Origin of the sequence: Streptomyces tirandamycinicus (assembly GCF_003097515.1) — a bacterium.
In the GTDB taxonomy this organism is placed as follows: Bacteria; Actinomycetota; Actinomycetes; order Streptomycetales; family Streptomycetaceae; genus Streptomyces; species Streptomyces tirandamycinicus.
Genome location: NZ_CP029188.1, coordinates 4368123 through 4483465, shown reverse-complemented (window position 1 = coordinate 4483465; position 115343 = coordinate 4368123). Strand labels below are relative to the sequence as shown.

General features: G+C 71.5%; 96 protein-coding genes and 2 pseudogenes (2 of these 98 cut by a window edge). 32 read left to right on the top strand and 66 right to left on the bottom strand.

What is annotated here, in order from left to right; all coding sequences use genetic code 11:
• Positions 1–569 carry the 3' end of a S9 family peptidase gene (locus tag DDW44_RS19910; RefSeq protein WP_108907254.1) on the top strand. 1561 nt of this gene lie to the left of the window's left edge, so the window shows 569 of its 2130 coding nt (coding positions 1562–2130); its start codon lies beyond the left edge, outside the window; its stop codon occupies positions 567–569.
• A gap of 57 nt (positions 570–626) precedes the next feature.
• Here DDW44_RS19910 and DDW44_RS19905 read toward each other — a convergent pair whose 3' ends face one another.
• Positions 627–1805, bottom strand: coding sequence for a VanZ family protein (locus DDW44_RS19905; RefSeq protein ID WP_108907253.1), 1179 nt, complete (start codon positions 1803–1805; stop codon positions 627–629).
• A 588-nt stretch (positions 1806–2393) separates the two neighbouring features.
• Positions 2394–3137, bottom strand: coding sequence for a siderophore-interacting protein (locus DDW44_RS19900; RefSeq protein ID WP_108907252.1), 744 nt, complete (start codon positions 3135–3137; stop codon positions 2394–2396).
• 79 nt (positions 3138–3216) lie between these two features.
• Between DDW44_RS19900 and DDW44_RS19895 the strand changes: the two genes are divergently transcribed.
• Positions 3217–5955 carry a GNAT family N-acetyltransferase gene (locus tag DDW44_RS19895; protein WP_108907251.1) on the top strand — a complete coding sequence of 913 codons (2739 nt, stop codon included), beginning with the start codon at positions 3217–3219 and terminating at the stop codon, positions 5953–5955.
• A gap of 42 nt (positions 5956–5997) precedes the next feature.
• Here the strand turns inward: DDW44_RS19895 and DDW44_RS19890 are convergent, their stop codons facing one another.
• The 12 genes from DDW44_RS19890 to DDW44_RS19835 form a co-directional block, all read right to left on the bottom strand.
• A complete protein-coding gene (locus DDW44_RS19890; RefSeq protein WP_108907250.1) occupies positions 5998–7239 on the bottom strand; it encodes an ABC transporter ATP-binding protein in 1242 nt (413 codons plus the stop codon).
• Entirely contained in the window at positions 7232–8407 is a 1176-nt protein-coding gene (locus DDW44_RS19885) for an ABC transporter ATP-binding protein (RefSeq protein ID WP_244224068.1), read from the bottom strand. Before DDW44_RS19885 ends, DDW44_RS19890 begins: the two co-directional genes overlap by 8 nt.
• A gap of 11 nt (positions 8408–8418) precedes the next feature.
• Complete coding sequence (locus DDW44_RS19880; protein WP_017947220.1) at positions 8419–9399, bottom strand: ABC transporter permease; 981 nt, start codon at positions 9397–9399, stop codon at positions 8419–8421.
• Positions 9392–10315: an ABC transporter permease gene (locus DDW44_RS19875; protein WP_108907249.1), complete on the bottom strand. Its 924-nt coding sequence runs from the start codon at positions 10313–10315 to the stop codon at positions 9392–9394. Before DDW44_RS19875 ends, DDW44_RS19880 begins: the two co-directional genes overlap by 8 nt.
• 30 nt (positions 10316–10345) lie before the next feature.
• On the bottom strand, positions 10346–11968 hold the full coding sequence (locus tag DDW44_RS19870; RefSeq protein ID WP_108907248.1) for a peptide ABC transporter substrate-binding protein: 1623 nt from the start codon (positions 11966–11968) through the stop codon (positions 10346–10348).
• Between the two features lie 385 nt (positions 11969–12353).
• Positions 12354–13526, bottom strand: coding sequence for an ABC transporter ATP-binding protein (locus tag DDW44_RS19865; RefSeq protein ID WP_018889076.1), 1173 nt, complete (start codon positions 13524–13526; stop codon positions 12354–12356).
• Positions 13519–14577: an ABC transporter ATP-binding protein gene (locus DDW44_RS19860; RefSeq protein WP_017947224.1), complete on the bottom strand. Its 1059-nt coding sequence runs from the start codon at positions 14575–14577 to the stop codon at positions 13519–13521. The genes DDW44_RS19865 and DDW44_RS19860 overlap by 8 nt, the downstream gene beginning before the upstream one ends.
• 11 nt (positions 14578–14588) lie before the next feature.
• Entirely contained in the window at positions 14589–15551 is a 963-nt protein-coding gene (locus DDW44_RS19855) for an ABC transporter permease (protein ID WP_027733446.1), read from the bottom strand.
• Positions 15544–16473 (bottom strand): ABC transporter permease, encoded by a 930-nt coding sequence (locus tag DDW44_RS19850; protein ID WP_026281546.1) that lies wholly within the window; start codon positions 16471–16473, stop codon positions 15544–15546. Before DDW44_RS19850 ends, DDW44_RS19855 begins: the two co-directional genes overlap by 8 nt.
• Positions 16474–16603: 130 nt before the next feature.
• Positions 16604–18223, bottom strand: coding sequence for a peptide ABC transporter substrate-binding protein (locus DDW44_RS19845; RefSeq protein ID WP_018889080.1), 1620 nt, complete (start codon positions 18221–18223; stop codon positions 16604–16606).
• A gap of 415 nt (positions 18224–18638) precedes the next feature.
• Complete coding sequence (gene typA / locus DDW44_RS19840) at positions 18639–20546, bottom strand: translational GTPase TypA (RefSeq protein ID WP_108907247.1); 1908 nt, start codon at positions 20544–20546, stop codon at positions 18639–18641.
• Positions 20547–21050: 504 nt separating this feature from the next.
• Entirely contained in the window at positions 21051–23621 is a 2571-nt protein-coding gene (locus DDW44_RS19835; RefSeq protein ID WP_108907246.1) for an ABC transporter family substrate-binding protein, read from the bottom strand.
• A 301-nt stretch (positions 23622–23922) separates the two neighbouring features.
• Between DDW44_RS19835 and DDW44_RS19830 the strand changes: the two genes are divergently transcribed.
• The 4 genes from DDW44_RS19830 to DDW44_RS19815 are packed head-to-tail and all read left to right on the top strand — an operon-like array spanning position 23923 to position 27726.
• Complete coding sequence (locus DDW44_RS19830) at positions 23923–24153, top strand: hypothetical protein (protein WP_017949254.1); 231 nt, start codon at positions 23923–23925, stop codon at positions 24151–24153.
• Between the two features lie 8 nt (positions 24154–24161).
• Positions 24162–24980, top strand: coding sequence for a hypothetical protein (locus DDW44_RS19825; protein ID WP_108907245.1), 819 nt, complete (start codon positions 24162–24164; stop codon positions 24978–24980).
• 17 nt (positions 24981–24997) lie between these two features.
• Positions 24998–26950, top strand: a complete 1953-nt coding sequence (locus tag DDW44_RS19820) for a fumarate reductase/succinate dehydrogenase flavoprotein subunit (protein ID WP_108907244.1) — start codon at positions 24998–25000, stop codon at positions 26948–26950.
• Positions 26947–27726, top strand: a complete 780-nt coding sequence (locus DDW44_RS19815) for a succinate dehydrogenase/fumarate reductase iron-sulfur subunit (RefSeq protein WP_017949251.1) — start codon at positions 26947–26949, stop codon at positions 27724–27726. Before DDW44_RS19820 ends, DDW44_RS19815 begins: the two co-directional genes overlap by 4 nt.
• Before the next feature lie 194 nt (positions 27727–27920).
• Here DDW44_RS19815 and DDW44_RS19810 read toward each other — a convergent pair whose 3' ends face one another.
• The 7 genes from DDW44_RS19810 to DDW44_RS19780 all read right to left on the bottom strand — a co-directional run bounded on the left by DDW44_RS19810 (position 27921) and on the right by DDW44_RS19780 (position 36921).
• Entirely contained in the window at positions 27921–30560 is a 2640-nt protein-coding gene (locus DDW44_RS19810; RefSeq protein WP_108907243.1) for a SpoIIE family protein phosphatase, read from the bottom strand.
• Between the two features lie 147 nt (positions 30561–30707).
• Complete coding sequence (locus DDW44_RS19805; protein WP_108907242.1) at positions 30708–31136, bottom strand: ATP-binding protein; 429 nt, start codon at positions 31134–31136, stop codon at positions 30708–30710.
• Positions 31137–31251: 115 nt separating this feature from the next.
• On the bottom strand, positions 31252–31680 hold the full coding sequence (locus DDW44_RS19800; RefSeq protein WP_170812792.1) for a (deoxy)nucleoside triphosphate pyrophosphohydrolase: 429 nt from the start codon (positions 31678–31680) through the stop codon (positions 31252–31254).
• A gap of 373 nt (positions 31681–32053) precedes the next feature.
• On the bottom strand, positions 32054–32236 hold the full coding sequence (locus tag DDW44_RS19795) for an SPOR domain-containing protein (RefSeq protein ID WP_017949247.1): 183 nt from the start codon (positions 32234–32236) through the stop codon (positions 32054–32056).
• 582 nt (positions 32237–32818) lie between these two features.
• On the bottom strand, positions 32819–33571 hold the full coding sequence (locus DDW44_RS19790) for a GntR family transcriptional regulator (protein WP_017949246.1): 753 nt from the start codon (positions 33569–33571) through the stop codon (positions 32819–32821).
• A gap of 239 nt (positions 33572–33810) precedes the next feature.
• Positions 33811–34890, bottom strand: coding sequence for a DUF4190 domain-containing protein (locus tag DDW44_RS19785; RefSeq protein WP_244224067.1), 1080 nt, complete (start codon positions 34888–34890; stop codon positions 33811–33813).
• Positions 34891–35346: 456 nt separating this feature from the next.
• The gene (locus DDW44_RS19780) at positions 35347–36921 is read right to left on the bottom strand and encodes a S8 family peptidase (protein ID WP_108907240.1); all 1575 of its coding nucleotides are present in this window, start codon (positions 36919–36921) and stop codon (positions 35347–35349) included.
• A gap of 193 nt (positions 36922–37114) precedes the next feature.
• Between DDW44_RS19780 and DDW44_RS19775 the strand changes: the two genes are divergently transcribed.
• A complete protein-coding gene (locus tag DDW44_RS19775) occupies positions 37115–38236 on the top strand; it encodes a pyridoxal-phosphate dependent enzyme (protein ID WP_208647985.1) in 1122 nt (373 codons plus the stop codon).
• 318 nt (positions 38237–38554) lie between these two features.
• Here DDW44_RS19775 and DDW44_RS19770 read toward each other — a convergent pair whose 3' ends face one another.
• Both DDW44_RS19770 and DDW44_RS19765 read right to left on the bottom strand, forming a co-directional pair.
• Positions 38555–38878 carry an anti-sigma factor family protein gene (locus tag DDW44_RS19770; RefSeq protein WP_240800452.1) on the bottom strand — a complete coding sequence of 108 codons (324 nt, stop codon included), beginning with the start codon at positions 38876–38878 and terminating at the stop codon, positions 38555–38557.
• Positions 38875–39432, bottom strand: coding sequence for an RNA polymerase sigma factor (locus DDW44_RS19765; RefSeq protein ID WP_108907238.1), 558 nt, complete (start codon positions 39430–39432; stop codon positions 38875–38877). Before DDW44_RS19765 ends, DDW44_RS19770 begins: the two co-directional genes overlap by 4 nt.
• Positions 39433–39713: 281 nt before the next feature.
• Between DDW44_RS19765 and DDW44_RS19760 the strand changes: the two genes are divergently transcribed.
• Positions 39714–40031 carry a zf-HC2 domain-containing protein gene (locus DDW44_RS19760; protein ID WP_108907237.1) on the top strand — a complete coding sequence of 106 codons (318 nt, stop codon included), beginning with the start codon at positions 39714–39716 and terminating at the stop codon, positions 40029–40031.
• Between the two features lie 104 nt (positions 40032–40135).
• Here the strand turns inward: DDW44_RS19760 and DDW44_RS19755 are convergent, their stop codons facing one another.
• The 4 genes from DDW44_RS19755 to DDW44_RS19740 are packed head-to-tail and all read right to left on the bottom strand — an operon-like array spanning position 40136 to position 44185.
• On the bottom strand, positions 40136–41194 hold the full coding sequence (locus tag DDW44_RS19755) for an ABC transporter ATP-binding protein (protein WP_167455516.1): 1059 nt from the start codon (positions 41192–41194) through the stop codon (positions 40136–40138).
• Between the two features lie 5 nt (positions 41195–41199).
• Positions 41200–42054 carry an ABC transporter permease gene (locus tag DDW44_RS19750; RefSeq protein ID WP_108907236.1) on the bottom strand — a complete coding sequence of 285 codons (855 nt, stop codon included), beginning with the start codon at positions 42052–42054 and terminating at the stop codon, positions 41200–41202.
• Entirely contained in the window at positions 42051–42920 is an 870-nt protein-coding gene (locus tag DDW44_RS19745) for an ABC transporter permease subunit (protein WP_018889094.1), read from the bottom strand. Before DDW44_RS19745 ends, DDW44_RS19750 begins: the two co-directional genes overlap by 4 nt.
• Positions 42917–44185, bottom strand: a complete 1269-nt coding sequence (locus tag DDW44_RS19740) for an ABC transporter substrate-binding protein (RefSeq protein WP_108907235.1) — start codon at positions 44183–44185, stop codon at positions 42917–42919. Before DDW44_RS19740 ends, DDW44_RS19745 begins: the two co-directional genes overlap by 4 nt.
• A 185-nt stretch (positions 44186–44370) precedes the next feature.
• On the opposite strand from DDW44_RS19740, the gene DDW44_RS19735 reads away from it, so the two are divergent.
• Complete coding sequence (locus DDW44_RS19735) at positions 44371–44991, top strand: CDP-alcohol phosphatidyltransferase family protein (RefSeq protein ID WP_108907234.1); 621 nt, start codon at positions 44371–44373, stop codon at positions 44989–44991.
• Here DDW44_RS19735 and DDW44_RS19730 read toward each other — a convergent pair.
• Both DDW44_RS19730 and DDW44_RS19725 read right to left on the bottom strand, forming a co-directional pair.
• Positions 44966–45778, bottom strand: a complete 813-nt coding sequence (locus tag DDW44_RS19730; RefSeq protein ID WP_108907233.1) for a TVP38/TMEM64 family protein — start codon at positions 45776–45778, stop codon at positions 44966–44968. The two genes, DDW44_RS19735 and DDW44_RS19730, sit on opposite strands and share 26 nt — an antisense overlap.
• Positions 45775–46554, bottom strand: coding sequence for a class I SAM-dependent methyltransferase (locus DDW44_RS19725; RefSeq protein WP_108907232.1), 780 nt, complete (start codon positions 46552–46554; stop codon positions 45775–45777). Before DDW44_RS19725 ends, DDW44_RS19730 begins: the two co-directional genes overlap by 4 nt.
• A 518-nt stretch (positions 46555–47072) precedes the next feature.
• Here DDW44_RS19725 and DDW44_RS19720 point away from each other — a divergent pair.
• The 3 genes from DDW44_RS19720 to DDW44_RS19710 all read left to right on the top strand — a co-directional run bounded on the left by DDW44_RS19720 (position 47073) and on the right by DDW44_RS19710 (position 49469).
• Positions 47073–48482 (top strand): dihydrolipoyl dehydrogenase family protein, encoded by a 1410-nt coding sequence (locus DDW44_RS19720; RefSeq protein WP_108907231.1) that lies wholly within the window; start codon positions 47073–47075, stop codon positions 48480–48482.
• A 39-nt stretch (positions 48483–48521) separates the two neighbouring features.
• Positions 48522–48791, top strand: coding sequence for a hypothetical protein (locus tag DDW44_RS19715; protein ID WP_108907230.1), 270 nt, complete (start codon positions 48522–48524; stop codon positions 48789–48791).
• A 96-nt stretch (positions 48792–48887) separates the two neighbouring features.
• On the top strand, positions 48888–49469 hold the full coding sequence (locus tag DDW44_RS19710; protein WP_108907229.1) for a Uma2 family endonuclease: 582 nt from the start codon (positions 48888–48890) through the stop codon (positions 49467–49469).
• Between the two features lie 321 nt (positions 49470–49790).
• On the opposite strand, the gene DDW44_RS33235 is transcribed toward DDW44_RS19710, so the two are convergent.
• The 5 genes and pseudogenes from DDW44_RS33235 to DDW44_RS19685 all read right to left on the bottom strand — a co-directional run.
• Complete coding sequence (locus DDW44_RS33235) at positions 49791–54569, bottom strand: caspase family protein (RefSeq protein WP_108907228.1); 4779 nt, start codon at positions 54567–54569, stop codon at positions 49791–49793.
• Between the two features lie 27 nt (positions 54570–54596).
• Positions 54597–54968, bottom strand: coding sequence for an effector-associated constant component EACC1 (locus DDW44_RS19700; protein ID WP_146207036.1), 372 nt, complete (start codon positions 54966–54968; stop codon positions 54597–54599).
• A gap of 309 nt (positions 54969–55277) precedes the next feature.
• A protein-coding gene (locus DDW44_RS19695) for an IS5 family transposase (RefSeq protein ID WP_108906482.1) occupies positions 55278–56086 on the bottom strand; the annotation gives its coding sequence in 2 pieces (ribosomal slippage) (positions 55278–55736 and positions 55739–56086; 807 coding nt in all).
• A gap of 40 nt (positions 56087–56126) precedes the next feature.
• A complete protein-coding gene (locus DDW44_RS19690; protein ID WP_244224219.1) occupies positions 56127–56681 on the bottom strand; it encodes a hypothetical protein in 555 nt (184 codons plus the stop codon).
• Between the two features lie 315 nt (positions 56682–56996).
• Positions 56997–57545 (bottom strand): annotated as a pseudogene (locus DDW44_RS19685) (DUF3631 domain-containing protein); the annotation flags it as partial.
• Here DDW44_RS19685 and DDW44_RS19680 point away from each other — a divergent pair.
• A complete protein-coding gene (locus DDW44_RS19680; protein WP_425275649.1) occupies positions 57528–57803 on the top strand; it encodes a tyrosine-type recombinase/integrase in 276 nt (91 codons plus the stop codon). The pseudogene DDW44_RS19685 and the gene DDW44_RS19680 overlap by 18 nt on opposite strands.
• A 108-nt stretch (positions 57804–57911) precedes the next feature.
• Here DDW44_RS19680 and ychF read toward each other — a convergent pair whose 3' ends face one another.
• The gene (gene ychF / locus DDW44_RS19675; protein WP_108907226.1) at positions 57912–59000 is read right to left on the bottom strand and encodes a redox-regulated ATPase YchF; all 1089 of its coding nucleotides are present in this window, start codon (positions 58998–59000) and stop codon (positions 57912–57914) included.
• A 182-nt stretch (positions 59001–59182) separates the two neighbouring features.
• Here ychF and DDW44_RS19670 point away from each other — a divergent pair, with 182 nt between their 5' ends.
• Complete coding sequence (locus tag DDW44_RS19670) at positions 59183–59824, top strand: DUF6542 domain-containing protein (RefSeq protein WP_108907225.1); 642 nt, start codon at positions 59183–59185, stop codon at positions 59822–59824.
• Positions 59825–59887: 63 nt separating this feature from the next.
• Here DDW44_RS19670 and ppgK read toward each other — a convergent pair whose 3' ends face one another.
• Both ppgK and DDW44_RS19660 read right to left on the bottom strand, forming a co-directional pair.
• Complete coding sequence (ppgK, locus tag DDW44_RS19665) at positions 59888–60631, bottom strand: polyphosphate--glucose phosphotransferase (RefSeq protein WP_108907224.1); 744 nt, start codon at positions 60629–60631, stop codon at positions 59888–59890.
• Positions 60632–60800: 169 nt separating this feature from the next.
• Complete coding sequence (locus DDW44_RS19660; protein WP_017949217.1) at positions 60801–61781, bottom strand: 4-hydroxy-3-methylbut-2-enyl diphosphate reductase; 981 nt, start codon at positions 61779–61781, stop codon at positions 60801–60803.
• A 262-nt stretch (positions 61782–62043) separates the two neighbouring features.
• Here DDW44_RS19660 and xseA point away from each other — a divergent pair, with 262 nt between their 5' ends.
• From xseA to DDW44_RS19645, 3 genes are all read left to right on the top strand, one after another.
• Positions 62044–63255 (top strand): exodeoxyribonuclease VII large subunit, encoded by a 1212-nt coding sequence (gene xseA, locus DDW44_RS19655; RefSeq protein WP_208647984.1) that lies wholly within the window; start codon positions 62044–62046, stop codon positions 63253–63255.
• A gap of 370 nt (positions 63256–63625) precedes the next feature.
• Entirely contained in the window at positions 63626–63913 is a 288-nt protein-coding gene (locus DDW44_RS19650) for an exodeoxyribonuclease VII small subunit (RefSeq protein ID WP_108907222.1), read from the top strand.
• 283 nt (positions 63914–64196) lie between these two features.
• Positions 64197–64787: a malonic semialdehyde reductase gene (locus tag DDW44_RS19645; protein WP_017949214.1), complete on the top strand. Its 591-nt coding sequence runs from the start codon at positions 64197–64199 to the stop codon at positions 64785–64787.
• A gap of 365 nt (positions 64788–65152) precedes the next feature.
• Here the strand turns inward: DDW44_RS19645 and DDW44_RS19640 are convergent, their stop codons facing one another.
• Positions 65153–65707 (bottom strand): DUF4245 domain-containing protein, encoded by a 555-nt coding sequence (locus DDW44_RS19640; RefSeq protein WP_108907221.1) that lies wholly within the window; start codon positions 65705–65707, stop codon positions 65153–65155.
• A gap of 124 nt (positions 65708–65831) precedes the next feature.
• On the opposite strand from DDW44_RS19640, the gene glpX reads away from it, so the two are divergent.
• Positions 65832–66863: a class II fructose-bisphosphatase gene (glpX, locus tag DDW44_RS19635; RefSeq protein WP_017949212.1), complete on the top strand. Its 1032-nt coding sequence runs from the start codon at positions 65832–65834 to the stop codon at positions 66861–66863.
• Positions 66864–66961: 98 nt separating this feature from the next.
• Here glpX and DDW44_RS19630 read toward each other — a convergent pair whose 3' ends face one another.
• Together DDW44_RS19630 and DDW44_RS19625 are read right to left on the bottom strand one after the other, a co-directional pair.
• The gene (locus DDW44_RS19630) at positions 66962–67312 is read right to left on the bottom strand and encodes a WhiB family transcriptional regulator (RefSeq protein WP_078503542.1); all 351 of its coding nucleotides are present in this window, start codon (positions 67310–67312) and stop codon (positions 66962–66964) included.
• A 136-nt stretch (positions 67313–67448) separates the two neighbouring features.
• Entirely contained in the window at positions 67449–68147 is a 699-nt protein-coding gene (locus tag DDW44_RS19625; protein ID WP_018889115.1) for a DUF1707 SHOCT-like domain-containing protein, read from the bottom strand.
• Between the two features lie 165 nt (positions 68148–68312).
• Between DDW44_RS19625 and DDW44_RS19620 the strand changes: the two genes are divergently transcribed.
• The 5 genes from DDW44_RS19620 (at position 68313) to DDW44_RS19600 (ending at position 76668) form a co-directional block, all read left to right on the top strand.
• Positions 68313–70058, top strand: coding sequence for a fumarate hydratase (locus DDW44_RS19620; protein ID WP_244224065.1), 1746 nt, complete (start codon positions 68313–68315; stop codon positions 70056–70058).
• Positions 70059–70396: 338 nt separating this feature from the next.
• The gene (locus DDW44_RS19615; RefSeq protein WP_108907220.1) at positions 70397–71806 is read left to right on the top strand and encodes a class II fumarate hydratase; all 1410 of its coding nucleotides are present in this window, start codon (positions 70397–70399) and stop codon (positions 71804–71806) included.
• 213 nt (positions 71807–72019) lie between these two features.
• Positions 72020–72685 (top strand): cytidylyl-2-hydroxypropylphosphonate hydrolase, encoded by a 666-nt coding sequence (gene fomD, locus DDW44_RS19610; protein ID WP_017949207.1) that lies wholly within the window; start codon positions 72020–72022, stop codon positions 72683–72685.
• 410 nt (positions 72686–73095) lie between these two features.
• Positions 73096–74985: an ATP-binding SpoIIE family protein phosphatase gene (locus DDW44_RS19605; RefSeq protein ID WP_108907219.1), complete on the top strand. Its 1890-nt coding sequence runs from the start codon at positions 73096–73098 to the stop codon at positions 74983–74985.
• A gap of 219 nt (positions 74986–75204) precedes the next feature.
• Complete coding sequence (locus DDW44_RS19600; RefSeq protein WP_017949205.1) at positions 75205–76668, top strand: catalase; 1464 nt, start codon at positions 75205–75207, stop codon at positions 76666–76668.
• 204 nt (positions 76669–76872) lie between these two features.
• On the opposite strand, the gene DDW44_RS19595 is transcribed toward DDW44_RS19600, so the two are convergent.
• Positions 76873–79176, bottom strand: a complete 2304-nt coding sequence (locus tag DDW44_RS19595) for a transglycosylase domain-containing protein (RefSeq protein WP_240800455.1) — start codon at positions 79174–79176, stop codon at positions 76873–76875.
• A gap of 284 nt (positions 79177–79460) precedes the next feature.
• Here DDW44_RS19595 and DDW44_RS19590 point away from each other — a divergent pair, with 284 nt between their 5' ends.
• Both DDW44_RS19590 and DDW44_RS19585 read left to right on the top strand, forming a co-directional pair.
• Complete coding sequence (locus tag DDW44_RS19590) at positions 79461–80399, top strand: SPFH domain-containing protein (protein ID WP_206307238.1); 939 nt, start codon at positions 79461–79463, stop codon at positions 80397–80399.
• Entirely contained in the window at positions 80345–80614 is a 270-nt protein-coding gene (locus tag DDW44_RS19585; protein ID WP_212766110.1) for a type II toxin-antitoxin system antitoxin, read from the top strand. Before DDW44_RS19590 ends, DDW44_RS19585 begins: the two co-directional genes overlap by 55 nt.
• Positions 80615–80744: 130 nt before the next feature.
• Here DDW44_RS19585 and DDW44_RS19580 read toward each other — a convergent pair.
• Positions 80745–81701: pseudogene (locus DDW44_RS19580) on the bottom strand (LysR substrate-binding domain-containing protein); the annotation flags it as partial.
• A 128-nt stretch (positions 81702–81829) separates the two neighbouring features.
• Between DDW44_RS19580 and DDW44_RS19575 the strand changes: the two are divergent.
• Together DDW44_RS19575 and DDW44_RS19570 are read left to right on the top strand one after the other, a co-directional pair.
• Complete coding sequence (locus DDW44_RS19575; protein WP_018889122.1) at positions 81830–82384, top strand: peroxiredoxin; 555 nt, start codon at positions 81830–81832, stop codon at positions 82382–82384.
• Between the two features lie 2 nt (positions 82385–82386).
• A complete protein-coding gene (locus tag DDW44_RS19570; protein ID WP_026165483.1) occupies positions 82387–82920 on the top strand; it encodes an alkyl hydroperoxide reductase in 534 nt (177 codons plus the stop codon).
• A 93-nt stretch (positions 82921–83013) separates the two neighbouring features.
• Here the strand turns inward: DDW44_RS19570 and DDW44_RS19565 are convergent, their stop codons facing one another.
• The 4 genes from DDW44_RS19565 to DDW44_RS19550 all read right to left on the bottom strand — a co-directional run bounded on the left by DDW44_RS19565 (position 83014) and on the right by DDW44_RS19550 (position 88511).
• Positions 83014–84399, bottom strand: coding sequence for an AI-2E family transporter (locus DDW44_RS19565; RefSeq protein ID WP_108907215.1), 1386 nt, complete (start codon positions 84397–84399; stop codon positions 83014–83016).
• Between the two features lie 202 nt (positions 84400–84601).
• Positions 84602–85312 (bottom strand): aggregation-promoting factor C-terminal-like domain-containing protein, encoded by a 711-nt coding sequence (locus tag DDW44_RS19560; protein ID WP_108907214.1) that lies wholly within the window; start codon positions 85310–85312, stop codon positions 84602–84604.
• A 392-nt stretch (positions 85313–85704) separates the two neighbouring features.
• Positions 85705–87027, bottom strand: a complete 1323-nt coding sequence (gene phoH2, locus DDW44_RS19555; protein WP_026165482.1) for an RNA 5'-3' helicase PhoH2 — start codon at positions 87025–87027, stop codon at positions 85705–85707.
• 722 nt (positions 87028–87749) lie between these two features.
• Positions 87750–88511: an isoprenyl transferase gene (locus DDW44_RS19550; RefSeq protein WP_017949195.1), complete on the bottom strand. Its 762-nt coding sequence runs from the start codon at positions 88509–88511 to the stop codon at positions 87750–87752.
• Between the two features lie 111 nt (positions 88512–88622).
• On the opposite strand from DDW44_RS19550, the gene mgrA reads away from it, so the two are divergent.
• A complete protein-coding gene (gene mgrA / locus DDW44_RS19545; RefSeq protein WP_026165481.1) occupies positions 88623–89660 on the top strand; it encodes an L-glyceraldehyde 3-phosphate reductase in 1038 nt (345 codons plus the stop codon).
• Positions 89661–90209: 549 nt separating this feature from the next.
• Here the strand turns inward: mgrA and DDW44_RS19540 are convergent.
• The 3 genes from DDW44_RS19540 to DDW44_RS19530 all read right to left on the bottom strand — a co-directional run bounded on the left by DDW44_RS19540 (position 90210) and on the right by DDW44_RS19530 (position 93204).
• Positions 90210–91736: a DUF2079 domain-containing protein gene (locus tag DDW44_RS19540; protein ID WP_244224064.1), complete on the bottom strand. Its 1527-nt coding sequence runs from the start codon at positions 91734–91736 to the stop codon at positions 90210–90212.
• Positions 91737–91747: 11 nt separating this feature from the next.
• Complete coding sequence (locus DDW44_RS19535) at positions 91748–92140, bottom strand: cupin domain-containing protein (RefSeq protein ID WP_108908886.1); 393 nt, start codon at positions 92138–92140, stop codon at positions 91748–91750.
• Positions 92141–92310: 170 nt separating this feature from the next.
• A complete protein-coding gene (locus tag DDW44_RS19530) occupies positions 92311–93204 on the bottom strand; it encodes a prepilin peptidase (protein ID WP_108907213.1) in 894 nt (297 codons plus the stop codon).
• Between the two features lie 103 nt (positions 93205–93307).
• On the opposite strand from DDW44_RS19530, the gene DDW44_RS19525 reads away from it, so the two are divergent.
• Positions 93308–93679, top strand: coding sequence for a DUF192 domain-containing protein (locus tag DDW44_RS19525; RefSeq protein WP_017949190.1), 372 nt, complete (start codon positions 93308–93310; stop codon positions 93677–93679).
• A 149-nt stretch (positions 93680–93828) separates the two neighbouring features.
• On the opposite strand, the gene DDW44_RS19520 is transcribed toward DDW44_RS19525, so the two are convergent.
• The 16 genes from DDW44_RS19520 to DDW44_RS19440 all read right to left on the bottom strand — a co-directional run bounded on the left by DDW44_RS19520 (position 93829) and on the right by DDW44_RS19440 (position 109596).
• Positions 93829–94989: a mannosyltransferase family protein gene (locus DDW44_RS19520; RefSeq protein WP_108907212.1), complete on the bottom strand. Its 1161-nt coding sequence runs from the start codon at positions 94987–94989 to the stop codon at positions 93829–93831.
• A gap of 127 nt (positions 94990–95116) precedes the next feature.
• A complete protein-coding gene (locus DDW44_RS19515; protein WP_017949188.1) occupies positions 95117–96175 on the bottom strand; it encodes a PucR family transcriptional regulator in 1059 nt (352 codons plus the stop codon).
• A 468-nt stretch (positions 96176–96643) separates the two neighbouring features.
• Entirely contained in the window at positions 96644–97306 is a 663-nt protein-coding gene (locus DDW44_RS19510; RefSeq protein WP_017949187.1) for an OmpA family protein, read from the bottom strand.
• A complete protein-coding gene (locus DDW44_RS19505; RefSeq protein ID WP_108907211.1) occupies positions 97306–97902 on the bottom strand; it encodes a hypothetical protein in 597 nt (198 codons plus the stop codon). Before DDW44_RS19505 ends, DDW44_RS19510 begins: the two co-directional genes overlap by 1 nt.
• Before the next feature lie 30 nt (positions 97903–97932).
• Complete coding sequence (locus tag DDW44_RS19500) at positions 97933–98520, bottom strand: pilus assembly protein TadG-related protein (RefSeq protein WP_167455515.1); 588 nt, start codon at positions 98518–98520, stop codon at positions 97933–97935.
• Positions 98517–98750, bottom strand: a complete 234-nt coding sequence (locus DDW44_RS19495) for a hypothetical protein (protein ID WP_108907210.1) — start codon at positions 98748–98750, stop codon at positions 98517–98519. Before DDW44_RS19495 ends, DDW44_RS19500 begins: the two co-directional genes overlap by 4 nt.
• Positions 98751–98959: 209 nt before the next feature.
• Complete coding sequence (locus tag DDW44_RS19490; protein ID WP_108907209.1) at positions 98960–100072, bottom strand: response regulator transcription factor; 1113 nt, start codon at positions 100070–100072, stop codon at positions 98960–98962.
• Positions 100073–100211: 139 nt separating this feature from the next.
• Positions 100212–101738, bottom strand: coding sequence for a sensor histidine kinase (locus DDW44_RS19485; RefSeq protein WP_208647983.1), 1527 nt, complete (start codon positions 101736–101738; stop codon positions 100212–100214).
• 165 nt (positions 101739–101903) lie between these two features.
• The gene (locus DDW44_RS19480) at positions 101904–102794 is read right to left on the bottom strand and encodes a DUF5936 domain-containing protein (protein ID WP_017949181.1); all 891 of its coding nucleotides are present in this window, start codon (positions 102792–102794) and stop codon (positions 101904–101906) included.
• 102 nt (positions 102795–102896) lie between these two features.
• Entirely contained in the window at positions 102897–103838 is a 942-nt protein-coding gene (locus tag DDW44_RS19475; RefSeq protein WP_018889135.1) for a type II secretion system F family protein, read from the bottom strand.
• Between the two features lie 247 nt (positions 103839–104085).
• A complete protein-coding gene (locus DDW44_RS19470; RefSeq protein WP_018889136.1) occupies positions 104086–105426 on the bottom strand; it encodes a TadA family conjugal transfer-associated ATPase in 1341 nt (446 codons plus the stop codon).
• A gap of 152 nt (positions 105427–105578) precedes the next feature.
• A complete protein-coding gene (locus tag DDW44_RS19465) occupies positions 105579–105995 on the bottom strand; it encodes a TadE/TadG family type IV pilus assembly protein (RefSeq protein WP_108907208.1) in 417 nt (138 codons plus the stop codon).
• 3 nt (positions 105996–105998) lie between these two features.
• Positions 105999–106358: a TadE/TadG family type IV pilus assembly protein gene (locus DDW44_RS19460; RefSeq protein WP_017949177.1), complete on the bottom strand. Its 360-nt coding sequence runs from the start codon at positions 106356–106358 to the stop codon at positions 105999–106001.
• Between the two features lie 305 nt (positions 106359–106663).
• Positions 106664–107905, bottom strand: a complete 1242-nt coding sequence (locus DDW44_RS19450; RefSeq protein ID WP_018889140.1) for a CpaE/TadZ family protein — start codon at positions 107903–107905, stop codon at positions 106664–106666.
• Positions 107906–107912: 7 nt separating this feature from the next.
• On the bottom strand, positions 107913–108623 hold the full coding sequence (cpaB, locus tag DDW44_RS19445) for a Flp pilus assembly protein CpaB (RefSeq protein ID WP_108907207.1): 711 nt from the start codon (positions 108621–108623) through the stop codon (positions 107913–107915).
• A gap of 112 nt (positions 108624–108735) precedes the next feature.
• Complete coding sequence (locus DDW44_RS19440; protein WP_108907206.1) at positions 108736–109596, bottom strand: hypothetical protein; 861 nt, start codon at positions 109594–109596, stop codon at positions 108736–108738.
• A 430-nt stretch (positions 109597–110026) separates the two neighbouring features.
• Here DDW44_RS19440 and DDW44_RS19435 point away from each other — a divergent pair, with 430 nt between their 5' ends.
• Complete coding sequence (locus tag DDW44_RS19435) at positions 110027–111736, top strand: chitinase (RefSeq protein ID WP_027734209.1); 1710 nt, start codon at positions 110027–110029, stop codon at positions 111734–111736.
• A 305-nt stretch (positions 111737–112041) separates the two neighbouring features.
• Here DDW44_RS19435 and DDW44_RS19430 read toward each other — a convergent pair whose 3' ends face one another.
• On the bottom strand, positions 112042–113319 hold the full coding sequence (locus DDW44_RS19430; RefSeq protein ID WP_108907205.1) for an Nramp family divalent metal transporter: 1278 nt from the start codon (positions 113317–113319) through the stop codon (positions 112042–112044).
• Positions 113320–113500: 181 nt separating this feature from the next.
• Here DDW44_RS19430 and DDW44_RS19425 point away from each other — a divergent pair, with 181 nt between their 5' ends.
• Entirely contained in the window at positions 113501–114886 is a 1386-nt protein-coding gene (locus tag DDW44_RS19425; RefSeq protein ID WP_108907204.1) for a M14 family metallopeptidase, read from the top strand.
• Between the two features lie 272 nt (positions 114887–115158).
• A protein-coding gene (locus tag DDW44_RS19420) for an alanine racemase (RefSeq protein ID WP_108907203.1) crosses the window boundary here: on the top strand, positions 115159–115343 show its 5' portion. 1099 nt of this gene lie beyond the right edge of the window; only the first 185 of its 1284 coding nucleotides appear in the window; it begins with the start codon at positions 115159–115161; its stop codon lies off the right edge, out of view.

The window sequence follows — 115343 nt, the reverse complement described above, 5'->3', positions numbered from 1 at the left end:
ACGGACGCGGCTCACCGGGCCGCTCCCCCGCCTGGGAGAAGGCGATCAAGGGTGATCTGCTGGTCACCCTGGAGGACCAGATCGAGGCGCTGCACGCCCTGGCCGGGCGGTTCCCGCTGGATCTCGGCCGCGTGGCGGTCCGCGGCTGGTCCTACGGCGGCTATCTCGCGGCGCTCGCCGTGCTGCGCCGGCCGGACGTCTTCCACGCGGCGGTCGCGGGCGCGCCGGTCACCGACTGGCGGCTGTACGACACCCACTACACGGAGCGCTACCTCGGCCACCCAAAGGAGCGCCCCGAGCTGTATGCGGCCAACTCCCTGGTAACGGACGGCGGACTGACCGATCCGGCCGAGCCCGCCAGGCCATTGATGATCATCCACGGCATGGTGGACGACAATGTGGTGGTGGCACACAGCCTCCGACTGTCATCGGCCCTGCTCGCCGAAGGCCGCCCCCATGAACTGCTGCCGCTCACCGGTGTCACACATATGACACCCCAGGAGCAGGTGGCGGACAACCTGCTGCTGCTCCAGGTGGACTTCCTGAAGCGCGCTCTGGGGATGGACTGACGGGACCGCCGGGGGTGCCGCCCGGGGCGGTGCGGAGGCCGCGTACGCCGTCCCGTCTCACCGCCGCCCATCCCCGGCCGTCTCCGGAACCGGCAGGAAGGGACCGCCGCCCTCCGCCGGCATGACGGCGCGGTTCACGGTGCCGGACCAGCGTTCGTGCGGAGCGAGGCCGTCGCGTCGCAGGAGGGCCGCGAGCGGCGGCGCTCCCCACAGCACCACGGCCCCCAGCGCGGTCGCGTAGGGCAGCACCGTCGCGAGCGGACCGGGCATGGCCAGGGTCCCGGTCTCGTGGACCAGGGTCAGCCAGAGCAGCGCGAGCGGGAGGTACAGCACGCCGGTGCGCACCATCATGCGCAGGGCCCCCGGCGGGCTTCCGTCGGGGCGGGTGACGCGGAGCAGCAGGGCCCGCTTGCCGACGGTGGCGGCCATGGCGGCGGGCAGCAGCCAGAACCACAGCAGACCGAGGACGGCCCCGGCGGGCAGCGCGTGGCGCCGGCCCGTGGGCCAGTCCGCGGCGACACCGAGCAGTCCGGCGAACAGCGTCCAGACGACGAGCCAGCCGGCCGTGTCGGTCAGAAAGGCCAGAGCCCTCCGGGTGAGGGTGACGCGGGTGCCGTAGCGGCTGCGTTCGGAGTCGGGGTTGTTGACCGGGAGCAGGCGGGTGAGCGGCCCGGCGACGATCCACCCGGCCATGGCTCCCGCGGTGTTGAGGATGAGGTCGTCCACGTTGAACTGGCGGTAGGGGCAGGCGTAGACGAACCACAGACCCGTGTACTGGGTGCTCTCGAAGAACAGCGAGATGGCGAACGCCAGCACCGTGCTGGAGAGGAACCCCCGGCGCAGGTAGTAGCGCAGGTAGACACCCAGGGGCAGCAGGAGCACGGCGTTGAGCAGAGTGGTCCAGGCCGGGGCCAGCGTGATCAGGTGGGCGGGTGCCCAGTTGCCGGCCGCGGCCGTGGAGACCGTCCCGCGGAAGGCGAGCGGCTCCAGTTGGGGCCGTTCCGCGTAGCGGGTGACCGCGCAGTGGCCGTCGATGTCGGCGGGCAGCGGCACGACGGTCTGCAGCAGGGTGGCCAGAAGGTAGAAGACGAAGCTGTAGAAGACCAGTACGGGCCAGCCGCCGGCCCGCCCGCGCCGGCGGTAGCCGCGGATCGCGACCGGGACCACGATCAGCGCGGCGATCAGCGGGAACACGGTGACCGCGACCTCGACGGGCAGCAGGTAGGCACGGAGCACGGTGAGCGCTTTCTGCGGCCGACGGCGCCGCGGGGCCGTTGAGGGGGAACGAGAGAGAAGCAGAGAGAAGCAGAGAGCAGGAGAGGGATGGCGGGGTGAAGGAGAAGGAGGGGAAAGGGGGACGGACCTCCCGGGGCGTGGGCACCGCACCGGGACCGCGTCCGCGTCCCGGTCGTGGCCCCTCCGGCCATGGCTCAGGTTAGCGGACGGTGATGCACGGCGGCAGCCCGCGACGGCGGCCCGGCGGACACCGTCCGCGCGGTGGCGCCGGAGATGCGGTGTGCGGCAGCGCTCGGCGCCGGGACCACGGAGGACCCGGGCCCAGGCGCAAGCCCCGGCCCGTACGCAAGCCTCGGACCCACACACAGGAACCAGACTCATGAGCAAGAACCGGACACCGACGGGAGAACGGAACATACCCCGAAGAACCGGGCCCCCGCGGGAGCGCGCGCACGACCGGCCGGAGCGGCGTGTGCGCCCCGGCCGGTCTACGGCACCCGCACGGCCGTACGGGATTCAGGATGACGTGTCCGTATATCGGTGCCGCTTCGGCCAAGTTGCCTGGCTGTTAACAAAACTGACGGCCGCTCATCGCGTTCCGGACTTCTCCGGGCGCCAGTACCCGAGCGCGTTCACCCGGTCCTTGGGCAGGCCGAGTTCCTTGCGGACGTACGCGGTGAGGGTCCGGGTCGTCGCCGTGTCGCAGGCGATCCAGACGAACGCGTCCGACCGGTCGTCGCCGAGCAGTCCGGGCAGCGCGGCCCGCACCTCCGCCACGAGGGCCGCGCCGCCGTGCTGCCGGGGGACCCGCCGCACGTCGTGGTGGGCGGCGCCGGCCCGCAGGGGCAGTTCGGCGTCCGACGCGTGCTGGGTCTCGAACCACAGGGTGGCGGGCACCTCCGGCATGGCGTCGAGCAGGGAGTTGACGGCGGGCAGCGAGGCCGGGTCGCCGACGGCGAACAGCCGCGAGGGCAGCGGGTCGGGCACGGTGAACCCGGTTCCCTGGAGGGTGGCGTCGATCCTGTCGCCCGGCTTGGCGGCGCGCGCCCAGTCGCCGGCACGGCCGTCGTGCAGCGCGAACTCCATGCTGAACGTGCCCTTGGCCGGGTCGGGGTCTACCAGGGTGAAGGCCCGCTGGTGCGGCTTGCCCGCGTCGTCGAACCAGAGGCGCACCCACATGGTGGGATGCACTCCCGTGGCGGCGAGCATGCCCCCGTCGGTCAGGTGGATCCGGCGGTAGTGGTCTGTCACCTGCTCCGCGCCCGTCACCGTGAACTCGAAGTCCCTGCCCCGGAACAGCCTGAGGACCACGCCCTCCCAGCCATGCCCCACTGCCGTCTCCTCCCCGCACGCCGACTAAGGTTAGGTCAGCCTAACCTAGGGGTTCGTCCAGCAGGAGAGTGGGGACAGTGTGACGACCGAGGTCTACCGGGATGCCTGGGGCATCCCGCATCTGCGCGCCTCCAGCGCCCTGGAACTGGCCCGGGCCCAGGGGCGGAACGCCGCCACCGACCGGGCCTGGCAGATCGAGGTCGAACGGCACCGGGTACGGGGCACGACGGCCGCCTTCCTGGGCGCGGAGGCCGTGGTGTGGGACAGGTTCGCCCGGCAGGCCCGGCTCGAGGACACCGCCCGGCGCTGCTTCGCCGCCCTGGACGCGGACACGGCGGCCTGGGTGGGCGCCTATGCGGAGGGAGTCGGCGACGGGCTCGCCGAAGGCGCCCGGAGCGCCCCCGAGTTCGCCGCCACCGGTCTCGAACCCGGCCACTGGGAGCCGTGGGTGCCGCTCGGCATCTGGATCGCCACCCACATCCTGTTCGCCGGGTTCCCGACCAAGCTGTGGCGGGAGGAGGTCGCACGGCGGCTCGGCGGCGACCTGGCCACCCTGTTCGCCACCGACGGCCCCGGCACCGCGGGCAGCAACGGCTGGCTGGTCACCGGCGCGCGGACGGAGACGGGAGCGCCGCTGATCGCCGGGGACCCGCACCGCTTCATCGAGGACCCGGGCGTCTACCAGCAGATCCATCTGGTGTGCCCGGACGTCGACATCGTCGGCCTGGCCGTGCCGGGCGTCCCCGGACTCGCCCACTTCGGCCACACCGGCTCCGTCGCCTGGGCCATCACCAACGCCATGGCCGACTACCAGGACCTGTACCGCGAGCGCCTGCGGCGCACCGGGGACGGGATCGAGGCGGAGGGCCCGGACGGCTGGCACCCGGTCGCCCACCACCACGAGACGATCGAGGTCGCGGGCGGTGACCCGGTCACCGTCGAGGTGATCGAGACCGGACGCGGCCCGGTGATCGCCGGGGACGCCCCGGCACCGGGCGGGAGCGGCGCGATGTCGGGCGGGGGCGGCGCGGTGACGGAGGCCGTCAGTCTCCGCTACCCGCCGCGGGTCACCGCGGCCCTCGGCTTCGAGGCGATCCCCGCGCTCCTGCGGGCCCGGACCGTCGGCGACGTCGACCGGGCCTTCGACGACTGGGCCGAGCCGGTCAACGTCGTGCAGGCGGCGGACACCGAGGGCGGTCTGCTGCACCGGGTCGCCGGGCGCGTACCGGTGCGGTCCGAGGCCAACCGGCTGCGGGTGGTGCCCGCATGGGAGCCCGGGCACGAATGGCGCGGCTGGCACGAGACACCCCGTGCCGAGGTCGGGGACTTCGCCGTGATGGCGAACGCCCGCGGTATCGCCACCCCCCTGGGAGTGGAGTTCGCGCCGCCCCACCGGGCCGACCGCATCGCCGCGCTGCTGCGGGAGTCCACGAGCTGGACGGCGCCCGGGATGGCGGCCGTCCACACCGACACCCGGCTGGCGTCGGCCGCACCCCTGCTGGAGCTGGTGGCCGCGCTGGACCAGAGCCGGCTCAACCCCGGCGCCGCGGCGCTGCGGAACCGGCTGCTGGGGTGGGACCGCCGGATGGCGGCCGACAGCACCGACGCCGCGCTGTTCGCCGCCGTCCGCTCGGCCGTCGTACGGCGGTTCGCGGCCCATCCCGCGCTGGAGCCGCTGAGCGGTTCGTTCGGGTACCCGGAGGTGTTCCTGCCCTGGCTGTACCTCCCGGCGAAGATCGGGTACGCGCTGGAGACCCTGCTCACGACCGACCGGCTGCCCGGGATCGACCGGGCCGCGCTCGTCCGCGACGCCGTCGACGAGGTCGCCGCTGCCGAGGCCGCCCCGGCCGGCGGGGCGGAGACCACCTGGGGCGAGCGCCACCGCCTCGCGCCCTGGCAGGCGCTGCCCGCCCCCGGCGGCGAGGACTGGCCGGGACTGCCCGGCGACCACGACTGCGTGCTGGCCACCTCCAGCGTCCCCGGCGTCACCGACCTGAGTGCCCGCGGCCCCGCCGCCCGCTATGTGTGGGACCTCGCCCGGCGCGAGGACAGCCTCTGGGTGGTCCCGTTGGGCGCCCGGGGCGTCCCCGGCGACACACACCACCGCGACCAGCTGCCGCTGTGGCTGCGCGGAGACTTCGTCCCCGTCGTCACCGACTTCGACCTGCTCACCCCCGAGCACCGCACCGAGGAGACCATGACCACTGAGGCCCCCGCCGGATCGGGCAGAGCCGAATCGCCGAACCGGGCGACCGTCGACGGGCTGGGCGCGGTGCATGTGCGGCGCCTGGACCCGGCACGGGACACGGACGTCGTCCACTCCTGGGTCGGCGAGGAGCGGGCCCGCTTCTGGGGCATGCGCGGGACGAGCCGGGACGAGGTGCGGGAGATCTACGAGCATCTGGACTCGCTCACCACGCACCACGCGTTCCTGGTCCTCCTCGGCGACGAGCCCGTGATGCTGTTCCAGACGTACGAACCGGAGGCCGACCGGGTCAGCGAGTGCTACGAGGCCGAACCCGGTGACATCGGCATCCATCTGATGGTCGGCCCGGTCCAGGGAAGTCCTCGGCCGGGCTTCACGGCCGCCCTGCTCGGAGTGCTCGTCGGCCATGTCCTGGCCGACGGGGACGTCCGGCGGATCATCGCCGAGCCGGACGTCCGCAACACCAGGGCGATCGAGCGGCTGCGGCGCAGCGGCTTCGAGATCGGCCCGGAGATCGTCCTTCCGGAGGTCGACCTGCCCGAGGTGTTCCTCCCGGAGAAGCGGGCCCGGCTGGCGATCCTGAGCCGGGAGACGGCCGAGACCCTGCGGTAGGCCCGCGGCGCCCCCGCCCCGGACCTCCGGGGGCAGGGGGCGTCAGTCCCGGTCCGGCCGGTCGCCGCCCGGCACCACCCGCCGCTCCTCGGCGAAGTGGCACGCCGAGTCGTGCCGGGCGGGGCCCCGCACGTCCCGGAACCGCTCCGGCACCGCCAGTTCCGGCTCCTCCCGCGCGCACCGCTCCCGGGCCTTCCAGCAGCGGGTGCGGAACCGGCAGCCGGAGGGGACGTTCGCGGGCGAGGGCACATCACCGGAGAGGATGATCCGCCCGCCGCCCGCGCCGTTCCCGCCGTTCCCGCCGTTCCCACCTTCCCCGCCGGCCCCGCCCTCCGCGCCGATCCCGGCGTTCCCACCGGCCCCGCCCTCCGCGCCGTTCCCGGCGACCCCACCCGTCGCACCGGCCCCGCCGTTCCCGCCGCCGGCGGTCGGCGCGATGGCCCGTTCACCGCCGCGCCCGCGTGCCGAGGGATCCGGCACCGGCACCGCGGACAGCAGGGCCTGCGTGTACGGATGGGTGGGATGGTCGTAGATCTCGGCGTCCCTGCCGGTCTCGACGATGCGCCCCAGGTACATCACCGCGACCCGGTCCGAGATGTGGCGGACGATCGACAGGTCGTGGGCGATGAACACATAGCTGAGGCCGAAGTCCCTCTGCAGCCGCTCCAGCAGATTGACCACCTGCGCCTGGACGGACACGTCGAGGGCGGAGACGGGTTCGTCCGCCACGATGACCTCGGGCCGCAGCGCCAGGCCCCGCGCGATGCCGATGCGCTGCCGCTGCCCCCCGGAGAACTGGTGCGGATAGCGGTTGACGTACGCGGGGTCGAGCCCGACCACGTCCAGCAGTTCCCGGACCCGCCGCCGCCGGTCGCCCTTCGGCGCCGCCTCGGGATGGATCTCGTACGGCTCTCCGACGATGTCGCCGACGGTCATCCGGGGGTTCAGCGAGGTGTACGGGTCCTGGAACACGATCTGGATGTTGCGGCGGACGGCCTTCAGCGCCCGCGCCGACAGCCGGGTGACGTCCTCCCCCTTGTACCGGATGACCCCGCTCGTCGGCCGCTCCAGGTTGACCAGCAGCTTCGCGAGGGTGGACTTCCCGCAGCCGGACTCGCCCACCACGCCGAGCGTCTCGCCGGCGAACAGGTCGAGGTCGACACCGTCGACCGCCCTGACCGCCCCCACCTGCTTCCGGAACACGATGCCCCGGGTGAGCGGATAGTGCTTGTGCAGGCCCCGCACCTCGATGATCGGCTCGGCCGGACCGGTGGACTCAGTCACGGAGGCACTCCCTCCAGAAGAAGCAGGCGCTCCCGCGGTCGCGGCTCACCTCGGACAGCTCCGGTTCGTCGGTCCGGCACACGTCGCGGGCCATCGGGCACCGCGGGTGGAAGGCGCAGCCCGGCGGGACGGCCGTCGGGTTCGGCGGCAGGCCCCGGATCGCGTACAGCTCCTCGCCCTTGCGGTCCAGGCGGGGGATCGAGTCGAGCAGTCCGCGGGTGTAGGGATGGGCCGGGGCCTTGTAGAGGTCGTGGACCGGGGCGGTCTCGACGATCCGGCCCGCGTACATCACGGCGATCCGGTCGGCGACGTCCGCGACGACGCCGAGGTCGTGGGTGATGAGCACCAGCCCCATGCCGAGTTCGCGGCGCAGTTCGGCGAGGAGGTCCATCACCTGCGCCTGGACCGTCACGTCCAGGGCGGTGGTGGGTTCGTCGGCGATGATCAGGTCCGGCTCCAGCGCCAGCGCCATGGCGATCATGATGCGCTGGCGCATACCGCCGCTGAACTGGTGCGGGTACTGGCCCACCCGCTCCCGCGCGGCCGGGATGCGGACCCGGTCCATCAGCTCGACGGCCTTCGCCCGGGCGTCCTTCCGCGACATGCCGCGGTGCACGGTGAACATCTCGCCGAGCTGGTCGCCGACGGTCAGCACCGGGTTCAGCGACGACAGCGCGTCCTGGAAGATCATGGCCATTCCGGCACCGCGGATCCTCCGGCGCTCCTCCTCCTTCAGCTTCAGCAGGTCCCGCCCCCGGAAGAGGATCTCCCCGGCGGTGATCCGGCCGGGCGGGGTGTCGAGGATGCCCATGACGGCCTGGGCGGTGACGGACTTCCCCGATCCGGACTCGCCGAGCACGGCGAGGGTCTCGCCCGCGGCGACGGACCAGGAGACGCCGTCGACGGCTCTGGCGACCCCGTCCCGGGTGCGGAACTCCACGTGCAGGTCCCGCACTTCCAGCAGCGGGCCCGGACCCGCGGGCGGCACCCGCGGCCCTGGCGTTCGCGTCCCGGAACCGCCGGACGGAGTCCCGGAACCGCCGGACGGACCGCCGGGCGGACCGCCGGAACGGCCGGGCGGACCGCCGGTTCCGCCGGTACCGCCGGACGGAATCCCGGACCCGCCGGACCGACTGCCGGACCCACCGGACGGAGTGTCGGGGCTCATGGCGGTGCTCCTCAGCGCAGCTTGGGGTCGAGGGCGTCGCGCACCGCGTCGCCGAGCATGATGAACGCGAGCACGGTCACCGCGAGCGCGCCGGCCGGCCAGAGCAGCATGTGCGGGGCGTTGCGGATGTACGGCGACGCGGCGGAGATGTCGATTCCCCAGGACACCGTCGGCGGCCGCAGCCCGACACCGAGGTACGACAGGGTCGCCTCCAGGGAGATGTACGTGCCGAGCGCGATGGTGGCCACGACGATCACCGGTGCGACGGCGTTCGGCATGACGTGCTTCAGCAGCAGCCGCGCCGGTGAGGCACCGAGGGCCCGGGCGGCCTGCACGTAGTCGTTCTGCTTGACGGTGATCACCGACCCGCGGGCGATGCGGGAGACCTGCGGCCAGCCCAGCAGCAGCATGAACCCGATCACCGGCCAGACGGTGTCGCTGGTGACGACGGACAGCAGCACCAGCCCGCCGAGGACGACGGGGATGGCGAAGAAGACGTCGGTGAGCCGGGACAGCAGGGCGTCCGGGGCCCCGCCGAAGAAGCCGGCGAACCCGCCGAGGACGGAGCCGAGGAGCGCCACGCCGAGCGTGGCGCAGACGCCGACGGTCACCGAGGTCCGGGCGCCGTGCACGGTCCGGGTGTAGACGTCGCAGCCCTGGCCGTCGAAGCCGAAGGGATGCCCGGGCTGGGAGCCCTGCTGCGCCTTGGCGAGGTCGCAGTCGAGGGGGTTGCCGGGGGCGATCAGCTGCGGCCAGATCGAGATGACGACCAGGAAGAGGATGACCAGGGCCGCGACGACGAAGACGGGGTTGCGGCGCAGGTCGTGCCAGGCGTCGGACCACAGGCTGCGCGGCCTCCCGGCGGGGCCGGACCCGGGCGGGCCGGCGGGGGCCCGCTCCAGGGTCTCGCCCTCGGCGGTGGCGAGGTCCATGGCACCGCCGCCGCCGGTCGGCGCGATGGCCCGTCCGTCGTCGTACTGGGCCTCAGGCATAGCGGATCCTCGGGTCGAGTACGGCGTACAGCAGGTCGACGAGCAGGTTCACCAGCAGGAACACCAGCACCAGCACGGTCACGAAGCCGACGACGGTCTGGGTGTTCTGGCGGAGGATGCCCTGGTACAGCTGGTAGCCGACGCCGTGGATGTTGAAGATGCGCTCGGTGACGATGGCCCCTCCCATCAGTGCGCCGATGTCGGCGCCGATGAAGGTGACCACCGGGATCAGCGAGTTGCGCAGCAGGTGGTGGGTCATGACCCGGCGGCGGGGCAGTCCCTTGGCGATGGCCGTGCGCACATAGTCGGCGCGCCGGTTCTCGGCGATGGAGGTCCTGGTCAGCCGGGTGACGTAGGCGAGCGAGACGGCGGCGAGGACCAGTCCGGGCACGATCAGTTCGTCGAGCGGGGCCTCGGCGGACACCGAGGGCCGGATCCAGCCCCACTTCACGCCGAGCAGCAGTTGCAGCAGCAGTCCGGTGACGAAGGTCGGGACTGCGATCACGACCAGGGTGACGAGCAGGACGCCGGTGTCGACGGGACGGCCGCGGCGGAGCCCGGTGAGCATGCCGAGGCCGATGCCGATGACGATCTCGAAGACGATCGCCACCAGGGTGAGCCGGATGGTGACCGGGAAGGCGTCGGCCATCAACTCGGTGACCGGCTGCCCGTTGAAGGCGGTGCCGAAGTCACCGGTGAAGACGTTGCCCATGTAGGTCAGGTATTGCTGCCAGACGGGCTTGTCGAGACCGAACTCCGCGCGCAGCCGGGCGGCGGTGGCCGGGTCGCACTCCCGCTCGCCGCACAGCCCGGCGATGGGGTCGCCCATCACGTTCACCATGAGGAAGATCAGCAGCGTGGCTCCGACGAACACCGGGATCATCTGGAGCAGACGCCGGATCACATAACGTCCCATGAGGCGCTCCTCGGGTCCGGGCGGGCGGGGTCAGCCGACGGTGATCTCTTCGTAGACGGGGACGCTGAACTGGTTCAGGGAGACGTTGGAGATCCGCTCGGAGTAGCCGGCGCTGCCGTTCTGGTACCAGAGCGGGATGGCGGCCATCTGGTCCCGTACGACCCTCTCCGCCTGCTGGAAGGTCTTGATCGCCTTGGCGGGGTCGGTCTCCGCGTTGGCCTGGTCGACCAGCCGGTCGAACGTCTCGTTGCTCCACTTGCCGTCGTTGGAGGAGGCGTTGGTGTAGTAGAGCGGCTGGAGGAAGTTCTGGATGAGCGGGTAGTCCATCTGCCAGCCGGCCCGGAACGGGCCGCTCATCTTCGACTGCGTGATCTGGTTGCGGTAGTCGGCGAAGGTGCCGACGGGGTTGCCGACGCAGGCCCGGTCGTTGCCGAGCGCGTTGTTGACGGAGTTGCACACGGCGTCGACCCACTGCCGGTGGGAGCCGGTGTCGGCGTTGTACGTGATCCTCACCTGGCCGCCGGGGATGCCGCCGCCCTCGGCGATCAGCTTCCTCGCCCGGGCGGGGTCGTAGGTGCAGTGGACGCCGCACAGCGTCGCGTCGTAGCCGCCGTCGGGGCCGAGGACGGGTGAGGTCCAGTCCTTGGCGGGGGTACGGGTCCGCTGGAAGATGGTGTCGGTGATCTGCTGCCGGTTGATCGCCATGGACAGGCCCTGGCGCACCTTCTCCTGGCCCGGCTTGTTCCAGTCCGGGTCGTAGTAGGGGAAGGCGAGGGTCTGGATGATGCCGGCCGGGGTGTTGATGTACCGGTCGCCGAGATCGGCCCTGACGTTGCGGAGCTGGGCGGCCGGCACGTCGTCGACCAGGTCGAGGTGGCCCGCCGTCAGATCGGTGTAGGCGGTGTTGCTGTCGGTGTAGACCTTCAGGTCGACGCCGCCGTTGCGCGCCTTGTCCTGACCCGGATAGCCGTCCCAGCGGCGCAGGGACATCTGGGCGCCCCGGGTGTAGCTGTCGACGGCGTACGGTCCGTTGCCGACGGGGCGGGCCAGCCAGGCGTCGTGGTCGCTGAAGAAGCTGCTGGGCAGGGGCGCGAACGCGGCGTAGCCGAGTGTTTCGGGCCAGGTGGAGAACTTCTGGGTGAGCCTGACGGTGAAGGTCCGCTCGCCGGTGACCTTCAGGCCGGACATGGTCTGCGCGGTGGGCTGCCCGGAGGCGGGATGGACCTGGTCGTACCCCTCGATGTAGCCGAAGAAGTAGGCGTTGCGCTGGTTGTTCTTCAGGTGCGCGCCGTAGTTCCAGGCGTCGACGAAGGACTTCGCGGTCACGGGCTCACCGTCGGAGAAGGTCCAGCCGTTCTTGACCGTGACCGTGAACTCGACCGAGTCGTCCGTCTCGATCCGCTCGGCGAGCATGTCCTCGGCCTCACCGGTCCGCGGGTCGTAGCGCTTCAGGCCCCGGAAGATCATGTCGAGGACCTTGCCGCCCTGGACCTCGTTGGTGTTCGCCGGTTCCAGGGGGTTCTGGGGGTCCCCCCAGGACGACGTCACGATCCCGTCGGGCCCGCCGGCGGGGGCTCCGCCACCGCACGCGCAGGCCACGAGGACGACGGCGACCGCGCAGGCGGCCCGGGTGACGTGAGTGGCTCCGCGCATGGAGTGCCTCCAGATGATCGCCGCTCCGGCCTGGGCACTCCATGTGTTGACGGCGGAGGGAAAAGCACACATCGGGTTGGGCTCAACGGGTGTGTGACCGCTGGGCCGTACGGGCGCCTGCCCGGTACGCCCGAGCATCCCCTCGGCCCGGCCGGTGTGCGGGCCGTCCCGCGCCGGGTGAGGGGGCACGTCCCGGGTGGCGGGAGACGTAGCGGGTGACGGGAGGCGGGAGACGTAGCGGGTGACGGGAGATGTAGGGGTGGCGGGAGAGGTTCCGGGTCCCGGGAGCCTTCGCGCAGGCGGCCGCCGACACCGGGCACGACACGCAGCAGGGCTCCCCCGAAGGGGAGCCCTGCTCGTACGGCGTCCGGACGTCCGGCCCCGGCTAGGCCGCGTGCACGACGTCCTTCTCCTCGGCGAAGTGGCAGGCCGACTCGTGCGCCGCGGGAGTGTCCTGGCCCGCGAAGCGCTCCGGAACGGCCAGCAGCGGCACCTCGGTGGCGCACTTCTCCTGGGCCTTCCAGCACCGGGTACGGAAGCGGCAACCGGACGGCGGGTTCGCCGGCGACGGGACGTCACCCGTGAGGATGATCCGCTCCCGGCCTTCGCGGGACTCGGGGTCGGGCACCGGCACCGCCGACAGCAGAGCCTGGGTGTACGGGTGCGTCGGGTGGTCGTAGATCTGCGTGTCCGTGCCGATCTCCGCCATCTGGCCCAGGTACATCACGCCGACCCGGTCGGAGATGTGCCGGACGATGGACAGGTCGTGGGCGATGAAGACGTAGGAGAGGTTGAACTCGTCCTGGAGCTTCTCCATCAGGTTGATGACCTGCGCCTGCACGGACACGTCCAGTGCCGACACCGGCTCGTCGCAGATGATGATCTCCGGGTTCAGCGCGAGGCCCCGGGCGATGCCGATGCGCTGCCGCTGGCCACCGGAGAACTGGTGCGGGTACCGGTTGATGTACTCGGGGTTCAGGCCGACGACGTCCAGCAGCTCCTGGACCTTGCGGCGCCGGTCGCCCTTGGGGGCCACCTCCGGGTGGATGTCGAAGGGCTCCCCGATGATGTCGCCCACCGTCATCCGCGGGTTCAGCGAGGTGTACGGGTCCTGGAAGACCATCTGGATGTTCCGGCGGACGGCCTTCAGCGCCCGCCCGGACAGCCGGGTGATGTCCTGCCCCTTGTAGAAGACCTCGCCGGACGTGGCGGTCTCGAGCGACATCAGCAGCTTGGCGACGGTCGACTTGCCGCAACCGGACTCGCCGACGATGCCGAGGGTCTCGCCCTGGTGGAGGTCGAACGAGACGCCGTCCACCGCCTTGACCGCACCGATCTTCTTCTTGAAGAGGATGCCCTGGGTCATCGGGAAGTGCTTGACCAGATTGCGCACCTGGAGGATCGGCTCGCCGCGGTCCACCGGGGCGTCGAGCGCGGCGACCGCCTCCGCCTCGGTGGCGGAGTCGACCCTCTCGACCTCGGTGGCGTTCGGCGTCACGTCCACGGAGTCCGCGGTCGAGCCCTCGGCCGATGAAGCGGCCTTGCCGAGCTCAGCCATGGATCGTCTCCTTCCAGAAGTGGCACGCGCTTCCGCGGCCGGGCAACTCGGTGCCGTCCTGCTCGGTCACCTGGTGCAGGGCCGGGACGTCCGTGCGGCAGACGTCGTCGGCCTTCGGGCAGCGCGGGTTGAACGCACAACCGGTCGGGATGCGCGTCAGGTTGGGCGGCAGACCCTTGATCGCGTACAGCTCCTGGCCCTTCTGGTCCAGGCGGGGGATCGAGTCGAGCAGACCCCGGGTGTACGGATGAGCCGGGCGCTTGTACAGCTCGTGGACGGGCGCGGTCTCGACGATCCGGCCCGCGTACATCACGGCGATCTTGTCCGCGACGTCCGCGACCACGCCGAGGTCGTGGGTGATCAGGATCAGGCCCATGTTGTACTCGGCCTGGAGTTCCGCCAGCAGATCCATGACCTGCGCCTGGACGGTCACGTCGAGCGCGGTGGTCGGCTCGTCGGCGATGATCAGGTCCGGCTCCAGCGCGAGCGCCATGGCGATCATGATGCGCTGGCGCATACCGCCGGAGAACTGGTGCGGGTAGTCGCCGACCCGGGCCGCGGCTGCCGGGATCTTCACCCGGTCCATCAGCTCGATGGCCTTGACCTTGGCGTCCTTCTTGGACAGGCCCTCGTGCACCCGGAACATCTCACCGAGCTGGTAGCCCACCGACAGCACCGGGTTCAGGGACGACAGCGCGTCCTGGAAGATCATCGCGATCTTGCGGCCGCGGAGCGCACGGCGCTCCTCGGCGGACATGGTGAGCATGTCCTGGCCGCGGAAGAGGATCTCGCCCTTGGGGATGCGCCCCGGGGGCATGTCCAGGATGCCCATGATCGCCTGGGCGGTCACGGACTTGCCGGAGCCGGACTCACCGAGCACGGCGAGCGTCTCACCGGCGCTGACGGAGTAGTTGACGCCGTTGACGGCCTTGGTGACGCCGTCGCGGGTGTGGAACTCCACATGGAGGTCGCGGACTTCGAGCAGCGGACCCTCGTTCTCCCGGCCGCTGCGGGGGGCGGGGACATCCGCCGTCTTGTCGATGATGGTCACGTACGCCTCCCTCAGCGCAGCTTGGGGTCGAGGGCGTTGCGCACCGCATCGCCGAACATGAGGAACGCGAGCACCGTGATCGAGACCATCACCGAGGGGATGATCAGGACGTAGGGCGCGTTTCGGAGCTGCTCGCGTCCGCTGGAGACGTCGACGCCCCAGGACACGGTGGGCTCGGCCAGGCCGACACCGAGGAACGACAGCGTCGCCTCGGCGGCGATGTAGCCGCCCAGGGCGATCGTGGCGACGACGATGATCGGGGCGAGCGCGTTGGGCAGGACGTGCCGCAGCAGGATGCGGGTGGTGGAGGCGCCGAGCGCCTTGGCCGCCACCACGTAGTCCGCCTGCTTGATGTTGATGACCGCGCCGCGGGCGACACGGGCGATCGTGGTCCAGCCGAGGAACACCAGGGCGAGGATGACCACCCAGATGGCACGGTTCTCGAAGCTGGTCAGCACGACGAGCGCACCGAGCAGGAACGGGATGCCCATGAAGATGTCGGTGATGCGCGACAGCAGCGAGTCGGTGAGGCCGCCGAAGTAGCCGGCCAGCATGCCCACGATGGTGCCGAGGATCGTGACCAGCGCGGTGACGCCGACACCCACGATGATCGAGGCGCGGGCGCCGTAGATGACGCGGGCGTAGATGGAACGTCCCTGGCCGTCGTAGCCGAACCAGTCCGGGGCGAAGAAGTGGCCCCAGTTCGGGTGCTGCAGGTAGTGGTTGGCCAGGTCCGCGTCGCGCGGCGAGGCGGAGGTGAACAGGCCCGGGAAGGCCGAGATCGTCAGCAGCAGCACGATCAGCGCGGCGGAGATCAGGAACAGCGGGTTGCGGCGCAGGTCGCCCCAGGCGTCGGACCAGAGGCTGCGCGCCTTCTCCGGCTTGGCGGCCACGGCCGCGGCGACGGCGTCCGGCGCGGCGGCGGTGACCTTGGCCTCGGCGGACACCCCGGTGGCTGCGGTCTTCTCAGGCATACCGGATCCTCGGGTCCAGGACCGCGTAGAGCAGGTCGACGAGCAGGCTGGCGAGCAGATAGACGAGGACGATCAGTGAGGCGATGCCGACGACCGTGGCGCCCTCGCGGCGGAACAGCGCCTCGTAGATGGCGTCACCGACACCCTGCACGTTGAAGATGCCCTCGGTGACGATCGCGCCGGTCATCAGGTTGCCGATGTCGGTGCCGAGGAAGGTGACCACGGGGACGAGCGAGTTGCGCATCAGGTGGACGCCGACGATGCGGCGGCGCGGCAGGCCCTTGGCCACCGCGGTGCGCATGTAGTCGGCTCGCAGGTTCTCCGCCATCGACGTACGGGTCAGACGGGCCACGTAGGCCAGGGAGAGCGAGCCGAGGACGATCGCCGGCAGGAACAGGTCGCCGAAGCTCTCGGAGTCCTGCACGGTCGGGGTGATCAGCCCCAACTGGAAGGCGAACAGGTACTGCATCAGGTAGCCCAGTACGAAGGAGGGCATCGAGATCAGTACCAGGGTGAGGCCGAGGAGGCCGCGGTCGCGGACCGACTCGGGCTTGAGGCCCGCGACGATGCCGAGTCCGATACCGACGATCACCGTGAAGGCGAAGGCGAACAGCGTCAGCCGTACGGTGACGGGGAACGCCTGACCGATGATCTCGGAGATGGGGCGACCACTGCCGATCTCCGTACCGAAGTCGCCCTGCAGCAGACCGGTCAGGTAGTTCACGTACTGCTGCCACAGGGGGAGGTCGAGACCGAGCTCATGCCGCTTCGCCTCGAGAATGGCGGGGTCGAAAGCCTGGTCTCCCATGAGCGCTCTGACGGGGTCGCCGGGAAGCGCGTACATCATGGCGAAGATCAAAAATGTTGACCCGATGAACACCGGGATCATCTGGAGCAGTCGTCGTGCGACGTAGCGCCCCATAGGTGCCTCCGTGAGGGGTTTACCGGCCCAGGGGCGCTGATGCGCAGCACACATGCCCCCGGACCACCGCCGCCGCCGGATGACCGACGGCGGCGGGTGATGGCCGAGTGGGGTTGGGACCCGTCAAGGGTTACTTGACGGTGACTCCGGTCAGCTCGAGGTCACCGTGGAAGTCGACCTCCACGTTGTCGACGCCCTTGCCGTGGCCACCGTTGATCCGGTAGTACCACAGCGGGATCGCCGGCATCTTCTCGAGCAGCTTCTTCTCGACCTCCTGGTAGCCCTTCACGGACTCCTCGAGGGAGTTGGCCTTGTCGGCCTCCGCCATCATCTTGTCGATGGCGGCGTCCTTGAAGCGACCGTTGTTCGCCTCGGCGCCGGAGTGGTAGAGCTCCTTGATGAAGTTCACGTTGACCGGGTAGTCGGCCACCCAGCCGCCGCGGTACATCGACTTCACCTGGTCGTTGTCACGGGCCTCGAGGTCCGTGGCGAAGTCCGGCTTGGCGTCGCCGATGCAGTCGACACCGGTCGCCTTGCGGATGGACTCGCAGACGGCGGTCACCCACTCCTTGTGGCCACCGTCGGAGTTGTACTGGATGAAGATCTTGTTGCCCGGGACGCCGCCGCCCTCGGTCACCAGCTGCTTCGCCTTGGCCGGGTTGTACGTGAACACGTCCGTGCCCAGGTCCTGGTTGCCCTTGACCTGCGGCGGCGTGAAGCTCGTCGCGGGGGTGCGGGTGCTGTTGAGGACGGTCTTGGTGATCGTCTCACGGTCGATCGCCATGGACAGGCCCTGGCGCACCTTCGGGTCCATGTCCTTGAACGTCGCGGTGTAGAACGCCGGGACGAGGGTCTGGATCGCCGCGTACGGCTGCTCGATGGCGCCCTCGCCGAGGTCCTGCTTGTACTTCGGCAGGTCGGTCGGGCCCACCTGGCGGATGATGTCCAGGTTGCCGGAGACGACGTCCTGGTACGCGGCCTCGACGGTCGCGTAGTTCTTGAACTGGATGCCCTTGTTCTGCGCCTTGTTGGGGCCCTGGTAGTCAGGGTTGGCCGCAACCTGGATCAGCTTCTTGTGGGTCCACTTCTCGAACTTGTACGGACCGTTGCCGATCGGCTTCTTGCCGAACGCCTTCGGGTCGTCGTAGAAGACCTTCGGGAGCGGGGCGAAGGTGGCATAGCCCAGCTTGTAGTTGAAGTACGGGACCTTCTCGGTCAGCGTAATGGTGAAGGTGGTGTCGTCCACGACCTTCAGACCCGACATCTTGTCGGCCTTCGGCTCACCCTTCTCGGGGTGGACGTCGGCGTAGCCGGCGATGTCCGAGAACCAGAAGCTGTTCTGCTGCTGGTTCTTGATGTTGGCGTACCAGTTCCACGCGTCGACGTAGGACTGCGCGGTGACGGCCTCGCCGTTGTGGAACTTCCAGCCGGACTTCAGCTTGACGGTCCAGGTCTTCGAGTCGGTGGTGGTGACGGACTCGGCGTTCGTGTAGACGATCTCGCCCTTGGCGTCGAAGTCCAGCAGCTGGGTGAAGAGCGACTGGATGACGTAGGAGCCGAGGCTCTCGTTGGTGTCGGCCGGGATCAGCGGCTTCTGCGGCTCGCCGACGTCGATCGAGACGTAGCCCTCGGGCTTGCCCGACGGGCTCTTCTTGCCCTCGTCGTCACCACTGCCACCGCCGCAGGCGGTGGCCGCCATCGCGACGACGATCGCACCGGCCACCCACTTGGCGCTCTTGGCACCGCGCATGGGTTCCTCCTCATGAGTCCACTAGTCACTACAAGAAGGGCACTCTGTCTACGCGCGCTGACACCCCTGACAGCGCGCCCGTCAAGTACCGCGAGTGTGCTCGTGAGCCGGCGCTCCCCACCGCGCTTGACCCATTGACCCGAGCTCAACGGAGCCAACTATTAAGGAGGCGAGGGCCGTAAACCACACTTAAAGGGTCTCGTTTTGACAACATCGGCGGAGCCCGTCGGCCCGAAATCCGGACAAAGCGATCAGAGACAGACACCCGCGAAACGGACCCTTGACACAAGTTCCGGAGAACAGTGTCCGATATGCGAACAGGGGGTCGGGGCCGGTGGCCGAAATGAGGTTGACGAGAGGCCCGGCACCCACCGTGTCCGGGGGAGCCGGGCCTCTGCCGAGGAGGTGACGCGGATCAGCCGTGCTTGGCCCGCGAGGCGGCGCGGGCGCGCTCACGGGCGTCCAGGTTCACCTTGCGGATGCGCACCGCCTCCGGGGTCACCTCGACGCACTCGTCGTCGCGGCAGAACTCCAGCGACTGCTCCAGCGACAGCTTGCGCGGCGGGACGATGGACTCCGCGACATCGGCCGTGGAGGAGCGCATGTTCGTGAGCTTCTTCTCCTTGGTGATGTTCACGTCCATGTCGTCGGAGCGGGAGTTCTCGCCGACGATCATGCCCTCGTAGACCTCGGTGCCCGGCTCGACGAAGAGCACGCCGCGCTCCTGGAGGTTCGTCATGGCGAAGGCGGTGACGGCACCGGACCGGTCCGCGACCAGCGAGCCGTTGTTGCGGGTCTGCAGGTTGCCGAACCACGGCTCGTGACCCTCGTGGATCGAGTGGGCGATGCCCGTGCCGCGGGTGTTCGTCAGGAACTCGGTGCGGAAGCCGATCAGGCCGCGGGACGGCACCACGAACTCCATGCGGACCCAGCCGGAGCCGTGGTTCGACATGTTGTCCATCCGGCCCTTGCGGACACCCATGAGCTGGGTGACGGCGCCCATGTGCTCCTCGGGCACGTCGATGGTCATGCGCTCGACCGGCTCGTGCAGCTTGCCGTCGACCTCCTTGGTGACCACCTGGGGCTTGCCGATCGTCAGCTCGAAGCCCTCCCGGCGCATGGTCTCGACGAGGATCGCCAGGGCCAGCTCGCCACGGCCCTGGACCTCCCAGGCGTCGGGGCGCTCGGTGTCGATGACGCGGAGCGAGACGTTGCCGATGAGCTCGCGGTCGAGGCGGTCCTTCACCTGGCGGGCGGTGACCTTGCGGTCCTTGACGCCGCCCTTGTTGTCCGCGCCCTTGCCGGTGGCGCCGCGGCCCACGAGCGGGGAGGTGTTGGTGCCGATGGTCATGGAGATCGCGGGCTCGTCGACCGTGATCAGCGGCAGCGCGACCGGGTTCTCCGGGTCGGCCAGGGTCTCGCCGATCATGATGTCGGGGATGCCGGCGACGGCGCAGATGTCACCGGGGCCCGCGACCTCGGCGGGCTTGCGGGTGAGCGCCTCGGTCATCATCAGCTCGGAGATGCGGACGTTGGAGATCGAGCCGTCGCGCTTGATCCACGCCACGGTCTGGCCCTTGCGGAGCTCGCCCTGCTCGACGCGCAGCAGCGCGATGCGGCCGAGGAAGTTGTCGGCGTCGAGGTTGGTGACGTGGGCCTGGAGCGGGGCGTCCTCGTCGTACGTAGGCGCGGGGATGTGCGCCAGGATGGTGGAGAAGAAGGGCTCCAGGCTCTCGCTGTCGGCCGGGACGGTGCCGTCCTCCGGCTTGGTCAGCGACGCGATGCCGTCGCGGCCGCAGGCGTAGACGATCGGGAACTCGATCTGGTCCTCGTCGGCGTCCAGGTCGAGGAAGAGGTCGTAGGTCTCGTTGACGACCTCGTCGATCCGGGAGTCCGGGCGGTCGGTCTTGTTGATGCACAGGATGACGGGCATCCGGCGCTGGAGCGCCTTGCGGAGCACGAAGCGCGTCTGCGGGAGCGGGCCCTCGGAGGCGTCCACCAGCAGCACCACGCCGTCGACCATCGACAGGCCGCGCTCGACCTCGCCGCCGAAGTCGGCGTGGCCGGGGGTGTCGATGATGTTGATGGTGATGGGGGCCCCACCGTCCTTGGGGTGGTACTTCACCGCCGTGTTCTTGGCGAGGATCGTGATGCCCTTCTCACGCTCCAGGTCGTTCGAGTCCATGACCCGGTCGTCGACGGAGTCGAGCTGGTGCGCGGCGAAGGCTCCGGCCTGCTTCAGCATGGCGTCGACTATGGTCGTCTTGCCGTGGTCGACGTGGGCGACGATGGCGACGTTGCGGATGTCGTGGCGCGTGGGCATGGGTGGCTTGCGCTTCTCTCGGGTCGTGGGATGCGGCGTCTGTTTCCTCTTACGCCCGCCGGGCGGACGCGCCACGGCTGTGTCCATGGTACGGGGCCGCCGCGCACGGGGCTTCCCGGGCCGATCCGACCCGTGACGACCTTGCCCGCCGGGAGCTCCGGCAGGCAAGGGACTTGAGCGGCTTCTGAGGTCCGGATCACCGGAGCGAAGGGTTCCGCGGCGGGGCCGGTGCGGCTCCGGCCCCGCACCGCAGCCGATGGGGCGCCGGGCGCGCGCGGGCCCTTCCGGTCCCGGCCGCTACCGGACGTGACGGGTCGCGCACGGGCCCCGGCCCGCGCCCCCGCCTGCGGCCACCGGCCCGGCGGTCCCGGGTCGCGGGAGCTCCGGCGGGCCCCGGCGCGGGACCTCCGGCGGCGCGGCGAGGGACACCCACCCCGAGGAGCACGCGGCCGGGTAGCCGCCCGCACGCCACCGGCCGGTATGGCGCGATGCGGAGCCGCCGCCTCAGTTCCGTTCCGCGCCGTGCGCCGGTCCCGCCTTCACGAAGCCGATGTCCTGGTAGCGCGGTGCCGAGAAGCCGAAGGCGCCCGCGTTGGCGAGGTCGTGCTTCGCGGCCACCAGCTCCGGGCGCTGGTAGAGAGGAATGGAGGCCGCCGCGGCCCAGATCCGGGAGTCGACCTGCTTCATCAGGTCGCGGGCCTTCCTCTCGTCCAGCTCGGAGACGGCCTCGTCGAAGAGCTGGTCGATACGGTCCGTACCGACCCGGGTGTAGTTCTGCTCCACCAGCAGCGACCCGTCCGTCGCGGGCTGGGGCTTGGCGTAGATCGGGCGGGCGTCGGTCGCCGGGTAGGCCGTGGCCGGCCAGGACCAGAGCGCGAGGTCGTAGTGCCCCGAGGCGATGTGGTCCTTGAAGAAGGATTCGTCGGCGACCTTCTTCACCTCCGTGCTGATCCCGATTCGGTCCAGCATCGTGCGGATGCGGTCGGCGACCGTGCGCAGCGGTTCGGATCCCGGGCCCGAGGGGAGGACGAAGCGCAGGTTGAGCGGCTGGCCGTCCTTGCCGAGCGGTCCCGCGACCGGGTTCCGGCCCGGGGCCCTGGTACCGACCGGTGCGTAGGCGCCCGCGACCCCACCTTCCCTGCCGTACGCCTCGGGCATCGCCTTGTCCCCGTCGCTGCCGCCGGGAAGCGCCACGGGACCGCGGGCACCGGGCTTGTCGTCACCGCCGCCGCCGGGGGCCGCCGCGCCGTCGGCGGACCCGGCGCCGGCAGCACCCGCGGCCGGCGGGCTCTGCGGCGCGCCCGGGGCCGGGGCGCCGGCCGCCGACGGACCCTGCACACCGGGACTCGGCGCGGACGGACCCCGCACACCGGCGCTCGGCGCGGACGGACCCTGTGCGGCCGGACCCTGCGCCGCCGGGCCGCCCTCCTGCGCCGGGCTCCCTGCGGCCGGACTCTGCGCCGCCGGACTCTGCGCCGCCGGACCATGCACGGCCGGACTCTGCGCCGCCGGACTCTGCACGGCCGGACTCTGCGCCGCCGGGCTCCCGGCGGCGGGGCTCTGCTCGGGACCCGCCTTGGTACCTGAATCCGCCGCCCGGGCGCCCTCCGGGGTCCAGCCCGCGTCGGCGAGCAGTGCCTGGGCCTCCTCGGTGTCCTGGCCGCCGAGCGCACCGCTGCTGTCCGCGTAGGCGGGCTGCCCGGCGAGCGCGAGATGGCTGCCGACGGGCTTCGCGGGCAGCCCCAGGGGCTTCAGTACGGTCTCGGCGAGTGCCCGGCGGTCCAGCGCCCGGGCCACCGCACGCCGTACCCGCTCGTCCGCGAGCGGTCCGGACTCCCCGTTGAGGGCGAGCTGGGTGTAGGCGGGCTCCAGGGACTTGCGGACCACGAATCCGCGCAGCCCGGTCTGCTCGCTGCTGAACCTGGTCGGCCCGGCGTCGCCGCGCCCCCGCGCCAGCGGCCCGCCGCCGTCCGCGGTCTCCCCGGCGGCTCCGGCGGCTCCGGCGGCTCCGGCGGCTCCGGCGGCTCCGGCGGAACGTTCCTGCTCCGAGCCTCCGCCGGATTCCCCGGCCGTCGCGGACGCGGCGCCCGGACCGCTGCCGCCGCTCCCGCCCTCCGGGTCCTTGTGCGCCACCGCGATACGGTCCGCGACGCCCCGGTCGATCTCGGCGATATCGACGTCGCCGGTGGCGAGGGCCGCGGCGCGCCGGTCGCGCGGCACGGCCCGCAGCACGATCGAGTCGAGCTTGGCCGGATCCCCCCACCAGCGCGGGTTGCGGACGAGGGTGACGGTGCCCTCCTCGCCGTCGAGCTTCTGCAGGGCGAAGGGCCCCGCGGTCACCGGGAGTTCCGAGCGGGCCCCGTCGTTGAAGGACGCCGGGGTGCCCATCGTCTCCTTCGGGTAGAGCGGGGAGAACAGCGACCGCCAGTCGGCGTACGGCCGGGCGAAGGTGACCCGGACCTCCAGGTCGCTCTTGCCCCGCTCGATCTTCTCGATCCGCTCGTAACCCGCGTTGCGCGCGGTCCAGTACGCCGTGTCCTTGCCGCTGAGCGCCCGCCACTGGGCGACGAAGTCCGGCGCGCCGATCTCCCTCCCGTCGGTCCAGACCGCCTCCTGGTTGAGCTTGTAGAGGACGACCTGCTTGGGTTCGCGGTCGACGAGTTCGGCCGATTCCAGGTAGTCGGGGTTGAGCTGCGGGCGGCCGCGCTGGTCCAGCGTGAAGAGCGAGGGGAGGACGGCTCCGGTGACCCGGCCGGTGGCGCTGTTCGCGTCGGCCTGGAAGGCGTTGAGCGTCGTGGGTGCGGAGTCGACGGCCCAGCGCAGGGTGCCGCCCTTCTCGATGCGGTCGCGCCCGGTGTGGCCGATGTCCGAGGGGACCGCCACGGCGCCGGAGCCGTCTTCCCCGGACGTGCAGCCGGCCAGCACCGGCAGGACCAGCACACCGCTGGTGAGCAGTGCCACCGAGCGCAGGGTGCGGGTGCGGCCGGGCAGGGTGCGGCCGGACCGGTCACCGGGGGTGCGGAGGCGCGGCGTACGGGAGCATGCCCTCCCGCGCGGGGCGTCGACCTCGGACATGACATGTACCCCTTCGTCCGATTGATTGGGCATCCGGTGGATTCTGGCGATGATCACACCTATTGCGCCTACACTGAAAAGGACGGAGGGCGGGCTGCGACGCCGACACGGCGGAGCGGTCCGAAACCCCACCCGTGCGGCCCAACGGAAAGCCCCTAACGGGTGGCGCGTACCGCCGAATCGGTGCACACGCCTTCACAAGCGGGGACGTGACGCGCGACACTCGCAGGCGCACACAGCCCTCTGGGGGAAAGCCCCAGACACCCGCATGCCACCGCGACCGCGGAAGTGAGGGCAGTTCATGTCCCTGCAGGACGAGTTGACGGACGTCAAACGCCGTCTCGACGACCTGACCCGCACGGTCGAACGGCTGGAGCGGAGCCTCGCGCCCAAGCGCGGGGACGCATCCCGGACCCAGCCGGCCGACCGCCCGAAAGACCTGGTCACCATTCCCGACACCCCGTACGACAGTTCGCTGTGGACGGACTCGGACGACGAAGGCCTGGGTGCGCGCGACCGGCACGCGCCCTAGGAGCTTCGTTGGCCACAGGCACCGAACCTCATACCGACACCGGCGTACGCGGCGCCACGCGCGCCGCCATCGCCACCCGCCACCTCAGGACCGACCGCTGGTGGCTCGCGCCCGCCGCGACCGCCGCCGGTCTGCTCGCCTTCATCGTCTACTCGACATGGCGGGCCTTCGCGAACAGCGACTACTACGCGGCACCCTATGTCTCGCCGTTCTACTCGCCCTGTCTGGCCGAGAACTGCGTCCCGATGAAGGGCGGCCCCAACTGGGAGATCTTCGGCAGCTGGTGGGGCCTGTCCCCCGCCCTGCTGATCCTGATCTTCCCACTGGGCTTCCGGCTGACCTGCTACTACTACCGCAAGGCCTACTACCGGGGCTTCTGGGCCTCGCCACCGGCCTGCGCGGTCGCCGAGCCGCACGCGAAGTACACGGGTGAGACCCGCTTCCCGCTGATCCTGCAGAACATGCACCGCTACTTCTTCTACGCGGCGCTGCCGGTGGCGGTCATCCTCACCTACGACACGGTCCTCGCCTTCCGCGACGAGACCTATGCCTGGGGCCATATGGGCCTCGGCACCCTGGTGTTCCTGGTGAACATCGTGCTGATCTGGGCGTACACCCTGTCCTGCCACTCCTGCCGGCACATCATCGGCGGCCGGCTGCGGCACTTCTCCAAACACCCGGTGCGCTACCGGCTGTGGGGCTTCGTCGGCAGGCTGAACGAACGTCACATGCTGCTCGCCTGGGCGTCGCTGATCAGCGTCGCGCTCGCCGACTTCTACGTCTATCTGCTCGCCTCCGGCGCCTTCGCCGATCCGCGCTTCTTCTAGGGGAAAGGTGCTCACCGATGACTGAGCTCGAACGGCAGCAGTGGGATGTTGTCGTCGTGGGCGCGGGTGGGGCGGGGCTTCGGGCCGCCATCGAGGCGCGTGAGGCGGGCGCTCGCACCGCCGTCATCTGCAAGTCCCTGTTCGGCAAGGCCCACACCGTGATGGCGGAGGGCGGGATCGCCGCCTCCATGGGCAATGTGAACCCCCGCGACAACTGGCAGGTCCACTTCCGCGACACCATGCGCGGCGGCAAGTTCCTCAACCAGTGGCGGATGGCGGAGCTGCACGCCCAGGAGGCCCCCGACCGGGTCTGGGAACTGGAGACCTGGGGTGCGCTCTTCGACCGCACCGGGGACGGGAAGATCTCCCAGCGCAACTTCGGCGGCCACGAGTACCCGCGGCTGGCGCACGTCGGCGACCGGACCGGGCTGGAGCTGATCCGTACCCTCCAGCAGAAGATCGTCTCGCTCCAGCAGGAGGACGAGCGGGAGTTCGGCGACTACGAGGCCCGGCTGAAGATCTTCCAGGAGTGCACGGTGACCCGGGTGCTCAAGGACGGCGACCGGGTCTCGGGCGCGTTCTGCTACGAGCGCGAGTCCGGCCGCTTCTTCGTGCTGGAGGCGCCCGCGGTCGTCCTGGCCACCGGAGGCATCGGCAAGTCCTTCAAGGTGACCTCCAACTCCTGGGAGTACACCGGCGACGGGCACGCGCTGGCGCTGCTGGCCGGGGCGCCGCTGCTGAACATGGAGTTCGTGCAGTTCCACCCGACCGGGATGGTCTGGCCGCCCTCGGTGAAGGGCATCCTCGTCACCGAGTCGGTGCGCGGCGACGGCGGGGTGCTGCGCAACTCCGAGGGCAAGCGGTTCATGTTCGACTACGTCCCCGACGTCTTCAAGGAGAAGTACGCGGAGTCGGAGGAGGAGGGCGACCGCTGGTACGAGGACCCGGACAACAACCGGCGTCCCCCCGAACTGCTCCCCCGCGACGAGGTCGCCCGGGCCATCAACGCCGAGGTGAAGGCGGGCCGCGGCTCACCGCACGGCGGGGTGTTCCTGGACGTCTCCACCCGGATGCCCGCCGAGGTGATCAGGCGCCGGCTGCCGTCCATGTACCACCAGTTCAAGGAGCTGGCGGACGTGGACATCACCGCGGAGGCCATGGAGGTCGGGCCGACCTGCCACTACGTGATGGGCGGTATCGCGGTCGACTCGGACACGGCGGCCGCGGTCGGGGTGCCCGGCCTGTACGCGGCGGGCGAGGTCGCGGGCGGTATGCACGGCTCCAACCGCCTGGGCGGCAACTCGCTCTCGGACCTGCTGGTCTTCGGCCGGCGCGCCGGACTGCACGCCGCGGAGTACGCCGCGGGCCTCGCCGGGCGACTGCCCGCCGTCGACGGGGAGCAGATCGACGCGGCGGCGGCCGAGGCGCTGCGCCCGTTCAGCGCCGAGGGGCCCGAGCCGGACACCCCGCCGGAGAACCCGTACACCCTCCACCAGGAGCTCCAGCAGACGATGAACGACCTCGTCGGCATCATCCGGCGGGAGTCCGAGATGGCGCAGGCGCTGAAGAAGCTCGCCGAACTCCGGGTACGGGCCCGGCGGGCGGGCGTGGAGGGGCACCGCCAGTTCAACCCCGGCTGGCACCTCGCCCTGGACCTGCGCAACATGCTGCTGGTCAGCGAGTGCATCGCCCGATCCGCACTGGAGCGCACCGAGAGCCGCGGGGGCCACACCCGCGAGGACAACCCCGCGATGGAGCGGGAGTGGCGCCGGATCAATCTGCTGTGCCGGCTCGCCGACCGCTCGCCGTCCTTCGGGCCGGTGGAGCCCGGCGCACCGCCTGCCGATCCGGTACGCGGCCAGATCGACCTCGCGCGGAAGACCGCCGAGCCCATCCGCCCCGACCTGCTCGCCCTCTTCGAGAAGGAGGAGCTGGTCAAGTACCTCGCCGAAGAGGAGCTGTACGAATGAGCACGTACGACGCTCGGTTCAGGGTCTGGCGGGGCGACGGGGACGGCGGGGGCCTGGAGGACTTCACGGTCGAGGTCCACGACGGCGAGGTCGTCCTCGACATCATCCACCGGCTGCAGGCGACCCAGGCGCCGGACCTCGCGGTGCGCTGGAACTGCAAGGCCGGCAAGTGCGGCTCGTGCAGTGCGGAGATCAACGGCCGGCCCCGGCTGCTGTGCATGACCCGCATGTCGGTCTTCGACCGTGCCGAGACCGTCACGGTCACCCCGATGCGGGCCTTCCCGGTGGTGCGGGACCTGGTCACGGACGTGTCGTTCAACTACACCAAGGCCCGTGAGGTCCCGTCCTTCGTACCGCCGCAGGGGGTCGCGGCGGGCGAGTACCGGATGCAGCAGATCGATGTGGACCGCTCACAGGAGTTCCGCAAGTGCATCGAGTGCTTCCTGTGCCAGGACACCTGCCATGTGGTGCGTGACCACGAGGAGAACAAGGCGGCCTTCGCCGGGCCGCGCTTCCTGATGCGCGTGGCCGAACTCGACATGCACCCGCTGGACGCGGCGGCCGAGTCGGGCCTCGACCGCAAGCGCACGGCCCAGGACGAGCACGGTCTGGGCTACTGCAACATCACCAAGTGCTGCACGGAGGTGTGCCCGGAGGGCATCCACATCACGGACAACGCGCTGATCCCGCTCAAGGAGCGCGCGGTCGACCGGAAGTACGACCCGCTGGTGTGGCTGGGCAGCAGGATCCGCCGCCGGGGCGAGCCCGCCACATAGCCGGCCCCTCATCCGTGCCCGGGCGTCCGCGCCCGGGCACGGGCGTGCCGGCCGCAGGACGAGCGTGCCGGCCGCAGGACGAGCGTCTGGTCCCCGGGACGGACGTCTGGGCCTCGGGACGGACGTCTGGGCCTCGGGACGGGAGTGCCGGCCGCGGGACGCGGCCGCCACGGAGGGGCCCACCCCGCGCCGGCTCAGAACATGCTCAGCAGCTGCTCCACGCTGGGCTCCGCGGTGGAGTCCCCGTCGGGCAGCGCGAGTTCGAACCACACCGTCTTGCCCCGGGGGGTGCGGCGCGAGCCCCAGGCGGCACTCAGCAGACCGACCAGCTGCAGCCCCCGCCCGCCCTCGTCGGTGTCCCGGGCCCGCCGGCGCCGCGGCTGCACCAGTCCGGCGTCCCACACCTCGCAGACGAGGGTGCGGTCGCGCAGCAGCCGAAGCCGTATCTCGCCCTCGCCGTACCGCAGGGCGTTGGTGACGAGCTCGCTGACGAGCAGTTCGACCGTGTCGACGAGCGGGTCGAGCTCCCAGGCGCCGAGCTGCGCCCGGGCCAGCTCGCGGGCGCGGCCGACCGACCGGGGTTCGCGCGGCAACCGCCAGTCCCCCACGGCCTCGCTCGCCAGGCCCTGGATACGGGCCATCAGCAGCGCGATGTCGTCCTCGCCGTGCCGGGTGTCGAGGGTGGCGAGCACATGGTCGCAGACGTCCTCGAGCGAACGGGAGCGTGATCCGCCGTCGGAGTCGGAGGGCGTCCCGCCGTTCGGCGCGTCGGCGGGACCGTCGGGGGCACGGGGTTCCGGTACCGGGCGGCCCGGCTCGGTCAGGGCGCGGCGGAAGGCACCGAGCCCCTCGTCCAGGGGGTGGTCGCGCGACTCGACCAGCCCGTCGGTGTACAGCGCGAGCAGCGCGCCCTCCGGAAGCTCGACCTGGACCTCCTCGAAGGGTTCGCCGCCGACCCCGAGCGGCATCCCGGGCGGCACGTCGAGCATCAGCGCCTCCTCGCCCGGCTCGACGAGTACGGGAGGCAGATGGCCCGCGTTGGCGAAGGTGCAGCGCCGGGTCACGGGGTCGTACACGGCGTAGACGCAGGTCGCCAGGTAGACCTCGGAGAGTTCGGGCCCGCGGGACTTGTGGGCGACCCTGGAGGCCTGCTGCGCGCCGCTCGGCGTACCGAGGCCGCGGGCGATCTCGTCGAGCGCCGAGAGCACCTCAGCGGGTTCCAGGTCCAGCAGGGCCAGCGTCCGCACGGCGGTGCGGAGTTCGCCCATGGCGACGGCGGCGCGCAGCCCCCGCCCCATGACGTCGCCGACGACGAGCGCGGTGCGGTGGCCCGGGAGTTCGATGACGTCGAACCAGTCGCCGCCGACCTCGGTCGCGGTGTTGCCCGGGAGGTAGCGGCAGGCGATGTCGAGCCCGGCGGCCTCCGGGTCGCCGGGCGGCAGCAGGCTGCGCTGGAGGATGAGTGCGCGCTCGTGCTCGCGGCGGTAGAGGCGGGCGTTGTCGATGCAGACCGCGGCACGGGCGGCCAGTTCGACGGCGAGCGCCCGGTCCCGTTCCCCGAAGGGCTCGCTGCCCTTGGCCCGGGAGAACTGGGCGAGGCCCACGACCGTGTCGTGGGCGACCATCGGCACGGCCAGCGTGGACTGGACGAGACTGCCGTCCTCGCCGGGGATGAGACGGACCCTGGCGGTGCGCAGGGCGTTGGCGCAGGCGGAGCTGAAGGGGTAGTGGTGCACCGCGCCGACCTGGGGGCCGGCCGGGGTGCCCGCGGCAGCGGCGCCCAGCAGGGTCTCGGAGACGGTGCTGGCGAAGGCGACCCGGCGCAGTTCCGCGCTGCCGCCGTAGCTCTCCGGCCGGGCCGGGCCCCAGCGTCCCGGCGGGGCCTCGTCGCCCGTGAGCAGCCCCAGGTAGAGGTCCACGGAGGCGAGGTCGCAGAAGCCGGGGACGGCGACGTCGAGGAGTTCGCGTGCGGTGGTCTCGAGGTCGAGGGAGTTGCCGATCCGGGCGCTGGCCTCGTTGAGCAGGGCGAGGTTGCGGCGGGCGCTGGCGGCCTCACGTGCTGCGATATGACGACGTGTCACGTCGATGCCGAGGCCCGCGACCCCGACGGGGCGGCCGGAACCGCTGTGCACGCGGTAGAGGTTGACGGACCAGTGCCGCCGGTCGGAGGTGCCCGGGGCACTGCCGACGATCTGGAGTTCGGTGACGGACTCCCCCGTTTCCAGCACCCGTTGGAGGGCCGCGTTCATCCGTTCCGCCTCGGGGCGGGAGAGGTAGTCGTACACGGTCCGGCCCCGGTGGTCCTCCGCGGATCCGCCGAACACGGTCGCGAAGCGCTCGTTGGCCCGCAGCACGGTGAGGTCGGGACCGAACAGAAGAAAGCCAAAAGGAGATTGACCGAAAATCGCCTGCGAAGCGGCGAGGTCCGTCTCGATCCGCCGTAGGGCGCGTACGTCGACGACGATACAGAGCGCGGCACGCTCGCCGTTCTCCGTCTCACTCGGCATGACGTAGACCTCGGCCAGTCCGTGCGCGCCGCGCTCGCCGGGCAGGCGGAAGGGGACGAGACCGGTCCACTCCTTGCCGTCCAGAATCTCGGCGATCTTGCGGTGACCTCGTGTGCGGAGCTCCGAGGGGATGAAGACGGCGACGGGATCCTTGCCCCTGACCTCCTCGGCGGCGATGCCGAACTGCTCGACGGCACGGCGGCTCCACTGGTCGACCAGCCCGTCCGGACCGATCGAGAACGACGCGACCTTGATGTAGTCGTAGATGGAGCCGGGCGGACTGCTCTGCCACACCACGCCGCTTGCCGTCTCAGGTATCTCGCTCACGCGACCGTCCCCTCCAGCTCACCGCACCGGACCGGCCATGCCCGAAGTATTCAGCACTACGGCGCCTGGCGGCACGGCGTTCACGATCACAGCACGGTCTCGTTCGTTTCGAGCCGGGCCCGCGGTGATCGTCGTCCCCCCACACTCCTAACCAGGCACGGGCAGCTCGAACCACACGGTCTTACCCGTTCTGCCTCGCCGCGTCCCCCAGCGGCGGGCCGTGCACGCCACCAGTTGCAGTCCGCGTCCCCCCTCGTCATCGGGCCCGGCGGGACGCTCCCGGGGTGGATCCGGAAGCGGATCGGAGACCTCCACGAGCAGTGCGGGGGCCCGCGGCGGGGCGGACCCGTCGACGGCGGGCCGGACCAGGCGGACCCCGATGGGCCCGGAGGTGTACCGAAGGGAATTGGTCACCAGCTCACTGACCAGGAGGACCGTCACATCGACCAGGGCGGGATCGAGCCCCCACTGCCGCAGGGCGTCGCGGACGGCATGGCGGGCGGAGCGCGCGGCGTCCGGCTCGGCAGGGAAGGTCCACTCGGCGCATGCGCCGCCGGTGTCGATCACGCCGACCACTTCCCGGACCTGCCACGGAATCCCGTCCTCTATGGGACGGCAATCAGGACATACCCGATATTTTGCGTGACGTACCCCCGAGAGGGGCGCGCGATGGTACGAAGAGCGCAGGAATTCAGCCGCGTGCGCCCCCCGGGCGGTCCCGCAGCAGCCGGCGCGCGACCTCCTCGACCGCTGGGCGGTCCTGGGGCAGCCAGTCCACGGTGTCCAGTTCGCCGGCGGCGAGCCAGCGCAGCTCGTCATGGTCCTCCAGCGGGCTCGGCTGACCCGAGATCAGCCGAGCCGTCCAGACCTGCAGCACATAGCCGGGGCCCAGCGGCCACTCGCCGGGGACGCGCTCGACCGGCTCGGCCTCCACACCCAGCTCCTCGCGCAGCTCGCGTACGAGGGCCTCCTCGGGGGACTCACCGGGTTCGAGCTTGCCGCCGGGCAGCTCCCAGCGTCCGGCGAACTCGGGCGGCGCGCTGCGACGGGCGGCGAGCAACCGCCCCCGGTCGTACAGCGCCCCGGCCACGACGACGCGCGCGTTCACACGATCTGTCATGGGCGGGAGCGTAGCCCGCGATACGGGGTGCCCCGGTCTGCGGGCGGGCCGGTGGCCCGGGCCGGCGGGAGGGCCCGGTGGCAGGGCCCGTGACACGGGCGCGGTCGCACGCGCGGGGTGCGGGCGGGCCGTTGGCGCGGGCCGGTGGCGCGGTGGCGCGGGCCGATCGCGCGCGGGGGTCGCACGCGCGGGGGTGCTCCCGGGCACGGGTGGCGTGCGGGCGGCGGACGGCTGCGCGGTGGGTCGCACGCGCGGGGGTGCTCGCGCGGCGGCGCGGGCACGCGGCACCGCACGGAGTGCGCCGCGGCGGCGGTGGACCGCAGCGCCACCGGCCAGTGCGCGCCGACCAGGCCACCGCCGCCGCGGGAGCGCCTCAGGAGGGCGCGGCCTGCCCCATGTGCTCCACCCAGTAGAGCTGCTCGGAGCCACGGTCGCCGAGGCTGTCAGCGATCTTCTGCGCCTCGTCCTGTGTGGCGTACCTGCCCACGCGATAGCGATTGCCGTTGTCGTCCTGGCGGATCACCAGCCAGGGCAGCATCGCGCCGCCATCGGTCATCGCGCCTCTCCCGCCGCCGGCCTGCACTTCTCTAACCATCCCCAGGAAACCGCAGTCTGCATATGCCCGAGCCTACGCCTGACCTTCACTCAGCGGATACGTGTTTTCACGAAGAGAGACGGATCCGGCCAGCGTCCCCTCATCCACACGGGGCGCACATGGCCGAGTGCGCCCCTGCATCGCGTCGCAGCCGAGGAGCCCTTCGGCGGAGGCCCCCGCCCGTCGGCGGCGTCCGCCGGGCACGGTGTGCACGAGCGGCGCGGTGGGCGGCGACACCGTACCGGGGCCGTCCGGACCGCATCGGGGGCGTCCGGGCAGCCCGGGCAGCTCCGCCTTCGGCACCCGGGAGCGCCAACCGGCGGGACCTCGGGGCGAGTCCGGCCGCGATGGACGGCGCGGCCGGACTCGCGGTTCGTCCGGCGCACCGGCGGCGGCCCGGCGGCAGGTGCGCGGCGCGTGACAGCGGCTCGCGGCGACGAGGCAACGAGGCAACGAGACGCCGGGGCGGCGGGGCGGCGGGGTTTCACCGCGCCGTGGGGGTGCCGCACCGACGGCCGGCGCGCGCCGGTACCCGCGGCGAGGTCAGCGCACCGGCAGGTGGTACGCGAGTCGGAACCGGTCCGCCGGTACGACCACGTCCGCCGTCTCGACCGCGCGCCCCGACGCGTAGTAGGTGCGCTGAATGACCATCACCACATGACCGGGCACCCCCCCGAGGGTGAGCAGCTCCTCCGCCAGGCCCGGCCGGGCGCCGACCTCCTCGACCACGTTGTCCACGACGACGTCGATGGCCCCCATCCGCTCGACGACGCCGCAGCCGCCGAGCGGCCCCTCCTCGGGCAGCATCACCGGTGTGCGGCCCGTGATCGAGAGCGGTTCCCAGGAGGTCGACAGCATCGCCGGCTCGCCGGAGTCCCGGAAGACGTATCTCGTACGCATCACACGGTCGCCGGGGGCGACCCCCAGCCTGCCCGCCACGGAGGCGCTCGCCGGCTCCTGCTCGCTGCTCGACTCCCAGGTCCCGCGGGCGCCCTCCGCGGCCTGCTCCTGGCGGAAGGGATTGGCACCGGCGGGCGGGCGGTAACCCGAGCGGGCGATGCGCCGCGGCACCGGGCGCTCCCGTACGTACGTCCCCGAGCCGGAGCGCCCCTCCACCAGTCCCTCGGCCATCAGCACCTTCCGCGCCTCCAGCGCGACGGTGTCCGAGACGCCGTACTCCTCGCGAATCCGGGCCTGTGAGGGAAGGCGGGTGTGCGGCGGCAGCGAGCCATTGACGATCTTCCGGCGGAGATCGCTCGCAACGCGCAGATAGGCGGGCTGCTCACCGAATGTCACTGGCCACTCCCAACAGGTTGACAGACAGCAACAGCGTGGCAACCGACGGTTGATCCCCGCAAGCATGGGCCAACGAATCACACAAGGTGACAATCACCTCGGGGCAGGCGCCTACCCGGTGGAGGTGTCCGACGGGCAGGAGGGCTTCGCCGGGCGTGCGCCGCGCGCCCGGGGAGCCGCGGGCCCGGGCCCGCGGCCGGGGCTCCCCGGGCCGGCGCCTGCACGCCGGGAAGCGGGCCTCAGACCGTCGTACCGTCGCCCGGCGGCTCCTGCCGGCCGTCCAGTTCCTCCGGAGGGTCCGTGGCGAGGCCGAGAGCGGACCGGACGGCGATCTCGGTCTCCTCGCGGAAGGCGTCGGCCGCATCCGTCGTGGCGTTCCAGAACTCGTCTTCGTCCTGGGCCCCGGCCGCCCGGCCGAAGTGGCGGCGTGCCGTGTCGTACTCCTGCGCACGGGTCAGGGCGTGCTCGCGGGCAGCCGCGGTCCAGGGTCCGGCGCGCAGTTCACGCGCCTCGGTGCCGAGTGTCCGCACCATCCGCTCGGCCCAGGCGCGGTTGGCCTCCGGATCGTCCTCGAAGAGGTCGTCGGGCTCTTCCCACCATGCCGTATCGACGGCCAATTCACCTTCCAGGTAGGCGAGTTGTGCCGGGTCGAGGGTCGTCCGGTCGCTGCGGACGGAGGACTCGAGCTTCGGGCCGTCGCTCGCCAGGGCGCAGGTGACATCGCGGTCACCGAAGCGCCAGCCGTCCCTGGTCGGTACGTAGTAGTACAGCTCCGCCGTCGGGGGCACGGCCCACCAGTCCAGCGCATAGCCGTTGTTGACGTCCTCGCACCGCCGCTCCGCCTCGGTCTCGACGGCCTCCTGCCCGGGCCACCGGTCGGACGTACCGAGCGTGAAGGTCCCGGTCACCTCCCCCTCGTGGGGACGGTCGCAGTCCACGATCCGGACGGACGCCGCCTCCTCCTCGTCCTCCACGCCCCGGCCGGGGGTGTCGAAGCACTGCCCGGTCCGCAGGTCGAACGTGGAGTCCACGGCGGCGCTCTCGCGCGCCGCCTCGCGGAAGCCGTCCCACGCCTCGCGGGCGGTGCCGTTCGCGACGCCCACGGTCACGAGGAGGGTGCTGATGACGGAGAGCACGGTGCCCGCGACGGCCAGGCCCCGGCCACCGTCCCCCCGCTTCCGGATCTGCGCCAGCGCGATCAGTCCGAGGACGAGGCCGAGCGGGGGCAGACAGCACACGACGCCGGTGACGAGCGAGCCGATGGCGAAACCGTTCGTGCCGGGCCCCTGCGGCACCGCCCCGTAGGGCGGATACGGCATGCCCGGCTGCACGCCCGCCGGCATCGCATACGGGTGCACCGCCGGCCGAGCCGGATGCGGGTCGGGCGGCTGCGCCGGGCCGGACCCGGCCGGAGGCGTCCATCCCTGCGACGACGGTTCCACGGGTGCGGTGCTCCTTGGGAAGATCGTGCCAACGCGAAGACCGCGCCGATGTGGGGATCGCGCCGGCCCGAAGGCCGTGCCGGCACGAGGACCACGCCGATGTCGAAGGCCATGGACCATGCCGGCAAGGAGGCCACGCCGACGCGATGACCGTGCCGGCGCGAAGACCGTGCCGACGCGAAGGCCGTACGAACATCTGCGCGGATCAGCGGATCATACGGCGGGGGCCACGGCGACGGACAGCCGGTATGCGCGGAAGGGGCGGCCGCACGGCGCGGCCGCCCCTCGACGCTGGTCAGGCACCGGACCCGGCACGGTCCGGCGGTCCCGGGATCAGAACTGCAGGGCCCAGGAGTCGATCTTGCCGGTGTCCCATGTGGCGTTGTCGCTCACCCGTAGCTTCCAGGTGCCGTTCGCGACCTCGGAGGACGCGTTCACGGTGTAGGTGGTGTTGATGTTGTCGCTGCTGCCGCCGGTGCCGTACGACTTCAGCGTGTAGGCGCTGCCGTCCGGGGCGATGAGCTGGACCTGGAGGTCGCCGATGTAGGTGTGCACGATGTTGACCGGCACCTGCAGCGCGGCGGGTGCGTTGCCCGCGACGCCGCTGACGGTGACGGGCGACTCCACGGTGGAGTGGTCGTTGATCGTGTAGTCGGCGGTGTTCTCGAACCGCGGTCCGGGGGGCGGGGTGGAGCCCGTGCCGACGTACAGCAGCCGGTTGGGCGATCCGGAGCCGGGGCTGCCGACCACGTTCGGGGTCGCCGCGCTGGTCAGTGCCGAGGAGACCTGCGCCGGCGTGGCGGTCCGGTTGTCCGCCAGGTGGAGCGCGGCGGCACCGGCGACGTGCGGGGCGGCCATCGAGGTGCCGGAGATGGTGTTGGTCGCGCTGTCGCTGGTGTGCCAGGCCGAGGTGATGGAGGACCCCGGGGCGAACAGGTCCAGCACGCTGCCGTAGTTGGAGAAGCTGGAGCGGGCGTCGGAGCTGGTGGTGGAGCCGACGGTGATGGCCTCGGTCACCCGCGCGGGCGAGTAGTTGGAGGCGTTCGCGTTGCTGTTGCCCGCCGCGATGGCGTAGGTGATGCCGGATGCGATCGAGTTGCGGACCGCGGTGTCCAGCGCCGTGTCGGCTCCGCCGCCAAGGCTCATGTTGGCGACGGCCGGCTTGACGGCGTTCTGCGTCACCCAGTCGATACCCGCGACGACCTGGGCGGTGGTGCCGGAACCGGAGTTGTTGAGCACCCGGACGCCGACGACCTTCGCCTTCTTCGCCACGCCGTAGGAGCCGCCGGCGACCGTGGCGGCGACGTGCGTGCCGTGGCCGTTGCCGTCCTGCGCCGTGTTGTCGTTGTCGACGGCGTCGTAGCCGTACGAGGCGCGGCCGCCGAAGTCGGAGTGGGTGATACGTACACCGGTGTCGATGATGTACGCGGTGACGCCGTCGCCCGCCGAGTCGGGGTAGGTGTAGCTCTGGTTGAGCGGCAGGGCGCGCTGGTCGATGCGGTCCAGACCCCAGGAGGGCGGGTTCAGCTGGGTGCCGGAGATGGTGAACACCCGGTTCTGCACGACGGATTCGACGGCGGGGTCCGCGGCGAACTTCCTGGCCTGGGCCTCGGAGAGCTCGACGGCGTATCCGTTGAGGGCGGCGCGGTACGTCTTCTTGATCTTCGCGCCGTACTCCGCGGCGAGGGCCTTGCCCGCCTTGGAACCGGCGTCGGCGGCCGACTCGTCCAGGGTGACGATGTAGCTGCCGGCGATGGCACCGGGGGCGCCGGCGTTCTCGATCACGCCCACCGGCGCGGGCTCTGCGGCGGTGGCGGGGAAGGCGGCGGCGGTACCGAGTGCGAGTGCGGCGACGGCTGTCGCGCTGGCCGCGGACAGTCTTCGCCGCGAGTGACGCATCACGAACATGTGAGGGATCCTCCTCATCAGTGGTGCGTTGCCGTGGGGGTATGCGACAGGGGCATGACAATCCCAGTGCGGTGGGTGGCCGCGGGATTCGCCGTACCACTGCCGTCCCGAAAGGTTGGCTGATCCATAGGAATCCCACAAGAGTGCGGGGGCGACCCGTCACACACGGGCCACGGCTGCCATCCTGACTCACATGACGGACTATCAGTGCCCGGTGTGCGGCGTGCGCGCCCCGGTCGAGTCGCTCGCCTGGTGCTGCCCCCGCTGCCGCGGGCCCTGGGACCTGGACTTCAGCGCCGGAGCCGTGCCCCGCGACTCCCTGGCCGCGAGGGCCGGTTCACTGTGGCGGTACGAGGAGGCACTGCCGCTCGGCGCGGCCGGGGCCACGGGCGGCGGCCCCGCGGCCGTCTCGCTCGGCGAGGGGCGGACCCCGCTGGTCCCGCTCACCGGCACCGTCACCGCCAAGCTCGACTTCCTGATGCCGACCCTTTCCTTCAAGGACCGCGGCGCGGTGATGCTCGCCGAGCTCGCGCGTCATCTGAAGCCGCGCCGGGTGATCGCCGACAGCAGCGGCAATGCCGGCACCGCGATCGCCGCGTACTGCGCCCGCGCCGGTCTCGACTGCACCGTGTACGTCCCGGAGGCCACCTCCCCGAAGAAGATCGAGCAGATCGCCGCCCACGGCGCCCGCCCGGACCTCGTGCCCGGCGACCGCGAGGCGGCCGCCCGCAGGGCGCACGCGGCCGCCGGCGAGGACGGCGTCTTCTACGCCTCGCACGTCCACAACCCGTACTTCCTGCACGGCACCAAGACCTATGTGTACGAGGTGTGGGAGGACCTCGGCGGCCGACTGCCCGACGCCCTGGTCCTGCCCGCCGGCAACGGCACCCTGCTGCTCGGCGCCCATCTGGCCGTCGGGGAACTGTACGCGCACGGCCTCATCGCCCAGCGCCCCGCACTGATCGCCGTGCAGGCGGCGGCGGTCGCCCCGCTGGCCGCCGCCTTCCACGCCGGCGAGCAGGACGCCACCCCGGCGGCAGCGGCGCCCACCCTCGCCGAGGGCATCGCCATCCCCGATCCGCCCCGGGCCCGCCAGATCCTGTCCGCCGTGCGGGCCTCCGGCGGCACCTTCCACACCGTGACGGACGATCAGATCCGTGCCGCCCAGCTCGACCTCGCCGCCCGCGGCCTGTTCGTCGAGCCCACCGGCGCCGCCTGCTGGGCGGCCGTCCGGGCCCACGGCCTGGGGGACCGCACGGCCGTGGTGCCGCTGTGCGGGGCGGGTGCGAAGACGGGACTCGCGACCGGCGGGTGACCGGCTCGGGCGGGGGCGTACCACGGGCGCCCGGTCCGGCGCGAGGGCAGGTCCGGGCGCGAGGGCCCGGCTCGGGCCGGTACAGCTCGGGTGCGTACGGCTCAGGTGGGTACGGCTCGGGCGGGTACGGCTCAGGTGCGTACGGCAAGGGCCGCCCGGTCACCCGATGCGCCACCGGGCGGCGGCTGCGGCACCGGTCACCCGATGCACCACCCCGCGGCCGGACGCGTGTCGGGCGACCGGACACATGCCGGGCGGCCGGACACATGCCGGGCGACCGCAGGGCCGCCGCACGGCGACCGCCGAGAGCGACGGCCGTCAGGCACCGGCCTGGGGCGACGCCCCTCGGTCACCGTCGTCGCCGGCGGCCGGCGGGTCGCTCAGCAGTGCCTCGCCGAAGGTGCGCAGCCGCGCGACCGCCTCGGCGTCCGGCGTCCCCCGGCGGGCGAGAGCGCTGCGGATCTCCGCGTACACCGACGCCTCGAGGCCGCAGCGGCGGCAGTCCTCCAGATGCGCCGCGACCCGGCGCGCGGTGACCTCGTCCGTCTCCCCGTCGAGGTAGGACTGCAGCAGCCGGGCCACCTGGAGGCAGTTCATCCTGCGCTCGGCCGCGGGTCGGCGCCACCATGAACGCTTCTTCACATCACACCTCGCTTCGGTGCCAGTCCGGCCGCCACCAAGCGGGCTCGTATCCGTTTGCGCGCCCGGTGCAGGCGGCTCATCACGGTGCCCTCCGGCACGTCCAGCAGACGGGCGGCCTCGGCGTAGGTGAGGCCGTCGATGTCGACCAGCTGCACCACCTGCCGGTGCTTGTCCGGCAGGCCGGACAGTGCGGAGTCCACCACCTCGTCGAAGGCCTCGCCGACGACCACCTCCTCCGCGGACCCGGCCGAGCCCGTCGAGCTGAGACGGTCCAGGTCGGCGTCCGGGTCGTCGAGCAGGTTCGGGCGGCGGCGCCGATGCCGGTTGATCTCGGCTCTGCGCATGATCGTCAGCAGCCAGGCACGCGGGTGCCTGCCGTCGAAGCGATCGACGGACCGGTAGGCGCGCAGCAGGGTCTCCTGCACCAGGTCCTCGGCGTCCGCGGGCTGTGCGGTCAGCGTCGTCGCCACCCTCAGCAGCACCTCCACCTCGGGCAGCACATGGGTGGCGAACGCCCTTCCCCGCGCGTCGGCCGGATCCGGCGCCGCTGTCACTTCGTCTTCCACACGACGGGAACCCGCCGTCCGCCGGCGAACATTCCCTCGCGCACATTCGCCGTCATCCGCCGTCACCAGCCCGTCGTCCGCCGTCACCGGCCCGTCGTCAGCCGCCACCAGCCGTCGTCAGCCGTAGTCAGCCGTCGTCCGCCCGTGCGCGCGGTACGGGACGGGAGGCGCGAACCCGGGAAGAGCGAACCTGGGAGCGAACTTGAGAGGCGCGGAGGGCGCGCTGCCGGTGGTGGAATGACCCGCGCCGCCGACCGGGTTCCCGCCCCATGAGGAAGCGGCGCGCCCCCGGACCCGAGCAGGTGTGGGCCGAGTGCCGGGAGAGGCTGCGGCATCTCCGGTTGCGCGGCGATGTCGAGGCGTACGCCGACGGCGAGCTCACGGGTGCGCGCCGGGCGATGGTGGCCGGTCACATCGCCCGCTGCTGGGCGTGCAGCGGCACCCTGCAACTGCTTCAGCTGGTCAAGGCGTCCCTGCGGCGCACCCCCGGGCGCGCCCCCGTCTCCCTCGCATCGGTCCGCCTGCGGCGCTACGCCGGCCGCATCGCCGACGCCGGCCCCACCGGCCCCGGTGGCCCCGCCCGATGAGGGGGCGGGGCGACGACGGCTGCCCCGGCCGGCGCCGCGCGGCACGCCTGCCGACACCTCTGCGGCACGCCACCGCCGTACCGCTCACCCCCGGCCGGGGAGGGTCATCCGGCGACGACCCAGCGGTGCGCGACGGGCAGGTGCAGCCGTACGCGCTCCGCTGCGGCGGGCGGGGGGCCCGGCGGCAGAAGTGCGTGCACGGGCCCGGCGGCGGTGTCGCAGACGAGCGCCGTGAACGGGCCTTCCGGGCGCACGCCGCGCACCACGGCGGGCACGGTGTCCGGGCCGGTGCCCAGCCGGACGGCCTCGGGACGGATGACGAGGTGTCCGGGGCCCCGGTGGGTGACCGCGCCGGGCAGTTCCAGCTCCCCCAGCGGGCAGGCGAATCGCCCCCGGGCGGTGACGCTGCCGGGCAGCGCGGTGGTACAGCCGAGGAAGCGCGCCACGGCCCGGGAGGCCGGGTGGGCGTAGAGGTCCGCGGGCCGCGCCTGCTGCAGGAGCCTGCCGTGGTCGAGCAGGGCGACGGTGTCGGCGACCGCCGCCGCCTCCGACTGGTCGTGGGTGACCAGGACGGTGGTCACCGCCAACTCCCGCTGGACCGAGACGAGCAGGTCGCGCATGGTGTGCCGCAGGCCCGGGTCGAGGGCGCTGAACGGTTCGTCGAGAAGGAGCACGGCCGGTTCGGCGGCCAGTGCCCGGGCGAGGGCGACGCGCTGGGCCTGCCCTCCCGAGAGCTGGCGGGGGTAGCGGTCGGCGAGTGCGTCGAGGCCGACGCGCCGCAGGTGTTCGAGGGCGCTTTCGCGTGCGGCACGGCGGGGGCGGCCGCGGACCCGCGCGGGGAAGGCCACGTTGTCCAGCGCCGTGCGGTGCGGCAGGAGCATGGGCTGCTGGAAGACCACCGCGGCGCCGCGGCGCTCCGGTGGGGTCCGCGTGACATCGGTGCCGCGGAGACGGACGGTCCCGCCGGCCGGTGTAAGCAGGCCGGAGGCGACCTGCACGGTGGTGGTCTTGCCGCATCCGGACGGGCCGAGCAGGGCCAGCAGCCGTCCGTCGGCGACCTCGAGGTCGAGGCCGTCCAGGACGGGCGAACGGTGCCCGGGATAGGTGACGGTGATCCGTTCCAGGCGCAGGCCGGGGGACGAAGCGGAGGGGGAGGTGCTCATGGCGGTCAGCGGTCGATTCCGGGAGTGGTGGAGGGACTTGGTCCGGGGGCGGTGGCCGAGGGATCGGCTTCGGCCCAGACCGCCCGATGGCGGCGCATGATCGCCGCGGTCGTCCCGAACAGCACGACCGGCGGGACGAAGGTGAGGACGCCCAGGACCGCGGTGAATGCCTGGTTGCCGCTGCCTGCGGCGGTGGCGAACAGCAGCAGCGGCAGTGTGGTGACCACCCCGCCGCCGACCAGCACGGTCATCAGGTACTCGCTCCACGACACCAGGAAGGCCAGGGTCGCCGCGGCCAGCAGCGCCGGGGCGAGCGCGGGCAGCGTGACGTGCCGGAGCACCGCGTACCGCGAAGCCCCCAGGGTGCGCGCCGTCTGCTCCATGCGGAGGTCGTATCCGGCGTAGCCGCCGATCAGGACGAGCACCGTGTACGGCAGGGCCGGGACCAGGTGGACGAGCGCGACCCCGGCCGGCTGGTCGGCGAGCCCGGCCCGGACGAAGACCTCCTGCACCCCGACCGCCAGGGCGAACGGCGGTACCAGGACGGGAGCGAGGAGCACCAGGCGGACCAGCCCGGCGGCCGGCGGCCGGTACAGGACCAGGCCCCGCGCCGCCAGGGCCCCGAGCACGGTGGCGACCAGGGCGGTGGCCAGCGCGAGCGCCAGCGAGGTGCCCGTCGCGGCGATCACCTGCTGGTGCGGGTCGGCGGCCCGGGCCCAGGCGCGGACGGAGAGGTCCTGGGGCACCAGCGCCGGGTACACCCACCTTCCGGTGAACGCCCAGACCAGCAGCGGCAGCAGGGGAGCCGCGACCCAGACGGCGAGCAGCGCGACGCCCGTGAGGCGCAGTGCCCGCCTCACGGGCCGGTCCTCGCGCGCAGCAGCCGGCGGGAGACGACGGCGGCGGCGGTCGCCGCGAGGGCGATCACCAGGCCGATCACGACCGCGAGGGCGAGGGCGCCCGGCCGGTCGCCGAGCTCCACCGACCGGTAGAGGCCGACGGCCTCCACCGGCAGGGCGCGCGGTGCGGTGGCGCCCAGCAGCGCGGGGATCTCGTACGCCGCGAAGGTGAACGCGAAGACCAGCAGGCACGCTTCGGTGAGCGCCGGGGCGAGCAGCGGCAGCGTGACGTGCCTGAGCCGGCTCAGCCGTCCCGCGCCCAGGGTGCGCGCCGCGGTCTCCAGGTCGCGTACGGCAGGTGTGTAGGCGGCCAGCAGCATGACCGTGACGAAGGGGGCTTCCTTCCATACGTAGGTGAGCAGGACGGCGGTGTGGCCGGGGCCGCCGACCAGGGCGGGGAAGTCGGCGGGCCCGTCGGTCCACCCGGCGGCGCGGGCGAGCCGGGAGAGCAGTCCCGCTCCGGAGAGGAGCAGGCCGAACGCGGCGGCGGCGAGCAGGTGCGGGACCGCGAGCGTGGCCCGCGCGGCGGCATCGAGGGCGGCCCGGCCGCGGCGGGAACCGCTCACCGCGCCCACCACGGCGAGGGCCGTGGCGGCCGACACCGCGGTACTGAGGGACGCGATCTTCAGGCTGAGCGGCAGAGAGCCGGTGAGGGCGGGGTCACGGAGCAGGTCCGCGTAGGCGGAGAGGCTCCAGCCGCGGCCCAGACCGTCGGCGAGGCTGCCCCGGGCCGCGAGCAGCAGGGCGGCGGCGGCGAATCCGACGACGGCGAGGGCGGGCGCGGCCAGCAGCAGCCCTCGCGTCCGCGATGGCGTCCGAACCGTCACGAGGCGGAGGCGACTTCGCGCTTCCAGCCCTTGTCGAGCGGGCCCACCCAGTCGCCGCTCAGCTCCGGCCGGGCGCCCCGGGACAGTTCCTCGGCGGGAAGCATCGTCTCCGGTGTGGTCAGCGCGGCGAACTTGCGCCGCCACTCCTCGGGCAGCCGGTCCTGGTCGAGCACCGGGTAGGCGCCCCAGCCGCCGGGCCGGGCCTTGGCGTACTGCAGTTCGGGCGAGAGCATCAGGTCGGACAGCACGAGCGCGGCCTCACGATGGGCGGCGTTCCTGGGCACGGCGAGATAGCTGGTGTTGCCGAGGGTGCCGTCCTCGGGCACGAACACGCGCGTGGTCGCCGGGAACCGGCCCTTGTCGACGAGTGCCGGGACACCCGCGGGGTTGTAGGTCATCGTCATGTCGACCTCGCCGTCGGCGAAGAGGTCGTCGAGTGCCGACTGGTCCTTGGGGTGGGTGGTCCCCTGACGCCACAGGGCGGGCTTCAGCGCGTTCAGTTCCTTCCACAGGGCGGGTGCGACGGCGTCGTAGGCGTCCTCGCCGTACTCCGCGGGAACCGGCCGGGTACCGGCCGCACCGGCCGTGAGCAGGTGCCGTACGAAGGCCGAGCCGGTGAAGTCGGGGGGTGCGGGGTAGGTGAAGCGCCCGGGGTTCTTCTTGATCCACTCGATCAGGGCGGCCGTGGTGCGCGGGGGTTGGGGCAGCCTGGCCGAGTCGTGGACGAAGGCGAACCGGGCGCGGTTCCAGGGGGTCTCGCAGTCGTCGACCGGTGTGCCGAAGTCCTGGGTGAGCGTGGGGTCGGAGCGGTCCAGGTACTTCTGGTTCGGCATCAGGCCGGTGTACCCGCAGAGCCACAGCCCCGCCTGCTTGCCGGTGCGGAAGTTCTCCCCGTTGACCCACACCAGGTCCACGGCGCCGCCGCTGTCCTTGCCGGCCCGCTGATCGCCGAGGATCTTCTGCACGGCGTCCTGGGTGTCGGCCACGGGGACGCGGCGGACGGTGATGCCCAGCTTCTCCGCCGCCGGGGCGACCTCCTCGTCGACGAAGGAGTTGGCTCCCTCGTCCCCGCCGTACATGAACAGGTTCACCGTCTGGCCGCGTGCCTCGGCGCGCAGCCCGGCCCAGTCCTTCGCCGGGGGCTCCGCCCGGCCGGCGCCGGTGCCCGAGCAGGCGGCCGTCAGCAGCCCGGCCGCGACGGCTCCCGCGGCGAGGGCCGTGACCCTGCCGAAGCGCCGCCCGGTGTGCCGCGTCCGTATCCCCATGCGTGCCGCCCCTTCGTCCGTTTCGTCCCGTCAATTCCGTCGTGTCTCCCGCACGGCTGAGCCCTCGGGCGTCCGTCGTGCGGAACCCGGGAATCCGTCGTGCGGAAAAGGAACACGGCCGGGTGCCCGCGGGCTTCCCTTTGTGTCCCACCGGCGCGGTGCCGGTCCGACGGAAGGAGCCGAGGATGCTGGACGTGCGGGCGCGAGCGCTACTGGGCGGCCCGCTGGACCGGGCCGCCGCGATGCTCGACCGCCCCGCCGTCACGCCGGACCGGCTGACCGCGCTCGGCGCGCTGACGGGACTCGCCTCGGCGGGCTGCGCGGCGGCGGGCTGGTGGCCGGCCGCCGCCGCCCTGTGGCTGCTCTCCCGGCTCGCCGACGGCCTCGACGGCCCGCTCGCCCGGCGTCGTGGCACGGCCGACGCCTCCGGCGCCGGCGGCTTCCTCGACATCAGCGCCGACTTCGTCGTCTACGGGGCCTTCGTCGTCGGCGTCGCCGTCGGCGTGGGCGGATCGGCGCTGCCGTTCCTGCTCGTACTGCTCGCCTACTACGTCAACGGCACGGTCTTCCTGGCCTTCTCCTCCATCGCCGAGCGCACCGGGCGGCGACGCGACGAGGACCACCTCTCGCGCGGCCGCTCGCTGAACTTCCTCGGCGGTCTGGCCGAGGGCACCGAGACCATCGCCGTACACACCCTGTGGTGCCTGCGGCCCGGTTCCGCCCATACCGTCGCCTGGGTGTGGGCCGCGGTCGTCGGTGTCACCGCGGCCCACCGGGTCGTCACCGGCTACCGGCGGCTCCGGTGAACTCCCCGCTCCGGGAGCGGACCAGCCGGGCGGCCCACCAGCCGCCGGCGCTCAGCACCAGCAGACCGCCCAGCGCGATCCACAGCACGGGCGAGGCGGGGTCGCCCAGGGAACCGCCGAGCCCGGTGTAGACGACGGTGCCCGGGATGATGCCGAGCGCCGTGGCGGCCAGATAGGAGGAGAAGCGCACACCGGCCACCCCCGCCCCGTAGTTGATCACCGAGAAGGGGAACAGCGGGACCAGCCGCACCAGCAGCACGGCCGCGAACCCACGGCGCGTCAGATACGAGTCCAGCCGGGCCAGCCGCCCCGAACCGGCGTAGCGGGCCACCACCGGCCGCCCCAGCCAGCGGGCCAGGCCGAACGAGAGCGCCGCGCCCGCCGTCGCCCCCACGAGCACCGCCGCGGTCCCCAGCGTCAGCCCGAACAGCGCGCCCGCGGACGCGGTCAGCACCGAGCCGGGCAGCAGCGCCGTCACCGCCAGGGCGTAGCAGACCGCGAAGACCACCGGCCCCCACAGGCCGAGCGAGTCGACCCACTGGCGCACGTCGCGCAGCAGGTCGGCACCACCACCCAGCGCCACCCAGGACGCGAGCACCGCCACCAGGACCACCAGGACGGCCAGCCTGGTCCACGCCGGACGCGCGGAACCCGCCCCGGCCGGGGCGGCGTCCGGGGCCGCGTCCCCGGCCGCGGCCGCGTCGGCGGGCGGTCGCGGGGGCGACGAGCTCGGCGGGGGCGGTGACGTCCGCGGGGTCGACGGCGGAGGTACTGACGGGTGGTTCATGTCGGCTCCTGTGACGGTCGTCCGGTCGGAAGGTCGGCCACCACGCGGCGCAGCGGCAGTTCGAGGCGTCGTCCCCGAACGGCCCACCGGGCGAGGGACCGCCTGGCGGCTGCGGCGCGGCGGGGGGTCAGTGCGGGCAGGTAGAGGGCGTCGGCCAGCAGCTGCGCGGCGTCGGCCGAGTCGACGGCGAGGCTGAAGACGCGCCGCTCGTCGGAGCGGACGCGGAAGCCGGCCGAGCGCAGCAGGGCACCGAGTCCGTCGCGGGCCTGCGGGTTGGGCCACGGCTGGCGCACGGCACGCAGGGCGGCCATCACCCGGACCCAGGAGAGCAGCCCGGACGGGGACAGCCCGGTCTGGGAGGGCACCAGCGCCGCGAGCGTCCCGCCGGGGCGCAGCACGCGCCCGATCTCCCCGAGGACCTGCGGCAGCGGGGTGACGACCGGCAGGCACATGGCCGCGCAGACGGCCCCCGCGCGGCCGGAGGCGACCGGGAGGGCGCCCGCGTCGGCCCGGACCAGCGGTCCGCGGCCCCGGCGCGCCGCCTCGGCGAGTTCCGCGGCCGACAGGTCGATACCGACCCAGTCGGCGTCCGGGAGTTCCTCGCGGACGGGGGCCGAGCCGCAGGCCAGGTCGAGGACCGTGCCGCGGGCGTCCCGCAGGGGTTCGGCCAGCCAGGAGTACGGGGAGGCGTCGGCGAGCGCGAAGAGGCGCTCGGTGATGCCCGGGCGTGCCTGGTGGTAGGCGGCGACGAAGCGCCGCCATTCCGGTTCGTCCATCCGGACCTCATCTCCCCTGCCGCTTCCCTCGGGTTCCTCGGCCCCCACGGACCTGCCGACCCGCTGCCCACTGCCCGCTGTTGCTCTTGCTCTTGCTCTTGCTCTTGCTCTTGCTCTTGCTGCTACTGCCGCCGCTGCCGCTGCCGCCGGGAACCCTGCCGGTGCGGCTCCGCATTCCGCATCCGGCTCGCCGGATCGGGCCGGAGGTTCCCGGGCGGCGTCCCGATGCCTTCCCGCCGGACGGCGCTCCCGACCGAACGGCCATCCCAACGGACCGTCCCGGGGCGCGGGGTGCTTCCTTCCGGACGACCCTCCCGTAAGGCGTCCCGGACCACGCTCCCGTACGGCCCTCCCGTCCGGCGCCACCCGAAGGACGTTTCCCAGGGACGCTTGCCAGGCACGCTTCCCAGGCCGTTGCCGTACGGGATCGTGCACGGCAGGCGGGAAGGCCCCGGCGGTGCCACCGGGTTTCCCTCCCGTCCCAGGACCGTGCGCCGAGCGGAAAGAGCCCGAACAGCATGAGTACGTACGATCTGGTGGTCGTCGGCGGCGGCAGTGCCGGTCTGACCGCGGCCCGCACCGCCGGGCGCTTCGGCGCCCGCACGCTGCTCGTCGAGCGGGACCGGCTGGGCGGCGACTGCCTGTGGACCGGCTGCGTACCGAGCAAGGCCCTGCTCCATGTGGCCGCCGACGTCCAGGCGGCCCGCCGCGCCTCCGCCTACGGGCTTCCGCCGGTGCCGGGCCGTGCCGACCTCGCGGCGGCCATGGGCGAGGTGAAGCGGGCGATCGGCGCGATCGAACCGCACGACTCGCCCGAGGCGCTCGCCCGGCTCGGGGTCGAGGTGGCGTACGGCGCGGCGGCCTTCACCGGCCCGCGCTCCCTGACGGCGGGCGAACGGGAGGTCTCCTTCCGGTACGCGGTCATCGCCACGGGCTCCTCGCCGGCCCTGGCGCCTGTTCCCGGTCTCGCCGAGGCCGGGCCGCTGACCAGCGACACCGTGTGGGAGCTGTCCGGCCTCCCGCACCGGCTGGTGGTGCTGGGCGGCGGGCCCATCGGCTGCGAACTCGGCCAGGCGTTCGCCCGCCTCGGCTCACAGGTCACGCTCGTGGAGGCGATGGACCGGCTGACTCCCCGCGAGGAACCGCGCGCCTCCGAGGTGTTGCGGGAGCGTTTGGAGGCCGAGGGTGTCACCGTGCTGACCGGCTACCAGGCGGAGAGGGTCGACGCGGGGGCCGTCCACGGGCCCGGCGGTGCGGTCCCCTACGACGCACTGCTCGCCGTCACGGGCCGGCGCGCCAACACCCGGGCGCTCGGCCTGGACGCGGCCGGCGTGGAACTGACCGCGACGGGCCACGTCCGCACCGACGGCCGGCTGCGCACCACCAACCACCGGATCTACGCCGCCGGCGACGTCACCGGCCGTTCCGCCTTTACCCATCTGGGCGGCACACAGGGCGGTGCGGCCGCCACCGACGCGCTCCTCGGGGTCCGCCGCCCCGTCGACTACCGCGCGGTGCCCTGGGTGACGTACACCGACCCCGAGATCGCCCGCGTCGGCCTGACCGCCGACGAGGCACGGGAGCAGTACGGCGACACGGCACGCGTCCACACGCTGGGCAACGACCGGCTGGACCGGGCGGTCGCCGACGGCCGCACCGAGGGCTTCACCACCCTGGTGCTGGGCCCGCGCGGGAAGATCGTCGGGGCCACGGTGGTGTCGCCGCGCGCCGGGGAGACCATCGCCCATCTGGCGGCCGCGGTGCGCCGGGGCTGGACCCCGTCCGACTACGCCCGCACCGTGCACCCCTACCCCGGCTACGCCGACGGCCCCTGGCACACGGCGCTCACCGACGTCTACGCCCGCCTGGCCCGCGGCAGCGGCGCGATCGGGGCCCTGCTGAAACTCCGCAGAGGGGTGCGCCGCTGACGGGACGGGCGCGTACGGAGACCGGCTCCCGCCTGCGGCATGCCTCGACCTGGTGCGCAGCTCGCCGAGGCCGTCCGCCACGCCCACCACCGGGCGCTGTACCACCGGGCGCTGTCGGCGCGCTCGGTGTACGTGTCCACACGGGAGCACGGCACGGAACCGGTGCTGCGGATCGCCGACCGGCAGTCCGGCGCCCGGCACGACCTGGTAGGGCATCAGACGTTGGAGCGGAATGTCTACTACAGCTCCCTGACCGGCAAAAATGACTTCCCAAGTGACTCAAGTCAGCACAGAACCAGCACGGGGTGAGCCACAGCCAGGCATGCGGACAGGGCCCCACGGGAGAGGATCCCTTCGTCCGCGACCTCGTGGCCCCGGACCCTTCCGAATCCCTACGGTGTTGCCATGACCGCACTGCCCGACTGGATGCGCCCGCCGCGCGCGGAAGGCTGGTTCGCGGAGGACCTGGACCGCCTCCCCGAGGCGCCCCGCCACACCGAGCTCATCGACGGAGTCCTCGTCTTCATGATGCCGCCCCAGCGGTGGTGGCACGGCCACCTCGTCACCATGCTCACCATCGCCCTCATGGAGCAGACACCCGCCGGTCTCAGGGTCGGTCGCGGGATGACCATAAAGCTCGACCAGCGCAACCGACCCGAACCGGATCTGCTGGTGACGACGGCCGACTACGACGGCGATCGCACCTGGTTCACACCGGACGAGGTACGACTTGTCATCGAGGTCGTGTCCCCCGAGTCCGCCCACCGGGACCGCACGGTAAAGCTTCGCAAGTACGCAGAGGCCGGCATCCCGCACTACTGGTGCATCGAGGACGAGGGCGGCGTCCCCGTCGTCCACGTCTACGAACTCGACGAACCAACCGGCGTCTACGCGCCTGCCGGCATCTTCCGGGGCGCCCTGAAGCGCCCTGTGCCTTTCGAGGTCAGCCTGGATCTCGACAAGCTCACCCCGGCACGGGACAGCTAGAAGTCAGCACCACATCAGCACGGGAACACGGAAGGGGCCGGGCTCGCCAGAGCCCGGCCCCTTCCCAACTGCCCGCTCGAGCGACTACCTAGCACACGGTAACGATCTGCTCACACATTGAAGCGGAATATCTGCCGCCCGCTTCTGACCTGCGGCGGAGTCCCGCCAAGGGCGTTGACCTGGTCTTGTAAGTCGGCGTGCGTTGACCCCCGACGGCTGTTTACGGGTGTCCTGCGGACCGGCTGCGGACTGACTGAGGGTGCTGGGGCTGCGAAATCGATCCGGCAAACGGCCAGTTCAGTAGGCGTCGGGGGCGGGCTCTCAGGAGAGGCCGAAGTAGCTCGGCTCGTCCGTACCGAAAGCCCTGATGAACCGCTTAGCGGTCAATCGCCCGTGGCTCGCGGTGTGGTCCGCCGCGAAGCCCAGTAGCGTGCACCCCAGGGCGGCACAAGAGCCAGTGTATCCCTGGTCCAACTCAAGCACCTGGGAGGCGTCTTCACCCCAGATCAGGTGCGCGAGCGCCAGGACACGGCCTTGATCCAGCGCGAGGGCGGCCCGGCTCTCCCAGCTCCCCGGGTTGAGCCACACCGCCCCGTTGAGACAGGCCCACGCCCGCACGAGGCGGTTCCTGATGCGCTCTTCATTCTCTCCGGTGGACGGAAGGGGAAGCCGGGGGTGCCCAGAGCTCTGGGATTTCCACGCCAGGGGAACGAGGCCACACAGCCGTTCCGCCTGCTCCAGGTGGAAAAGGCCCAGTTGCTGGACGGTCTCGATCGTGGCGCCGAGGTCAGTCAAGGCAGCGCTATAGGAGCCGCGTTCGCCCTCCGCGACTCCTTCCCCCAGATCGGTGAGCGCTGCCGCGAGCTGCAGGAAGCCGGTCTGTTCCGCCGAGGCCAACAGGTTGTCCAGCTCGGCGGGGATCCCCGTCAGCAAGGGATCCGGTGACGGGCTGAACGCGCACGCCGCACGGAGGCGCAGTACCTCACCCCAGCGCCCAGGTGCGGACTTTGGAGACTCGGCGAGCTCCCGGTGCGCGGTCTCGAGGAGGCGGCTGCGCTGCGGTCCGGGGCAGTTCATCCACAGTCCTTCCCGGAGCAGGGCGTCGGCGCGGAGCAAAAGCAGTTCCCGCCTCTTGTACTCTGGCATGGCCTTGCGCCTGGGATCCGCCCTCTTGGCGGCGGCGGAGAAATTCCAGTCGGCCATGGCGTCCTTGGCCATAATCGTCAGGAACTCGTACTGAGGTGGTGGCTGCCGCCCTTCGGTCGCGGAGTAAATCTGGCGGAATGCCCTGGTCGGGATGCCTCTACCTGTGATACTGGCCAACTCGTGCAGGAAGCGGCGCTCCAGGGAGTGGTGCGCCCTGAACCAAGTGTTGGACGGCCCGTAGCTCTCGGCGAACGACTGCACGCTGACCTGACGGTCCGCGTGAACAGCGCGCAGCTTCTGCTCAAGTTCCGGCTCCCGCTCCCCCTCCGATCCCGGCAGCGGAGCCAGGGGGCAAGGGCCCCGCAGGACGAGCGGGGAGTCCACCTCGCCGAGCAGTTGCTGGCCCACGAGAATGGACCAGGTATCGGGCTCTCTCTTGTCGGCGGCCTGCCTGACCGCAGCCGTCCAGCGCGCGAGCGCCGGGCCCGCAGCGTCACGCAGCGTCTCGGACCAGACCCGCTGGGACAACGTGGTGGTCACGGTCAGCCAGCTGCGCAGCACCATCCAGTCCTGGCTGTCGTCGAGCGACCGGTCCAGACCGGCCTTCACCTCGTGCAAGTCCCGCAGCACCTCCTGGTGCATGCCCAGAGACTCCTTGTCCAGAACACTGGCCATGAGGAGGAACGTCTTGAAGACCCACTCGTCCCTGTCCGAACCAGGAACCAGCGCGCCGGAAGCCTGGACGTCCCCCAGCACCGCCAGCCGCTCATGCCCGAGCACCGAGGAACGCGTCGAGATGAGGGAGTTCATCGCCTGGCTGGCCACCCGCCAGCGGGTGACCGGCGTCAGACCCACCGCAGGGCTCTGCGGGTCATAGATCAAAAGGTCTTTCAGCAGGCATCCGAGGGTCGCCGCAGCCGTCTCCTGGCCTACGACGGCTTCCAGCGTCTTTTCGAGCTGCTGCCTCATGCCCACCTGGGCGGAATCCGCCTCGATCCGGACAGCTTCGACCAGGTGCCGGGCCTTCTTCTCCGGGGCGTCGCCGACACGCGCCTCGAGCAGATGCAGCTGATGGAAGAGACGCGTGAGTCCGTCGCTCGGCGACGCCTTGATCGAGTCCTCAAGACTGTCAAGCAGCTTCCCCACCGACCCTGCGATCCGCCGCAGGAGGTCGTGGTCGTCGGTGAGCTGCATCGTCTGCAGCCCCCAGCCGGCCAGGGCAAAGACCCTGCTCACCCGCCCCGACGAGAAGTCCAGGCTGAAGTCGAGGGCGAGCCGGTCCAGTACGTAAATCCGGAACTCGCAGACCTTGTCGGCGGCGTCCAGTTGCCGCGCGCAGAGCAGGGTGAGGCGGTCCAGTGTGTTGATCTCGGTGTGGCCGACGCCCGGCATCCGGTGAAATTCTTCTTGGAGATGACGCAGAACTTCCGACAAGTTCTCGCGCAGCCCCGGTGTGTGGCCGGGCAGGCGCGAGAACACGTTGAGCTGTGCGATGCCGAGCTGGAAGGGAGGAAACGCGCCCCGGGTATGGATTGGCGAACCGCTCTGCAGCCGGCCCAGACCGGCCTGGGACTCTTTCAGGTCGACTGGGAGGAACGGGGTGTCGACAGACTGGGCCAGCAGGTGGGTGCTGAGGATGGACCGCGTCTCGGACCATTCCGCGAAGCCTGACCGTGACAGCTCCGGGAGTTCGAGTTCGTCCAGTTCATTGAGTGCCCGCTCCAGGGCACCCACCGTCTGGAACTTGTCCGTCGTCCGCTGGCCGTCGTCCGCGGGGGTATCGACGAATTCCGGGCTCGGCGGCGCGCCGAACTGATGCATGTGGGCAAGCAGCTCGGCGGATGCCTTTCCGATGAGCCGGTCGACCTCCACCTCGTCGACCTGTGCAGCGCCGAGAACCACGTCGGGAACCCGGTTCTCCCCGTACCGGTCGTGGGGCGAGAACTGGAGCCTTCTACGGATCTCCCGGAGCGCGTCCTGGGCCACCGAGCCCACCGTCACCTCCAGCGGGCTTCCGCCGGGGATGCTGTCCACCAGGACTCCGGACGCCCGCAGCCACATCACGACGCCCTGGAGGGGCTTCAGCGCGACCGGCAGTTCGTCCACCACCAGGGGCGGAGCTCCCAGCTGGACCCATGCCAGCAAAATCGCGAGGGCACCGGGCTCAGCTCCCTCACGGAGCTGGCAACCGGATTCGATCAGCACCGGCTCGATCACATAGTGGGTCGCCCGCCTGATCTCCTTGCCGAGGTAGGCGCTGTCCGGCTCGTCGTTGACGAGACTCGTACGCGCCGCCAAGGCGGCGGCGGCCTGCATCAGCACCACCGGGCGCAGGGTCATCGTGTCGTCGCCAGCCAGCCGCAGCGCCTCCTCTGGGTCCGGGCCGGTGATGCCGCGCTCGTCCAGGAGCTGACGGATGAGTTCGGCGGCCTGGCCCCGCTCCAGACCAGGTATGGGCACCGCCGCAGCCGGCATCAGCTGGCCGCCGCCGGTGACGCCGCCGGCGTTCCGGGCAGAGATCAGCAGCACCAGTGCGTCCCGAAACAGCGGGTAGGCGACGAGCAGCTCCAGGTCCTCATAGACTTTGCGCAGATCGGTCCTGGTGGCGCGGAGGGTGATGTACAGGACCAGCGGCCGTCCGCCAGCGCGAAGGGCGAGTTCCGCCACCGCACGCTCACGGGCCTCGGCGAAGTGGGCAGTGGTCAGTTCCAGGTTTGCGGTGTGCCCCCTGGTCACGCCCAGGGCGAGCTGCAGCGCCCGCAGGGCCGGGACCGGACTGTTGTAACGAATCAGGTCGAGGTCCAGGCGCAGGACGTAAGGGTCCTGGGGCAGGGCGGCGCACACACCGTCGGGTGCACCCAGGAAGATCTCCGTGAGGAACTTCTTGCCCACGCCCGACTCCCCGGTCACCGGCACCACGGCACCGGACCGGGAACGGTCCTGGAGCATGGTGAACTGCTTCGGACGGGGAAGAACCGGACGGCCGGTCCGCCGGTAGTCCCAAGGCCATCTCAGCCCCATGGGGGCGGGTGGCTCCTGTCGCGCAGGCCTGGCGTCCGGCGCCGAGTCCTCGTGGGCGGCTGTGGGCGGAGCGTCAGTCCCGCCCGCGGCCCCGGCCTGGGAGGAATCCTGCGCGGACTCCGGCCCTCTGGTGACGGCCACGGGCCTCGGCGCCAGGTTGGGAAGCCAAGGCATGTGCCGAATCCCGCCGGGTGAGAGGAGCGGTGCCGGTGCGTGCTTATCGAAGTCGACGAGTCCGACGTTGCGGTTGTGTTCCTCGGCCTGCTCCTTGATCAGGAACCCGAGGGTGTCGAGGCTCAGGTAAGACTTTTCCGGCGGAGCGAGTTCGGTGACGGCCCTGACCAACGCGTTGGTGAAGAAGCTGGGACCATCCTCCACTGGCGACCGGGCTAGCTCATCCTTGTCGGCGGCAACTAGCAGGGCGATCTTCTCCACCGTCCCGGGCTGCTGCAGTTCGGCCCGGACATGGTCAATCGCCGCGCCAGCATGGCAGCAGTCGAGGATGACGATGACGTGATCGGCGGGGAACTTCGTGTCCTGCAGGGTGTGGGCGACGTCCCGGAAGGCCAGGCTGCCGATCTTCCCCTCCACCGACGTCGTCTGACTTAACGCCAGGTGGAGCCCCTGCTCGCCGAGATAGTAGCCGTGTCCCGAGAAGTAGACAAGGAAGAGATCCATCTGCTCCGGAGACTGTGCTGCCGTGCTCTCCAGCGCCATGAGGACGTCGTTGGGCTGCAGCAATCGGCTCTGGGAGCTGAGCCGCTCGCAGTTGCGGTTGGGGAGCCCCCAGCTCTGCAGCAGATCACTTATCGCGTCAAGGCTGTGCGGGACCGAGGGCAAGTTATCCAGCCCCGGACTGAGCGGGTAGTCGTGGCAGCCGATAAGCACGGCACGGGAACGCTGCGGGTCGAACGGTTTGGGCTGGCTGATCATCAACGGCCCTCTTCCTCAGGGACGGACTCAGCTGCCCGGTCGCTCTGTGTCTTCCTCGTCCTGGTCCTTCAGAAGCTCCGCGATGGACTCTCGCGTGCGACGGTCGAGTTTCGTCGCCTCCACCTGCACGGTGCGCCTGCCGTTGGATACCGTCCAAGTGCTGGTCCGTCCGAGACGTGCCTCCAGCCAGATAAGGAAAGCGGTCAGGGCTCCCTCAACGACCTCCGGGTGCTGGGAGGCGAAGGCGAGTCCCTCGTCCATTACGCCCATGTCCCCGGGCGCGGTAGGCTTCTTGATGACCTCGGCTGTGAAGTCTGGCCTTGCTACGTGCCGGTTGACGGCGTCCCGGAGCGAGGAAAGGTCCCCCGCGCCGTCCACACGAACCAGACTGATGCGCACAGTTGGCCCCCCTGTCTCACAAGCGATGCAAGTACGCGAGAGTATAGCGGCGCCGCTCGGGTTCGGCCTGCCTGGCGGTGGACGCGGTCAGCTCGTCAAACGTCCCGAGGCGGTCACCGCGTGAACACTCTCCAAGCCCCGGATCATCAGCACCAGGCGGCTGGACCTGCTGCCACTACAGGTCGGACACGCCGTTCAGGTCGCCAGTCTCAGAGGTTCGCAATCGAGAGCGGTGTGGAAGTAGACCTTGCAGGACCCTTGCCCCGGTCAAATTGCTACCCAGCAGATCCCGGCCCCTTAGACGTTGTTTCAGTTGGTGAGTCGGCGGTAGCTGATGAGGGCTGCGGCTATGCCGACGAAGGCCAGGAAGTGCTCGGCCTTGCGCTCGTAACGGCGGTGCAGACGTCGGCATCCGGCCAGCCAGGAGACCGTCCTCTCGACGACCCAGCGGTGTCGGCCGAGCCGCGTGGACGACTCGATGCCCTTGCGGGCGATGCGGTGGCGGATGCGACGCTTACGAAGCCATTTCCGCAGGTGGTCGTAGTCGTAGCCCTTGTCGGCGTGGAGCTTGGCCGGACGTCGGCGGCGCGGGCCGCGGCGGGAGCGGATGGGCGGGATCCCGCGCACGAGCGGCTCCAGGCCGAGGCTGTCGTGCATGTTGGCGCCGGAGATGCCCAGCGACAGCGGCACGCCGTTTCGGTCGGTGATCAGGTGTATTTTCGATCCCGGCTTGCCGCGGTCGGTCGGATTCGGTCCGGTCAGTGGCCCCCTTTTGCCGCCCGGACGCTGACGGAGTCGATCGCGCACCGCGACCAATCCAGCTCGCCCCGGGCGCCGAGTTCGTCGAGGATGACGCGGTGCAGCCTGGCCCAGACCCGGTCCCGGCTCCACTGGGTGAAGCGGCGGTAGACGGTGGGCCAGGCCGGCCCGAACACTGGTGGCAGCTGCCGCCAGGTGCAGCCCGAGGTGGCCACGAAGATGATCGCCGCCAGGCACTCGCGGTCACCGGCCCTCCGTTTGCCGCCGCCCTGGGGGCGTATGACCTCTGTCGGCGGCACCACCCGCCGAAACAGCGTCCACAGCTCGTCCGGTACCAACCGCTCCACCAGATCCGTCATGCACGGCTCAACGAGCGATCACGCCATCAGAAACGGCCTCTTAACGCTTCCCGACGGCCCAAGAAACTATTCGACGGGAACGCCCAGCGTGAGGGCATCGAGGACGAATGGTTCTGCGGGGCAGCACACGCCGGAAGCTTCGGTGTGATGCTGCGGTGATCTGGTTGAGGTTGCCGCCGATGCGGTTCAGCGCGACCGTGTGCGCCTCGACGGCCTCGATCAGCGGGCGAAGAGGATCGTCCTCCGGGCTGCCGAGCGTCCCTGCTGTGCCTCGTGCGACGGCCAGGGCCGCGTCCCCGACGAATCCGGCGAACCTCCGACCACGCTGCTGAGCGGCGGCGCTGATCTCCTCAACCGCGCTGGGCGTGAAGCGGATGGTCTTCTCCTGGTCGCGCTTCTCGACGGTGCGCTTGCGGTTCATCTGTGCGGGCAGGGCGGGGGCATCGAGATCCCGCCAGGAGGGCTGCTCGACGGTCGGCGGTGCCGGAGCCGGCGTATCGGGAGGAGCAGTGGCGGCAGCGGGCCGGTCGGAGTCCTCAGCCACCCCCTGCTCCGGCTCGGGCGCCCCTTGGCGCTCGGCCTCGTCCTCCGCCACCCCTGGGGCAGGGGCAAGCGCGGACGAAGCCTCGTTAGAGGCTCGTTCGCTCCAGCTTGCTGCTGGTCGTCGGGGGAGCCTGAACAGCTTCCTGCTGCGGCGGGAGGTGGTGTTGTCGTCCTTCGATTCGGACATCGTGGTGCTCCGTCAGTGGTGAAGGGTGAAGGTTCGTCGCGTCCGTCCCATCCGTCGCGTGGCTGGTCAGCACAGGTACGGAGAGGGCCGCAGGTACGGAGTGATCCGTAACGTCGAGGAGATCCGTCCCCACGCTGACCTGCGCGGGGACGGATGCGACGGATCGCTGCGGTTCGGGTGTCAGCGAGCAGGCCGGGGGCTTCCCGGCCCGATGGCCGGGCCGGCGGGAAGCGACCCGGACGGAGGGGCAGGTGGCTTGCCCCGGGTGAGTCCGGCCGGTTGCTCGGTGGATGCCGGTTGGCCGGAGTCAGGGCAGTAGCGGGCCCAGGCGTCCACGAACGGGTTGCGGGCGTACGCCTTGGCCTGCCTGCCGTTCTCGAACCGGTGGTTGGCCGGGCTGATGCCGAAGTCCCGGAGCAGGTTCGCCGGGTGGTAGGCGTTGAGCCCCTTGGTGCCGTACCCCGCCCACGGAGCCTCGGCGTCCTGGATCAGCACGGCGAGCAGGTCCTGGCTGCGCAGAGCCTCCCTGCCGCCCTCTTGGTCGAAGACCCGGCGGTTGTCCCGCAGCAGCCGCGTTCTGAGCGTCGTCTGCTCGTCCTGGACCACCTCGTTGCGCGTCATCGCCAGACAGGCGGCACGAGCCCGCGCGGGCCAGTGCCCTGCTGGATCTTCACCGCGCCGCAAGGCGGACCCGTGGTCTACACGCACTTCATGGACGGGACCTGGCGGCCCGCCTGTTCGAAGGCCGGCATACGGAAGGGCACCGGACCCCACGCCCTCCGGCACCATTACGCCAGCCTGCTGATCAAGCACGGCGAGTCCGTGAAGACGGTCTCCGAGCGTCTCGGCCACACCAACGCAGCCATGACGCTGAACATCTACACCCACCTGTGGCCAGACTCCGAGGAGCGGACCCGGGCCGCGGTCGACAAGGCATACGCGGACCAGTCCGCCGACACCCAGCCACAGGTCAACGAAGCGGCGTAACTGCTCCCCCGCATGCCGGACCCATCCAGCACGCTGCGGACTCCGTGCGGACCGCAAAGGCCGCCCAACCCGCTCCACTGCAGGTCAGACGGCCTTTCGCCGAACGTATTAGACGTTGAAGCGGAACTCCACCACGTCCCCGTCCTGCATCACGTACTCCTTGCCCTCCATGCGCGCCTTCCCCTTCGCGCGGGCCTCGGCGACCGAGCCGGTGTCGACGAGGTCGGCGAAGGAGATGACCTCGGCCTTGATGAAGCCCTTCTGGAAGTCGGTGTGGATCACACCGGCCGCCTCGGGGGCCGTCGCGCCCTTCTTGATGGTCCAGGCGCGCGACTCCTTGGGGCCTGCCGTGAGGTAGGTCTGGAGGCCGAGGGTGTCGAACCCGACGCGGGCGAGGGTCGCCAGGCCGGGCTCCTCGGCGCCGACGGACTGGAGGAGTTCCAAGGCGTCCTCCTCGTCGAGTTCGGCGAGGTCCGCCTCCAGCTTGGCGTTGAGGAAGATCGCCTCGGCCGGGGCGACCAGCGCGCGCTGCTCGTCCTTGAAGGCGTCGTCGGTCAGCTCGTCCTCGTCGACGTTGAAGACGTAGAGGAACGGCTTGGTGGTCAGCAGGTGCAGGTCGTGCAGGAGCTCGGCGTTCTCCGAGCCCTGGACGATGCCCTGGGAGAAGAGGGTGTCGCCCCTTTCGAGGATCTCCTTGGCGGCCTCGACCGCCGCGACCTTCGGGGCCACGTCCTTCTTGATCCGGGACTCCTTCTGGAGCCGCGGCAGGACCTTCTCGATGGTCTGGAGGTCGGCCAGGATCAGCTCGGTGTTGATCGTCTCGATGTCGTCCTTGGGCGAGACCTTGCCGTCGACGTGGACGACGTTCTCGTCCTTGAAGGCCCGGATGACCTGGCAGATCGCGTCGGACTCGCGGATGTTCGCGAGGAACTTGTTGCCGAGGCCCTCGCCCTCGCTGGCGCCGCGGACGATGCCGGCGATGTCGACGAAGTCCACCGTCGCGGGGAGGACCCGCTGGGAGCTGAAGATCTCGGCCAGCTTGCCGAGCCGGGTGTCGGGGACGCCGACGACGCCCACATTGGGCTCGATGGTGGCGAACGGGTAGTTGGCCGCCAGCACGTCGTTCTTGGTCAGGGCGTTGAACAGGGTCGACTTGCCGACATTCGGCAGACCGACGATTCCGATCGTGAGCGACACGTTGGCGACTTCCTGGAGTGCGGACTGGCTGGTGGCCGGGCCCGGGAGTGGGCCGATCCCCCAGTTTACGGGCGGGCCGCCGGAGTACGTCACGCGTGCGACGCCTCGAACTCTTGACCAAGCTCTCCCAAAGGGCGTGTCCTGTGACGTACTGATCGCACATCGCGACCTACGTTGGTCACGTGGAGCAGCAAAGGACTGGTACCCCCTCGAGGCAGCCGCGGCCGCAGGCCCCTCTTTCGCAGCAGACCCCCCTCTCCAAGGGCGCTCTCATCGAGGGCACCTCGGTGTACCGGGTGACGGCCCGGCCCGGTGGACCCGGGCAGCCGGACGCCCCCCAGCGGGCCGGGAAGCGGCCCGGGCGCCAGGGGCCCCCGGTGGTGGCGGCCCTGCGCAGGCTGCCCAACCCGCGGCTGACCGGACTGGGCGCCGGCCTGTTCGCCTGCACCCTGATGCTGGTGATCGGCTCACTCGACCAGTTGCTGTTCGACGGCTCCGCCATCATGTACGGGGTGCTGTTCCTGCCGGTCAGCGCTCTGACCGGGTTCTGGGTGCGCGGCGCCGACCTGGTCACCGCACCGATCAGCGTGCCGATCGCGTTCGCCGTGGGACTGGTCCCGATCACGGGTGGTTCGGCCGGGACCGGCGGATCCGGGGGCATCGGTGTCGAGGTCATGGCCGTCGTCACCGCGCTGGCCGTGCAGGCGGGCTGGCTGTACGGGGGCACGCTCGTCGCCGGTCTGATCGCGACCGTGCGGAAGATCCGGCTGATGACGACCCGGCGCCGCTCCCGGCGGCCTTCCGTACCGCCGCGCCGCGCCTGAGGGAGGTGCCCGTCCGCGGCGCGACGGGCGCCTCCCCGCGGTCCGCCGTGCCGGCGGGACGGCTCAGTCGTGCCGGGCCGCCGCCGTCATCGCCGCTCCGACGATTCCCGCGTTGTTCCGCAGCTGGGCCGGGACGATCTCCGCCCGGATGTGGTGGAGCAGCGGAATGAACTTGTCCGCCTTGCGGCTCACCCCGCCGCCGAGGATGAACAACTCGGGCGAGAACAGCATCTCCAGGTGGGCCAGGTACTTCTGGACCCGGCGGGCCCAGTGCTCCCAGCTCAGCCCCTCGTCCTCCTTGACCTTGGTCGACGCCCGCTTCTCGGCCTCGTGGCCGTGCAGCTCCAGATGGCCGAGCTCCGTGTTCGGGACGAGCCTGCCGTCCACGAAGAGCGCACTGCCGATGCCGGTGCCCAGGGTCAGCAGCATCACCGTGCCCTTGCGGCCCTTGCCGGCCCCGAAGGTCATCTCGGCCACTCCGGCGGCGTCCGCGTCGTTCAGCACGGTCACCGGCACGCCGAGCCGTTCGTGCAGCAGTTCGGCTGCGTCGACGTCGATCCAGTTCTTGTCCACGTTGGCGGCCGTACGGATGACCGAGCCTGTGACCACTCCGGGGAAGGTGACCCCGACAGGGCCCGACCAGCCGAAGTGCCGCACCACCTCCGCGACGCAGTCGGCCACGGGCTCGGGCGCGGCCGGGTGCGGGGTGAGTACCTTGTGACGGGGTTCGACGAGCTCGCCGCGGTCCAGGTCCACGGGGGCGCCCTTGATCCCCGATCCGCCGATGTCCACTCCGAAGACGTTCATGGACACAACGTTACGAGGAAGGGCTGACCGTCACTCCCCGACGGCGGGGGCTTCGCCGGACTTCCCTCCCCGTTCGCCGTATGCCGCTCCGGGATCGCCGTATGCCGCTCCGGACCGCCGTATGCCGCTCCGGATCGACCGGGCCGCCGGCCCGGCCCGGTCGGGGCCGTCAGTCCTCGACGAGCGACGACGCCTCGGCCCGCAGGTCGCGGCGGAGTTCCTTGGGCAGCGAGAAGGTGATCGACTCCTCGGCGGCCTTGACGATCTCGACGTCCTCGAATCCGCGCTGCGACAGCCACTCCAGGACTTCCTCGACCAGCACCTCCGGCACCGACGCGCCCGACGTGACGCCCACGGTGGAGACGCCCTCCAGCCAGGCCTCGTCGATCTCGCGCGCGTAGTCCACGAGGTGGGCGTCGCGGGCGCCCGCGCCCAGGGCGACCTCGACGAGCCGCTTGGAGTTGGAGGAGTTCTGCGAGCCGACGACGATGACCAAATCCGCCTCGGCGCCCATCTGCTTCACCGCGATCTGGCGGTTCTGCGTGGCGTAGCAGATGTCGTCGCTCGGCGGGGAGACCAGCAGCGGGAACTTGGTCTTCAGCCGGTCCACGGTCTCCATCGTCTCGTCCACGGAGAGCGTGGTCTGCGACAGCCAGACGACCCTGGACGGGTCGCGGACCTCGACCTTGTCCACGTCCTCGGGGCCGTCGACCAGGGTGATGTGCTCCGGGGCCTCGCCGGTGGTGCCGATGACCTCCTCGTGGCCCTCGTGGCCGATGAGGAGGATGTCGAAGTCGTCCTTCGCGTACCGCACGGCCTCCTTGTGGACCTTCGTCACCAGGGGGCAGGTCGCGTCGATGGTGGCCAGCTTCCGCTCGGCGGCCTCCTCGTGGACGACGGGGGCCACGCCGTGCGCCGAGAACATGACGATGGACCCCTCGGGGACCTCCTCCGTCGTCTCGACGAAGATCGCGCCCTTCTTCTCCAGGGTCTGCACCACGTACTTGTTGTGGACGATCTCGTGACGGACGTAGATCGGGGCGCCGTACTGCTCGAGGGCCTTCTCCACGGCGATCACGGCACGGTCCACGCCCGCGCAGTAGCCACGGGGTGCGGCGAGGAGGACGCGGCGGGCGTTCGTTGCAGTCATGTCCCCCATCGTAAGGGCGCGCCGGACGGCCGAACGATCGCCCACGGGGCTGAGGTCGCGGTGCCGGTCCCCGGCCCGTGCGGCGGTCCGCCCCGGGGCGGACCGCCGCCGGGAGCGTGCGCCTCGGGCCGCCGCGGGGTGCCCAGGGGATACCGCGGTATCCCGCGGGGTGCGGCCGGGGCGCGGTGTGGACCGGAGCGGGACGGAGCGGGACGGTGCCGCCGGACCGGACGTGTCGGAGGCGGCCGTTACCCTCGCGGGCATGGGTCTCACTACGTCAGCCGAAGCCCCCCTGCCCGTCGGCGAGGTGTCACGGCTCATCGGAGGGTGGATCGACCGGCTGGGCGCGGTCTGGGTCGAGGGCCAGATCACCCAGCTCTCCCGCCGTCCCGGCGCCGGGGTGGTCTTCCTGACGCTGCGCGACCCCGCGTACGACATCTCGGTGAGCGTCACCTGCTACCGGCAGGTGTTCGACGCGGTCGCGGACGCCGTCACCGAGGGCGCGCGCGTGGTCGTCCACGCCAAGCCGGAGTGGTACGCCCCACGCGGGCAGCTCTCGCTCCGGGCCGCCGAGATAAGGCCCGTCGGCATCGGCGAGCTGCTGGCACGGCTGGAGCGCCTGAAGCGGTCGCTCGGCGCCGAGGGCCTGTTCGCGCCGGACCGCAAGAGGCCCCTGCCGTTCCTGCCGCAACTGGTCGGCCTGGTCTGCGGCCGGGCCTCCGCGGCCGAGCGGGACGTGCTGGAGAACGCGCGGAGGCGGTGGCCCGCCGTCCGCTTCGAGGTGCGCAACGTCGCCGTCCAAGGCGTGCGCGCGGTGCCGCAGGTGATCCAGGCGGTGAAGGATCTGGACGAGCACGTGGGCGTGGACGTGATCATCGTGGCGCGCGGCGGTGGCAGCGTGGAGGATCTGCTGCCGTTCTCGGACGAGCAGCTGGTGCGCGCGGTCGCCGACTGCCGTACTCCCGTGGTGTCCGCCATCGGGCACGAGCCGGACTCCCCGCTGCTGGATCTGGTGGCCGATCTGCGGGCCTCGACGCCGACGGACGCCGCGAAGAAGGTCGTGCCCGACGTCGGCGAGGAGCTGGACCGGGTGCGGACGCTGCGGGATCGTGCGCTGAGGACGGTCCGCGGTCTGCTGGAGCGCGAGGAACGAGGGCTGCAGCACTGTCTGCACCGGCGTGTCATGGAGCATCCGCACCGGATGGTGGAGGAGCGCGAGCAGGAGACGGACGCCCTGGCCGCCCGGGGCCGGCGGGTTCTGGGGCATCTGTTGGACCGCGCGGACTCCGAGCTGGCCCACACCCACGCGCGCGTCGTCGCGCTGTCGCCGGCGGCGACGCTGGAGCGGGGGTACGCGGTGCTGCAGCGCGAGGACGGCACGGTGGTGCGCGCGGCCGGTGAGGTGTCGGCGGACGAGGAGCTGAGGGCGCGGGTCGCGGAGGGCGAGTTCCGGGTCCGGGTGACGGGCCACTGACCGGCACAGGTGCGGGTCTCGGGCGGGAACGCAGGCCTACGTGCAGGTGTCGGGCGGCTGACCGGCGCGGTGAGCCGGAGGCGCGGACTCCGGCCCCGGGGGCCGGGCGGGCCTGCACGGGCAGGCCTGCACGGGCAGGCCTGCACGGGCAGGCCGAACGACGACGGGGCGACGACGGCGACGGACCCGGCTCCGCGACCGGTGGTCTCCGCCCGTCGAGGAGCGTCGTCCGGTGTGCACGGATGGCGGTCGAACGGACGCCGCTACGGCGGAACCGGCAGGGCTTCCCGGCCGACGCGTGGAGGGTGCCCGCCGGGTGGCGCGACAGGACGGTCCCTGCTGGTAGGGGCACTACAACTAGGGTGGAGACATGACGGCCAGGACCGACGAGGGCACGCTCGGCTACGAGCAGGCAAGGGACGAGTTGATCGACGTCGTGCGCCGGCTGGAGGCGGGCGGCACGACGCTGGAGGAGTCCCTGGCGCTCTGGGAGCGCGGCGAGGAGCTGGCCAAGGTGTGCCGCCGCTGGCTCGACGGCGCCCGCGCGCGGCTGGACGCGGCGCTTGCGGAGCGGGACGAGCCCGAGGGCCGGGGGAATCCGGGCGAGGCCGGGGACGGCGCGGACGGCGGCGGGGAACGCGCCGAACCGGGCCGCTGAGGCACCGGCACCCACACCACCGCCGGGCGGCAGTGAAGGGCCGGGACCGGGCCGAGCCACGCAGGCACCCACGCCACGGCGGCCGCCGCGCCGGACGAGCGGCGGTTCCCGGATGGCCATGGGCAGAGCGGGCATAATCACGCACCCGATTTAGTTGAACGTTGGGTTATTGAAAGTTGCGTGACTTGACTCACCCGGGGCCGGATTTAGTTGAATCTTCATCTATTCGGTCGTACGGTGAGTCGTCGGCCCGATCCCCCAGCTCATCCGGAAGGTAAGCAGCATGTCCCTCGTTCTCGACCCCACCGCCCAGGACCTCCTCTTCCGGGAGGCCCGCACCGCCAACACCTTCACCGACGAGCCCGTGACCGAGGAGCAGGTGCAGGCGGTATACGACCTGGTCAAGTACGGCCCCACCGCCTTCAACCAGTCCCCGCTGCGCATCGTCCTGGTCCGGTCCGCCGAGGCCCGCGAGCGCCTGGTGCAGCACATGGCCGAGGGCAACCGCCCCAAGACCTCCACCGCTCCGCTGGTCGCGATCCTCGCCGCCGACAACGAGTTCCACGAGGAGCTGCCCGACCTGTTCCCGCACTTCCCGCAGGCGAAGGACGCGTTCTTCGCCGAGCGCCCGGTTCGCGAGCGGTCCGCCGCCCTGAACGCCGCGCTGCAGGCCGCGTACTTCATCATCGGCGTCCGCGCAGCCGGGCTGGCCGCCGGTCCCATGACGGGCTTCGACTTCGCCGGTGTGCAGAAGGAGTTCCTGGACGGCGACCACACCCCGCTGATGGTCGTCAACATCGGCAGGCCGGGCGAGGACGCGTGGTTCCCGCGTTCACCGCGGCTGCCGTTCGGCGACGTCGTCACCACCGTCTGACCCACACCACCGGCTGGTCCGTGACCAGCCGATCCGCGGCCACCGGCTGATCCGTCGCGACCGGCTGGCCCTCACACCCGCGCCCCGGCGGACCACTCCCGGCGGACCGCGCACGCCTCCGCCAGGGGCCACCGCGGCACCCGGGCCGCCGCACCGCACGGTGCGGCGGCTCGCCGCGTCCGGCGGGCAGGCGGGGCGGCGGGCCGATCAGGCCGTCAGACCCACCGGCAGGCCGGCGGACCGGAAAGCCCGGCAGACGGGCAGGCCGGCGGACCGGCGGACCGGCAGACGGGCAGGCAGGCAGACCCGCAGGCGGGAGTCGGCGACGGCAGACGGATCAAGGGGAGTCCGGCCCGCCGGACGGGTCAGGATGCGGACGGAACCGGCGAAGGCGTGGCGCCGGACCCGGACTCCAGTGCCGCGGCCATCTCCGCGAGCCTCTCGTACGAGGCCGTCCCCGTCACCACCGTCGTCGAGCCCTGGCCGGTGCGGACGAGCGCGTCGTACTTCGGGCCCTCCCAGCGCTGCCAGATCTCTCCGCCCACCTGCTGGGTGGCGTCGGTACGGGCCGCCTGCTGGGTGACCCTCGGGACGTACTTCCGCGGCGCCTCCGTGGACTGCTCCACCGCCACGTACTGCCCGTCCGGGTCCAGGAAGCCGAGGTGCCAGGCGTGGCCCTCCTCGCGCCGGAAGGTCACCGACGTCGGCTTCCAGCCGGCGGGCAGCCCCGCCGGGGCCGCCACGGGGTAAGGTGCCGCCCTGCGGGCCGTCACCAGTTCCACCCTGTAGTCGACGGGCCGGATGGGGTCCAGGGAGTCGTCGTGCGGAATGAAGAAGTAGATAACGCCTGCGAATGCGCAGATGACCGTCATCGACTGGATCATTCCGCGCACTGTCTGGTTGCCTCGCTTGCCTGCCACCGCACTATGGTCGCATCAAGGCCGTTTGCTCAAACGTGGGCCCCTCTGCTCAATTTGTCGACCTACCGATAGAGTCACAGCACCCTCTTCATCCGGCCGTCGTCGTACAGAAAGGTGCGCTCCGATGACCGAGCATCATCTTCCGTCCCAGCTCGAGGTCTCGCCCGAGGCCCCGGACCGCAACCTCGCCCTGGAGCTCGTACGCGTCACCGAGGCCGCCGCCATGGCCGCCGGGCGCTGGGTGGGCCGCGGCGACAAGAACGGCGCCGACGGCGCGGCCGTCAAGGCCATGCGCACCCTCGTGAGCACCGTGTCGATGAACGGTGTCGTCGTGATCGGCGAGGGCGAGAAGGACGAGGCCCCGATGCTGTTCAACGGGGAGCGGATCGGCGACGGGACCGGCGCGGAATGCGACATCGCCGTGGACCCGATCGACGGCACCACGCTCACCGCCAAGGGCATGCCGAACGCGATCGCGGTGCTCGCGGCGGCCGACCGGGGCACCATGTTCGACCCGTCCGCGGTGTTCTACATGGACAAGCTGGTCACCGGCCCCGAGGCCGCCGACTTCGTCGACATCAACGCCCCGGTCTCGGTCAACATCCGCCGGGTCGCCAAGGCGAAGAACTCCTCCCCCGAGGACGTCACCGTCGTCATCCTGGACCGCCCCCGCCACGAGGGCATCGTCAAGGAGATCCGCGAGACGGGCGCGCGCATCAGGTTCATCTCGGACGGCGATGTCGCGGGCGCGATCATGGCCGTGCGCGAGGGCACCGGCGTCGACATGCTGATGGGCATCGGCGGCACCCCGGAGGGCATCATCGCCGCGTGCGCGATCAAGTGCCTGGGCGGCACGATCCAGGGCAAGCTGTGGCCGAAGGACGAAGAGGAGCGGCAGCGCGCCGTCGACGCCGGCCACGACCTGGACCGGGTGCTCTTCATGGACGACCTGGTCAGCGGCGACAACGTGTTCTTCGTGGCGACCGGCATCACGGACGGCGAGCTGCTGCGCGGGGTGCGCTACCGCTCCGCGACCGCGACCACCCAGTCGCTCGTCATGCGCTCCAAGTCGGGCACCATCCGGCAGATCGACTCGACCCACCGTCTGTCGAAGCTGCGCGCCTACAGCGCCATCGACTTCGACCGCGCCAAGTAGGGCACGGGTCGCGGACGCGGCACACACGGACGGGGGCGCCCCCCACCGCACATGGGGGGGCGCCCCCGTCCGTGTGTGCCGGGGTGCCGCGGTCCGCGTCAGGCCGCCGAAGCCGCCTTCTTGATCTCCGTCTCGCGCCGGCGGCGACGGGCCAGGACGACCCGGCGCTCGGCCGCGGTCAGCCCGCCCCACACGCCGTACGGCTCGGGCTGGAGCAGGGCGTGCTCGCGGCACTCGACCATGACGGGGCAGCGGGCGCAGACCCGCTTGGCGGCGTCCTCGCGCGACAGCCGCGCCGCCGTCGGTTCCTTGGAGGGCGCGAAGAACAGTCCGGCTTCGTCCCGGCGGCACACCGCCTCCGTGTGCCAGGGCGCGTCCTGGTCTTCCCGAGCGGCAGAACGCTGGGGCGGAACGGCTACCTGCAGGGACTGATGCGGCAGTTGCAGCACGGTCTACTCCTGACGACGGCTTCGCGAGCGAGAGACGATGCAGCAAGGCCTACCCGCTGTACGCGTGCCTATGCACTGAGTGGCACCGCGTTCCACGGGCCGGAACCCCGGGTGACGGCTCCCGCCGCCCCCGGGTTCAGTGCCCCAGATGCTTGCGCAGCCGGTCGTGCAGGTCCGCGATGCGCTTGCCGCGCTTCGGCTTCGCCTCCACATTGCCGAAAACGGAATACCCGTTGACGACCACGACCGGGGCCTCGGGGTCGGCCGCCTCGAGGGTGACGACCTCGAAGTTGCCGAAGACGCCCGTGCCGCTGCCGCGCAGCGAGATGTTCTCGGGAACGCGGACCTCCACGTTGCCGAAGATCGAGGTGGCGTTGATGACGGTGAGCCGCTGGCCGAACATGGCCTCGGTCAGGTCGATCTCGATGTTGCCGAAGAGCGAGAACGCCTGGGTCCGGGCGCCGACGCGCCAGCGCCCCTTGCGGGTGGAACTGGAGAAGACGGCGACCAGGTTCTCGGCGGGTCCGGCGGCCCCGGGGCCGTCGTCGTACGAGGCGGGCTCCCGGCGGGGCGACCGGCCCACGGGAAGGTCGCGGACGATCGGCTCCAGCTCGCCCACGGTCTTGGCACGGTAGACCGCGTCGATCCGCTCGGCGTGCTCCTCGGCGTCGAGCCGGCCCTCGGCGAGGGCCTCCCGGAGGATGTCCGCCGTCCGGTCGCGGTCGGCGTCGGAGGCGCGGATGGCCGCGGCGGGGTCCGCGGGCGCGGCGGACGCGACCGGTCTCTGGGGCCGTCCACGCCCGGGGTCCGCTGAGTCGTGCTTGTCGAGGTCCACACCGACACCCTAGCGATACGCGATAGATCGCGACTAGGGCCCCGTGCGGCCCGGGGTGGCGACTGAGCCTTACCTCACACGCCCGGACGACAGCGGGCGTCTTACCCTTGTGGGCGCGCTGCCCAAGGATGCCAGCCGCCGTCTGCCGAGTGAGGAATGGCCGCAATGCCCCCTGTCTCCCGCCCGCCCAGCCCTGCGTTTGTCTCCCGCCCACCCGGCCCTGCGTTTGTCTCCCGCCCACCCGGCCCTGCGTTCGCGTACACCGATCTGCTGCCCCTGGGCGAGGACACCACGCCCTACCGGCTGGTCACCGCCGAGGGCGTCTCCACCTTCGAGGCCGACGGACGCACGTTCCTCAAGGTCGAGCCGGAGGCACTGCGCAAGCTCGCGCAGGAGGCCGTGCACGACATCCAGCACTACCTCCGCCCGGCGCACCTCGCCCAGCTGCGGAGGATCATCGACGACCCCGAGGCGTCGGCGAACGACAAGTTCGTCGCCCTGGACCTGCTGAAGAACGCGAACATCGCGGCGGCCGGCGTGCTCCCCATGTGCCAGGACACCGGCACGGCGATCGTCATGGGCAAGCGCGGGCAGAACGTCCTCACCGAGGGCCGCGACGAGGAGGCGCTGAGCCGCGGCATCTTCGACGCCTACACCGAACTCAACCTGCGCTACTCCCAGATGGCCCCGCTCACCATGTGGGAGGAGAAGAACACCGGCACGAACCTGCCGGCGCAGATCGAGCTGTACGCGACCGACGGCGGCGCGTACAAGTTCCTCTTCATGGCCAAGGGCGGCGGCTCCGCCAACAAGTCGTTCCTCTACCAGGAGACCAAGGCGGTCCTGAACGAGGCCTCCATGATGAGGTTCCTGGAGGAGAAGATCCGCTCGCTGGGCACGGCCGCCTGCCCGCCGTACCACCTGGCCGTCGTCGTCGGCGGCACGTCGGCCGAGTACGCGCTGAAGACCGCGAAGTACGCCTCCGCGCACTACCTCGACGAGCTGCCGGAGGAGGGCTCCGGCCTCGGCCACGGCTTCCGGGACAGGGACCTGGAGGAGAAGGTCTTCGAGCTGACGCAGCGGATCGGCATCGGCGCGCAGTTCGGCGGCAAGTACTTCTGCCACGACGTGCGGGTGGTGCGGCTTCCGCGGCACGGCGCGTCCTGCCCCGTGGCGATCGCCGTGTCCTGCTCCGCCGACCGCCAGGCGGTCGCGAAGATCACCGCCGAGGGCGTCTTCCTGGAGCAGCTGGAGACGGACCCGGCGCGCTTCCTGCCCGAGACCACCGACGAGCAGCTCGACGAGAGCGGCGACGTGGTCAGGATCGACCTCAACCGGCCGATGGACGAGATCCTGGCCGAGCTGACCAAGTACCCCGTCAAGACGCGGCTCTCGCTCACCGGCCCGCTGGTCGTGGCCCGCGACATCGCGCACGCCAAGATCAAGGAGCGGCTGGACGCGGGCGAGGAGATGCCGCAGTACCTCAGGGACCACCCGGTCTACTACGCCGGTCCCGCGAAGACCCCGGAGGGCTACGCGTCCGGGTCGTTCGGCCCGACGACGGCCGGGCGCATGGACTCCTACGTCGAGCAGTTCCAGGCGGCGGGGGGCTCCAGGGTCATGCTGGCCAAGGGCAACCGCAGCAAGCAGGTGACCGACGCCTGCAAGGAGCACGGCGGCTTCTACCTCGGCTCGATCGGCGGCCCCGCGGCGCGCCTCGCCCAGGACTGCATCAAGAAGGTCGAGGTGGTCGAGTACGAGGAGCTCGGCATGGAGGCCGTCTGGAAGATCGAGGTCGAGGACTTCCCGGCGTTCATCGTCGTCGACGACAAGGGCAGCGACTTCTTCCAGGACCCCGCGCCCGCGCCGACCTTCACCTCCATCCCGGTCCGCGGCCCCGGCCTGGGCTGAGCCCGGGCGCGGGAGACCTCCGGCGCGCCGCGCGCCGGCCTGCACGTCTCGAACGGCCCGCACGGCCCGCGGCAGCCGAGGAGAGCGCCCGCCCGTTCCCCGGGGAACCCTGGGGAACGGGCGGGCGCTCTCCCGTGGGCGTACCGGCGCCACGGACAGCCGCTGCGTATTGCCGCCGCGGGGCGCCGTTGCCTGCTGCGCCACGTACCGCCGCCGCGGGGCGCCGGTCGTTCCACCGGCTGCCGGGCGCGCGTGCCCTGGAACACCCGGGCATACGTCAGGGCACCTGGGAATACCCGGTACCAGGGCTGTGCTGACCTTGACCAGGAGGTTCGACGATGTCCGACACGAGCGAGAACGCAGGCAGCCGCCACCGGATCGAACACGACTCCATGGGTCCGGTGCATGTGCCGGAGCACGCCAAGTGGCGCGCCCAGACCCAGCGGGCGGTGGAGAACTTCCCGCTCTCCGGGCTGCGGCTGGAACGCGCCCATGTGGAGGCCCTGGCCCGGATCAAACAGGCCGCCGCCAAGGTCAACGCGGAGCTCGGCGTGCTCGACGAGGACATCGCGGGGGCCATCCGGGAGGCGGCCGCGGAGGTCGCCGAGGGCCGCTGGGACGATCACTTCCCCGTCGACGTCTTCCAGACCGGCTCGGGGACGTCGTCCAACATGAACATGAACGAGGTCCTGGCCACCCTCGCCGCCGAGCGCCTAGGCCGCGACGTCCACCCCAACGACCACGTCAACGCCTCGCAGTCGTCCAACGACGTCTTCCCCTCGTCGATCCACATCGCCGCGACGGCGGCCGTGACCCGGGACCTGGTCCCCGCACTGGAGCACCTGGCTCACGCGCTGGAGCGCAAGGCCGGGGAGTTCGCCGGTGTGGTGAAGGCCGGCCGCACCCACCTGATGGACGCGACGCCGGTCACCCTCGGCCAGGAGTTCGGCGGCTACGCGGCGCAGATCCGGTACGGCGTCGAGCGGCTCAACGCCTCGCTGCCCCGGCTGGCCGAACTCCCCCTCGGCGGTACGGCGGTGGGCACGGGGATCAACACGCCGCCCGGGTTCCCGGCGGCGGTCATCGCCGAGGTGGCGCGGGCGACCGGGCTGCCGCTGACCGAGGCGCGCGACCACTTCGAGGCGCAGGGTGCCCGCGACGGACTCGTGGAGACCAGCGGCCAGCTGCGGACGATCGCCGTCTCGCTCACCAAGATCTCGAACGATCTGCGCTGGATGGCGAGCGGCCCGCGCACCGGCCTCGCCGAGATCCGGCTGCCCGACCTCCAGCCCGGTTCCTCGATCATGCCGGGGAAGGTCAACCCGGTCGTCCCCGAGGCCGTCCTCATGGTGGCCGCGCAGGTCATGGGCAACGACACGACGGTCGCCGTGGCGGGCGCCGCGGGGAACTTCGAGCTGAACGTGATGCTCCCCGTGATGGCCAAGAACCTGCTGGAGTCGGTGCGCCTCCTCGCGAACGCGTCCCGGCTGCTCGCCGACCGCACGGTGGAGGGGATCACCGCCGACGAGGAGCGGGCCCGCGAGTACGCCGAGTCGTCGCCGTCCGTCGTCACCCCGCTCAACCGGTACATCGGGTACGAGGAGGCGGCGAAGGTCGTCAAGAGGTCGCTGGCCGAGCGGAGGACGATCCGCGAGGTGGTGCTGGAGGGCGGGTACGTGGAACGCGGGGCGCTCACGCTCGAGCAGCTGGACGAGGCGCTGGACGTGCTGCGGATGACGCGTCCCTGAGACCGCGGCGGGGGCCCCGGCGCATCGCGGAGTCCCCACCGGGCCCCGGCGCATCGCGGAGTCCCCCACCGGGCCCCGGCGCATCGCAAGCGTCCCGGGCCCCGGCGCATCGCGAAGTCCCCCACCGGAACGGCCGTCCGCCCCGCGGCGGGACGCACCGGACGACGCCGCCCGCCGGGCGGACCCCGCCTGACGCGGCACTAGGATCTCCGCATGGCGGGATCGGCGGGCTTCGAGCACTGGGCGCCGGGGGAGCAGATCCTCTGGCGGTATCGCGGCAACGGCTCGTCCGAGGTGCACATCTGCCGGCCCGTGACCGTGGTCCGGGACACCGACGAGTTGCTGGCGGTGTGGATGGCCCCGGGCACCGAGTGCGTCAAGCCGGTGCTCGCCGACGGGACGCCGGTGCACGACGAACCCCTCGTCACGCGGTACACCGCGCCCCGGAAGACCGTACGCGCCCGCTGGTCCGGCACGGGCGTGCTGAAGCTCGCCCGGCCCGGCGACGCCTGGTCGGTGTGGCTCTTCTGGGAGCAGGGCTGGCGGTTCAGGAACTGGTACGTGAACCTGGAGGAGCCGCACCTGCGGTGGTCCGGCGGGATCGACTCCGAGGACCACTTTCTGGACATCGCCGTGCAGCCGGACCGCAGCTGGTACTGGCTGGACGAGGACGAGTTCGACCAGGCGCGGACGGCCGGGCTGATGGCCGAGGACCAGGCGCGGCGGGTGCGCGCGGCGGGTCTGGACGCGGTGGCGCTGATCAGGGACTGGGGTCCGCCGTACTCCGACGGCTGGGAGGACTGGCGGCCCGACCCCCGCTGGCCTGTGCCGGAGCTTCCGGCCGACTGGAATCGGACCCCGGCTGCCACGTCCGCATGACGACGGCGTGAGACCCTTGATGCGCCCCCGGGGTTCAAACGTAGGATCGTCCTCCGCAAGGCCACGTCGCATCAAAGATTCAGCGCAGTACACGAACTGACCGTAAGTCATCACAAGGGGGACCGAACCGTGCCGGATGTGCGCCCGGACACCCCCCGACCTGTCGATACCTCGCCCGGATTGGGTATGGGCTATATCGACCTTCCAGGGGCGTTGCCGTCCCGGACCCCGGGTGCGTCGGCCCGGCGGCACCGGGAACCGCGGCGCGGCGGCGATCGTCACCGCCCCCGGAGGCGCACGGCGGCACCCGGGGCTCCGGGCGCCGCGGTGGCGGTCGTGCCGTGCCCGGCGGGGTCGGCAGGACGGTTCCCAGCCTCGTACCACCGGCCCGGACGGACGGAATCCCAGGCGTGACGGAGCATCCCACCTCCCACGAAGGCCGGCAGCCTGTCGCCGCCCGGCCACAGGAGCGCACCCGGCCGCGGCAGGAGGCCGCCGCCCATGCCCCGCGGCCGGCCGCGCCCGCCGCGGTCCCGCCGCAGCCGCCCGCGCCCCCGGAGCCGCCGCAGGACGCCGCGGGGCCGGCCCGCCGCGAGGGCGACCGGCTGCGGTTCGTCGGTGCGGCGACCCGGCGGATCGCCCGCGGTATAGACCTGGACGAGATCGTGCTCGGGCTGTGCCGGGCCACGGTCCCCACCTTCTCCGACGCGATCCTCGTATACCTGCGGGATCCGCTGCCGGTGGGCGACGAGCGGCCCGTCGTGCCGTTCGTGCTGCGGCTGCGCCGGACCGACCGGCTGCGTTTAACCGACGAGGACACCGACGCCGCCCTGCTGGGCGGCTTCCAGGTGCCGGTGCTCGGCCCGCCGGCCGAGGTCGCGCCGGCCGCCGAGCTGTGCGAGGTGATCGCGGGCGGCGCGCTGGCGGAGGTGCTGCGCGGCGTGCGTCCCGTCTTCGGCGACTCGGCCGCCGCCCGTGCGGCCCTGCCCGAGCTGCTGGGCGACGGCCGGACCCTGCCCGCGGGGCACCGGTCGATCCTGGCCCCGCTGCGCGGCCGGCGCCGGGTCACCGGCGCCGCGATCTTCCTGCGCCGTCCGGACCGGCCGGCCTTCGAGGCGGACGACCTGCTGGTGGCCGCCCAGCTGGCGACGCACACCGCGCTCGGCATCGACAAGGCGGTGCTGTACGGCCGGGAGGCCTACATCGCGGACGAGCTGCAGCGCACGATGCTGCCCGAGGGGCTGCCGCAGCCGACCGGTGTGCGGCTGGCCTCCCGCTACCTCCCGGCCGCCGAGACGGCCCGGGTCGGCGGCGACTGGTACGACGCCATCCCGCTGCCCGGCAGCCGGGTCGCGCTGGTCGTCGGCGACGTCATGGGCCACTCCATGACATCGGCCGCGATCATGGGCCAGCTGCGGACGACGGCCCAGACCCTGGCCGGTCTGGACCTGCCGCCGCAGGAGGTGCTGCACCATCTCGACGAGCAGGCGCAGCGGCTGGGCACCGACCGCATGGCGACCTGCCTCTACGCGGTCTACGACCCGGTCTCGCACCGCATCACCATCGCCAACGCCGGCCATCCGCCGCCGATACTGCTGCACCTCGGCGGCCGGGCGGAGGTCCTGCGGGTGCCGCCGGGCGCGCCCATCGGCGTGGGCGGGGTGGACTTCGAGGCCGTGGAGCTGGACGCGCCCGCCGGGGCGACGCTGCTCCTCTACACGGACGGTCTCGTCGAGTCGCGGCTGCGGGACGTGTGGACCGGGATCGAGCAGCTGAGGGAGCGGCTGGCCGCGACGGCGCAGCTCACCGGGCCCGACCACTCGCCACCGCTGGAGGCGCTCTGCGACGACGTGCTGGACATGCTGGGACCGGGCGACCGGGACGACGACATCGCGCTGCTGGCGGCCCGTTTCGACGGGATCGCGCCGAGTGACGTCGCGTACTGGTTCCTGGAGCCGGAGGACTCCGCGCCCGGCCGGGCGCGCCGGCTGGCCCGCAGGGCACTGGCCCGATGGGGTCTGGAGGAGCTGTCCGACTCGGTGGAGCTGCTGGTCAGCGAGGTGGTGACCAATGCGGTGCGGTACGCGGAGCGGCCGGTGACGCTGCGGCTGCTGCGCACCGACGTACTGCGCTGCGAGGTCGGCGACGACTCCCCGCAGCTGCCGCGCCAGCGGCGGGCCAGGGACACGGACGAGGGCGGCCGCGGACTGTTCCTGGTGAACCGGCTGGCCAGACGGTGGGGGGCGACCCGGCTGTCCACCGGCAAGGTCGTCTGGTTCGAGCTGGCCACCCAGGTGTAGCCCCGGCCCGGGCCGGTTCCGGCGCCGCCGCGGCCACGGCAGCCGCAGTCGCCGGGTGCGGCGCCGCCGCCGGCGAGAGCGGCGGCACCGTCGGCGAGGGCGGTGGCGACGAGGTCCGGGTCTGGATCCGGTCCAAATGTTGCCGCCTTCGCATGTGAGGAGTTGACTGGGGCACACGGCCGATGCGACCACATTCCCTCGATGGACGGGAGGACGCTCGTGACCGAGTCACCCCCCAAAGCGCCGTACACGACGAACAACCACGGCATCCCGGTGGAGAGCGACGAGCACTCGCTGACCGTGGGGCCGGACGGCCCGATCCTTCTCCAGGACCACTACCTGATCGAGAAGATGGCCCAGTTCAACCGGGAGCGCGTGCCCGAACGGGTGGTGCACGCCAAGGGCTCCGGGGCGTACGGCTTCTTCGAAGTCACCAACGATGTCAGCCAGTTCACCAAGGCCGACCTGTTCCAGCCGGGCAGGCGCACCGAGATGCTGGCCCGCTTCTCGACGGTCGCCGGCGAGCAGGGCTCCCCGGACACCTGGCGCGACCCGCGCGGATTCGCACTGAAGTTCTATACCGAGCACGGCAACTACGATCTGGTCGGCAACAACACGCCGGTCTTCTTCGTCCGCGACACGATCAAGTTCCAGGACTTCATCAGGTCGCAGAAGCGCCATCCGGTCACCGGACTGCGCGACAACGACATGCAGTGGGACTTCTGGACCCTCTCCCCCGAGTCGGCACACCAGGTCACCTGGCTGATGGGCGACCGGGGCATCCCGAAGACCTACCGGCACATGAACGGCTACGGATCCCACACCTACATGTGGATCAACGGCGCCGGTGAGCGGTTCTGGGTGAAGTACCACTTCAAGACCGACCAGGGCATCGACTTCCTCACCCAGGAGGAGGCCGACGAACTCGCCGGTCACGACGCGGACCGGCACCGGCGCGACCTGTTCGAGTCCATCGAGGCCGGCGACCCGCCCTCGTGGACCCTGAAGGTCCAGATCATGCCGTTCGAGGACGCCGCGGACTACCGCTTCAACCCCTTCGACCTGACGAAGGTGTGGCCGCACGGCGACTACCCGCTGATCGACGTGGGCCGGATGACGCTGAACCGGAATCCGGAGGACTACTTCATCCATATCGAGCAGGCCGCCTTCGAGCCGTCGAACATGGTGCCGGGGATCGGCCCCTCGCCGGACAAGATGCTGCTCGGCCGGCTGTTCTCGTACCCGGACACCCACCGGTACCGGATCGGCCCCAACTACGCCCAGCTGCCGCCGAACCGTCCGCACGCGCCGGTGAACTCGTACGCCAAGGACGGCCCGATGCGGTACGCGCCGTCGCACGCGGCGCGGCCCTACGCCCCGAACTCCTACGGCGGCCCGGACGCGGACTTCGCGCGCTTCGGAGACCCGGCGGGGTGGGCGACGGCCGGCGAGATGGTGCGCGAGGCGTACAAGCTGCACCGTGAGGACGACGACTGGGGCCAGGCGGGCACGATGGTCCGCCATGTCCTCGACGACGCCGCCCGTTCACGGCTGGTGTCGAACGTGAGCGGCCATCTGAAGCAGGGCGTCTCGCGGCCGGTGCTGGACCGCGCGGTGCAGTACTGGCGCAACGTCGACAAGGAGATCGGGGACCGGATCTCCCAGGAGGTCAACGGAGGCTGACCGCCGGTCCGGCGTGAAGGCGAACGGCCGGGCCGGCAGGTCGGGCACGCGCCGACCGCTGCTCCGCAGGTCGGGGCACGCGCTGGCCTGCGATCCGCGGCGAAGGCGAGCGGCCGGGCCGTACACCGGGGTGTACGGCCCGGCCGCTTCCGGTCCGAAGCCGCTTCCGGTCACAAGCCGCCTCCCGTCAGGGGCCGCTTCGGGTCAGGAAGCCTTCGGCCGGGGCCGTACGCCGGCCGTCGTCCCCGCCGTCGTCCCGTCCGTGGTGCCCGCGCTGCCGGCCCCGCCGTCGCTCTCGCCGCCCTCGGTGGTGCCCGCGTCGGTGCCGCCACCCTCCGTGGTGCCCGCGTCGGTACCGCCGCCCTCCGTGGTGCCGGCCGTGTCCCCCGGCCGGGTGGGCCGGTCGTCCGACGGCGTCGGGTCGGGCGAGTCGCTCGGCGGGTCCTCCGGCTCGTCCGGCCGCGACGGCTCGTCCGAGGGCTTCTCGGGCTCCTCGCTCCCGGAGGGCGTCCCACTCGGGCTCGCCGGGGGTTCCTCCCGCACGGGCGCGAGGAGCTCCAGGTCGAACCGCTTGTCCGAGCCGCCTCCCAGGGCGCCGGTGGTGTACCGCTGCCAGATCAGGGCCGGCACACCGCCGCCGTTGGCGCGGCCCTCGTTGACGGTGTCGGTCAGCGTGACCTGCCCGCCCTTGGCGTCCTCGCCGAACAGGGCGACGGCGGTGACGAGTTCGGGCGTGTAGCCCACGAACCAGGCCGAGCGGTTGTTCTCCGAGGTACCGGTCTTGCCCGCCGCGTAGTAGTCGCCCTGGGCGTTGCGGCCGGAGCCGCTGCGCACCACGCCGGTCATGGCCTTGGTGACGGTGTCGGCGGCCTCCCGGCTGATGACGCGGTCGCCGCCCTCGGGTGCGGGCCCCGCCTCGCGGGTCCGGTGCTTGGCGTCCTTCACGATCGACGGTGTGACCTTCTCGCCGTGGTTGTCCAGGGTGGCGTAGACCGCGGCCATGTCCCAGGTCGAGGCACCCATCGTGCCCAGCGACATCGCGGGCCGCACCGGCCAGCCCTCCCCGTCCTGCATGCCGAGGCCGAGCGCGGTCTCCTTCACCTTGCCGGGGCCGACGTCCACGATCATCTGGGCGTACACCGAGTTGATGGAGCTGTCGGTGGCCTTCTGCACGGTGACGGGTCCGTAGCTGCGGTCGTCCTCGTTCTCCGGGGCGAAGGGCGTGTCGCTGCCCTCCACCGGGCGCTTGCTGGTGCCGTCGTAGATCGTGTCGAGGCCGATCCGCCGGCCGTCCTGGGTCTCCGCCCGGGTCTCCAGGGCGGTGGCGAGCACGACGGGCTTGAAGGTGGAGGCGGGCTGGTAGTCCCGGCGGGTGGCGTTGGAGATCCAGTGCTCGGTCGCGCCGACCCCGCCGTACAGGGCGACGACCTTGCCGCTCTCCGGGTCGACGGAGGTCGCGCCGGCCTGGACGGTCGCGTCGCGCTCGTCGCCGTCGCGGTCGAGCTTCTTCTCCAGCTGCTCGTCGACGGCCTTGACGAGGGCGTCCTGGCGCTTCTTCTCGATGCTGAGCGTGATGGTCCAGCCGCCGGCCTCGATCTGGTCCTCGCTGACACCGCGCTTGGCGAGTTCGGCGTTGGCCGCCTTGACGAGGTAGCCGGCCTGCCCCTCCATGCCCGGCGCGGCCTTCGGCTCCTTCGGCACCGGGAACTCCAGGCCCGAACGGGCCGACGCGTCCAGCCAGTTCTGCTCGACCATGTTGTCCAGGACGTAGTTCCAGCGCTCGCTCACCAGCTTCCTGCCGGTCGGCGAGGCGACCGCCCAGTCGTACTGGCTGGGGGCCTGCAGCAGGGCGGCGAGGTAGGCGCCCTCGGCGACGGTGAGCTTCTGGGCGTCCTTGCGGTAGTACGCCTGGGCCGCGGCCTGGATGCCGTACGCGCCGCGCCCGTAGTAGCTGGTGTTCAGGTAGCCGGCGAGGATCTCCTCCTTGTCCTTCTGCTGGTCCACCTTCAGCGAGATCACCAGCTCCTTGAGCTTGCGGGTGACCGTTTGATCCTGGTTCAGGTAGTAGTTCTTGACGTACTGCTGGGTGATCGTCGAGCCGCCCTGCTTGCCCCCGCCGGTCAGGGTGTTGAAGACGCCGCGGGCGGTGCCCTTCAGGTCGACGCCGGAGTCCTTGTAGAAGGTCTTGTTCTCGGCGGCGACGAAGGCCTTCTCCACCTCGTCCGGGATCTTGTCCAGACCGACGATCTCGCGGTTGACCGTGCCGGTGCGGGTGAGGAGGGAGCCGTCGGCGTACTTGTAGACGTTGCTCTCCTTCTCGGCTTGCGCATTGGCCGCGGGAACCGGCACCAGCAGGTAGACGATGAAGAGCGCGCCCATGCCCAGCAGGCAGGCCGTGAAGAAGGTACCCAGCAGCCTCCTCCAGGTGAGGAAGCGCCGTATGCCCCCGGCCTTGCCCACCCGGCGCGCGTCGCGCTGCCGGGCCCTCCGCGCTTCCGCTCGGCCCATCGCTTTCGTTGCTCCGCTCTGTGTTCCGCACTCGTCGCCGGTCGCCCGACCGTCGGCCGCCGTCGTGCCGTACGCCGGCGGTTGTCGCCAGATCAGCTCAGAAAGCTAACACCGGTCGTACAGACAAAGGACCACCGATCCGGTCTTTTCCGGACGTGACAATCAGCACCCGTCTCAAAGGAACCGACTCACGAGAGGTGCACAGGGTTGCGAGTTGGATTAATGTGTAATCACATTGCTAGCCAGTCGGGTCGCGGTCGCGACCCGGGGAACGGGGGGCGAACATGCCTGCTACCAGCACTTCTCTCCACCACGACGACACACCGCAGATGCCCGGGCCGAGAGTCGAGGAGTTCCCCGCGCACAGCGTCGGCGGCGGTCTGGCACTGCTGCTCGGCCTGGCCGGACTGGCGGGCGGCGTGCTGCTGATGGCCGCGGGCACCTCGGTGGCGGCGACGGCCGCGCAGGTCCTGCTCTTCGTGGGCGGGGCGCTGGTGGCGGTCACCGCCGCCCTCGCGATGTTCGGGCTCAACATGATCGCCCCGGGCGAGGCCCGGGTGGTGCAGCTCTTCGGCCGCTACCGGGGCACGATCCGCACCGACGGGCTGCGCTGGGTCAACCCGCTCACCACCCGGGCGAAGATCTCGACCCGGATCCGCAACCACGAGACCGCGGTACTCAAGGTCAACGACGCCTACGGCAACCCGATCGAGCTCGCCGCGGTGGTCGTGTGGAAGGTCGAGGACACCGCGCAGGCGATGTTCGAGGTGGACGACTTCCGGGAGTTCGTCTCCACCCAGACCGAGGCGGCGGTGCGGCACATAGCGATCGAGTACCCGTACGACGCCCACGACGAGGAAGGGCTGTCGCTGCGCGGCAACGCCGAGGAGATCACCGAGAAGCTGGCCCTGGAACTGCGCGCACGAGTGGAGGCCGCGGGCGTCCACATCGTCGAGTCGCGCTTCACGCACCTCGCGTACGCGCCCGAGATCGCCTCGGCGATGCTCCAGCGCCAGCAGGCGGGGGCCGTCGTCGCCGCCCGCCGGCAGATCGTGGACGGCGCGGTCGGCATGGTGGAGGCCGCGCTGGCGCGGATCGCCGCGGAGGGCCTGGTGGAGCTCGACGACGAGCGCAAGGCGGCGATGATCTCGAACCTGATGGTGGTGCTCTGCGGGGACCGCGCGGCGCAGCCCGTCCTGAACACGGGCACGCTCTACCAGTGACCCCTCCCGAACGGAAACAGGTGCTGCTGCGGCTCGACCCGTCGGTCTACGAGGCGCTGGCGCGCTGGGCCTCGGACGAGCTGCGCAGCGCCAACGCCCAGATCGAGTTCCTGCTGCGCCGGGCCCTGTCGGAGGCGGGCCGGCTGCCCGGCGGCGTCAAGCCGATCCCCCGCCGCGGACGGCCTCCGGCGGCGAAGGAGCCGTCCGAGGAGTAGCCGGAGCTCCGGCCGATACGGCGGATACGGCTGATACGGCTGATACGGAGGATTCGGCCGATACGGAGGATGCGGACGCTCCGGCCGACGCGGAGGATGCGGCCGGAAGGACTCCGGACGACGGGAGGCCGCCGTCGCGGAGCACACGGACCGGGAGGTCTCCCAGGCCCTCCCGGAGCGCGCCCGCGAACTGCTCGAACTCGCCCTGGCGGGCCGCCCCGGTGCGCATCGCCAGGGCGACCCGGCGGGCCGGGGCCGGGTCCGCGAAGTAGCCGGTGGCCAGGGCCGGATTGCGGCCGGCCTCGACCTGCACGGCGGTGTGCGGCAGGAGGGTGACGCCCAGTCCGCCCGCGACCAGCTGGACCAGGGTGGACAGCCCGGCGGCGGTGGTGGTGACCGGCACCCCGTCCGTCCGGCCCGCCTCCCGGCAGATGTCGAGGGCCTGGTCGCGCAGGCAGTGGCCCTCGTCGAGGAGCAGCAGCGGCAGTTCCCTGAGCGCGTCGCGCGGGATGTCCGCGCGGCCCCCGAGCCAGTGGTCGCCGTACGTCACCAGCACGAAGTCCTCGTCGAACAGCGGCAGTTCCGTCACCCCGGGCACGCCGAGCGGTACGGCGAGCAGCAGCAGGTCGAGCCGGCCCGCCGACAGTCCCTCCAGCAGCGACGACGTCTGCCCCTCGTGGACCTGGAGGTCCAGTTCCGGGTAGCGCTCGTGGACCAGCCTCAGCACGCTCGGCAGCAGATAGGGGGCGACGGTGGGGATCACCCCCAGTCGCAGCACGCCGGTGAAGGGCGCGCGCACCGCCTCGGCCTCCTCCAGCAGTTCGCCGACGGCGTCGAGGACCGTCCTGGCGCGGACCGCGAGCCGCTCACCGGCGGGCGACAGCAGCACCTTCCGCGTCGTACGCTCCAGCAGCTGGACACCCAGTGCCTCCTCCAGCGCCGACACGGCTCCGGACAGCGCGGGCTGGCTCATCCCGATTGCGGCGGCCGCGTCCCGGAAGTGCAGATGCTCGGCGACGGCGGCGAAGGCGCGAAGCTGAGCCAGGCTGGGCTGTTTGCCCCTATTCGCCGGATTCACTGCCACCACTGATAACCACCTCCGATCACGGCGACCCAGTCTAGCTATTTCTTTGATCAATGCACTCTGTGCCAGGGTGGTGCTCCGTCCAACCCCCGGAGGCCCCCACGAGGGGCTTCCCGTTGCAAGGAGAGCGCGTGCTCACTGTCGGTGACCAGTTCCCCACCTTCGAACTGACCGCCTGCGTCTCGCTGGAGAGCGGCAAGGAGTTCGAGCAGATCACCCACAAGTCCTACGAGGGCAAGTGGAAGGTCGTCTTCGCGTGGCCCAAGGACTTCACCTTCGTCTGCCCCACCGAGATCGCGGCGTTCGGCAAGCTGAACGACGAGTTCGCCGACCGCGACGCCCAGGTCCTCGGCTTCTCCGGCGACTCCGAGTTCGTCCACCACGCCTGGCGCAAGGACCACGCCGACCTGCGTGACCTGCCCTTCCCGATGATGGCCGACTCCCGGCACGAGCTGATGCGCGACCTCGGCATCGAGGGCGAGGACGGCTTCGCCCAGCGCGCCGTCTTCATCGTCGACCCGAACAACGAGATCCAGTTCACGATGGTGACCGCCGGCTCCGTCGGCCGTAACCCCAAGGAGGTCCTGCGGGTCCTCGACGCCCTGCAGACCGACGAGCTCTGCCCCTGCAACTGGTCCAAGGGCGAGGACACCCTCGACGCGTCGAAGCTGCTGGCCGGTGAGTGAGCATGGCGCTCGATGAGCTGAAGTCCGCCCTGCCGGACTACGCCAAGGACCTCAAGCTGAACCTCGGTTCGGTGATCGGCAACAGCGACCTTCCGCAGCAGCAGCTGTGGGGCACGGTGCTGGCCTGCGCGATCGCCTCCCGCTCGCCGATCGTGCTGCGCGAGCTGGAGCCCGAGGCCAAGGCCAACCTGTCCGGCGAGGCGTACACCGCCGCCAAGTCGGCCGCCGCGGTCATGGCGATGAACAACGTCTTCTACCGGACCCGGCACCTGCTGTCGGACCCCGAGTACGGGACGCTGCGCGCCGGCCTGCGGATGAACGTCATCGGCAACCCCGGTGTCGAGAAGACCGACTTCGAGCTGTGGTCGCTGGCCGTCTCCGCGATCAACGGCTGCGGCCAGTGCCTGGACTCGCACGAGCAGGTGCTCCGCAAGGCGGGCGTCGAGCGCGACGTCATCCAGGAGGCCTTCAAGATCGCCTCGGTGATCCAGGCCGTCGGAACGACGCTGGACGCGGAAGCCGTGCTGGCCGAATAGCGACGTCCCGGCCGGACGGCCGGATCGTGAACAGGGCGCCCCGCCCGGCTCCGTGCCGGGCGGGGCGCCCTTGCCGTCCCGCGGGCCCGCACGTCAGGTGCGCTCCTCGCCCTCCGGCGGCGGGGGTTCGGACCTCGGTGCGGCGGGAGGCAGGGTCGGCGTCGAGGGCGGGGTCGGCGCCAGGTCCATCACCGTCGCCCCGTGCGGGGCGGGGCCGATCGGGCTCACCTGGCCCTGGCCGTACGCACGGAGGTAGGTGACCACCGTGTTCGTCACCGCCACCAGCGGCACCGCGACCACCGCGCCGCCGATGCCCGCCGTCAGACCGCCCGTGGCGACCGCGAGGACGACGGCCAGCGGGTGGACGCGGACCGCGCGGCCCAGGATGAACGGCTGCAGCACATGCCCTTCGATCTGCTGCACGGCGAGGACCACCAGCAGCACCATGAGGGCGGTGAACACCCCCTGGGTGACCAGGGCGACGACGACCGCCAGGGCACCCGAGACGACCGCACCCACCAGGGGGATGAAGGAGAACAGGAAGATGAAGACGGCGAGCGGAACGGCCAGCGGCACATCGAGGAAGTAGATGCCCAGGCCGATGAAGATCGCGTCGATCAGGGCGACCACCACCGTGCCCCGCACATACGCCGTGAGCGTCCGCCAGGCACGCGGTCCGGCACCGGCGACGCCCGGACGGGCCGAGGCGGGCACCAGCTTCAGGGACCACTGCCAGATCCGCCGCCCGTCGTGGAGCAGGAAGAGGGTCGAGAACAGCGCCAGCAGGATCCCGGTGAGGATCTCCACCATCACGGTCACGCCCTGGAGCCCGGCGGAGGTGATCTCCTGCGTGTTGGTGCCGATGGTGTCCTGGAGGTTGTTCGCGATGTCGTTGATCTGGCGCTCGGTCACATGGAACGGGCTGTTGAGCAGCCAGCGTTTGAGCTCCTCGATACCGTCCTTCACCCGGTCGGCGAGATCGCCGAGGTTCTCCGTGACCTGCCAGACGACGAACCAGCCGACGAGGCCGATGACGACGAAACCCAGGATCGCCGTGACGGCCGTGGCGAGCCCGCGCGGCAGCCCGGCGCCCCTGAGACGGGCCACGGTCGGCTGGAGCAGCGCGGTGACCAGCAGAGCGGCGACGAAGGCGAGCACGACGAGTTGCACCGCGCTGATGACGCGCATGAGCACCCAGAGCGTGCCGGCCAGGACCAGCAGCCGCCAGCCGGCCTCGGCCGCGACCCTCATCCCCCAGGGGAGGGCTTCGACCGGATGGGGCCGCGCGGGAACGGCGGGAGCGTAGGCGGGCGGCGGCGGGACCCGGTCGGGCGGGTTCGCCGGGCCCGGACGCCCGTCACCGGGGTCGCCGCCGTCCTCCTCATCCGCCGCCGCGGCGGCCCGCCGTTCCTCGAACCGTGCCCCGAGCCGGGACAGTCCGGCCCCCAGCCGACCCAGCCACGCTGGTGTCTTCGACATCTCGTGCTTCCCTCTCCCCCCAAGGTCCGTCCCGACCGTACACGGACCGAGCCCCCCACCGTCGGACGGTGAGGGGCTCAGCGGAGTCGGGCGGCCGGGACGCTCCGGGATCCGGGGTCCGGCCGGCGCCGGTCGTCGGCCTTCGCAGGCCGGTGCCGCGCCATGGGGCGCCGTGACGCGGCGGTCGTTGCCTGATGCCGTACTAGTACCAGCGGTTGGCCTGCCAGAACGACCAGGCGCCGCAGGGGCTGCCGTAGCGGTCGTTCATGTAGTTCAGGCCCCACTTGATCTGGGTGGCGGGGTTGGTCCGCCAGTCGGCACCCGCGGACGCCATCTTGGAGCCGGGGAGTGCCTGGACGAGGCCGTAGGCGCCGGAGGACGGGTTCTGGGCCCGGTAGTTCCAGCTGGACTCGTGGTCCACGATGTTGCTGAAGCACTGGAACTGGTCACCGGGGACCATCTGGCGGGCGATCGCCTGGACCTCGGAGATGCTGTACGACGACTGCGTCGAGAAGCTGGAGGCGTCACGGACGGCGGAGCGGCTCGCACGCTCCTCGGCCTCCTTGGCCGCCCGGGCCTCGGCCTCGCGCTTGGCGGCCTCCTCGGCGGCTTCCTTCTTCGCCTCGGCGTCCTTGGCGGCCTGGAGACGAGCGGCCTCCTCGGCGGACTTCCTCGCGGCCGCGTCGGCGGCGGCCGCCTGCGCGTCGGCCTGCTGGGTCAGGGATGCGACCTGAACCTGGGCCTGCTCACCGACGGGGATGTCCGCGAGCAGCGTCGCGTCCGCCGCGGTCGTCTCCAGGTTGTCGCCGTTCGCGGGCAGGGAGTTGCCCGAGGCAACACCCACGACAGCGCCGACAGTGGTGACTGCGGTGGCGGACGCCACTGCGAATCCCCGGACCGAGATCCGGCTCACACGGTTTCCTTCCAGCACCGCCCGCACAGGTGACCTCGCGGGCGCAATCGTGCCCCTGGCACTGGCACTCCCTCTTGCTAGGTCACGGGAGGCACGGGCCCGGTGGGCGCTCCCCTGCGGGAGTGCCGCGTGGTGCTCGGGCGGCATACGGCGGCGTTTGTGGAGTTGTGTGGTGCCGCACCCCTGAGGGTGCAGCTGTGCCGTATGCGGGGCCTGACGGAAACCAGACTCTGCCGGAAGCGGATGCCGCAAGGCAATTCACGGCTGCGTGTGAAAGCTCACACCTCGTTTGCCCCAGGAGTTTTGTGGAAAAGGCGGCGCAGCACGACGCCGCCCGGCTAAGCTCCTTCGCTTCGCCGGGCGGCGCCAACTTCCAGGCCGGACAGGTCCCGTCAGATCGGCCCGTCCTCCAGCATTTCGGTCACCAGCGCGGCGATCTGCGAGCGCTCGGACCGGGTGAGCGTGACATGCGCGAACAGCGGATGGCCCTTCAGCTTCTCGACGACGGCGACGACCCCGTCGTACCGGCCCACGCGCAGATTGTCCCGTTGGGCCACGTCATGGGTCAGTACCACCCGTGAGTTGGCTCCGATCCGGGACAGCACGGTCAGCAGGACGTTCCGCTCCAGGGACTGGGCCTCGTCCACGATGACGAACGCGTCGTGCAGCGAGCGTCCGCGGATGTGGGTCAGCGGCAGCACCTCGAGCATGCCCCGGCCGAGGACCTCCTCGATGACCTCGCGGCCGGCCACCGCGGAGAGCGTGTCGAAGACCGCCTGCGCCCAGGGGCTCATCTTCTCGGCCTCGGTGCCCGGCAGATAGCCCAGTTCCTGGCCGCCCACCGCGTACAGCGGCCGGAAGACCATCACCTTCTGGTGCTGCCGGCGCTCCAGGACGGCCTCCAGGCCGGCGCAGAGCGCCAGCGCCGACTTGCCGGTACCCGCCCGGCCGCCCATCGAGACGATGCCGACGTCCGGGTCGAGCAGCAGATCGAGGGCGATGCGCTGCTCGGCGCTGCGGCCGCGGATGCCGAAGGCCTCGCGGTCGCCCCGGACGAGCCGGACGCCGCCGTCGGAGGCGACCCGGCCGAGGGCCTTGCCGCGCTCCGACTGCAGGACCAGGCCGGTGTGGACGGGCAGGCCGGACACCTCCGGTACGTGCAGGCGCTCCTCCTCGAAGAGGATGTCCACCTGTTCGGCGGACAGGGCCAGTTCGGACATTCCGGTCCAACCGGAATCCGTGACCGCGAGCTCCGCACGGTACTCCTCGGCAAGGAGGCCCACGGAGGACGCCTTGATGCGCAGCGGCAGATCCTTGGACACGACGGTGACGTCGTACCCCTCTGCCTGGAGGTTCCGTGCCACCGCGAGGATCCGTGAGTCGTTGTCACCCAGCCGGTAGCCGGCCGGAAGCACCCCGGGGTCCGAGTGGTTGAGCTCGACGCGCAGCGTGCCGCCGAGGTCGCCCATCGGGATGGGTGCGTCCAGGCGGCCGTACCGGACCCGGTAGTCGTCGAGCAGGCGCAGCGCCTGCCTGGCGAAGTATCCGAGCTCCGGGTGGTGCCTTTTGGCCTCCAGCTCCGTCACGACGACGATCGGGAGCACGACCTCGTGCTCGTCGAAGCGCGAGACGGCGTTGGGGTCGGCCAGCAGGACGCTGGTGTCGATGACGTAGGTGCGCCTGTCGGACATGCGGCGCTTTGTGCTGTTCACCACGGAAGGACGTACCCCCTCGGCTGAGATCGGGGTGCGACGGCGTCGCGGGCTGGGGGTCTCCCCGCCGAACGGCAGGGGACCGGACCGGTCTCCGGCCACGATGCACGGGCCGGGCACCGGCCCCCCGTTCCTTCCGTGCTGGCCGCACGGTCGTCCTGGCGCAAAGGGCCTCCCGGGCGAGCGGCTCGGTGCCGCGCGCAGTAGAACGGCATCCGGAGCGGGTGTCCGGATGTCGACCTGTCAGGGATATTCCCTCGAACGAGCGCGGCCATGCCATGGCATATGACGACGCGTCGATGAACATGCGGTGACCATGCCCGGGTCCACCCCCAGGGGTGCCCCGCCGCCACCCGTCCGGCCCACTGCGCCTGCGCCGAACGGGGGACCGGTCGTCAAGATCCCGCCACCCGGCTTCCCGCACCCGCCGCCGTGGGCGCTCCGGGCGTTGTCGTCGCAGGGGAGGGGACGGCGTCGCGGGAGGGGACGGCGTCGCGGGAGCGGTCCTCGGCAGGGGGCCGGCCTCGTCGCGGGAAGCCTCGTCACAGGAGCGAACCTCGTCACGGGAACGGCCCTCGTCACGGGAACGGCCCTCGACAGGGGGCCGGCCTCGTCACGGGAGCGAAGCTCGTCACCGGAATGGCTCTCGCCGCGGGATCGGCCTCGTACGGGAGACCGCCTGTGGGTGCTCCGGCAGGGCCCGGCAGGGCGGCGACCCGCCGCCGTCAGGACCCGTAGCGGCGGTGGCGGGCGGCGTAGTCGCGAAGTGCGCGGAGGAAGTCGACCTTGCGGAAGGCCGGCCAGAAGACCTCGCAGAAGTAGTACTCGGAGTGCGCGCTCTGCCAGAGCATGAAGCCCGACAGACGCTGCTCGCCGCTCGTGCGGATCACCAGGTCGGGGTCGGGCTGCCCGCGGGTGTAGAGGTGGGAGGCGATCATGTCGGTGTCGACGATCTCCGCGAGCTCCTCGAAGGTCGTCCCCTTGGCGGCGTGCTCGTTCAGCAGGGAGCGCACCGCGTCCGCGATCTCCTGGCGGCCTCCGTAGCCGACCGCGACATTGACCAGTATCCCGTCGATGCCGACCGTCGACTGCTGGGCCTCCTTGAGCACCGACTGGGTCCTCGCGGGCAGCAGGTCCATGGTCCCCACGTGGTGCACCCGCCACCGACCGTCGGAAGCCAGCTTGCGCACGGTGTTCTCGATGATGCCGAGGAGCGGGCGCAGCTCCTCCTCCGGACGGTCGAAGTTGTCCGTGGACAGCATCCAGAGCGTGACCACCTCGACATCGGTCTCGGCGCACCAGCCCAGCAGCTCGGAGATCTTCTCCGCCCCGGCCCGGTGCCCCTCCGCGGCCGTGCCGCCCGACGCCTTCGCCCAGCGGCGGTTGCCGTCGAGGATGACGCCGATGTGCTTGGGCACCTGGGCGTGGTCGAGGCGGCCCTCCACCCGGCGTGCGTAGAGCCCGTACACCAGGTCGCGCAGGTTCACAGTCCTTAACCCCTCCGTGCTGTGGCTGACCCCCGACGCCCGTCACACTACTGCGGAGCGGCCGGACGCACCCAACCCGGTCTGTCACAAGTCCGTGATAGGCAGGGAAGCGTGAACGATTCCCCCTTTTACCGTGCAGCCGACGACCGCTACGCCTCGATGGAGTACCGCCGCACCGGCCGCAGCGGGCTCAAGCTCCCGGCGATCTCCCTGGGTCTGTGGCACAACTTCGGCGACGACCGCACGCTCGCGTCGCAGCGGGCGATCCTGCGCCGAGCCTTCGATCTCGGCGTCACCCATTTCGACCTGGCGAACAACTACGGACCGCCCCCCGGCTCCGCCGAGCTGAACTTCGGCAAGATCTTCGCCCAGGACTTCGCCCCGTACCGGGACGAACTCGTCGTCTCCACCAAGGCCGGCTATCTGATGCACCCCGGGCCCTACGGCGAGTGGGGCTCCCGCAAATACCTGATGTCGTCGCTGGACGCGTCCCTGAAGCGGATGGGCCTGGACTACGTCGACATCTTCTACTCGCACCGCTTCGACCCGCACACCCCGCTGGAGGAGACGATGGGCGCCCTGGCGTCCGCCGTCCAGCAGGGCAAGGCCCTCTACGTGGGCGTCTCCTCGTACAACTCCGAGCAGACCGCCGAGGCGGCCCGGCTGCTGAGGGAGATGGGCGTCCCGGCCCTCATCCACCAGCCGTCCTACTCGATGATCAACCGCTGGATCGAGGACGACGGGATCCTCGACACCCTGGAGGCGGCCGGCATGGGCTGCATCTCCTTCGTGCCGCTCGCCCAGGGTCTCCTCACCGGCAAGTACCTCACGGGCGTCCCGGAGGGCTCGCGGGCGACCCAGGGCAAGTCCCTCGACCCGAACCTGCTCTCCGACGAGGTGCTGCGCCGGCTGCGCGGGCTGGACGAGATAGCGCGGCGGCGCGGGCAGACGCTCGCCCAGCTGGCGCTCAGCTGGGTGCTGCGCGACGAGCGGATGACCTCGGCCCTGATCGGCGCGAGCAGCGTCCGGCAGCTGGAGGAGAACGTGGCCGCGCTCCACGCGGCGCCGCTCACCGACGAGGAGCTGAAGGAGATCGACGTCTTCGCGGTGGACACCGCGGGGACGAACATCTGGGCCGACCGCGGCTGACCCAGCGGGAGGCCCGCCCGAGGGCACCCGGGGAGATCCGAGGGCCTCCGAGGCACCCGAGGCACCCGAGGCAAAGGAAACGGGCCGGTCCGTGGGGGGGATACGGACCGGCCCGAGGGGGGGTTTCCACCATAACCCTTCGCGCAGGCCGCCGCGTGCCACGGACACCCGCAGCTACTCTCCGGAGTCACTCGACTGCGGTGAGGAAAGGGGAAAGGCCCTGGGCAGGGGCCGGGTTCGGCCTCGGCGCCCGATACGGCCCGTACTCCCCACGGGGGAACGGCCCAACGGGCGCCCGGTTGACGCGGCCCGTACGGAAGGGATGCGCCCGGCGGCGCCACCGGCTCGCCGGACGACGGAAGGGCGATGACGAGCAGGGCGCGGGCGGCGTACGGGGCGGAACGGATGCGGGACCGACGACATACGGCGCGGACGGATGCGGGGCGGACGGGCGTGCGGGGCGGACGGCATCGGGCGGGTGCGGCGCGTGCGGGTGCGGTGCGGCGGGTGCGGGGTGCGGTGGCGATCGGTCCGGTCCCCTGCGCCAGGTCATCGGGTGCGCCTCAGCAGGGTGATGCCGTCGAGCGCCGCGACGCGCTCATAGCCGTATGCCCGCTGCGCCGCGTCCAGTTCGGCCTGCTGCCGCTCCGGCGGGTACGGCCAGTGGCCCGTCCTGTACGGCCACGCCTCCGGAGCCCTGCTGTCGTGGATGATCCATTCCGCGGTGGGCCGGGGCGTTCGCTTCCCGTCGTACTCGTACAGATGCCCCTCGACCGGCCAGGTCGGGAAGAGCACGACGTGGCAGCGGGAGGTGAGCTGGGGTACCAGCCGGTTGGAGGCGGCGACCGTCGCCCCGTCCGGGATCCGCTGGAGCAGCGTCCGGGCGGCCTCGATGTGCGGGGTGGTGCGCCAGGTGGCCCGCTGCGCCAGCTGGGCGAGCGGGAAGGACGGCAGCATCACCACCGTCACGGCGAGCACGGTGACCAGGGAGGCGCGCACATGGCGGGCGGCGAGCGGATCGCCGGCCTGCCGGTAGCGGCCGAGGGCGTCGACGAGCCCGGCGAAGACGACGGGCATCAGCACCGCGCTGTAGTGGAAGGCGGTCCCCCAGTGGAACGCGTTTTCCGACAGCATCCGCCAGGCGAGCGTCGGCACGGCGATCAGCGACAGGGGTGACCGCAGGGCGAGGAGGGCACTGGGGGCGAACACCAGCACGAGGGTCATGGCCTTGACGTCGGGACGCAGCGCGTCGAGCGGCGCGAAGGCCAGCGTGGCGAGGAGTGAGCCGTGCCCGTCGGTGAGGTTGCCTCCGTGGGCGTACCCGCCGCCGGGGTTGAAGGCCGGCAGCAGCAGCGCGATCTCGACGGCGCTGCCGACGAGCCCGGCCGCGGCCGTCGCGATCCCCAGCTTCCGCGGCCCCTTCCACGCCACATAGACGCCCACGGCCGCGAGGGTCAGCCCCAGGTCCTCCTTGACGAGGAGCAGGGGCGCGGCCCAGGCGACGGCCCGTCCCCAGCGCCTCCGGCCGAGCGCCTCGAGGGCGAAGGCCAGCAGCGGCACGGCGAGGGCCACCTCGTGGAAGTCGAAGGCGGCCGCCGAGGCGATACCCCAACTCGCGCCGTAGCCGAAGGCGACGACGTGCGCGGCACGGCGGCCGAGCGTCCGGACGGCCCAGCGGGCGAGCGGCACGACGGCGAGGGCGAGGAGGGCGGACTGGGCCACCAGCAGACAGAGCGGGGACGGCCACAGCCCGTAGAGCGGGGCGAGGGCGGCGACCAGCGGATGGAAGTGGTCGCCGAGCAGATTGAAGCCGTCGCCGCGCAACGGGACGACGGGAGCCTCAAGTCGGGCGTAGGCGCGTACCGCCTGCTCGAAGATGCCGAGGTCGTAGCCCGTGGTGCGCAGCAGTTGGTGGCGGCGCACGGCGACCGTCGCGTACAGCAGGGACAGGACCGCCGCCCAACCCCAGGGGAGGAGGGCGGCGGCGGGACCTTCCGTCGGTCGGGCGTCCGCGGAAGCCGGAACCGGCTTCGTCTGCGCACGCGCAACCGTTAGATTGTCAAAAAATGTCCGCATACGTCCGCATGCTAGAGGGCATGGCCGGTGGTGCTGTCCACATGAGCGGGGATCTCCCCCTCGTGGCGGTCACCTGTGGACTTGGTCCCGGCCGGCTCGAACATCAGGATCGAGCCGCCCGGCGACGACGGCTTGTGCTCGGTACCTCTCGGCACGACGAACGTGTCCCCCTGGCGGAGCTCGACCGTCGTCTCGGCACCTTCCGCGTCACGCATCGCGATGTCGAAACGGCCGTCGAGGACGAGGAAGAACTCGTCGGTGTCCTCGTGGACGTGCCAGATGTGCTCCCCGGCGGCGTGCGCCACGCGTACGTCGTAGTCGTTCATCCGGGCCACGATGCGCGGGCTGTACACATCGTCGAAAGAGGCGAGGGCCTCGGTCAGGTTGACGGGTGTGATGTCCATGGCCCCAGTCTGGTCACCGGACGGCCGGATGTCGCCGGAGAAGCCGGCGCAGCGAACGCCGGGGATGGGGCAGATGGAACGGATGGCGCGGCCTGTGAGACCGACCGGCACCACCGAGTACCAGCGAGTACCCGAGAACGGCAGCGAGCAGCACCGAGTACCAGCGGGCACTAGCCGGAGGTGAGCGCGCCCAGCAGCAGTCCGATCAGCGTGCCCGAGATCATGAACGGCCCGAACGGGATGGCCGTATCGCGCCCCGCCCCGCGGAGGACGATGAGCCCGAGCCCGTACACCGCACCGAGCAGGAACCCCGCGAAGGCCCCCACGAAAAGCACCTCCCAGCCGTACCAGCCGAGCGCCACACCGAGCGACAGGGCCAGTTTCACATCGCCGAAGCCCATGCCGTTCGGATTGACGAGGTAGAGCACCAGGTACGCGGCGCCGAGCACGGGCCCGCCGAGCAGCGCGGTCGTCCATGACCCGCCGGCGCCGGGGAGCAGTGCCGCGCCGCCGAGCAGGACGGCCGCCGCGGCGGCCAGCGGCAGCGTCAGCTGGTCCGGGAGCCGGTGGACGTTGCGGTCGACGAGGGCGAGCAGGACGGCGACCGGCACGAGCAGCAGCCACACCGCCAGTTCCGGCCGGGGCCCGACGGCCGCGGCGAGTGCCGCACAGGCGAGCGCGGTGGCGGATGGCACGAGGAACGACTGCCGGTAGGCGGCGGTCCCGCGGGTGCCGGCGCCTTCCGGCCCGTCCACACCGCCCGGCCCGTCTGCACCTCCCGGCCCGTCCGCACCGCCCGGCTCGTCCGCGGCGCTCGGCTCGGACACGACTGCCGGCCTGGACGCGACTGCCGGCACGGGCGGGTGTGACGCCGCGCAGCCCGCGCAGCGTGCGGTCCCCAGCCACCCGCGCGCGGGCCCGGTGATCGGATGCCCGGCGGGGCAGGCGACCCGCCATGCCTCCTCCGGCTCGACGGACATCCGATAGGCGGGGCGCGGCACGAGCACCCCGGCCGCGGTCCCCCACAACGCGGCGGCGATCAGCGTCACATACGCGTACTCCACGGTCCGACCCTAGGGGCTGGGCGCCGGGCGGTCATGGGCCCGCGGACCCACTCTCCGCCGACCCGGGCCCATCCCGGCCCGACTCCCGCTACGGTCCTGGCACATGGGCGGATGGCAGGACGGCGACGGCACGCTGACGGTCCCCGGGAGGGAGGAACCGGTGGGCCTCGTGATCGCCGCGTCGTACCGTGCGCGTTACCGCGGTCTTCTCGGCCGTGACGGTCTGCACGGTGCGCTCATGCTGACGCCCTGCACGAGCGTGCACACCTTCCGGATGCGTTTCGCCATCGACGTTGCGTACCTCGACCAGGAGTTGCGCGTCCTGGACGTCCGCACGATGCGCCCCGGACGGCTCGGGCTGCCGAGACCGCGCAGCCGTCACGTCCTGGAGGCGGAGGCGGGGGCGATGGCGGAGTGGGGCGTACGACCGGGGGTACGGCTCGCGATCGAAGGGCCACGGCGCCCGGCGGTCTGACCCGCGACGGCCCTCGTGGCGCCCGGCGCCGTGAACCCGTGACGGCCCTCGCGGCGCGTTCCGGCGACCTGCCCCCGCGACGCCCTCGCGGCGCGTTCCGGCGGCCTGCCCCCGCGACCGTGCCTGCCCCGCCGCATCCGGCGCCCGGATCAGGGCGGCCCCGTACCGAGCAGGGTGAACGCGCCGTACACCCCCGACGCGACGGCGAGCAGCGCCACCACCACGACGGCGGCGGTCCGGCGGGCGGGCCCGGCGAGCGCGACCGCCGCGGGCAGCAGCAGCGGGAAGGCAGGCATGATCAACCGCGGGCGTGAGCCGAAGTACGCGGCGCCGACCAGCGAGATGACGACGATCCCGGCCGCGTACACCAGCAGCGGCAGCGGCTGGCGCTGCCGCACGCACAGCCACAGCACCCAGAGGAGCAGCCCGATGGCGGCGATCAGCCCGACTCCGGCGAGCGGTGCCGGCCCTGTCAGGTGCCCGCCGACGAAGCGGGCGAGGGCGACCCCGCCGTCGATCTCGTTGCCCCAGGCGGCCTGGACCTCGAAGTACGCCGTGGGGCTGCCCCGGCGCACCGCGACGAAGGCTACATAGCCCAGCCATCCGAGCGGCGCGATGACCACACCGACGGCAGTCCGCCACGTCAGGCCCCTTTGGAGCAGCCGAACGAGCGCGCTCGCGCCGATCGCGGCGACGAGCGCGACGGCCGAGGGCCGGGTGAGGCCGGCCAGCGCGCAGAGCGTCCCGGCGGCGATCCAGCGCTCGGTCAGCACGGCGTACAGGGACCAGGCGGCCAGCGCGGTGAACAGCGTCTCGGTGTACGCCATCGACTGCACGAAGGCGGTCGGGTAGACGCCCCACAGCACGGCCAGCAGCACCCCGGCCCGCTGCCCCGCCACGTGGGCGCCGACGGCGTAGATGCCCCAGGCGGCGGCGAACGCCGCGAGCCAGCCGATCGCGAGTCCCGCCGTGGCCGCGCCGACCGGCAGCACCTCGGAGACCGCCCGCTCCAGCGCGGGCAGCAACGGGAAGAAGGCCAGATCGGAATGGACGCTGCCGTCGGGCAGTGTCACGTCGTACCCATAGCCGTTCTCCGCGATCCGGACATACCAGACGGAGTCCCAGCGCCCGTTCAGCCGGTGCAGGGCGTCCTTCCCCTGCACCGCGGCGGCCACCGCGAGGATCGCCGTTCCCAGCGCCCGGACCGCCGCGTACCCCAGAACAGCGGGGGCGGCACGGGAGATCCGGGGAGGCAGGGGCGCTCCGCGCGGACGGTCGCCCCGGGGTGCGGATACGGACTGGTCGGACATGCGCCCGATTATCGCCCCAGGGGTGGGAGTGACCGGTCTCACGGCGTCCGGACCGCCCTCACGCCCACAACCCCGCGTCGGGGGCGTACACCTTGCGGACCGGCGTTTCGGAACGCCCGATGCGCCGTCAGATGTCCTGGTGCGGCCAGTCGAGCAGCCGGGCCCCGATGACCGCCGTCTGAAGTGTGTACCTGTGCACGGGATCGCCCGGGTCGGCGCCGGTGAGCCTGTGGATCCGGTCGAGCCGGTACGTCAGGGCCCGCACGCTGAGGTTGAGCCGCCGGGCCGCCTCGGCCGCCACGCACCCCGTGTCGAAGTAGGCCGCGAGAGTGTCGAGCAGCGGCTGGGCTCCGCCGCGGGCCTGCCTGAGCGGACCGAGGGCGCTGAGCACGAGATCGGCCATGGCCTGCCGGTCGCGCGTCAGCACCGGGTACACCAGCAGGTCCGAGGCCTGCAGCACCGGGTCTTCCAGGCCCATGCGATCGGCCAGGTCCAGGGCGTTCAGCGCCTCCTCGTAGGAGTGGACCACCCCGCCCGCACCCGGATGGGCGCGCCCCACCGCCACCCGGCCGCCGTCCGTCGCCCCGTACGCCTGCTTGGCGAAGTGGCCGAGGACATCGGACTGGTCACCCGGTGCGATGCAGACCAGCCGGCCGTCCTTCGTGGTGAGGAGGATGTGCCGGTCCCCGAAGCGGGCGACGAGCGAGGCCCCGATCCGGCGGGTGAGGGGATGGCCGTCGTCGTACGACTCCGGGCCCTGGGCGACCGCCACCGCATGGGCGTGGGACAGCAGCAACCCGAAGCGTACGGCCCGCTCGGCGAGCCGGCCGAGGTCGCTGCGCCCGTAGAGCAGGTCGTCGACGAACTCCCGGCGGGCCGCCTCCTCCTGGCGCACCGCGAGACGCTGCGCCCGCTCATGGCCCTCGGCGAAGGCGTCCACGGCCTGCTCGGTGGCGGCGAGCAGGTGGTCGGCCGCCGCCGCGTGCAGTCCCGGCCGGATCGCGCGCGCGGCGGCCAGATGGGCCCGGACCATGGTGCGCAGTCCGATGCCCGCTTCCGCGGCACGCTCCCCCTGGGCGCGGAGTGAGGCCAGTTCGTCTCGGGTGAGCCTCCGGCCGGTGGCACAGGCACCGGCCAGTACCTCGGCGTACCCCTTCAGATACGACTCGGTCTCAAGCACCGTCACGACCCGTTCCCCCGTTCCTTCCCCCGGCACGCCGACACGACTTCCCAACGCCGGAGATCAGGGATGGCACCCCGTCCCCTTCCGGCGAACGGCGTCAGGCATCAAGGATACGTAAAGATTGCCGGTGGTCGGCAATGCGAACGGGACCACCGGACTGGAACGATCTGACCGCACGGGGGAGGGCGAGGAAGACCGAGCGACTGCCTGCCGGAAGCGGGAAACGGGAAACGGGGGCCCGGGAGTCGGGGCGGTTTCGCCGCCGGCGGCCACCGGCCGGCTGCGTGGCCCGCCGCGCCCGGTCCTCCTCGCCCGCGCCGGGCTGTCACGCTTCGCGTCCGGACCGCTCCGATGGCTGATCCCAGAACTCCCGGGGCGGACGCCGCTCGTGGCGTCCGCCCCGGGAATTCGCGGCGTGGCGGGAGTTCACGGCGTGGCGAGGGAGAGCCCCCGCGTCCGGACGTGGGCTCCTCAGCCCTGTGACGCGCCACCCTCACCACGCGGGAAGGAGACCTCCACCCGGCGGTTCTTCTTCCGGCCGTCCTCGGTGCCGTTGTCGGCGATCGGGTACTGCTCGCCGTAGCCACGGATCTCGTAACTGATTCCCGAGCCGCCGAGCTGCTGCGACAGCACCTTGTGCACGGCGTCCGCCCGCTGCTTGGACAGCACGTCACCGTGCGCGGCGGAGCCCAGGTTGTCGGTGAAGCCGAAGACCCGGACCCTCTTTGCTCCCTGGCCGCGGATCTCCGCCGCGATCTCGGCGATACGGGCATTGGCGGCCCCGGACAGCTTGGCGCTGTCCTTGCCGAAGAGCACCTCCGCCTGAAGTGCGAACTTCAGGTTGGAACTGGTCTCCTCACGGCGCTCCTCGCCACCCTCGGACTCGACGACGGAAACGATGTCGAGCACCCGGGCGGGCGCGAGGGTCGCACCGTCCCGGATCTTCAGCCCCGGTGACTCGCCGTCGACCTCGGGCGGCGGCGAGGTCGACTCGGTACCCGGAGGCGTGCCGGGAGCGGGAGTCTCGTCCGCCCGGGCGCCGGCCGCGGCGGCGAACTGCATGCTGACGACCAGCACGGCCGCGGCGAGGGCCGAGGCTGTGGCCCTGCGGGTGCGGGGCGTGGCGGGGGTCATCAGGAGATCTCAATCGTGGCGGTGGGCATGAGAGGGATCTGGATGTCGACCTGGGTGGTCTTGTCCGGCGGGGAGGGGAACTGGGCGAAGAAGGAGACGGAGGCCCCTGCGTCGATACTCGTGATGCCGGTAGTGGTCAACGGGTAGCCATCGGTGTCGCGAAGCACGTAGTAGCGCTTCTTCTCCGCCTTGTCCACCAAGGTCATGCCAGCGAGGGATCGGCCCGTGCGCCGCACGTTGGTCTCCTGGCCGTTCCACGCCACAGGGGCATACGACTTCTTCCCCGAGGTGTTCTTGAGACTACCGGTCACGGTGAGGAATCCACCTGGGTCCCGGGTCGCACCATGGACGATGAACTGGAATCCTTCAGTGCCGTTGATGGTTGCCAACGTCTTGCCGGTGTCCGGCACGGTGCTGCCGCCACTGTCCTGAGGCTTGCTGTTCCCCGTGGCGGCGGGCGCCGAGTTGCTGCTCCCCTTGTCCTTCGCCGACCCCACGTCGTCTCCACCGCAGGCGGCGAGCGAAAGGGACACCGTTGTCGCCAGGAGAGCGACGACCACTACCTTTCGCGCGGTCACTCCGTACAGATGACTCATGCGTGTCATTCCTTCTGCGTTCGTTCGCGGTCAGTTCTCGGCCAGCCGGATGTCGAAGAGGTCAGGCCCATCCGGCGGAGGGCCCTCGCCGACCAGCCACGGAACTGTCCCCTCGCACGTCAGCGTCCCCAGCGGCTCGGGGACCGGCTCGTAGCGGCATCGGGGTATGAGTGCGGCGGTGGCCTCGGCCGTGGCCTTCTTCGTCTCCGTCCCCGGCAGAACGGTGTCCCCCACCGGTTTCCTCGTTTCGACCTCGACGGTGAAGCCCCAACCGCCGTTGTAGGCCGGGCTGCAGCCACCCGGTGTCACGACGGTGTCGTTCCGCTCAGCCATGGGGTAGGCCGCCTCACAGCCCCGGAAGCTCCCGAACTGCCCCAGATCGAAGATCGCGGTCAGGTACTCCGGGTCGAGGTTCGCCGACAGCTCCAGCTCGAACTGGTCCCGAGACTGCTTGGCCGCCGCGAGTGCGGCGGCGTCGGCGCCGGTCTGGGCACCGTTGCGGGTGGCGCCGGCCTGGCCGACCGCGAAGAACGCAAGCGCGAGAAAGAGCAGGCTCGCTACCACCACCACGTAGGCGGGGGCGACCTGCCCTCTCTCGCGTGAAGTTCGCAGCGTCAACCGCCCAGGATTTCGCCCACCTTGGTGGTGAGCCCGTCGGCGATCGTCTCCGCCACGCCCGAGCCCACCAGCGCCGCGATGATCAGTGCGACCAGCACGATCACGCCGACGTACTCGACGGCCCCCTGGCCCCGGTCGCCGCGGCGGCGGATCGCCTCGGCGGTCGTCTTCGCCCAGTTGCCGACGTGGACGCGGGCGTTGGTCGCCGTCCTGCGAGTGATGTTCGACATGGTGTTCCCCTCCTGGTCGGGCCGGCCGCTTGCCGACCGACTCGTACGGGTCCTCGGTTCCGCTCGCGGCTCCGGCTTGCTCTTGGCCGGTCTCGGCGGCGGCATGCGAAGGGTACGAGTGGAGAGCAACCTTTGACATGGGCCTGAGGGCCCAACCGCGGGCCCATTCCAGGGGCCGGAGCTTCGGAGGCCCCGTGACCCCGGTCGTGTCAGCCATGACCCACCGCCCCCCTTCGGGCCAGGCGATGCCAGATGGCGATGGCCTCGCCGCGGCTTCCGGCACGGAGCTTGGCGAAGATGCGGTTGATGTGGTTCTTGACGGTCTTCTGGCTGATGAAACAGGTGGCGGCGATCTGCTGATTCGTCATGCCCGAAGCGATCAGGTCCATCACTTCCCCCTCCCGCTGACTCAGCTCGGCCGGCTGCCCCCCGGCAGCTGCCTTCGGGGTGGCCCCCGAGGGGACCGCCCCTGGGGAAGAATGTGCCACATTCGCTTGCGAAAGCGAAGAGGGAAGGTTGAATTGTTGCCCAGTTGATGGGCTGTCACCTAACCTAACCTGCTGCTTTGTTGATGATACGCAGGCGTGCGATCGGCTCATGTCGTGTGCGGCTGCAGACAGCACGGGGTGGTACTGCCCAGGCTCCTTTGCGAACGCCACGCCCAGACCGTCCGGCAAGGGTGTCGGTGATCGTTCCGGTGGGCGGGTGGTGCCGCGCACCGCCGCGAGCAGAGCGCTGGAGGCGGAGGAGGTGAAGGCGGCCCGGCCCTCCTTGATGTCGCGTACGGCGGCGACGAGCTGGTCCGCGGTGAACTCGCCGTGCACCAGGTAGCCGCCCGCGCCGCGGAGCAGGGCCTCGTGGACGATCTCGCTCTCGCGGCTGTACGTCGTCATCAGCACCGGCGCGAGGCCCACCAGGTGAGGAAGGACCGAGATGCCGTCGACGCCCGGCATCCGCACGTCGAGCAGGATGACGTCCGGCCGGTGCCGGACGGCCGCGTCGTACGCCTGGCGTCCGTCGGCGGCCTGGGCGACGACATGGATGTCCTCGCGGCCTTGGAGCAGCACGGTAAGGCCCGCTCGTACCACCGGGTTGTCGTCGGCGACGACGACCCGGAGGAGCGTGGGGGCGGGCGTGACGAGGGCGGGCAGGGCCGGGTGGCCACCGGATGCCGCGTCCGCCGGCCCGTGGGGAGCGGGGAAGGCGGACGGTCCGGAGGAATGGTCGGTAGTGAGCACTGCGGCATGCGACGACGAGCGCCGTGACAGGTGGGGCTGCTGTGCCCACTGCTCTCCGGCTGTTCGGGAGATGTCGTCCGGCATGGTTGCGGCCTCCTCTCGGAGTGGACGGGGGGACGGGGGTGGGGCTCGGACGGGTTCGGGGTGTTCTCGGGGCGGGGGCATACGGACGGTGTGACGCCGAGGGGGGACGGTCGGTGCCCGTCCGGGGTGGCGTGCGCGATCAGTCGAGGAGCGGGGTCGCCCGCGGCTTTCCCGGCAGCGCGTCCGGTGGCGCCGGGGCGATGGCCGTCAACGGCAGCTCGAGCCGTACCTCCGTCCCTCGTGAGTGGCGCCCCCGCCCGACGCGGATACGGGACCCGATGGAAGCGGCGCGCTCCACCATGCCGACGAGGCCGAAGTGGCCCGCGCGTCGGAGGCCGTCGAGCGTGGTGCCGGGGGGCAGGCCCTTGCCGTCGTCGTAGACGCTGATGCTCAGCACGTCGCCGACGACGCCCGCCGCGACGTCGAGGTACGTGGGGTGCCCGTGGCGGTGGGCGTTCTCCATGGCCTCGGACGCGATGGTGAGCAGTTGGCGCGCGACGGCCTGGGGTACCGGCGGCACCGGGTCCTGGCCCAGTCGGCGGAATCGGGCCGGTACTCCGAGACGGCGGGCGAAGCCGGCGGTGCGTGCGGCCAGTTCGGAGAGCACGTCGACGCCGCCGTCGAGGCCGGATTGGCGGCGCAGATCGGACAGCAGTTCCCGGGACTCGGCGGCGGCCCGGCGCGCCGAGCGGGCGACGAGCTCGGCCTGGTGCTTCACGGTCAGCGGATCCATCCGGTCCGCGGAGCCGGCCAGGCCGTCCGCAGCCAGTGCCAGCCCGTGGAGCGTCTTGGACACCGAGTCGTGCATCTCCCGGGCGAGGCGGGCGCGCTCCTCCTCCACCGCCTGGTTGACGGCGAGCCGGGCGCGGGCCTCGGTGAGGGCCTGGGCGGCGGTGCCGAAGCCGAGCATGAGGTTGCGCAGGGTGCTGCCGACCGCGCCCGCGATGACGCACAGTCCGGGCAGCAGCAGATCGCCGAGTCCGGCCTTCACGTCCGGGTTGACGGCGAACGCGCCGCCGATGATGAGCGACTGGAGTACGGCGAAGACCGCGGCCCCACGCCAGCCGTAGACGAGTCCGGCGAGCAGCGGGGTGCAGAGGGTGACGTACGCGAGGATCGACTCGGGGGAGGCGGTGGCCAGGAGCAGCGCGCCAAAGAGCGAGTCCACCGCGAGGAGGGCCGGATGCCGGAGCAGGAACGGCCCGAAGCGCTCCCAGTCCCGCAGCGGGATGTAGGACACCATGAAGGTGACGACCACGGCGGAGCCGACGAGCCAGATGCCCAGCCCCGGCCGGGTGTTGTTCAGCGCGAAGGGCGTGGCCAGCGCGATCGTCGCCAGCCGGAAGCCGAAGACCTGACGGCAGAGCGCCTGGAGGGCGTTGACCTGGAGGGGCAGCGGCGGCACGTGCTGAGAACCGGCGACGGCGGCCTGCAGGGGATTGCCGCCGCCGATGCCGCCTCGGATCTCGGCGCCGGCTGCGCCGCGGCGTCCGTCATCGGCTTGGTCGTCGGCGGCGAAGCCGGCTTCTTCACCGGTTTTGTCATCACCGGGTTTGTCACCGGGTTTGTCGCCGGCCTTGTCACCGGCTGTGTCGCCGGGTTCGACGCTGCGTCCGCTGCCGCCGCTGCCGCCGCTCCTTCCCTTGGCGGGGGGCCTCAGGCCCATCTGGGTCACCTCCTGTTCCGGTCGCTCGCGCTGTCGTGGTACCGGGCTCGGCCGGTTCGATCCCGGTGCGTCGTGGTCGTGGTCGTGCCGCCGATGCGGTCCCGGGTGCGTCGGGATCGTGCCGCCGGTGGGCCGTTCCGCTCTCCTCTCGTCACGCCTGGTCGGTCAGCCGCCGCTCAGGATGTCGGCGAAGTCGACGCCGGAGCCGTAGTAGAAGCTCATGACGATCAGGATCATGGTCGCGGGGAGCATGACCATGGTGACCACCAGCGTCGTCTTGGGGACGGCCTTGGACGCGGAGCGCCTGGCGTTCTGCGCGTCCGTCCGCCGCATGTCCGTCGCTATCTGGATGAGGGTGTCGACGATCGGGGCGCCGAGTTCCTCCCCCTGCTGGAGCGCGGTGACGAACATCGAGACCTGCTCGGATGAGTTCCGCTTGCGGAGCTGCTCGAACGCCTCGCGGCGGCTGACGCCCATGTCCATCTGGCGCAGGGTGATGCGGAGTTCGTCGGCCCAGGGGCCCTGGTACTTCTCCGCGACCCGCTCCAGCGCCTGCCGGAAGCCGAGTCCCGCGGAGACGACGACGGCGAGCACGTCGAGGAAGTCGGGCAGGGTGCGCTCGATGTCGTTGCGCCGGCGGCGGATGGCTGCGCGCAGGACGACATCGGTCCAGACGAGCCCGTACACCAGTGCCATCAGGCCGATGACCGCCTGCCCGCGCAGGACGAGGGAGAAGGCGGCGGCCACGCCGAGCATCCCGTAGACGGCGCGGCGGGCCGCGTAGCGGTCGACGGTCATGCCACCGGGGTTGCCCGCCATGTCGAGCCTGTGGCGCAGGGCGTCGACGCGCTTCGGCCCCATCATGGAGAGCACGGTCGGTGCGAAGCGCATGCCGATGCGGTCGATGCCGGAGCCGACGGCGGTGGTGCGGGTCGCGCCGACCTCGAGTGCCACCGCGAGGTCGCCGGGCAGTTTGGCGTCGGCCCGGTACATCCGGACGCCGTGGAAGGCCCCGTACACCGCGAGGCCGACGACGGCTGCCAGCAGAAGTGCCATGAGATGTCCCCTGTTCCCCTGTTCCCCGGTTCCTGTTCTCCTGCCGCTGTTCCCCTGCCGCTGTCCCCGGCTCCCCTGTCCCCGGCTCCCCTGGTCTGTTCCTCAGACCCGGATCCGGGACATCCGGCGGATGAGGAAGAAGCCGACGGCGTACATGCCGAAGGCGACGACGACGGCGAACTGGCCGACGACCGAGGCGGTCATCTTGTCCAGGGCGCCCGGGCGCATGGCGTTGATCATCAGTAGGAAGCTGAGGCCGAGCAGCGGAACGGCGAGCGCGGTCACCTTCACCTGGGAGAGCAGCGTCGTGACCTCCCGCCGGGTCTCCTTGCGCTCCTCCAGCGTCTCGGTCAGGTTGCGCAGCGAGCTGACGACCTGGCCGCCCGCCCGGTTGGACAGGACCAGCGTCGTCACGAGGACCACCAGTTCGCGGGAGGGCAGGCGCTCGGCCAGCTCGCCCAGCGCGTCGTCCAGGCTGTGGCCCACGGTGAGCTGGTCGGCGACGCGCATGAGCTCCTCCCCTGCCGGGTCGTCCAGTTCCTCGGCGGCCATGGCGAGCGCGGTGCGCATGGCGAGTCCGGCCTGGGTGGCGTTGGCGAGGACGCGGGTGAACTCGGGGAGCTGGTTGATGAACGCCTCGGTCCGCTTGGCCCGTTGCCAGTTGAGGAAGGCGTCGGCGCCCCAGAGGCCGATGACCGCGGCCACGATGCCGAAGAACGGCGCGAAGACGGCTCCGACGCTGAAGTAGACGGCGAGCAGGGCGACGATCACGTACACGACGTACTCGCCCGGGGTGAGGTCCAGTCCGGTCGTGGCGATCTTGCGTTCGATCCGCTTGCCGAGAGCTGTGCCGCGCAGCCGCCGGTCCACTCCTCGGAATCGGCGTCGCCGGCCGACCGGAGGTTCGGCCTGGCCGGTCTGGGACATCCGGTCGAGAAGCGCCTGCCGCTGGGCCTTGCCCGAGGCGTAGACGTGCACCCCGACGACGCCGAGCAGGCACGCGAGCAGGGTGACGCCGATGGTCAGGAGGGGGAGATCGGCCACGGGCTGAACCTTCCGTCGCGGTCGGGGACGGTGCGTGTGTCCTCGCGGCGGCCGGCCTTCGGGGCGTGCGCCGGGCGGACTTCAGGAGCAGCGGAAGGCGACGCAACCACGGGAGCGGCGGAACGAGACGCAGTCACGGGAGCGGCGGGATGCGACCGAACCCGGGGAGCGGCCGGTGGCGGCGGCGCGACCACGGGAGCGGCCGAAGGCAGCGGCACGACCACGGGGACGGTACGACGCGTCGGGCTCATGCCACCGCCCTGCGGAGCGTGAGCTGGTCCTCCGAGTCGGCGACGCCGAAGGCGGGCGGGATCGGCTCGTTCTTCAGGTACAGCCGTTCGGCGACCCGCCGCGGCAGCGGCAGGTACTCGAAGGCGCCGTGGACCAGCCCGTCGGCGGACATCGGCCGGGCGTTGAACCGGCACACCGTGACGATGCGGTACTCCTCCCGGCCGTGCGAGTCCAGAATGACGATCTCGGTGATCCTGCGGGAGCCGTCGGCGTGCCGGGTGAGCTGGACGATCACGTCGACGGCGCTGTTGATCTGATCCTTGATCGCCACGAACGGGATCTCGACCTCGGACATGGAGGCCAGGGTCTGCAGGCGCATCAGCGCGTCCTCGGCGCTGTTGGCGTGGACGGTGGCGAGGGAGCCGTCGTGACCGGTCGACATCGCCTGGAGCATGTCGAGGGTTTCGCCGCCTCGGACCTCACCGACGATGATGCGGTCGGGACGCATGCGCAGCGAGTTGCGGACCAGGTCGCGAATGGTGATCCGGCCCTTGCCCTCGACGTTCGCGGGCCGGCTCTCCAGGGTGATCACATGGTTCTGCTGGAGCTGGAGCTCGGCGGAGTCCTCGATGGTGACGATCCGCTCCCCGTCGGGGATGAGCCCCGACAAGGCGTTGAGCAGGGTGGTCTTGCCCGTTCCGGTGGCCCCGGAGACGATCACGTTGAACTTCGCCCGGACGAGGCCGCAGAGCAGCATGGTCATCTGGTCGTCGAGGGAGCCGAGCTCGATCATCTCGCGGAGCGTGAACGCGCGCGGGAAGCGCCGGATGGTCAGGATCGGGCCGCTGAGCGAGAGCGGCGGGATGATCACGTTGACGCGCTCGCCACTGGGCAGTCGCGCGTCCACCATCGGGTTGGCCTCGTCGACACGGCGGTTGACGGTCGAGACGATCCGCTCGATGGTCTGCATCAGCTGTTCGTTCGAGCTGAACCGCATGGGCAGCAGCTCCAGTCGGCCGCGGCGCTCGACGAAGACCTGCTCGGGCCCGTTCACCATGATCTCGCTGATGGAGGCGTCCTCGAGCAGCGGCTCCAGGATGCCGAGGCCCAGGGCCTCGTCCACGACCCGGCGGATGAGCTGGGAACGCTCGGCCGAGGAGAGCACCGGCCCCTCGCGGCTGATGATGTGCCCCAGCACCCGCTCCAGCCGCGCCCGCCGCTCGGCGGCCTGCAGCGTGGACATCTCCGCGAGGTCGATCTCCTCCAGGAGCTTGGCGCGGTATGTCCCGACGAGCCGGCCGTCCGAACCGTGGCCGGGGCTCGGGTCGGGATTGTTCATGCGCGCCCGGAGGCTCATGTGCTCGACTCCTTCGAGAGGTTGTCCGGGCCCGGCGGGTCCGAACGGCGGCGGCCGGGGGTCGGAGGTCAGAGGGGCAGCGGTCGGGGGCGGGGGATCAGCGGTCAGAGGGTCGGAAGGCCAGCAGGCCAGCAGGTCAGCGGGTCGGGGGGTCAGCGGTCGGTGACGGGCATGGTCGCGGAGCGGGTGGCCCGGCCGAAGTCCGCAATGCCCGGGACGACGGACGGGATGGCGACACGAGCGGTCATGGTGACCTCCTCGACACCCGCGCCGCTCGGCGAGATCTCGGTGCCGTCGGCCAGCCAGTCGCTGATCGCCGCCTTTCCGGCCCCCACCGCGTCGCCGTTCTGCATCGAGTACGTACGGGCCGCCGCCCGCGCCGCCGTCCCGGCCTGCTGGACCGCGTACACGGCGATGCCGAGCTGGATCGCGGCGAGTGCGACGAGCAGCAGAATCGGGATCCAGCCGAGGTACTCGATCGCGGTCTGGCCCCGGTCGGGGCGCCGGCGAGGAGGAGGACCGACACGCTGGTGCCGGTCGGCACGCCACCGGAATTCGCGCTTCCGCATGGTTCAGCCCTCCCATACGGCGGAGGCCCGCCCGGGTGCGGTGAACGAGAAGTCGATGAAACCCGGGTACAGGACGGGGACGACCACGTCGACCTCCGCGTCGTACAGGTCTCCGGCGACGAAGCAGGCGACATCGGCCTCCCAGGAGTCCGGAAGGTTCTTCCGCGCCGCCGCCTCGCACGCCTGGGCCCCGCCGCCCTGCCCGGCCGCCGCGCCCGCCCGCGCGCCCTCGTCCGCCGAGTTCCCCGCGAGCGAGAACGCGTACCCGACGAGGGCCGCCTGCCAGAGCAGGATCAGCGTCGCCAGGATGATCGGCACCATTCCGGTGAACTCCACCACGGTCTGCCCGCGGTCGCTCCTCACCGAGCTCCGGCTCAGGCTCCGGCTCCGGCTCCGGCTCCGGCTCCGTACGATCCAGTTCCGTAAGGTCCGGCTCCGGGTGCGGTTCCGTACGGACACGCTCCGGACGCCCCCGCTCCCTACGGTTCCGTTCCGCACGGACACATGGACGCGCCATCTCCGGGCCGTCCGCCCACGCCCCGCGCGCCTCCCGCCTCCCATCCGCCCGCCGGTGGTCCGCAGGCCGGCGCGGGGCCGGTCGGTAACCCTCCGGTCGGTACCCGCCGCAATGCGCATCGCTTCAACTCGCCCCCTCGGTCCCCGGCCCCTCAGGACCTTCTCCGGATGCCCAGGGCACCCCGGTCGCTCTTCAATCTGCCCTGTTTCCGGGGCGCTTCGCTCGACTTCACCAGTCCCAGCTCTCCCGCCAGTCCCCACAGAGCCTGCTTGACCGTGGACTTGGCCTCCAGGTCCTGCATCCGGCCGGCGTCCACGAGCGCCTGCAGTTCCTTGAAGTTGGCGGGAATCACGATCCGGGAGACCCGGGTGGCGGTGATCCGCTCGATGAGCGGCGGCTGTATCTCGGTGTTGCGGGTGTACCGGTTGAGGACGGTGACGGTCTCCTCCGCCTTGCGGATCTGGAGCCGGTCCCAGAGCTTCACCATGCGCTTGGCCGCCCGTACGGCGACCACGTCCGGTGTGGTGACGAGCAGCGTCGTGTCGGCCATCTCGATCGCCGCGGCGTTGGCGCCGTTCATGCAGCTGCCGCAGTCGACGACCACGACCTCGTAGCGGTTGCGCAGGGCGCTGACGATCTGGCGCACCGAGCGGTCGGTGACCTCCTCGCCCCGTTCGCCCTCGCCGGGGGCGAGCAGCAGACCGACCCCGGTCTCGTGGACGTAGACCGCGTCCTGCAGGACGCGCGGCGAGATGTCCTGGATGCCCGCCAGGTCGACGATCGACCGCCGGAACTGGACGTCCAGGTAGGAGGCCACGTCGCCCGACTGAAGATCGAGGTCGGCGAGGGCGACGGTCATCCCGCCGGCTCTGGCTGCGAGGGCGAGCTGGACGGCGGTGAGCGTCGTTCCGACGCCGCCCTTGGCACCGCTGACCGTGACGACCGTGCCGCCGGGGCCGGTGAACACGTCGCCGCCGGGGCCCAGATGGCGCCGTACCCCGGCCGACCACCCGGCGGCGGCCTGCACCCGCTGGGCCAGTTCCTCGTAGGACAGGGGCAGGCCGACCAGCCCGCGGGCCCCGGAGTCCATCGCGGCCGAGTACAGGCCGGGGCTCGCGTCGGAGGTGACCAGGACGACCCCGACCGCGGGGAAGCGCAGCGCCACCTCCCGGATCAGTTCCAGTGCCGGCACCGGACCGATCCGCTCGTGGACCAGGACGACCTCCGGGAGCTCGTCCACGGACTCCGCGGCCAGCCGTGCCAGGGTGTCGATCAGCGATGTCGAGTCACCGACCGGCCCCGCCGGCTCCGCATCCGGGAGCTGGCCGAGCAGGGTGGTCACGGACCGGGCGGCGTCGGCGTCGCCGACGGCCGGGAGGATTCTGGTCGTCATCCGTCTCTCACTTGTCCCCTTCGAGGGTGTAGGTACCCTCCCCGGGGCGCAGCTGGGTCGAACCGCCGTCGGCGAGCAGCGCGAGCCGCACGTTCACCGCGAACGACTCGGCGTACGCCACGCGCTGGGCGTCCTTGGTGGTGAGCGCGAAGGTGATCGGGACGGCCTCGCGCAGGGCGCCCCGCCTGTCGTCGTCCCTGGGCTCGAGCGCGGTGAGCCGGCCGACGTCGATCACGCGGGCGTTGGGGACGATGACGCGGGACTGCGCCTTCGTCCGGCCCTGGTCGTCGGCGGCGAAGGTGGCGTAGATGTTGACGGAGTCGCCGGCCCTGATCTTCCCCGCCACACCCGTGGCGGCGTCGATCATGATGGCTATCTCCTGCTCGTCGCGCTCGAGTGTCGGGCGTGTGACGAACATGTCGTCCTGGAGCAGCGAGCCCTTCTTGAGCTGGGTGACGGCCACCTTCCCGTCGACGACCGACACATCGGTCACCGCGTTCTCGGAGAGCCAGCGCTCGGGCATGGTGATCTTCTCGAACTGGTTCGGGCGCAGCGCCTGGTACGGAGCGACATCGGACTTGACCCGGTATGCGGCGACCTCGGGTCCGACCTTGGAATTCACGTCACTGATCACCGAGAGCACGCCGGCGAACGCGCCGAGGGCACACAGGACCGACAGGAGCAGCAGGACGACGCCACGGCGTTGGCGTGAATTCATGAGCGGGGCGACCTCGATGGAAGACGGGGGCTGACGGGCGGACTGGTACGTGCGGTGGGGCGCGCATACGGCCGGGCCGCCGCCGTGCCGCACCCACCGCGCCGGCGGCGCATCACGGCCCCTGGTGCGTCGGCGTTCCTCCGCCGAGGGCACCTGTGGAGTGCGTGCGGTGCTCGGCCGGGGCGAGTGGCGCCGAACAGAATCCGCATCGGTCACCGATGAGTTCGATGCCGCACCAGGTGCACACCTCCCGTCGCACCGAGGAGACCAGTTGGTAGACCACGGAGATGTCGGCGAGGAACGCGGCGAATTCGATCAGTCGCGAGGTGCCCCACCACCGCGGGGAATCGGCCGGCAGCGCGGTCTCCTCGATTCCCCCTACCCGCCAGGCGGGGGCGAGGGTCGCCTCCACCCATTCCGACTGCAGCTGCCCTCGGGCCACCATGAGCTGTGTGGCGAACTGGGGGCCGGTCAGTTCGCCCTGGCCGATTCTGACCAGTTGGGGGCTGGGGTTGGCGACGACGCCGAACTGCGTTCCGGGAACCCAGGATTTGGCGTGGGACTTGAGGCCCACGGGGACCCGGTCGAGTCGGGTGACCGAGTTGAGCAGCGCGCCCGCCCAGACGTAGTGGGAGAGCAGCCTGGCGGCGGAGGCGACCACTCCGGCACTGAAGTCGCAGACGGACAGCTGGCGCAGCTGCCTGGCCAGCACGGACACCCCGAGTGGCGGCAGGTCGAGCTTCAGCAGCGCGATCCGGTCGCTCTCCAGGACGGAACGGACCGTGTGCAGTCTGCGTTCGTGGGCGGCGGGAATGGACGCGGGGTAGAGGGCGATCACATAGCCGTTCTGCTCGACCAGGACCTGCATATCGGCGAGTGCCGCTTCCAGCGGCTGGTCGTCCGGCGCGTGCAGCAGCGCCGCGGTGGGCGTGTGGCTGTCCGTCGGCGGCAGCACCAGGTCGGCGCTGGTCACAGCAATCGCGGTCGGCACGCTGATTCCCCGTTCGGCTCCGGCCGCCGCAGCGACGGCGACCGCAGTTCCCCTGCGCTTCGTGCTCCTCCTGCATCAGCACTTTATCCACGTCCTGGAGGTTCGGAGAACAGCTTTCGGAACCCGGCAACCCAACCCTCACGCAATAGCCACCGGCCAAAGCGGACGAAGCCGCCAGAGGTTAACTCCCGTATCAGCGAACGTATTTCGGTCGGCGTTTCTCCGTGCGCCGGCCACCGGCACACTCCGGCGCACGCCGCCTTGCCGTACCCCGTCCGAGGGGCAAGGGCCCCCGTGGGCACCCGCTCCGCCGGAGGGCTTGACAACCCGATTGGTCTGGACCAACTTTGGTCGTGCGGTGGCCACCGTTCCGTACCTCCTCCTCCCCCGACTCCCCCACGGAGGCAGCAAAGTGGACCGCACCACACGCAGACGCAGACGCCTGCGGAGCCGGCTCGGCGTAGTTCTGGCGCTGGCCGTAGGCGCCGGACTGGGACTGACAGGTGGGGCCGGTACCGCCCTGGCCGCCGACGTCAACAACGCGCGGAACGCCGGGTTCGAGTCGGGACTCACCGCCTGGACGTGCTCCGCCGGGAGCGGGGCGGCCGTGTCGTCACCGGTCCGCACCGGGGCGGCGGCGCTCCGGGCCACGCCCTCCGGGCAGGACAACGCCAAGTGCTCGCAGACCGTGTCCGTGAAGCCCGACTCGACCTACCGGCTCAGCGCCTGGGTGCAGGGCTCCTACGTGTACCTCGGCGCGAGCGGGACGGGGACGACCGACGTGTCGACCTGGACTCCCGGCGGTTCCGGCTGGTCCCAGCTGAGCACCACCTTCACGACGGGCCCGGGCACGACGTCGGTCACGGTCTACACGCACGGCTGGTACGGGCAGCCCGCCTACCACGCCGACGACGTCTCGGTGTTCGGGCCCGACGGGGGCGGTGGCGGTGATCCCGACCCGGTGGTGCCGCCGGCTCCGGCCGGGCTCACCGCGGGGTCGGTGACCTCCTCGTCCGTGGCCCTCGGCTGGTCCCCCTCCTCCGGCGCGACCGGGTACCACGTGTACCGGGACGGCACCAGGGTCCAGTCGGTCACGGGCACCTCGGCGACCGTGACCGGGCTGGCCGCCTCGACGTCCTACCGCTTCCAGGTGTCCGCCGCGAACGCCGCCGGAGAGTCGGCGAAGTCGGCGGCGGTGACCGCGACCACGTCGGGCGGCGGCACCCCCGGCAACCCTTCGGTGCCCAGGCACGCGCTGACCGGCTACTGGCAGAACTTCGACAACGGCGCGACCGTGCAGAAACTGCGGGACGTGTCGCCGCAGTACGACATCATCGCGGTCTCGTTCGCCGACTCCACGCCGACCGCCGGTGAGATCGTGTTCAACCTGGACCCGGCCGTCGGCTACCGGTCGGTGGACGAGTTCAAGAACGACATCGCCGCCAAGAAGAGCGCCGGGAAGTCGGTCGTCCTCTCCGTCGGCGGTGAACGGGGAAACGTCGTGATCAACAGTGACGCCTCCGCGACGGCCTTCGCCGACAGCGCGTACGCGCTGATGCGGAGCTACGGCTTCAACGGCGTCGACATCGACCTCGAGCACGGCATCAACGCGACGTATCTGACCAAGGCGCTGCGGCAGCTGTCCCAGCGGGCCGGCTCCTCGCTGGTCCTGACGATGGCCCCGCAGACCATCGACATGCAGAGCACCGGGACGGAGTACTTCAGGACCGCGCTCGCCGTGAAGGACATCCTCACGGTCGTCAACATGCAGTACTACAACAGCGGTTCGATGCTGGGCTGCGACCAGAAGGTCTACTCCCAGGGCTCGGTGGACTTCATCACCGCGCTCGCCTGCATCCAGCTGGAGGGCGGACTGGACGCGTCCCAGGTGGGCATCGGGGTCCCCGCCTCGCCCAGGGCGGCCGGCAGCGGCTACGTCGATCCGCAGATCGTGCGGAACGCGCTGGACTGCCTGACCCGCGGCACCCACTGCGGCTCGTTCAAGCCGTCGCGTACGTACCCCGCCCTGCGCGGTGCGATGACCTGGTCGACGAACTGGGACGCGACGGCCGGCAGCACCTGGTCCGCCGCGGTCGGACCGCACGTGCACAACCTGCCCTGACCCGCCGGCCGGTCGGCTGTCGGCGGTCGGCGCCGACCGTGCGGCCCGGTCCCTGACCGTCCCAGTCCTCCCGGACAGGCAGCGCCACCGTCCCCACCGGTGGCGCTGCCGCCGTTCGGGCCCGGGCCGCCCGGACCGCCCCCGGACCCCGGGGGGTGCCGGGACCGGCGCCCAAACCCCGGGGTCCGGAGCTAGGCCCGGACCCCGGGGGCCGGGACCGGCGCCCGGCCCGCCGGGTGCCGTACCGGCCGTTGCGCCGGAGGAGCCGCCCGCCGTGTGTCACACCGTCCGCTACGCCGGGATGCTCACCACGGGAGTTCCCGCACCTGCTGTACGCACAGGACGACGAACAGCAGCCCCGCCACGCCCAGCATCGCGTTGCTCAGCCGCCCGTTGCGCCACTCCCGCGGGGTGCGCGCCGAGTTGAGCAGCCAGACCAGGGTCAGCGCCAGGAACGGCATGAAGAAGGCGCCGATCACGCCGTAGGCGATGACCAGGCCGAAGGGCTGGTCGAGGAAGAGCAGCGAGATCGGCGGGAAGGTGAGCCACAGCAGGTAGCCGCGGAACGCCGGCGACCTGTCCCGCGGTGTCCCCGCCGGGGCCAGCGAGGGGCGGTAGTGGGCGACGAAGTCCGCGAACAGCAGGCTGACGCCGTGCCAGACGCCGATCAGCGAGGTGAAGGAGGTGGCGAAGAAGCCGACCAGGAAGATCTTCGCCGTGGCGGCGCCGTAGCGGTCCGCCAGGATCGTGCCGAGGTCCAGCAGGCCCCTGTCGCCCTTGGCGATCGCGACTCCCGAGGAGTGCAGCAGCTCGGCACCGACGAAGAGCATCGCGACCACGAAGACCCCGGTGGTCAGGTAGGCGACGCGGTTGTCGAGCCGCATGACCTTCATCCAGCCGGCGTCCTTCCAGCCCTTGGCGTTGACCCAGTACCCGTATGCGGCGAGCGTGATGGTGCCGCCTACGCCGCCGATCAGCCCGAGCGTGTAGACGAGGGAGCCCTCCGGGAGGACGGGCACGAGACCGGCGAGCGCGTCCCCCAGGTTCGGCGCGACGCGCACCGCCAGGTAGACGGTGACCACGAACATGACGCCCACCATGACCGTCATGACCTTCTCGAACACGGCGTAGCGGTTGAACCACACGAAGGCCAGCCCGACGAGACCGCAGAGGATGCCCCACCACTTGAGGTCCATCACGTCCGGGAACAACGCGCCGAGCGGCAGCGCGCTGGACGACATCGCGGCGGCTCCGTAGACGAAGCCCCAGACGATCACGTACCCGACGAAGTAGAACGTGGTCCAGCGACCGAGGCTGCGCCAGCCGTCGAAGAGGGTGCGGCCGGTGGCGAGGTGCCAGCGCCCGGCCGCTTCGGCCAGTGAGATCTTCACCAGGCAGCCGACGACCGCCGCCCACAGCAGCGTGTAGCCGAACTTGCCGCCCGCGATCAGGGTCGCCACCAGGTCGCCCGCGCCGACGCCCGTCGCGGCGACGACGATGCCGGGGCCGATGTGCCGCCAACTGGCTCTGCGCATCACCGGGGCCGCCGTCCGTCCTGCCGGTTCCTCCACCGTGTCCGCCATGCGTGTGGTCCTGCCTTCCCGTTCGTGCCGCGCGTCCCGTTGGTCAGCCAACCGGTGACCGGCCTGTGCTATTGACCGGGGCATGCCATACCCCGACCATGTGCCCGACACACCCGAACAACCGTCAGCACATCCGCACGTCGCATCCAGCAACCCCCACACTCCCCACCCAGGAGACAGCATGCGACTTCGCACACGCGGCTCCGGCATCCCCGGCCGCACCGGCGGGCGCCGCGGCCGGAGATCCGCCACCCGGTCCGCCACCCTCGCCGGCCTGCTGGCACTCGCCGTGGCCGCGCCTCTCACGGCGAGCGCCTCACCGGCACCCGAACCGTCCGCCGCCTCGACCGCCGCGGCCGACGAACGGACCCGCCAGTACGAGATCCACGGCCCGTCGACCGTCACCGAGCGCACCGCCATCGCGGCCACCGGCGTCTCCGTCGACGAGGTCCACGACCACACGGTCGTGGTCAGCGCCGACGCCGCCCAGGCCAAGCGGCTCCGCGCCCTCGGCCACGACCTCGAACTGCTGCCCGCGCCGCCCTCCCGCAAGACGGCGGGCGTCGCGGTGCAGCCGTTCGACTTCCCGCCCGCGGACTCCCGGTACCACAACTACGCCGAGATGACCGCGGAGATCGACCAGCGCGTCGCCGCCCACCCGAACATCATGAGCAAACGGGTGATCGGCAAGTCGTACCAGGGCCGGGACATCGTCGCCATCAAGATCAGCGACAACGTCGGCACCGACGAGAACGAGCCCGAGGTCCTCTTCACCCACCACCAGCACGCCCGTGAGCACCTCACCGTGGAGATGGCCCTCTACCTGCTGCGCGAACTCGGCGACGACTACGGCACCGACTCCCGGATCACCAACGCCGTCAACGGCCGGGAGATCTGGATCGTGCCGGACCTCAACCCGGACGGCGGCGAGTACGACATCGCCACCGGTTCCTACCGCAGCTGGCGCAAGAACCGTCAGCCCAACTCCGGCTCGTCGGCCGTCGGTACGGACCTCAACCGCAACTGGAACTACAAGTTCGGCTGCTGCGGCGGTTCCTCCGGCTCCCCCAGCTCGGACACCTACCGCGGCAAGTCCGCCGAGTCCGCCCCCGAGGTGAAGGTCGTCGCCGACTTCGTGCGCTCCCGCGTCGTCGGCGGCAAGCAGCAGATCACGGCGGGCATCGACTTCCACACCTACAGCGAGCTGATCCTGTGGCCGTACGGCTACACCAAGTCCGACACCGCGCCGGGCATGACCCAGGACGACCGCGACGCCTTCGCCACCGTCGGCCAGAAGATGGCGGCGAGCAACGGCTACACCCCCGAGCAGGCGAGCGACCTCTACATCACGGACGGGTCGATCGACGACTGGCTGTGGGGCAACCAGAGGATCTTCGGCTACACCTTCGAGCTGTACCCGAAGAGCTTCGCCGGCGGCGGCTTCTACCCGCCCGACGAGGTGATCGAGCGGGAGACCAGCCGCAACCGCGACGCGGTGCTGCAGCTGCTGGAGAACGCGGACTGCATGTACCGGTCCATCGGCAAGGAGCAGCAGTACTGCTCCTGAACCGTACGATCCGCCCGAGCGGGCGGTGACGGCGCAGGCCCGGCGGCAACCCGCCGGGCCTGCGCCCGTTCCCCCTCCCGGACGCCGGCGCCCGAAGCCCGTCCGGTCCCGCGGTGTCCGCGGGCCCCCTGACGTGCCTCCCCCTGCCGCGGCCTGGTCTGATGGGTCCACTGCCCCGGCACCCGGCCGGGACGCCGGCCGGTCCGAGCGCGCCGCGTCACGATCGACCAGCGTCGCGCAGCACGCAACGCCACCCGCGGAGGAGGCACACCATGCCCGCCGACAACACCGTCGAAGGTCTCGACCGGCTCGACCGCGAGACCGTCGACCACCGCTTCAAGGCGCTCCCCCCGGACGCCGAGGGCCTCACCGTCGGTGAGCTCGCCGCGCAGCGGCGCAACCTCTTCACGGGTGGCTTCACCACTCCCGTGCTCGCCCTCTCCGCGGCGTCCCTGGA

Coding starts and splice junctions, on each gene's coding strand:
- DDW44_RS19785 (WP_244224067.1), bottom strand. CDS start 34,890: ATGCCGTATCCGCCCTACGGGGCGGTGCCGCAGGGGCCCGGCACGAAC.
- DDW44_RS19725 (WP_108907232.1), bottom strand. CDS start 46,554: ATGGACGAACCGGAATGGCGGCGCTTCGTCGCCGCCTACCACCAGGCA.
- ppgK (WP_108907224.1), bottom strand. CDS start 60,631: ATGAACGTCTTCGGAGTGGACATCGGCGGATCGGGGATCAAGGGCGCC.
- DDW44_RS19490 (WP_108907209.1), bottom strand. CDS start 100,072: ATGCCGGACGACATCTCCCGAACAGCCGGAGAGCAGTGGGCACAGCAG.
- DDW44_RS19650 (WP_108907222.1), top strand. CDS start 63,626: ATGACGGCCAGGACCGACGAGGGCACGCTCGGCTACGAGCAGGCAAGG.
- DDW44_RS19710 (WP_108907229.1), top strand. CDS start 48,888: ATGACCGCACTGCCCGACTGGATGCGCCCGCCGCGCGCGGAAGGCTGG.
- DDW44_RS19425 (WP_108907204.1), top strand. CDS start 113,501: ATGCGACTTCGCACACGCGGCTCCGGCATCCCCGGCCGCACCGGCGGG.
- DDW44_RS19845 (WP_018889080.1), bottom strand. CDS start 18,223: ATGCGCGGTGCCAAGAGCGCCAAGTGGGTGGCCGGTGCGATCGTCGTC.
- DDW44_RS19815 (WP_017949251.1), top strand. CDS start 26,947: ATGAGCACGTACGACGCTCGGTTCAGGGTCTGGCGGGGCGACGGGGAC.
- DDW44_RS19470 (WP_018889136.1), bottom strand. CDS start 105,426: ATGAGCCTCCGGGCGCGCATGAACAATCCCGACCCGAGCCCCGGCCAC.
- DDW44_RS19830 (WP_017949254.1), top strand. CDS start 23,923: ATGTCCCTGCAGGACGAGTTGACGGACGTCAAACGCCGTCTCGACGAC.
- DDW44_RS19855 (WP_027733446.1), bottom strand. CDS start 15,551: ATGCCTGAGAAGACCGCAGCCACCGGGGTGTCCGCCGAGGCCAAGGTC.
- DDW44_RS19735 (WP_108907234.1), top strand. CDS start 44,371: ATGCTGGACGTGCGGGCGCGAGCGCTACTGGGCGGCCCGCTGGACCGG.
- DDW44_RS19570 (WP_026165483.1), top strand. CDS start 82,387: ATGGCGCTCGATGAGCTGAAGTCCGCCCTGCCGGACTACGCCAAGGAC.
- DDW44_RS19755 (WP_167455516.1), bottom strand. CDS start 41,194: ATGAGCACCTCCCCCTCCGCTTCGTCCCCCGGCCTGCGCCTGGAACGG.
- DDW44_RS19620 (WP_244224065.1), top strand. CDS start 68,313: ATGCCCCCTGTCTCCCGCCCGCCCAGCCCTGCGTTTGTCTCCCGCCCA.
- DDW44_RS19615 (WP_108907220.1), top strand. CDS start 70,397: ATGTCCGACACGAGCGAGAACGCAGGCAGCCGCCACCGGATCGAACAC.
- DDW44_RS19730 (WP_108907233.1), bottom strand. CDS start 45,778: ATGAACCACCCGTCAGTACCTCCGCCGTCGACCCCGCGGACGTCACCG.
- DDW44_RS19595 (WP_240800455.1), bottom strand. CDS start 79,176: ATGGGCCGAGCGGAAGCGCGGAGGGCCCGGCAGCGCGACGCGCGCCGG.
- DDW44_RS19510 (WP_017949187.1), bottom strand. CDS start 97,306: ATGACCCCCGCCACGCCCCGCACCCGCAGGGCCACAGCCTCGGCCCTC.
- DDW44_RS19780 (WP_108907240.1), bottom strand. CDS start 36,921: ATGTTCGTGATGCGTCACTCGCGGCGAAGACTGTCCGCGGCCAGCGCG.
- DDW44_RS19520 (WP_108907212.1), bottom strand. CDS start 94,989: ATGTCCGACCAGTCCGTATCCGCACCCCGGGGCGACCGTCCGCGCGGA.
- DDW44_RS33235 (WP_108907228.1), bottom strand. CDS start 54,569: ATGATCAGCCAGCCCAAACCGTTCGACCCGCAGCGTTCCCGTGCCGTG.
- DDW44_RS19505 (WP_108907211.1), bottom strand. CDS start 97,902: ATGAGTCATCTGTACGGAGTGACCGCGCGAAAGGTAGTGGTCGTCGCT.
- DDW44_RS19775 (WP_208647985.1), top strand. CDS start 37,115: ATGACGGACTATCAGTGCCCGGTGTGCGGCGTGCGCGCCCCGGTCGAG.
- DDW44_RS19535 (WP_108908886.1), bottom strand. CDS start 92,140: ATGGACATCACACCCGTCAACCTGACCGAGGCCCTCGCCTCTTTCGAC.
- DDW44_RS19850 (WP_026281546.1), bottom strand. CDS start 16,473: ATGGGGCGCTACGTCGCACGACGACTGCTCCAGATGATCCCGGTGTTC.
- DDW44_RS19660 (WP_017949217.1), bottom strand. CDS start 61,781: ATGACTGCAACGAACGCCCGCCGCGTCCTCCTCGCCGCACCCCGTGGC.
- DDW44_RS19540 (WP_244224064.1), bottom strand. CDS start 91,736: ATGCGGACATTTTTTGACAATCTAACGGTTGCGCGTGCGCAGACGAAG.
- DDW44_RS19880 (WP_017947220.1), bottom strand. CDS start 9,399: ATGCCTGAGGCCCAGTACGACGACGGACGGGCCATCGCGCCGACCGGC.
- DDW44_RS19450 (WP_018889140.1), bottom strand. CDS start 107,905: ATGACGACCAGAATCCTCCCGGCCGTCGGCGACGCCGACGCCGCCCGG.
- DDW44_RS19565 (WP_108907215.1), bottom strand. CDS start 84,399: ATGTCGAAGACACCAGCGTGGCTGGGTCGGCTGGGGGCCGGACTGTCC.
- cpaB (WP_108907207.1), bottom strand. CDS start 108,623: ATGAATTCACGCCAACGCCGTGGCGTCGTCCTGCTGCTCCTGTCGGTC.
- DDW44_RS19875 (WP_108907249.1), bottom strand. CDS start 10,315: ATGGGACGTTATGTGATCCGGCGTCTGCTCCAGATGATCCCGGTGTTC.
- DDW44_RS19885 (WP_244224068.1), bottom strand. CDS start 8,407: ATGAGCCCCGACACTCCGTCCGGTGGGTCCGGCAGTCGGTCCGGCGGG.
- DDW44_RS19645 (WP_017949214.1), top strand. CDS start 64,197: ATGTCCCTCGTTCTCGACCCCACCGCCCAGGACCTCCTCTTCCGGGAG.
- DDW44_RS19865 (WP_018889076.1), bottom strand. CDS start 13,526: ATGGCTGAGCTCGGCAAGGCCGCTTCATCGGCCGAGGGCTCGACCGCG.
- DDW44_RS19835 (WP_108907246.1), bottom strand. CDS start 23,621: ATGTCCGAGGTCGACGCCCCGCGCGGGAGGGCATGCTCCCGTACGCCG.
- DDW44_RS19715 (WP_108907230.1), top strand. CDS start 48,522: ATGCCTCGACCTGGTGCGCAGCTCGCCGAGGCCGTCCGCCACGCCCAC.
- glpX (WP_017949212.1), top strand. CDS start 65,832: ATGACCGAGCATCATCTTCCGTCCCAGCTCGAGGTCTCGCCCGAGGCC.
- DDW44_RS19870 (WP_108907248.1), bottom strand. CDS start 11,968: ATGCGCGGAGCCACTCACGTCACCCGGGCCGCCTGCGCGGTCGCCGTC.
- DDW44_RS19485 (WP_208647983.1), bottom strand. CDS start 101,738: ATGGGCCTGAGGCCCCCCGCCAAGGGAAGGAGCGGCGGCAGCGGCGGC.
- DDW44_RS19430 (WP_108907205.1), bottom strand. CDS start 113,319: ATGGCGGACACGGTGGAGGAACCGGCAGGACGGACGGCGGCCCCGGTG.
- DDW44_RS19720 (WP_108907231.1), top strand. CDS start 47,073: ATGAGTACGTACGATCTGGTGGTCGTCGGCGGCGGCAGTGCCGGTCTG.
- DDW44_RS19525 (WP_017949190.1), top strand. CDS start 93,308: ATGGGCGGATGGCAGGACGGCGACGGCACGCTGACGGTCCCCGGGAGG.
- typA (WP_108907247.1), bottom strand. CDS start 20,546: ATGCCCACGCGCCACGACATCCGCAACGTCGCCATCGTCGCCCACGTC.
- fomD (WP_017949207.1), top strand. CDS start 72,020: ATGGCGGGATCGGCGGGCTTCGAGCACTGGGCGCCGGGGGAGCAGATC.
- DDW44_RS19590 (WP_206307238.1), top strand. CDS start 79,461: ATGCCTGCTACCAGCACTTCTCTCCACCACGACGACACACCGCAGATG.
- DDW44_RS19740 (WP_108907235.1), bottom strand. CDS start 44,185: ATGGGGATACGGACGCGGCACACCGGGCGGCGCTTCGGCAGGGTCACG.
- DDW44_RS19480 (WP_017949181.1), bottom strand. CDS start 102,794: ATGGCACTTCTGCTGGCAGCCGTCGTCGGCCTCGCGGTGTACGGGGCC.
- DDW44_RS19795 (WP_017949247.1), bottom strand. CDS start 32,236: ATGACCGATGGCGGCGCGATGCTGCCCTGGCTGGTGATCCGCCAGGAC.
- DDW44_RS19820 (WP_108907244.1), top strand. CDS start 24,998: ATGACTGAGCTCGAACGGCAGCAGTGGGATGTTGTCGTCGTGGGCGCG.
- DDW44_RS19465 (WP_108907208.1), bottom strand. CDS start 105,995: ATGCGGAAGCGCGAATTCCGGTGGCGTGCCGACCGGCACCAGCGTGTC.
- DDW44_RS19800 (WP_170812792.1), bottom strand. CDS start 31,680: ATGACAGATCGTGTGAACGCGCGCGTCGTCGTGGCCGGGGCGCTGTAC.
- DDW44_RS19760 (WP_108907237.1), top strand. CDS start 39,714: ATGAGGAAGCGGCGCGCCCCCGGACCCGAGCAGGTGTGGGCCGAGTGC.
- DDW44_RS19495 (WP_108907210.1), bottom strand. CDS start 98,750: ATGTCGAACATCACTCGCAGGACGGCGACCAACGCCCGCGTCCACGTC.
- DDW44_RS19680 (WP_425275649.1), top strand. CDS start 57,528: ATGGACGGGACCTGGCGGCCCGCCTGTTCGAAGGCCGGCATACGGAAG.
- xseA (WP_208647984.1), top strand. CDS start 62,044: ATGGGTCTCACTACGTCAGCCGAAGCCCCCCTGCCCGTCGGCGAGGTG.